This is a genomic window from Methylobacterium sp. WL9 (assembly GCF_008040035.1).
Classification (GTDB): Bacteria; Pseudomonadota; Alphaproteobacteria; order Rhizobiales; family Beijerinckiaceae; genus Methylobacterium; species Methylobacterium thuringiense.
The window spans coordinates 1-100,245 of record NZ_VRVE01000009.1 but is presented as its reverse complement, the minus strand read 5'-3'; the positions used below and the strand labels follow the sequence as shown (position 1 = coordinate 100,245).

Sequence of the window (100,245 nt, the reverse complement as noted above, 5' to 3'; positions counted from 1 at the left end):
TCACGTCGTGCAGGAGGTCGTGCCACCGCTTCACCGACGACGCGGCCGCCAGCGCCCGGGTCTTCCGCGTCTACAAGCCGACGCCGCCGCACACTCACGCCACCTGCGACGAGTATCTCTACTCGCTTTCCGGGGCGGCGCCCTCGATCTCGTCGGTCGCGGCGCGCAGCCGGTCGCGCCAGTCGTGCGCGGTACCGATGCCGTTATCCAGGAGCACCAGCAGCGGCGTGCGACCGGCGGCGGCGCCGATGCCGGCCGGGTTCCAGACCGGGCCGGACACAGCGAGGATCAGGCAGGCGGCGGCGAGGATGCGCAGCAGCAGCAGCCAGGGCGGCGTGCGGGCCGGCGTCTCGCGCTTCGGCATCAGGTCGGCGACGAGGGCGAGCGGCGGGAATTCGATGCGGCGCGCCCGCGGCGGCGTCACCCGCAGCAGGAACCACAGGGCCGGCAGCGCGGCGAGGGCTGCCAGCGCGAGGGGGGCGGCGAAGGTGAGGGGGACTCCGAACACGTGTCTCTCCTCAGCCGCTTCCGCGCGCGGCGGCGACGAGCGTGAGCAAGCGGAGCGCCGCCTCGCTCGCCGGGCGATCGGTGCGGTGGATCGTCAGCGTCCAGCCCTGGGCACGGGCGATCTCGGAGAGGCCGTCGCGGTGCTGCGCGATCCGCGCGCGATAGGCCTCGCCCCAAGCGCCGGCATCGCCGATGTCGAGCGTTACCCCGCCCTCGGGCTCGTGCAGCACGGTCTGGCCGGAGAAGGGGAAGGTCTCTTCGATCGGGTCGACGATGACGACGAGGTGGCCGTGCGTGCCGCGGGCCGAGATCGCTTGCACCGACTCGCGCACCCGGTCGAGCGGAGTCAGGAAGTCGCTGACGAGAATGGTCTCGTCGAAGCGGCCGGGCGTAGATGTCGGAGGTAGATCCTGCGTCAGGCCGGGCGTGTCGTGCGCCAGCGTCTGCGCCATGCTCTCGACGATGCCGCGCGACGACACCGGACGGGTCAAGCCGAGCAGCCCGACGCGCTCGCCGCCTTCCACGAAGGTGTCGGCCAGCGCCAACCCGAGCACCAGCGCGCGCTCAACCTTCGGCGCCAGGGCGAGATCGGACGCAAAACCCATGGAAGCGGAGCGGTCGATCCAGAACCAGATGGTGTGGGCGGCCTCCCACTCGCGCTCGCGGACGTAGAGCCGGTCGTCATGGGCCGAGCGGCGCCAGTCGATGCGCGCCGCCGCCTCGCCGCTCACGAAAGGCCGGAACTGCCAGAAGGTCTCGCCCGGTCCCGCCCGACGTCGGCCGTGCAGGCCATGGGCCAACATGCTCGACACGCGCCGCGCCTCCAGGATCAGCCGCGGCATCCGGCTCGCGAGCGAGAGCGCACTCTCGGTCTCGCCGCGGCCGGGCGCCCTTCGGTCGGCCGCGATGAGCCGGGTGGTGGCCATCGGTGTCAGAGCTTCCCGGCGAGCTGGGCGATCAGACCCGGAATGGTCTCGCCGTCGGCACGCGCCGCGAAGTTCAGGGCCATGCGGTGCTTCAGCACCGGCTCGGCGAGCGCCTTGACGTCGGCGACGGAGGGGGCGACGCGACCCTCGATCAGGGCGCGGGCGCGCACCGCGAGCGTCAGCGCCTGGCTGGCGCGGGGGCCGGGCCCCCAGAGCAGCTTCTTGCCGATTGCGGCGTCGCCGCCCTCGGGACGGGCCGAGCGGACCAGATCGAGGATCGCGTCGACCACCGCCTCGCCCACCGGCAGGCGGCGCACGAGACGCTGGGCGGTCAGGAGTTCGTCGGTGGTCATCACCGCCTTGGCGTGCTGGTCCTCGACGCCGGTGGTCTCGATCAGGATGCGACGCTCGGCGGCGCGGTCGGGATAGCCGACGTCGATCTCCAGCAGGAACCGGTCGAGCTGCGCCTCGGGCAGAGGGTAGGTGCCTTCCTGCTCGATCGGGTTCTGGGTCGCGAGCACGTGGAAGGGCCGGGGCAGGTCGTGGCGCTCGCCGGCGACCGAGACGTGATGCTCCTGCATCGCCTGCAGCAGGGCCGACTGCGTGCGGGGCGACGCCCGGTTGATCTCGTCGGCCATCAGAAGCTGGGTGAAGACCGGTCCCTTCACGAAGCGGAAGGAGCGGCGACGTTCGGCATCCTCGTCCAAGATCTCGGTGCCGAGGATGTCGGATGGCATCAGGTCGGGCGTGAACTGCACGCGCCGCGCATCGAGCCCGAGCACGGTGCCGAGCGTCTCGACGAGTTTGGTCTTGGCAAGCCCTGGCAGGCCGACCAGCAGGCCGTGGCCGCCGGCCAGGATGGTGACGAGGGCGAGGTCGACGACCTTTTCCTGGCCGAAGATGACGGAGTGGATCGACTCGCGCGCCCGGCCCACCGCGGCGAGGCAGGATTCCGCCGTCGCGACGATACCGTCGTCGAGGCTCGTCGCTGCCGGATTGGCGCCCTGTGCCATCGAGGGGGATGCTCCGAATGAGGATGGACCGCGTCGTCGGTCAGCGTGGCCATGAACGCCAGAGTCTGCCGCCGAACACGGGGCGAACGCAAGCACCGCGGTTTTGCCCCCGCCGACGGACGCTATATGGGCGGAAACGGGCTTACGGCAGCATGACCGCGACATTACGCGGAAGCCGGCCCGACGTTTCGCCGCAAGGGAGCAGGACAGGATGGCCGAGGAACGGAACGATACGGCGTTTCCGCAGGGCTGGACGCCTTTCGAGGATCCCGGGTTCATCGCGCTGACCGGCCCGGTCTACCACCGCGACGGTCGCAAGGCCTTCGCCTTCCAGGCCGAGCCGAAGCACGGCAACCTCGTCGGCATCGTGCATGGCGGCATGCTGGTGACCTTCGCCGACCGTGCGCTCAGCATCGTCGCCATGGAGGCCATGGACGGCGCCGGCTGCGTCACCATCGAGATGAACACCCAGTTCGTCGGCGCCGCCAAGATCGGCGACGTGGTCGAGACGGTGCCGGAGGTCGTCCGGAAAACCTCCTCGCTGGTCTTCGTGCGCGCGATCCTGACCTGCGAGGGCCGGCCACTGGCGTCGATCTCCGGGATCTGGAAGGTGTTGAAGGAGCGATCCTGAGATTTGCCGGGCCTCGAAGCGTGGCCATCGCGAGGGAATGACCGTCTTGACGTTCGTCCTGATCATCCACGACGTCGCCGACTACGATGCCTGGAAAACAGTGTTCGACGAGGCGGCGGCGCTGCGCAGGGATGCCGGCGAAATCTCCTATCGCGTGCTCAGCGACGACACGGATCCGAACAGGGTGGTGCACTTCTCCCGGTGGCGGTCGCTGGCCGAAGCGCGGGCGTTCTTCTCGTTCGAACGACTGGTTGAAATCCGCGAGCGTGCCGGAGTCGCGTCGCCCGACTTTCTCTATCTCAACCAACGCGCGAGTGGCGTCCTGGGCTAGAGCCGTACCCGATCCGATTGCATCGGCTCTTCGCCTCTAAGCCTTTGTTTTCGAGAAGCTTTCTTGCGAAAAACCGGCATCCGCCCGGTTGGAAAGCGCACTCATTTCAGTCGTCGGTTGGCAGTGGAGCGCGCTGGGACGAGACGGGGTTAGGACCATCCCCAGGCACCAGTTTTCGAACGCCGCGGCGGCGTTTGCCGGCATTCCGACGACCCGGCAAGGTATAGAAACATTGTTCGCGCCTAAGGAATCGTCACCGCGATTCAGATGTTCTTTAAGTTCCCTTGGTATCGGCTGCAGATCGAGCGGTTCCCGGAATCGAGCTCTTGAGCCTTCTCAGACACGTCGCAGCCATCGAGGCGGAAGACCGGGCGCTGGCGACCGACGTCAAACGTGCGCTCGTCGATGGTCTCTACACGCCGTTCAAATCCCTCGTCGTCGGCGCGGTCTCCGGTGCAATCATTGCGGGTGCGGCGGCGTTCCGGTCGGGCGATCCGAGTTTCGCCTGCGTCGCAGCCGCCATCGTGATCGTCGGCGCGAGCCGCATCGCCATCGCCCGCATCTACATCCGGAGTCGTCCCGAAGTTTCGCTGACCTACAAGACCTGGGAGCTTTTCTACGCCGTCGGCGGCTTCGCGTTCGCGGCGCTGCTGGGTCTGTGCGCCTTCCTCGCGATCACGCGCTCAAACGATGTTGCGCTTCAGGTGATCACGGCGAGCACCGCGATCGGCTACGGTGCCGGCATCTCCGGCCGCAACGCCGGCCGTCCCTTCCTCGCCATCGGCCAGTTGCTGCTGTCCTCGCTGCCGCTCAGCCTGGGGATGTTTCTGGTGGGCGGCGGCTCGCATATGGCCCTGGGCGTCGTCATCATCCTGTTTGCCTACGGGATGATCGACATCACGCTCAGCATCCGCGAAACCGTGGTCACGGCCCTGGTGACGACCCGCGAGAAGGCGGCGCTAGCCGAAAGCTTCAAGGCGCAGGCCGATCTCTTCGACATCGCCCTGAACAACATGTCCCACGGCCTGTGCATGTTCGACACCCGCGGCCGGTTGAAGGTCTGGAACCGGCGCTTTCTCGAGATCTCCGGTCTCGACCCGGCCCGGGTGGTCGTCGGCGCCTCGGCGCGCGCGCTGTTCGGGGAGAGCTTGGCCGAGATCGAGATGGCCAATGGGCCGCGCCGCACGAATCTCGGCGCCTTCGAGCAGGCGAACGCCGCCCTGGCCGATGGCTCGCTTGTCGTCAAACTTCCCGGAGACCGCTTCATCTCGCTCGTGCAGCGCCGCACGGCGGAGGCCGAGGCCGTGGTGATCTATGAGGACATCACCGAGCGGAAGCGGGACGAGGCCCGCATCAACCAGATGGCGCGCTACGACGAGCTCACCGGCCTGTATAACCGCAGCAGCTTCCGCCAGCAGATCGACGAGTCGCTCGGCGTCGCCCGCCGCCATTCGGGCCATTTCGCCATCCACCTGCTCGACCTCGACCGTTTCAAGGCGATCAACGACACCAAGGGCCATCCGGCCGGCGACCGCCTCCTGCAATTGGTGGCCGACCGTCTTCGCACCGTCGTCCACGGCGCCAACAGCGCTTCGCGCATCGGCGGCGACGAGTTCGTCATCATCCAGAACGGGCTCGGCAGCCTCGACGAGGCCGGCGTGCTCGCCCACGGCATCGTCCGTCTCCTGGAGGAGCCTTTCGAGATCGACGGCTCGCCGGTTCGGATCGGGGCCTCCGTCGGAACCGCGCTCGCGCCCATTCATGCCGATGACGGGGACCGGTTGCTGAAATGCGCGGACATCGCGCTCTATGCCGCCAAGGCCGACGGCCGCAGCACCTACCGCATCTTCCAGCCGGAGATGGAGGCCGAGACCCAGGCGCGGCACGCGATCGAAGCCGACCTGCGCACCGCCCTGGCGAATGACGAATTCGAACTGCTCTACCAGCCGCTGATCGATCTCGGCACCGGCCGGGTGGCCCGGTGCGAAGCGCTGCTGCGCTGGAAACATCCGACCCGCGGCTATGTCTCCCCGCTCGACTTCATCCATGTCGCCGAAGAAACCGGCCTGATCCTGCCGATCGGCGACTGGGTCCTGAACGAAGCCTGCCGCGAGGCGCGCAACTGGCCGGACGAGGTCGGGGTCGCCGTCAATCTCTCGCCGGTGCAGTTCAACAATCCGTCGCTGTCGCTGCAGGTCGTCAGCGCCCTTCAGCGTTCGGGCCTGCCGGCGCAGCGCCTCGAGCTCGAGGTCACGGAAAGCGTGACCCTCGACGGCAACGAGCACACGCTCACCACCATCGACCAGCTCCAGTCGCTCGGCATCCATCTGTCGTTGGACGATTTCGGGACCGGCTATTCGTCGCTGAGCTACCTCAAGAAATTCCCGTTCGACACGCTCAAGATCGACCGTTCCTTCGTGAACGAACTGAGCGAGGCGGCGGACTCGGTCGCGATCGTCCGCGCCGTCGTCGGGATGGGCAAGAGCCTCGGCATGACCATCGTCGTCGAGGGTGTCGAGACCGAGGAGCAACTCGCGATCCTGAAGGCGGAAGGCTGCGACCTCGGCCAGGGCTACCTGTTCAGCCGCCCGATCTCGGCCGGCGCCATCCGCACCATCATCAGCGACGGCTCGGCCATGATCCGCAGCGCTGCGTGATCGGCCTCCGGGATCTCAGGCCGCCGCCGTCTGCACGCCGAGCCTGTCCTGTGCCGCGACGAGCCGTTCCATGATCTTCAGGTCCTGGTCGCGCAGCTTCAGCGCGGCGTCGGCCCAGATCGAGACGATCTTCTTCAGTTCCAGCAGCGAGATCCGATCGACCTCGCGGGCGGCCTGATAGATCGCGCGGTGGCCGTTGTGGCGGCGGCTGCTGCGGGCGATGTAGTCCTGGACCGCCGCCTCGCCCTTGCCGGGCTCCGCCAGCACATGGACGACGCCCATCGCGTGCATGTCCTCGGCGGTATAGGTCTTGCCGCTGAGGATGAGTTCCTGCGCCTTGTTCGAGCCGATGCGGCGGGCGAGGAAGCTGAATGCGCCCATGCCGGGAAACAGGCCGAACAGGATTTCGGGAAAGCCGAACTTGGCGCCCTTCTCGGCGACGACCACGTCGAACGAGAGCAGCGACTCGAACCCGCCGCCGAGCGCGTCGCCCTGCACCAGCCCGATCGTCACGATCGGCAGGCCGAGGGCGTTCATGTTGCGGTGGAGGATCTCGACGCAGGCGTTGCCGTAGCCGACGAGGGTCTCGCGATCACGCTGGCGGATCTTCTGGGCGAAGAGCCGGAGATCGCCCCCGAAGCTGAAGACGCCCTGATAGCGCGAGCCGAGGACGAGGTAGCGCAGGTTCGAATCCTCGCCGGAGAACTTCGCTTCGATCCCGTCCTGCCAGGACCGAAAGTCCGCGAGCATGTCGGGATTGTAGCTCGGGCGCCCGTCCGGCTTCATGTAGGTCCAGAGCGTTTCGCGGGCCTTGTCGTAGGTCACTTCGAGCTGGCGCAGCGCGAACAGCCGTTCTTCGGGCTTGACGGTTTCGACCCGTCCGGGACGGCTGCGATAGGCCTTGGTGCGGCCGATGCCCCAATCCGGATTGCTGAGCATTCCTCCGAAAGGCAGGTAACGTTTGGCCGGGCCTGGAGAATTGGCCATTGCTGCGCGATCCCGTTAACCGATGATGAACCCTAGCAAACCCAAGCCGGGATGACGATGAGGATCCGTTAGGCAATTGGTGTCGTCCCGCCTCAAAATGCGCCTCAGGTAGAGGGGATGGTAATCTTCTCAATCTCTTATATGGTTAAATCGCTGTTAACCGTCCGATCATGTAGAACCTCAGAATGCTTGTTTGTGCGGGCGGCAACTCTACGTGACGGGCGCGGATCCGAAGGCTGTCGCCGTTCCAAACGGCAGAGACGCAGCCGACGGGACAGTCGAACCCAGTCCGTGGTCGAAGGTTCTCCTCGGCGGCCGACGCAACAGGCGTCCGCCAAGCGCGTTGGATGTCCCGATGACGACAGACCCGACACGGCCCGAATTGCCGACTCCCACGACCGATTCCGCCCTCGGCCGCCTCGGCGCGGCACTGGGAGACCTGCCGACGCGCGGGCTGCCCCCGGTCGAACTCTGGCATCCCAAGCATTGCGGTACGATCGATATTCGAATTGCCGCCGACGGGACTTGGTTTCACGAAGGGGCGCCGATCCGCCGGCCGGCTTTGGTCAAACTGTTTTCCACGATCCTGAGACGGGAGCCCGACGGCTCGACCGTGCTCGTCACGCCGGCGGAGCGCATGACCATCAGGGTGGACGACGCCCCCTTCGTCGCCGTCGAGATGGCGGTGGACGGGGAGGGAGAGCTCCGGCGCATCGGATTCCGCACCAATGTCGACGATCTCGTCCCGCTCGACGACGACCATCCGATCCGCTTCGAGCAGGACGGCTCCGGTGGCTTCAAGCCCTACGTGAAGGTCCGCGGCGGCCTCTGGGCACTCCTGACACGGGCCTTGACCTACGATCTCGTCGACCTCGCCGAGGAGCGTGAAATCGACGGCCGGGACTGGCTCGGGCTGGCGGCCGGCGGCCGCTTCCACCCGATCGTGCGAACCGCCGACCTGAAGGTTGCCGGATGAGGCCTCCCGACGGTGTCCTGGCGTCCGGCCGCGGTCCCGCGATCTGGGCCGACGACCTCTCGGATTTCCTCCGCCGGGCGGAGCGCGGCCTCGTGCAGGAGCCGCCCGGCCCCGGCGACCCGACCTGCAACCCGCGCGGCGACCACGATCTCGATCCCGACGGTTTCGCGATCGCCCCGCTGCAGCCGCATCGGCCCGCGGCGGTGCTGGTGCCGATCCTGCCGGTACCCGGCGGCCTCGCGGTGGTGCTGACGCAGCGTGCCGCGCATCTGCGCGACCATTCTGGCCAGATCGCCTTTCCCGGCGGCAAGATGGATCCGGGTGATCCCTCGCCGGTGGCGACGGCCCTGCGCGAGGCCGAGGAGGAGATCGGGCTGTCGCCGGCAAAAGTACGCCCGCTGGGCTATCTCGACCCGTATCTCTCGGCCACCGGCTTCCTCGTCACGCCAGTGGTGGGGCTGGTGGAACCGAACCCGCATCTCAACATCAATCCGGATGAAGTGGCGGACGTGTTCGAGGTGCCCCTGGGCCACCTGATGGATCCGGGCCGCCACCTGATCAAGACGCGCAGCTGGCAGGGGCGCATGCGGATCTACTACGCCATCCCCTTCGGCGAGCGGTTGATCTGGGGGCTCACGGCCGGGATCGTGCATAATCTCTACGAGCGCCTGTTCCGGTAGGGCGCAGAGCCACGGTTTCGCGTAGACCGCCCGCATGCTCCGTTGGATTCTCGAGGAACTCGTCCTCTTCGCGCTGCCGTTTCTCGCCTTCGCCGGCGTTCTCGTCCTCTTGCGGCGAAATCCGCTGCAGGCCGAACACTGGGAGGCGCAATGGGTCCGTCTCGTCCTGGCGGGGATTTTCGTCGTCGTCGCCTCGTTGCTGATGACCGGCCTCACCGCCACCCGCCATCCCGACGGCTACGTGCCGCCGCACATGGAAAATGGGCGGCTCGTGCCGGGCGTGTTCCAATGACGGGGCTGGGCCGTGCGGCTGATGCCGTGGGGGCCGTCGGTCATCGGGGCGGCGCGGCTCGGCCATGCAGGCGGACGGCCGGTCGCTGGAGGGGGCGATGCCTGCGGTCGCCGGTATGATCCCCGTAGGCCTCGATGCGGAAGGTCTGGAGCGGCTGCTCGCCCGTCCAAGTGTCGCGGTATGCCTCGCGGCCCTTCGCGCCGAGGGGGAGGAGACGCGTCTCGTCGGCGGCTGCGTTCGTGATGCCCTGCTCGGTCAGGACGCCGCCGACATCGATCTCGCCACGACGCATCCGCCCGCGCGCACCATGGCGCTCGCCAGGGCTGCCGGGCTCAAGGCGGTTCCGACGGGCTTCGACCACGGCACCGTCACCCTCGTCGTCGACGGCACGCCCGTCGAGGTCACGACCTTGCGTCAGGACATCGAGACCGACGGCCGTCACGCAGTCGTCCGCTTCGGCCGCGATTTCCGCCGCGACGCCGACCGGCGGGATTTCACCATTAACGCCCTCTCGCTCGACGCGGACGGCGCGCTTCACGACCCCGCTGACGGTCTCGCCGACCTCGATGCGGGCCGCGTCCGCTTCATCGGCGATCCGGCAACGCGCATCCGCGAGGATTCCCTCCGCGCACTCCGATTCTTCCGCTTCCATGCCCGTTTCGGTCGCGGCGAGCCGGATCCGGCCGGCCTGCGCGCGGTCATCGCTGCCCGCGCCTCCCTCGATCGCCTCTCGCGGGAGCGGGTGAGGGCGGAAACCCTGAAGCTGCTGCTCGCGCCGCGGGCCGTGCCGGCCATCGCCGTGATGAGCGAGACCGGGCTTCTGGCCGGTCTGGTCGGTGGCGTGGGGGATCTCGGCCGGCTCGCCCGGGCCGCTACGGATGCAGGCGCGCCGGCTGCGGCACGGCTCGCGGCGCTCTGCGTCCAGACCGTCGAAGATGCGGAGCGCCTCCGCGACCGTCTACGCCTCTCGAAGGCCGAGTATGCCCATCTCGCGGACTACGCCGCCGCCGCGTCGGATCTCCGCAGCCGGAAGGACATCGAGAGCCGTGACGTTCGCGGGCTCGCGGCGGTCCATGGGCCGCTGATGGTGGCCGAGGTTCTGCGCGCCCTCGGCGGCGAGCCGCGCCCACGGGTCGAACCCGAGGCCCTGTCGATCCTGGCCGGCCTCGTGGCCTCCCGAAACCGGCCGGTCCTTCCCCTCGGCGGCGGAGACCTCGTCGCCCGTGGCCTCCGCCCCGGGCGCGCCGTCGGTCGCGGTCTCGCGGCGGCGCGGACGCTGTGGTTGTCCGAGGGCTGCCCGATGGACGACGCCGCGCGTGGGCGGCTCATCGCGTATGCTCTGGCCGAGGCGAATGAGCGTGCCGGGTAGGAGGAAATCCGGAGGCGCCGCGCCTCACGCAGCCGTCGTCGGCTCTCTCACGCCCGCCGCCAGTTCCCTGACCAGTGCGGTCACCGCTTCGACGCTCCCGGCGCTCGCCCGGTTCTCACCGTCGAGGCTCTTGGCAAGTGCCGCGACCAGGGCCGAGCCGACCACGACGCCGTCGGCGCCCTGCGCGATGGCGGCGGCGTCGGCCCGCGTCTTGACGCCGAAGCCGACGACGACCGGAAGTTCGGTATGGGAGCGGATGCGGCCGACAGCCTCGGCGACGCGGCTGAAATCCGGGGTGGCGGTGCCGGTGATGCCGGTGATCGAAACGTAGTAGACGAAGCCGGCGGTGTTCTTCAGCACGGCCGGCAGCCGGTGTTCGTCGGTGGTCGGAGTGGCCAGCCGGATAAAGGCGAGGCCTTTGGCCAAGGCCGGCAGGCACAATTCCTCGTCTTCCTCCGGTGGCAGGTCGACGACGATGAGTCCGTCGATTCCGGCAGCGAGCGCATCGTCGAGGAAGCGCGAGACGCCGTAGACGTAGATCGGGTTGTAGTAGCCCATCAGGACGACCGGCGTGTCACCGTTCTCCTCGCGGAAGCGGGCGACGAGGCGAAGCGTCTTGTGCAGGTCCTGGCCCGACGCCAGCGCCCGCAGGCCCGCCGCCTGGATGGCCGGCCCGTCGGCCATCGGGTCGGTGAAGGGCAAGCCGAACTCGACGATGTCGGCGCCCGCCTCCGGCAGAGCCTTCAGCAGGGTCAGAGAGGTTTCGGCGTCCGGGTCGCCCGCCATCACGTAGGTGACGAGGGCGGCACGGCCTTCCGCGCGGCAGCGGGCGAAGGTGGCATCGATGCGGGCGGTCATGGCCGAAGTCCGGGGGGCAAAGACGGGTACTGACGGGGTCGCGCCTACACCATTGCCGCCGGTGCGTGAAGCACGAGACGGCCTATGCCCCGTTTCCGTCATGCGCGCTGCGTTTCGCGAAACCATGCGATGCGGCCAAATGTCCGGTTCAGTCTTCGTTTCGAGTATTTATCGCGCCGTAGTGCGTATTCAATCCAATAGAACCATCTATCGAAATAGACAGATCGATCATTTGGCGTCTCGGTACGATCGCCAATGTGTAATGGGGTCGGGCTCGGGGTGGAATTTGAAGTTGAAGTTCCGGTCGTGCGCGCTAATGTCTCGAATTGCGATGCGGTGACGGGCATCGCGGCGTGCCTTGGAGACTCGGGTGACAGCCAGTGAACGCGCGAGAATAGAACAGGCGATCGAGTTGTTTCTGGAGGCTCGGAAGATACTTGGATCCGATGGGTCGTTTCGCTCGCGTGTGCTGCTCGACATGCTTCTCCTGCAGCTTGGCAAAGAATTCGCCGAGTCTTCCAACGAAGCGGTCGATTGAATTCTGCAGCACGTCCCGAGGCCGGGTCGCCGACGCCCGGATGCGGCGTCGGGACGACAGGACCCCGCACGGAATCGATCGTAATCCGGTGACTCTCCCTTAGCCGTCTTTCTCAAGCTCCCCTTCACGCGCCGCTGTCACGGTCTTCACCGATGGCCCACGGGTCGATCGTGGAGCGTGTCGATGTCGCTGCAGGGGATCGCGATGCTGGTCTTGGGCCTGACCGTGGTCGGGCTCGCGGTCATGCTCGTCGTCGCGCTCCGCCGCGGCGGGCCCGTCGCGAACGAATCCGACGACGCCGAGGCGATGCAGGACCGGCTCTGGCTGCTCGCCGAGAGCGAGGAGCGCTACCGGGCCTTGGTCGAGGCGACGACGGAATGCATCGTCCAGCGCGACGACCGGGGCCGGATCACCTTTGCCAACGAAGGGTTTGCCGCGATGCTCGGCGCCAGGCCCCTCGACCTGATCGGCTCCGCCGTGCAGCTCCAGATCCTGGAACCGGGCGAGATCGCGCAGCGCGCCGACGGCGTGCGGCAGGTCGAGGAGCGGGTGCTGCCGGTGGATGGGCGGCCTCGCTGGTTCTCCTTCATCGAAATGCCGGTCCAGGGCACCGGCGGCGCACCGCACTGGCTGCGGGCCGGTTGCGACGTCACCGCACGTATCGAGGCGGCGCGCTCCCTCGATGAGGCCAAGAGTCGCGCAGAGAGCGCGAACATCGCCAAATCCCGCTTTCTCGCCACCGTCAGCCACGAGTTCCGCACACCGCTCAACGGCATTCTCGGCATGGCCGATCTCGTGCTGGAAACCGGGCTCGATGCCGAGCAGCGCACCTACGTCGAGGCCGTGCGCACCAGCGGCAAGGCCCTGCTCTCCCTGGTCGACGGCATCCTCGACTTCTCGCGGATCGAGGCCGGACGGCTCGACCTCGCGGCCGAGCCTTTCGACGTCGCCGCGACCGTCGAAGGCGTCATCGAACTCCTGGCGCCTCGCGCGCAGGACAAGGGGCTGGAAATCGCCCTCGACGTCTCCGAGGATTTTCAGGCGCAGCGCATCGGCGATGCCGACCGGGTCCGCCAGATCCTGCTCAACCTCGCCGGCAACGCGATCAAGTTCACCCAGTCCGGCGGCGTCGGCGTCGTGCTGGCGCAGACCGCGGACGCGATCGTCCTGTCGATCGAGGATACCGGCCCCGGAATTCCCGAGGAGCGCATTCCGGCGCTCTTCGAGGAATTCGAGCAAGGTGACGGCAGCGCCAGCCGGCGCCACGAGGGCACCGGCTTGGGCCTCGCCATCACGCAGCGACTCGTCGAGCGCATGAGCGGGCGCATCGAGGTCAGTTCGAAGCCCGGTCGCGGCAGCGTATTCCGGGTGATCCTGCCGTTGCCGCTCGCCAGCGAGGAGACGGCCCAGCGTCCGCCGTCGCTGCGTGCGCGAAAGATCCTGATCGTTGCGGAATCGCCCTTCCAGGCGCCCTACCTCGCCCGGCGCCTGTCCCGCTCGGGCGCTGCCGCCGTCATCGTGCCGAACGTGGAGGCGGCGCTCGATGCGCTCTCAGGCGCCGGCTTCGATGCGCTGATCGCGGATCGCGCGTTGGGCGATGGCGATGTGCGCCGTCTCGCGACCGAGGCGCGGCGCGGCGGTGTGCGCTGCAGCCTGATCCTGCTCTCGCCCTTCGACCGGCGCGAGTTCGGTGCGCCGGGTGCCGCGGGCTTCGACAGCTACCTGATCAAACCGGTGCGCGCCCGCTCGCTGTTCGACCGGCTGCTGGAGCCCGGCGTGGGATCGGCCGCACGGGAAGCGCCGTCCGAGACGAGGTCGCCGCGTCCGGCGATTTCGGCCTCCGTCGACACGCTCGGCACGAACGGGCGCCCCATGCCCGGCCGCGGCCGTCGGGTGCTCCTGGCCGAAGACAACCCGATCAACGCGCTTCTCGCCACCAAGGCGCTCGAACGTCTCGGCGCCACGGTCACGCTGGCCCGGGACGGCATCGACGCCCTGGCGGCGATCGAGGCTGCGCCGACGGCTTTCGACCTCGCTCTGATCGACATCCGCATGCCCGGCCTCGACGGCCTCGAAACCGTCCGCCGCATCCGCGCTCGCGAAGCCGAAGGTGCCCCGGTACCTCGGCAACTCGTAGCGCTGACCGCCAACGCTGCGGGCGAAGACGAACGTGCAGCCCGCGACGCCGGCTTCGATGGCTTCCTGCCCAAGCCCCTCGATCTGAAGGCCTTGCCGGGGTTGTTGGAATGGCGCTCGCAGGCGGCATAAAGCCGACGGGAGCGCGAAAAGTCCTTGCCTGTAGCGGCTTCCACCGGCGATCAGTCGGCCGGGGCGAAGAGCCGGGAGCGCATGTGCCATGATGAGAGTCCCGGTCTGGACGCTCGCCTTTCTGTCGTTTTGCGCGGCAGCCTCGGCTCAAGATAAGCCGCTCGTCATCCCTCAGGTGGAGGGCGCGAAGCAGGGCCGGATCATCGGGCGCGCCATGGTCTGTGGCGTGCCGCAGGAGCGAACCGGCGCATTGATCAAGATCAACCGCGAACGGATGCTGGCAGCCGTCGGATCGGCCTTTACCGAGGACCGCTACCTGCCGGAACTGGACCGGACGATCGCCTTCGAGACCAGCCTGCCGCCACCGTCCGAGGCGGCTTGCGCCAAGGCGATCATGGCGTTCGACGCGTTGGAGCGCGCGCGCTGACCACCAGCCCCGGCCGGGCCAGGGATGCAGCCCGGCCGTCGTCAGGCGGCGTTTCACCCTGAAGCGGATGGCGCAAGGCGCGCCATCTCGTGAGGCTCAGAGAAGATTCTGGGCCTTGGCCAACGCGACGAGGTCCCTTTGCGGGCGGGCGCCGATATGCTCGATCACTTCGGCCGCAGCGAGCGCTCCGAGACGCGCACTCGTGACGTTGTCGAGCCCGCGGGCATGGCCGGCCAGGAAGCCGGCCGCGAACAGGTCGCCCGCGCCCGTCGTGTCGACGACCTCCCGCACGGGTGCCGCCTCGACCGAGCGGACTTCGCCGCCCTTCACCACCAGGGCGCCCTCGGCCGACCGGGTGACGAGACCCAGCAGGTGATGGCCACGGGCGTCGCGCTCGTCGCGCAGGGCCTTGATCGCGGCTTCCCCGTCGTCCGTCTGGTAGAGGCTCTTCAGCTCGCCGAGATTGGCGAACAGGATGTCGATGCTGCCGTCCCGGATCAGGCCGAGAAACTCGTCGCGGTAGCGGCCGACGCAGAAGGCGTCCGAGAGCGTCAGCGCCACGGCATTGCCGGCGCCGTGCGCGATCTTGACCGCCTTGCGGAAGGCTTCCTTGGCCTCCGGCGGATCCCAGAGGTAGCCTTCGAGGTAGATCGTGCGCGCGCTCGCGGCCGTGGCCTCGTCGACGTCGGCCGGCGTGAGGCCCTGGCAGGCGCCGAGATAGGTGTTCATGGTGCGCTCGCCGTCCGGCGTCACCAGGATGAAGCAGCGGGCGGTGGCCGGGCCTTCGGTCGCCGCGGCGACGTCGAAGCGCACGCCGGTCGCCCGGAGATCGTGGGCGAACAGGCCGCCGAGTTCGTCGTCGCGGACCTTGCCGACGAAGCCGGTCTTCGCACCGAGGATCGCGGCACCCGCCGCGGTGTTCGAGCCCGAGCCGCCCGACACGACCGTGGTCTGCCCCATCGCCGCGAAAAGCTCTTCGGCCCGCTTTTCGTCGATGAGCTGCATCGCGCCTTTCGGCACGCCCTGCGCAGCGAGAAACGTCTCGTCGGTGCGCGCGATCAGGTCGACGATGGCGTTGCCGAGGACGAGGAGATCGAGGGATTCGGGCATCTTGTGTCCGGTCTGGTCAGCGATGCCTCGGGCCTGTGGCAGCCGTGCTCGGACGCGTCAACCCGCGGCGGCGCTCTGCTCCCACTCAAGGTTGTCCGAACAGGTCCGCGACGGCGATGGTCAGACCGGGCGGCGTGAGATCGAGAGTGCCGGTCGATAGGATGCGTGCCGCGATGCCGCCCGCGCCGTCGCGGCTGTGATGAATGACCAGCGGTGCACCCGGGTCGACGACGAGGTAGTGCATCACGCTCGGTACGCGGAAATAGCCGGTCAGCTTGCGGTTCGTATCGATCGAGCGCGAGGACGGCGAGACCACCTCGACAACGATCACGGGCGTCACCTCCATCGCGTCGAGGTCGGCACGCTCGCCGCAATAGACGAGCACATCGGGAACGTAGCTGGTCTGCGCATCGACTCTGACGGCGACGCCGTCGATGAGCGCGCGGCAAGGGCGCCGGCCATCCCGGATCGCCGCCCGCAGCGCGTCGAACACGGCCGCCTTGGTCTCGGCATGCCGCACGCGCTCCGGCGACATCGCCACCACCTCGCCGTCGATAAGCTCGTACTTACCGTCGCGACCCGCGGCCCAGGCCAGGAACGCGTCGACCGTCATGCGGGGTTTCGGCTGCACACCCATGATACGGATGGTACCACGCCGTGCCGCCCCGGCGAAGCGGCCGAACCTCTATTGCTGCAGGCTCTTCATCTCGCATTGCGCGTATTCGCCGCTCGCCTTGACGTAGGCGTTGAGCTTCTGGGCGTAGGCCTCGGCCAGCGGCCGGAAGACCTGGGCCTGCGCGTTGTAGGCCTTGATCGCGTCGTTGTAGCTGTAGGCCTCCCAGCCGGGGCAGCCGCCCTTGGCGTCGAGGCAGGCGGGTTTTGGCGGCAGCGAAGGTTTTTCGGGTTTGCCCTCAGCCGGCGGAGGCACGGGGACGGCGCAGGGCGCCGCCAGGGCCGCGGAGGCGCCCGTCAGACCTAGTGTCAGAACCAACCCGATCATACCCTGACGCATTGCCGCGTTCCCTTCCGAAAGCCTCGCGCTCTTGGGCGCGAGACTTGTGGCGGGAATCGGGTCAGGTCGCGTTAACCTGCCGCCGCAAACTCTCGCTTAGAACCTGCCCATGCCCGCTCGCTCCGCCGCAGACATCGACAGCCTCACAGAGGCAGGCGCCAAAGAGCGCCACGCTGCCCTTTCGGCCGAGATCGCCGAGGCCGACCGGCTCTATCACGGCGAGGATGCGCCCGAGATTTCGGACGCGGAGTACGACGCCCTGCGGCGCGAGCTCGAGGCGATCGAGGCGCGCTTTCCCGATCTCGCCGGCACCGGCGAGGCCAGCGTGTCCGTCGGCGCCAAGCCGTCGAGCCGGTTCGAAAAGGTCCGCCACGCCGTTCCGATGCTGTCCCTCGGCAACGCCTTCGCCGACGAGGAGGTGGAAGACTTCGTGGCGCGGGTGCGCCGCTTCCTCAATTGGCCCGATGGCGAGCCGCTCGCCTTCACGGCGGAGCCGAAGATCGACGGTCTGTCGCTGTCGCTGCGCTACGAGAAGGGCCAGCTCGTCACCGCGGCGACGCGCGGTGACGGCGAGGTCGGCGAGAAGGTCACCGCCAACGCGCGCACCGTGGACGACATCCCGGAGATGCTGTCCGGCACGGGCTGGCCCGACGTGCTGGAGGTGCGCGGCGAGGTCTACCTCTCGCACGCGGATTTCGCGGCCATCAACATGCGCCAGGAGGCGGACGGCAAACCGGCCTTCGCCAACCCCCGCAACGCCGCAGCCGGCTCGCTGCGCCAGAAGGACGCCGCGATCACTGCATCCCGGCCGCTGCACTTCTTCGCCTATGCCTGGGGCGAGGTGTCTGAGCCGGTCGCCGAGACCCAGTTCGAGACGCTGGCGCGGTTCCGAGACTGGGGCCTATCGGTGAACCCCCTGACGGTCCGCTGCGAGAGTGCCGCCGAGCTGATCGCCCATTACGAAAAAATCGGGCGGCAGCGGGCGGACCTCGGCTACGACATCGACGGCGTCGTCTACAAGGTCGACGACCTCGCCCTGCAGAAGCGCCTCGGCTTCGTCTCGCGCAGTCCGCGCTGGGCGCTGGCGCACAAGTTCGCGGCGCAGGAGGCGTTCACGACGCTGGAGGCGATCGACATCCAGGTCGGGCGTACGGGGTCGCTCAACCCGCTGGCGCGGCTGAAGCCGGTGACGGTCGGCGGCGTGGTCGTCTCGAACGCGACGCTGCACAACGAGGGCTACGTCCAGGGCGTCGGCGGCGACGGCGAGCCCATTCGCGATGGCCGCGACATCCGTGTCGGCGACACCGTGATCGTGGTGCGCGCGGGCGACGTCATCCCGAAGGTGATGGACGTGGTCCTCGACAAGCGCCCGGCCGACTCGAAGCCTTTCGTGTTCCGCACCACCTGCCCGGCCTGCGGCAGCAAGGCGGTGCGCGAGATGAATCCGCGCACGAAAAAGCTCGACGCCATCCGGCGCTGCACCGGCGGCCTGATCTGCCCGGCGCAAGGCGTCGAGCGGCTCAAGCACTTCGTCTCGCGCAACGGCTTCGATCTGGAAGGGTTCGGGCAGACCTATATCGAGGTGCTGTTCGAGGCGGGTCTCGTGAAGCAGCCCGCCGACCTGTTCCGCCTGGAATTCGAACCGCTGCAGGCTGCGATCGTCGCGCGGCGCGAAGAGTTGTCGGCGCAGCGCCGGGCCGAGGGTGAGCCGGCTCCGAAGAAGCCGACCAAGAAGAAAGGCGAGGAGGAGGACAAGGCGATCACGAATCTCCTCGCCTCGCTCGACGCGCGCCGGACGATCCCGCTCAACCGTTTGCTGTTCGCCCTCGGCATCCGGCATATCGGCGAGTCGACGGCGAAGGCCCTGGCCAAGCGCTTTTCGGACATGCGGACGCTCGAATCGGCGATCGACGCGGCGGCCGGTGCGCAGGCCGGTCCGGATTGGCTCGAACTCTCGGGCATTCCGCGCATCGGGCCGGGCACGCGCGACAAGCTTTTCGCGGAGACCGAGGCGTCGCCGGGCGAGGCGCTGAAAGGGCTTTCGACGGGCGCCCGCCTGCGTGCGCGCCTGACCTCGGCTCAGGGCGAGGCGCTGCTCGCGCACTACGGGAACGCCGAGGCGGCGGACGCGGCGCTCGAACGCGCGGCGGGCCAGAGGCCCGGCGAGGCCTATCATCTCCTCGCCGACGACGGCGAGATCGGGCCGGTGGCGACCGACTCGCTCATTGAGTTCTTTGCCGAGCCGCACAACGCCGAGGCGGTCGCAGCCCTGCTCGACCAAGTGACGACCGAGCCGCTGGCCGCCGCCGCGACGGCGACGGCGTTCGCCGGCAAGACCGTGGTCTTCACCGGCACCCTCGAAAAGATGACCCGGAGCGAGGCCAAGGCCACCGCTGAGCGCCTCGGCGCCAAGGTCTCGGGCTCGGTCTCCGCCAAGACCGATCTCGTCGTGGCCGGACCCGGTGCGGGCTCCAAGCTCAAGGACGCCGAGAAGCACGCCGTCAAGGTGATCTCGGAGGATGACTGGCTGGCGATGCTCGCCGAGGCGTGAGTCGCCGCCGTCAGAACTCCATGTCCAATTCCTCGATCTCGTCGGGCTCCGCGACGGCTTCCTGCGTCCACTCGGCCATCAGGTCCCACGCCAGGATCGTGTCGCGGTACGTTTCCGCCGTGAACGGCAACGGCACGTCGTAGGTGCGGAAGCGCGTGCAGACCGGGGCGTACATCGCGTCGGCGAGGGTGGGGCGGGCGCCGAACAGGTAGGGGCCGCCGGAGCGCGACAGGCAGTCCTCGACGATCGCCAGGATGCGGTCGATATCGCCTTTGGCACCGTTGAAGATCGGGAAGCCGGGAATCTGCGCACGCAGGTTCATCGGCATCGCCGAGCGCAGGTTGATGAAGCCGCCATGCATCTCGCTCGAAACGGCGCGGCAGCGCGCCCGCTCGGCCGCGGATTCCGGCAGCAGGCCGGCACCGGAACGGATCTCGTTCAGGTACTCGGCGATGGCGAGCACGTCCCAGACGACGATGTCGCCATGCGTCAGCCGCGGCACCAGAAACGAAGGCGACAGGTGCAGGAGTTCGGCGCGGGTCGAGGATTCCTTGCCCGACAGAAGCTCGACGTCGAAATCGAGCCCGGCCATCCGGCACACGAGCCAGCCGCGTAGCGACCAGGACGAGTAGTTCCGGCTGGAAATCGTGAGCGTCGCGTCTGCCATGAGCGTTTTCCCCGTGCCGAAGTCCTTGCCGAGTCGGCATCCAAGACTCGTGCCGCCGCAGCAGTGCCTACGCCGGAGGCTTGGGATAATCCGGAATGGGTCGCCATGGCCTTTCGTCAGCGCTTCGAATGCGTTGTGCGCCATCGACCGGAAATTCGGAAGCCGGTACAATTATTTACGGCGCGCGAGGTGCATGAAGCATTTTTGCTGCACCCGCTGCCAATCCGGGGGAGTTCGTACCTTTTGCCGGTTGCGGAGTTTCGGGCCGGCCTTAAGCCTTACTGTCCCCGCTGCCGCGCTCGTTCGAGCGGCGGCATTCCGGTCCATCGTGGACGCGCCGGAGTTTCCGGCGGGTGCGCGCAAGGAGTTGCGGCCCCGATGATGTACCGTGCGTTCGATGCCCAGACGGACCTTGCCCGGCAGACCCGGGGCTGGGGCCGCCTGCTCAATCAGGCCGCCGCGCCCTGGGCCGGCACGCCGTTCCGCGAACAGGCCAACTGGTGGTCGGCCGGCGCCCGCATGATGATGCGCTCGGGCCTCACCTTCGCCCGGCCCGATTACGGCATCGGCACCGTCACGGTCGGCAACCGTGACGTTCCGGTGGTGGAGGAGGCCGTCACGGCGACGCCCTTCGCCACGCTGCTGCGCTTCCGCAAGGACATCGAGACGCCGCAGCCGAAGGTGCTGGTGCTCGCCCCGCTCTCGGGCCACTTCTCGACGCTGCTGCGCGGCACCGTCCGCACGCTGCTGCCGGACCACGACGTCTACATCACCGACTGGCACAATGCCCGCGACGTGCCGCTCTCTGACGGCGCCTTCGGCTTCGACGACTATGTCGACCACGTCGTGGGCTTTCTGGAGACGATGGGCGAGGGCTCTCACCTTCTCGCCGTCTGCCAGCCCGCCGTTCAGGCCCTGGCGGCGACCGCCGTCATGGCGCACGCGAAAAACCCGGCGCAACCGCGCAGCATGACCCTGATGGCCGGCCCGGTGGATTGCCGCATCAGCCCTACCTCGGTGAACGAACTCGCGACGTCGAAGCCGATCGAATGGTTCGAGAAGAACCTGCTGAGCACGGTGACGGCCCGTCACAAGGGCGCCGGCCGCCGGGTCTATCCGGGCTTCATGCAGGTTTCCGCCTTCATCGCGATGAACGCGCAGCGCCACAGCCAGGCGCATCAGGACCTGTTCTGGCACTATGTCAGGGGCGATTCGGACAAGGCACGCGCGGTCGAGTCGTTCTACGACGAGTATTTCGCCGTCCTCGACCTTCCCGCCGAATTCTACATCGAAACCGTCAAGACGGTTTTTCAGGACTACACGCTGGCCAAGAACGAACTCAGCTATCGCGGCAGCCCCATCGACATGCGCGAGATCCGCCGGACGGCGCTCATGACCGTCGAAGGCGAGCGCGACGACATCTGTGCCGTCGGGCAGACCATGGCCGCGCACGACCTCTGCAGCAGCCTGCCCCCGCACATGCGAAGCCACCATCTGCAGGCCGGCGTCGGCCATTACGGGGTCTTTTCCGGGCGCCGCTGGGAGGGGCAGACCTATCCGCTGGTCCGCAACTTCATCCAGTCGCACGCCTGAATCTCACAGACCTGCGGCGTGCGCCGGTCACCGCCGCGATGGACGGCTTGCCGCAGGCGGTCCGTCCTCATATAGTCCGGCGCTATATATCTAGCGTGAATAGTGAGCTGTCAGTCCCGCCGATGTCCGATTTCGTGCAGCTACAGGCCGCGTTGAACGCGCGTACGTCGTCCGTTCCGAGCGATGCCGGTTTGCCGGGCCGCCGCGGTTGTCCCCTTTCCGATCTGCGCGATCGCCTGCGCCGCGCGGGTCTGCGGCCGACCCGTCAGCGCCTGTCTCTAGGCTGGCTGCTGTTCGGCCGCGGCGACCGGCATTTGACCGCTGAAATGCTCTACGACGAGGCGATGCGGGCCAAGGTCCCGGTCTCGCTGGCGACGGTCTACAACACGCTGCACCAGTTCACGGAAGCCGGCCTGCTGCGCCAGCTCGCGCTCGACGGTTCGAAGGCTTATTTCGACACCAACCCGAGCGAGCACCACCATTTCTTCCTCGAGGAAGAGGGCAAGGTGCTGGATATGCCGGAATGTGGAATCTCGGTCGATTCCCTGCCGGACGCGCCCGAGGGCATGGAAATCGCCGGTGTCGAGGTGATCGTGCGTCTGCGCCGCCGGGCGGTTGCCGGCCGCGCTTGAGCGCAGCCGCTATCGGGTGCTCTGAAGCCGGCGAGGCGATCGCCGGCTTTTTTTATTCGACGGATTCGTTCGGGTAGACGCCCCAGAGCCGTTCCTGGCGGATGTAGCCGTCCACGTCGCCGCGCGTCTGCGGCAGCGCCACGACGATGCGGCACCAGCTTCCGCTGCAATTCTTCACGCTGCCGATGACGCCCGCTTCGAGCTTGGCCTCTTCGCCCGCGCCGGCATCGGCACGGGCCAGCAGCGGCACCGTCGGCGCAGCCTTGTCGCCCGTCGGCGCGGTGACGACGGCGGTGCGGCGGCCGGAGAGCAGCGAGTGCAGCACCCAGCCTTCCGTGCCCTCGGAATCGCGGATGCGGCGCCAAGTCTCGTACTCGGCGATGATCTCGACGGGCAGGCCGGCCCGGCGGAAAACCCAGAGCGTGCGGTGATCCTTCGAGGGCCCCTCGCGCAGGTTGACGCGATCGGTCTTGAGGCTGGCATAGCGGGGCAGCGGCAGCTTCGTCGCCCGGCCGCCATCGTTGGAGACGGCGCTCGCCGGCCCGACCCCGGCCAGCAGGGAGCCCAAGCAAATCCCGAGAATCGCAGCGCGCATCGTCAACCGTCCTCCGCTCGTCGTCCGGAGCCGCGGGGGCCTTGCCCGCATTGTCTTCCGACCTCTCTCTGATAGAGAAACGGGGAAGATGTGCGGCGGGGCGAACCCCGAGGCGCGTCGGCCGATCGCTCCATCTGGCCGTGTCACGGTTAACGGAGCGTAAGCCGAAGCACCCGGGCCGGCCGAACGCGAGGCGGGTACCGTCGCGGGAGGAACGATGTCGTCGTTGAAGCGCAAGCCGCTCGTTGTCGTGACACGGCGCCTGCCCGAGGCGGTCGAGGCGCGCATGCGCGAATTGTTCGACTGCCGGCTGAACCCGGACGACACGCCGCTGGAGCAGGAAGCGCTCGTCGCCGCGTTGCGCGAGGCGGACGTTCTGGTCCCCACCGTGACCGACGAGATCGACGCCGGCCTGCTGGCCCAGGCCGGGCCGAACCTCCGGCTGATCGCGAATTTCGGCAACGGCGTCGACCACATCGATGTCGGCACGGCGCTCGAGCGCGGCATCACGGTGACCAACACGCCGGGCGTGCTGACCGAAGACACCGCCGACATGACGATGGCGCTGATCCTCGCCGTCGCCCGCCGGGTCGCCGAGGGCGCGCGCATCATCCCGGACGACAACTGGAGCACCGGCTGGTCGCCGACCTGGATGCTCGGCCGCCGCATCACCGGCAAGCGCCTCGGCATCGTCGGAATGGGCCGGATCGGCCAGGCGCTGGCCCGCCGCGCCAAGGCGTTCGGCCTGTCGATCCACTATCACAACCGCCGCCGGGTGCCCGCAGCGATCGAAGCCGGCCTCGAGGCGACCTACTGGGAATCCCTCGACCAGATGCTCGCCCGCGTCGACGTGGTCTCGGTGAACTGCCCGCACACGCCCGCGACCTACCACCTGCTCTCGGCCCGCCGCCTCAAGCTCCTCAAGCCCGAGGCCATCGTCGTGAACACCGCCCGCGGCGAGGTGATCGACGAGACTGCGCTCGCCCGTTTGATCGAGGCGGGCGATATCTCGGGCGCCGGCCTCGACGTGTTCGAACAGGAGCCGGCCGTCAGCCCCCGCCTCGTCAAGCTCGCCCGCGCCGGCAAGGTCGTGCTGCTGCCCCATATGGGCTCGGCGACGCACGAGAGCCGCACCGACATGGGAGAGAAGGTCATCATCAACATCAAGACCTTCATGGACGGCCACCGGCCGCCGGACCGCATCCTTCCCAGCATGCTCTGAGCGCGAGAGAGACGGCGATGGCGAGCGATCCCGACCTCGATCCGGCCATCACCCGGCTCGTCGCACTCGCCGAGGCCGCCGCCCTCGCGAAGGGATCGGCGGAGCGCCTCCAGGACGTCAGCCCCGAGGATTGGCAGCGCGTGCTCGACCGGGTCGCAGCTCAGGCGCAGCGGGACGGCGTGCCCCTGCCGGAGGGTTGGAAGCAGATTCTTGTCCGGCACCGCGACCGGGAGCGGTTGCGCTCCGATACGGACGATGTCCGGCTCGCGGAGCAGGGCGAGGTTTTTTCGCGCGAGGACGACGCCTAGCGCAGGCGTCCCGTCGCAGCCGGCGCCTCAAGCAACGTCTTCCGGCTCAGCCCCTTGTGCAGGTGGACCATCAGCGCAATCCCGAACAACGGCACGATCAGGTTCACGATCGGCACAACCATCAGCCCGGCGAGCATGGCGCCGCCCGAAAGCGTCGTCAGGTTGAAATGCCGGCGCATGGCCTGCGCCTCGGCCAGCGGCCGGAAGCGGCTGGCGGCGGCTTCGAAGTATTCCCGGCTGAGCAGGTAGGTGTTGGCGCCGAAGAAGGCGACGAGGTTTACGCCGGGCACGAAGATCAGCACCAGCGCCACGAGATTGACCGCGAGTGCCAGCCCGGCGAAGCGGAGCGCGTAGAGCAGCGCCTGTCCCCAGGGCAGGGGGCGGCCGGGTGGGTCGTTCGGAAAGTCCGTGCGCTCGACGATCGCGGCCGCGTCGTCGAGGAAGAAGCCCGCCACCAGGATCGAGACCGCCGGCATGATGTAGGCGATCGCCACGAACAGGCCGGCGCCGGCCAGGAAGAACGCGATCGTGTCGAGCATCGGGTAGTCGGCCGCGATGTGGTGGCTCGACTGGAACCACTGGATCAGCCGCGTCAGCGCGAACCAGACCAGGATCAGCAGCCCCAGTGTCAGCCCGAGCGACTTCAGCAGGATCGCCCGCATCGGCGGGGAAAAGACCTGGCGCAGGGCCGCGGCGGCGGCTTTGATCAGCATCGCATGTCCGAGTGTGAGACGTCGTCGCGACGGGTTCTCGCCGCAGGGCGGCGTTCGCGCAAGACCATCACAGCGCCATGCCCATCGGGCTCGTTTTCCCGGCCCGCACGTTCACCCGGCGAACCCGCAACCGCGACGAACGGAGCGACCATGCCGAAACCCGCCACCGCCCTGCTGCTCGCCGGCCTCCTGCTCGCGAGCCCCGCCACCGCCCACGAGGTCGGCGCCTGGGCCGGTGCGAGCAGCGCCCCCGCCGAGCGCTCCGAGGTCGCCGTCGCGGCCATCGACGGCAAGGCCTATGTCGTCGGCGACTACAACGGCGCCACCGAACTGCTGATCTACGACCTCGCCAAAGACTCGTGGAGCCGCGGCGCGGCTTTCCCCTATCCCGTCCACCACACCATGGCGGTGGGGCAGGGCGGAAAAGTCTACGTGTTCGGCGGCTACGTGAACGGCTGGGACGCCACCGACAAGGTCTGGGCCTACGACCCGAAGACGGATGCCTGGGAGCCTCGCGCGCCGTTGCCCACGGCCCGCGCCGCCGGCGGTGCGACGCTGCTCGGCGACAAGATCCACGTCGTCAGCGGCAGCGTCTCGGGCCGCAAGAACACCCCCGTCCACGAGATCTACGACCCGGCGAAGGACAGCTGGAGCAAGGCCGCGCCGCTCACCACCCCGCGCGACCATCTCTCGGTCCAGGCCATTGACGGCCGGATCGTCGCGGTTGGTGGAAGGGTCGACGGCAATTCCGGAACCAACCTCACCACGAACCAGGTCTACGACCCGGCCAAGGACGCCTGGACCGACGCGGCGCCTCTGCCGACCGCACGCAGCGGCACCGCCTCGGCGGTGCTCGGCCAGGACGTCTACGTCATCGGCGGCGAGTCGAAGCAGAAGACGTTCGATGACGTCGAGGCTTTCGACCTGCCCAAGAATTTCTGGCGCAGCCTCGCGAAATTGCCGAGCGCCCGGCACGGCTTCGGCGCGGTGACCTATGACGGCCGCATCTACACCATCGTCGGCAGCCCGAAGCCCGGCGGCTTCAAGTCCGGCACGGTCGAGGTGTTCGATCCGAAGGGCGCGGCGGCCGTGCGCTGACGCACCGCGCGTTCGCGCCCTGGCTGCAGCGGGCACAGGTCCGACATGAGCGGCACGGCCCTGCGGGGCCGGGCCTGCGCCGCTAGGTTGTCCTCATGTTGCGACGCAAAATGAATCGGCCATGACGAACACACCCGCCGCCTGCTGCGACGAAGCCGGAGCGCTGCCGGCCGGCCGCGAGGTGCATCCGTCGCTCGTCATCCTGGCGCTCGCCATCGGCGGCTTCGCCATCGGCACGACCGAGTTCGCCTCGATGAGCCTGCTGCCGGAATTCGCACCGGCGCTCGGCATCGACGTGCCCACCGGCGGGCACGTCATCAGCGCCTACGCGCTCGGCGTCGTCGTCGGCGCGCCGATCATCGCGGTGCTGGCGGCGCGAATCGCGCGGCGGACGCTGCTCGTCGGGCTCATGGTGATGTTTGCAATGGGCAACCTGCTCTCCGCGCTCGCCCCGAGCTACCACACCATGCTGGCCTTCCGGTTCTTCACCGGCCTGCCGCACGGCGCCTATTTCGGCATCGCCATGCTGCTCGCATCCTCGCTCGTGCCGCGCGACAAGCGTGCCGGCGCCTCGGCGAAGGTGCTCACCGGGCTGACGGTCGCGACGGTGGTCGGCGTGCCGTTCGCCAACGTCGTCGGCCAGGTCTTCGGCTGGCGCTGGAGCTTTGCCATCGTCGCCGGGCTGGCGCTGCTGACGGCGGCGCTGGTGCGGCTCTATGCACCGCTCGGCGCACCGATCCCGGGGGCGAGCCCGTTGCGCGAACTCGGCGCGCTCAAGCGCGGCCAAGTCTGGCTGACCCTCGCCATCGGCGCCATCGGCTTCGGCGGGATGTTTTCGGTCTACACCTACCTCGCCTCGACCATGCTGGAGGTGACGAAGACTTCGCCGGCCCTGATCCCGGTGGCGCTCGCCGTGTTCGGTCTGGGGCTCACGATCGGCAATCTCGCCTGGGCCTGGATCGCCGACCGCTCCGGCGCCCTGATGGCCTCGGCCGGCGCGACGCTGGTCTGGAGCGCGGTGATGCTGGCGCTCTACCCCGCCGCGACGCAAAACCTCTGGACGCTCCTGCCCGTGGTCTTTCTCATCGGCAGCGGCGGCGGCCTCGCCACCATCCTGCAGACCCGCCTGATGGACGTCGCCGAGGATGCCCAGACACTGGCCGCCGCCCTCAACCACTCCGCCTTCAACGTCGCCAACGCGCTGGGCCCCTGGCTCGCCGGCCTCGCCATCGCCGCCGGATACGGCCTGCCGTCGACGGGGTGGGTCGGCGTGGCGCTGGCGCTCGGTGGGCTTGGGGTGTGGGCGGTCTCGCTGGTGTCGGATCGCAGGCGGGTGCGGGCGGTCGCGTAGCTGGGTGCTGTGGGGGGCATCGGACCCCTCGCTCTTCGTTGAGCTCCCGGCTCCGGGGCGCTATGCAACCACCCATGGACCTCCAAGTTTCCGCGAGTCGCTCCCCGGCTCCCATCGCCTGCACGCTGTCGCGTCCCAGGGAGGCGGCGCCGTTCCTGCCCATGAGCCGCGCCGAGATGGACGCGCTCGGGTGGGATTCCTGCGACATCGTCCTGGTGACGGGCGACGCCTATGTCGATCATCCGAGCTTCGGCATGGCCATCATCGGCCGGCTGCTCGAAGCGCAGGGGTTCCGGGTCGGCATCATCGCACAGCCCGACTGGCAATCGGCGGAGCCGTTCAAGGCGCTCGGCCGGCCGACGCTGTTCTTCGGCGTCACCGGCGGCAATCTCGATTCGATGGTGAACCGCTACACCGCGGACCGTCGCCTGCGCAGCGACGACGCCTACACGGCGGGCGGCGAGGGCGGCGCCCGGCCGGACCGCTGCACCATCGTCTACACGCAGCGCTGCCGCGAGGCCTACAAGGACGTGCCGATCATCCTCGGCGGCATCGAGGCGTCGCTGCGGCGCATCGCCCACTACGATTACTGGTCCGACAAGGTGCGCCGCTCGATCCTGGCGGACGCCAAGGCCGACCTCCTCCTCTACGGCAATGCCGAGCGTGCCGTGGTCGAGGTGGCGAACCGCATGGCCGCCGGCGCGAAGCCGCACGAGCTCGATTCCGTCCGGGGCGTCGCCCTGTTCCGCCGGGTGCCCGAGCACTACACCGAGCTGCCCGCCGACGATCTCGACTCGGCCGACGAGGCCGCCATGCGCCGCCCCGGCGAGACCGTGATCCGGCTGCCCGCCTACGACGAGGTCAAGGACGACAAGGAGGCCTATGCCCGCGCCTCGCGGGTGCTGCACCGGGAGGCCAATCCCGGCAACGCCCGCCCCCTCGTCCAGCGCCACGGCGACCGCGACCTGTGGCTGAACCCGCCGCCGATCCCGCTCTCCAGCGAGGAGATGGATGCGGTCTACGATCTGCCCTACGCCCGCGCGCCGCATCCCTCCTACGGCGACGCCAAGATTCCCGCCTGGGACATGATCAAATTCTCGGTGACGATCATGCGCGGCTGCTTCGGCGGCTGCACCTTCTGCTCCATCACCGAGCACGAGGGCCGCGTCATCCAGAACCGCTCGGAAGGCTCGATCCTGCGCGAGATCGAGCTGATCCGCGACAAGACGCCGGGTTTTACGGGCGTGATCTCGGACGTCGGTGGACCCACGGCGAACATGTACCGGATGGCCTGCAAGGACCCGAAGATCGAGGCGGCGTGCCGCTTGCCGTCCTGCGTGTTTCCGGACATCTGCCCGAACCTGAACACCTCGCACGACGACCTGATCCGGCTCTACCGCAAGGTCCGCGAGGTGAAGGGCGTCAAGAAGGTGATGGTCGCCTCCGGCGTGCGCTACGACCTCGCGGTCCGAAGCCCCGAATACGTCGAGGAGCTCGTGACCCATCACGTCGGCGGCCGGCTCAAGATCGCCCCCGAGCACACCGAGCGCGGGCCCCTCGACCTGATGATGAAGCCGGGGATCGGCACCTACGACCGCTTCAAGGAGATGTTCGAGGCCGCCGCCAAGAAAGCCGGCAAGAAATACTACCTGATCCCGTATTTCATCGCGGCGCATCCGGGCACGACCGACGCGGACATGATGAACCTCGCCGTCTGGCTGAAGAAGAACGACTATCGCGCCGATCAGGTCCAGACGTTCCTGCCCTCGCCCATGGCGACGGCCACGACCATGTATCACACCGAGATCAACCCGCTGCAGGGCGTGCGGCGCGGCGGCAGCGAGCCCGTCGACGCGATCAAGGGGATGCGGCAGCGCCGGTTGCACAAGGCGTTCCTGCGCTACCACGACCCCGAGAACTGGCCCCTGTTGCGCGAGGCTTTGCGGGCGATGGGCCGCGCCGATCTCATTGGGCCGAGGCCGGACCAGCTCATTCCGCTCGCGCAGCCGCCGGGCACGGGCTTGGGCGCAGGCAAGGCGGGAGGCCGCCCGCGGCCCATGCGCCACCCCGGCGCGCCGCGTTTCACCACGAAGGGCGTGCCGCTGGGGAAGTGACGGCCTCATACCGTCTCTGGTTGATCGAAGCAGTCGATGGACGGGCTCTCCTCCCCCTTGTGGGGAGGAGGTAGGAGGTGGGGGTGGTGCAGACGGCACCGGGACGCTCGATCCTGAACCACCCCCACCCCCGACCCCTCCCCACAAGGGGGAGGGGAGGACATGCGTGCCCCGATCCGATCAACCGAAAACCGTATCATGCGCCCGGTAAACGGGTGTTTCGAGGGTGGCTATACTCCGCGTAGCCTGTCGCAAATCCACCCACAGACGGCGGTTGGGGCGATAATCCGGCGCATCCTTGCTGCGAATCTCCCGAACCCCGCCGTTCACCCGTTCGCTCAACCCCCTACGACTGCCCACTCCGCCGCGCCGCCACCGTGGCCAGCGCCGCGAAGTCCTTGTCGCCATCGCCGTGGCTGATCGCGTCGATGAAGTTGTCGCGCAGGATGCCGGCGAAGGGCATCGGTACGCCGGCGGCTTCGGCGGCGGCGAGGACGAGGCGGACGTCCTTGGCGCCGAGCCGTAGGGTGAAGCCCGGCGGCTCGTAGCGGTGTTCGGCGATGAGCGCGCCGTAGCCCTTGTAGACCGGCGAGGCGAACAGCGTGTTGGTCAGGAGGTCGAGGAGGGCGGCGGCCGAGACGCCGTGCCCCTCGGCGAAGGCCGCGGCCTCGCCCATGGCCTCGATGGCCGAGATCAGCATGAAGTTGCCGGCGAGTTTTACGGCGTTGGCGCGGTAGGGCTCGGGGCCGAAGCGCCAGGTCTTGGTGCCCATGGCGTCGAGCAGCGGCTGCACCCGGGCGATGGCGGCGTCGTCCCCGGCCGCGACGATGTTGAGCGCCGCGTTGGCGGCGGCATCGGGCCGGCCGAAGACGGGGGCGGCGACGTAGGCCACGCCGGCCCGTTCGTGGATCGGCGCGAGTTCCTGCGCGAGCGCCACGGCGATCGTCGACATGCTGACATGCACCATTGGCCGCTCGGGGGCGTCGAGCAGACCGCCCTCGACGATCACGGCGCGGAGCGCCGCGTCGTCGGCGAGCATGGTGATGGCGGCGTCGCCCCGGAAGGCTTCCGCCGCGGTCGCGACCGGCGTCGCGCCATCGATGCCGTGGGCCGCTTCCGGCGAGCGGTTCCAGACCCGGACCGTATGCCCGGCCTTGACGAGGTTCGCGGCCATGGCGCGGCCCATGCGGCCGAGCCCGAGAAATCCGACGTCCATGTTTCGCCTATCCGTCAGTGAGCGTTGAGGAAATCGACGGCCAGCGCGTCGAAGCGCTCGGTCGCCTCCATGTGAACGAGGTGGCCGACGCCTTCGATGACCTCGGCGCGGCCGTTGCCCATTTTTTTCGCGAGTTCCTTCGCGTGCATCGCGTTCTCGCCCATCGCGGCCCGCAACTCCGGCGGGGCGTAGGGCTTGCCCGGGGCGTTGTGGTCGTTGGCGCCCATGATGAAGAGGGTCGGCGCGGCGATGTAGGGGATCTCGTGCACCACCGGCTGGCCCCAGATCATCTGGTAGGAGTTCACGAAGGACTGCAGCCAGCGCGGATACTCGCCCGAGCCCTTCACCCGCTCGCGGGTCGAGACGAACGGCTCGATCGCTGAATCCGGCAGCGAGAGCGCGTAGCTGGTCTTGAGCTGCTGGCGGTAGGCGTCGGCGGTGAGATCGCCCTCGCGCTTGAGCAGCATCGCGTCGGAGACCGGCGGGACCGGGATGCGGTAGTCCTCGAGACCGATCGGCGCCTCCAGCACCAGGCTGTTGACGCGCGCCGGGTAGCTGCGCGCGATCCGCACCGCGAGCATGCCGCCCATGGAGTGCCCGATGACGTCGACGCGGTTCAGGCCGAGGCGGTCGAGCAAGGCCACCGTGTCGGCCGCCATGGCGTCGAAGGTGAAGGCGCCGACGGGCTTGGAGGATTTTCCGAAGCCGAGCTGGTCGGGCACGATCACCCGGTATCCGGCCGTCGTCAGGGCTTGGATCACCGGGAGCCAGTAGCTCGATGGGAAATTGCGCCCGTGCAGCAGCAGCACGCTGCGCCCGTTGGCGTTTCCGGCTGCCGGCACGTCCATGTAGGCGAGGCGCTGGGCCTCGCCGTCGCGGGTCAGGGGCAGGTAGCCGACCGGATACGGATAGGCGAAGCCTTCGAGCGCGATCCCCAGCGGCGCATCCGCCGCCGCCGCGGGGCCTTCCTGGGCACCGAGCGAGGAGGGAGCGAGAAGGGCGAGCAGGGCGAGGGTCGAGGCGAGACGCATCGGGACTCCGGAGGGCGAGCGCGGGCGGGCCGCGACGGGGAGATAGGGCGCCGGCCGGCACGGCGCGGGGCTGGAGACCTTCGTGAAAGTCATGACTGTCACCCCGCTCCCGTCATGCCGACGCCGACAGTCCCGGTATTCGCCGGGATACGCACCGGGAACGGCGTCGTCGGCGGCCGAACGCCGGCCATGGCCAAAGCCGCCACCGCCCTGGCTGCTGTCCGGATGTTGCGATGCACCCCGGCGCGGTTTCGTGCGTTGCCGTTTCGAGCGGGCATCCTGATCTAACTTAGAGTTGCATCCATGGATATCGATCTGACCGGCAAGAGCGCCCTCGTCACCGGGTCGACCGGCGGCATCGGCTATGCGGTGGCGAAGGAGCTGGCCAAGCTCGGCGCCTACGTCGCCGTCAACGGGCGGACCGCCGAGCGCGTCGACGCGGCGATCGCGCAGCTCAGGGAAGAGGTCGCGGGCGGCCAGTTCATCGCCGGTGTCGGCAGCGTGAGTTCGGCCGAAGGCGTCGCCGAATTGGTGGCCGGACTGCCCAAGGTCGACATCCTCATCAACAATGCCGGAATCTTCGAGCCCAAGCCGTTCTTCGAGATCGAGGACGGCGACTGGCAGCGCTTCTTCGACGTCAACGTGATGAGCGGCGTGCGGCTGTCGCGGGCCTATGCGCCGGGCATGGTCGAGCGCGGCTGGGGGCGCGTCGTCTTCATCGCGAGCGAGTCGGCGATCAACATCCCGTCCGAGATGGTCCATTACGGGATGACGAAGACGGCCCAGCTGGCAGTCAGTCGCGGCCTCGCCGAGACGGTCGGCGGCAGCGGCGTCACCGTGAACAGCGTCCTGCCCGGGCCGACCCTGACCGAGGGCGTCGCCGACTTCCTGAAGTCCATGGGCGGGGCCGGCGCCGATCTCGAGGAGACCGGAAAGAGCTTCATTGCCGAGAACCGGCCGACCTCGCTGATCAAACGGCTCGCGCGGCCGGAAGAGGTCGCGAGCATGGTCGCCTATCTCTGCACCCCCGCCGCCAGCGCGACGACGGGCGCGGCCCTGAGGGTCGACGGCGGCGTGCTGCGCGGCATCGCCTGACGAGACAGGCCGGCGCGTGCCGCGACACTGAGGAGCGCGCCGGCCGCATGCGGGCCGGCGCTGCTCCGCAGGAGGGTTTCCCCGGCCTCGATCAGGCCTTCAGGTGCGCGGCGAGGTGCTTGTTCATCTCGAACATCGAGCACTTGTCCTTGCCGAAGACCTTCTTCAGCTTCTCGTCGGCGACGATCTCGCGCTTGTTCTCCGGGTTCTGGAGATTGTGCTTCTTGATGTGCTCCCAGACCTTGCTGACGACTTCGCCGCGGGCCAGCGGCTTGTCGCCGACGATGGCGGCGAGTTCGGGCGAAGGCTTGAGCGGCTGCTGAAGCGCGTTCGGCTTGGCGGCAGCCTTGGGCGCCGCGACCTTCTTTGCGGTCTCAGCCTTCGGCGCAGCGGCCTTGGTCGGTGTCTTAGCCATGGATTCCCTCCGTTCGGCGCTTACAGCGCGGACATCCTGACGGGCCCGCCCCGAAGGCGCGTAGCAGCAACAACTAGACGGTGACGCCGTCGTTCCAAGAGCGGAATGCGTCCGCGCCTGTGCCATCCACAGGTGCGGGTCCGTTCGGGAGATCGTCTCGCCGCTCTCGGAGGGGGGAAGTCGTCACCGGCCGAAAGCTGTTCCGCGTCCCACCCGGCGAGGTCAAGCCGAAATGGCCGGCTTCCCCTTGGATCGGTTGGATTTTTCTCGATTTCGGCAACCTGACGGTGCGTTTCGCTGCCTCAGGTCGATGACCCGACCCATCCCCGGGCGTCGCGGCATGCCCGTACGGCCGGCCTCCACGGGGCGCAAGAGGGCGTGGCCGGTCCGGATTCCAACCCACGGCAGTCCCCTTCGAGCCTGTCGCATCCAAGCACGCCTTCGAGATGCGGGAGTCCCCCGCCGCGCATGCCGCGCCCTCCGGCGACGCGCCGGGTACCCATTTTGTCCGAAAGCCCTCTATCTCCCGGCCATGTCCCCGACCGACCTGCCGACCTCCCTCGATACCGTCGCCCATGTCATCCAGGTCGCGCTGACCCCCGTCTTCCTGCTCGGCGGCATCGCGACCCTGCTCAACGTGTTCGGCAACCGGCTCGCCCGCGTCGCCGACCAGGCGCATGACTTGTCCGACCGGATCGGCTCGGCCCCCCGGTCCGAGCGCGACCGCATGCTGCTGCGAATCGAGTCCCTGCGGCTGCGCTCCCTGATCCTCGATGCGGCGGTGATCCTCTGCACGCTTGGCGGTGTCGCGGTCTGCGGTGCGGTGCTCACGCTGTTCGTCGGCGCGCTCCGCGACGCGACGGTGGCCGACGTGCTGTTCGCACTGTTCGGCCTCGGCATCCTCTGCACGCTCGGCGCGCTCACGCTCTTCGGCGTCGAGATGCTCCTGGCGAGCCGGAGCCTGCGCCGACGGCTCGACCTGCGGCAGGCAGAAGCCGAACGCAAAACAGAATCCTGAAACGAGCTCGGCAGTCTGAACCGAAGGGACACACTTGCCATTGGATTGGTGGCCAGTAGATTGCGCACAATCGCAGTTTTCGGGCTGCGGATCCTGCGATCGTGAGTTTATCCTGCTCCCGCCGCGCCTATCGGGAGTTGTAAGTGCCTCGCTTCTTTTTTGATGTGCACGACGGCGTCGACATTCACGACGAGGTCGGCCGCGAGTTGGCGGACAGGGCTGCCGTCCGGGAAGAGGCCCTGAGCGTGGCCATCAAGCTCCTCGCCGCGGAGGCTTCCGACTCGAAGGAGACCACACTGGTGCTCACCGTGCGCGACGAAGCCGGCGAGACGCCGCTCAGGATTCGTCTGGTGAGTCAGATCGAGGAGCGCTGATCCGGGTGGCGGCATCGCGCGCCAGCTCGATCAGGATCATGTCGAGCAGCACGCGCACGCGAAACGATGCTGCCGTCCCGAGCAGTTCGCGTGCCTGGCTGCACAAGGCCTCGGTGTCATGATCGGTGTCATCACGGTCCGCGTCCAACGGTCGGTCTCCCCCGTACAACGATGACGTCTCGGTGCACGATCTTGGGTTGATTATAGTCCGGGTGACACGCGGGGCCATTGCCTTGGAGCTTCTGTCGCCTCGGCGACATTTCGCTGCAATGTCCGGGGCCTCCATGGGCCGGGGAACCCATCGCCGCCCCCGCGCTTTGCCCGCCCTCGTAATCCGTCACCAGGGAACAGCCGATGCCGACCGACTTGCCGACCGAGTTTCCGAACGAACGCCGGCTCAAGCAGCCGGGCAGCCTGGAGCTCGACCCATCCTCCGGTGAGGGCGTGGCAATCGATGAAACCGGTCGCCTGATCGCCTCGAGCAAGGTCGAGGGCACGCCGGTCTTCGACGGAGCCGGCGAGCGCCTGGGCTCCGTCTACAACTTCATGGTCGACAAGGTCTCGGGACAGGTCGCCTACGCGGTGCTGTCCTTCGGTGGCTTTCTCGGGATCGGAGAAGCCTACCACCCGCTGCCCTGGAAGGCGTTGACCTACTCGGTGGAGCTCGGCGGCTACGTCGTCGACATCGACCGTGAAACCCTGGACGGCGCGCCGACGCACGGGCCGGGCGAGGACCCGTTTTCGGATCCGGCCTATGGCGAGCGGCTGGACGGGCATTACGGAGGGCGAAAGGCACCGGCGCTGTAGGCCTGCGGCGGCGGTCGCCCGCCTGTGTCCGCAAAGACGGCAGCGAATGGATCAACCGGACGCCGGCTCGGGCAGAGCCGTGCCGGCGGTCAATCCGAAAAAATCAGAACTTGCCGCCGAGGCCGACGCCGCCGCCGGTCATGGCCGGGGTCATGCCGCCGCCACCGCCGCTGCGGCGGTTGGTGTCGGCGCCCTCGAGGTCTTCGCGGTTGATGCGGCGCGGGCCGGAATCGGCGCTGCGCGTCTCGCCCTTCACGGTCTTGGGGAGGGCGAGCTGCCGGGTCGGCGCGGTGGAGACGGGGTTGCCGTCGTCGTCGACGGCAGTGGTGGTGCGCTCGCGGGCGGTCTTGATCGAACCGCGCATGGAGGGCGGGGGACCGACTTCGCTCTCCGGCATCACGCCGCTGTTGCCGCCAAGCGCGCTGCCGATGGCGTTGCAGCCGCCGAGCGCGGCGGCGAGGAGCGCCACGGCGCAAAGTCTCGACGGAAGGGACATGGGCTGAAGGATCCTCGAAGAAGCCACCTGCGTATCCGGCGGGCTAGACCGTGTTCCGGGCACCTCTAAGACCAGGATTGGGCGAAAAACAGACATTGTGCTGCCGGCCGAGGGCCTTCCCGGGATTGTCCGCTGCGTTTTGCGGGGCGTCCGTACGGTTTTGCACAGGCGTTGCATCGTTGCGCCACCGCGTCGCGCGGTCCGATTCGGCCACCGGGCGGACGGCCGGCCCGCCATCGTCCGGCTGCCTCCGGTCCATATCTTTGCCCAGGTCGGCACGGATGAAGCAGGTTCGGGTGGTCAGCGCATCGCCGCAGGGTTAACCCACCGTTAACGAAGCCGGCCGAACCTCAGCAGCGTGTCGACGTTGGCGTGGGTGGGGCGAAGATCGAGGTAGACGGGTGCTGAGACTGATCCGGACGATCGCATCGCTGACGATCGCCCTCGGTTCCCTGGCGACGACGGCGAATGCCGGAGAGACCGGTGCCGCGGGCCGGCCCGAGACGCCCGCCAGCACGCCCGCGACCGTCCGAACTGAAGAACTCTGGCAAGACGGGACACTCTCGTTGTCCGGGCCAAGCCGGCCGGGCATGCGACGCCGCGCGAGAGTATCGCGTCCGGCCCCGCCGCGGGCAACAAAGGTAAAAACTTCGTTAACAGCTTCGCGCAGGGATCCGGCATCCCGGGCGGCCGCAAGTCCGAAGGCGGTCCATCCGCCCACGCTTTAACGCGACGTTAACCATGGAGGCGGCAGATTTTGCCGACCCGGAGCGGGCCGCTCGGCAATCCGTGCCGGGTAAGCCGCCGCGGCGGGGCGAGGATCGGCCGCGATGTCCTTCACCGACCTGCCCATCCTCGGCATGCTGCGCAACAAGATGCAGTGGCACCAGGCGCGCCAGGCGCTGCTTGCCGAGAACGTCGCCAACGCCGACATGCCGAACTTCAAGCCCCGCGACCTCGCCGAGATCGGCAGTTCCTCGGGGCCGGGCGGAATGACCGCACCGTCGGCCGCGATCGTCGGCGGCGACGGGCTCGCCCGCACCGACGTCAAGCATATCGGCCTCGCCACGGCCGACGGGCCGAACGCGACCCCCAAGCGCTTCAAGGGTTTCGAGATCCGCCCCGGCGGCAACGGCGTCAATCTCGAGGAAGAGATGATGAAGGCCGGCGAGAACCAGAGCGACTACCAGATGGTCGCCTCGCTCTACCAGAAGAGCCTCGACGCCCTGAAGATCGCCGTCGGCAAGCGCTGAGCCGGATAACAGGAGCTCGCCATGGATTTCCTCAAGACGCTCGGCATCGCCGCCTCGGGGCTCAAGGCCCAGTCCGGCCGGATGCGGATCATCGCGGAGAACATCGCCAACGCGGATTCCTCGGCCAAGACCCCTGGCGGCGAACCCTATCGCCGCAAGGTGCCGACCTTCACCAGCCGCTTCGACAACGAGCTCGGCGCCACCCTCGTCGAGACCGGCCGGGTCCGGCGCGACCAGACCGCTTTCCGCACCAAGTACGACCCCGGCAACCCGGCGGCGAACGCGAGGGGCGAGGTCTCGATGCCCAACGTCAACGGGCTGATCGAGAACATGGACATGCGCGAGGCCCAGCGCTCCTACGAGGCCAACCTGAACATGGTCACCGCCACCCGGCGGATGATCTCCAAGACCCTCGAAATCCTGAAGGCCTGACCGCCATGGCCACCTCCGCCTTCGCCGCCGGCGCCTACGCCGCCGCCCAGTCCATCGCCCGCCCGGGTTCAGCGCCGAAGCCGATGCAGGCGAGCGGGGCCGGCGGCGGCTTCGGCTCGCTGCTCACCCAGGCCCTCGATACGGTGGCGCAGACCGGCGCCAAGGCCGACGCGCAGACCCTCTCGGCCGCGACCGGCAAGGCCAACGTCATCGACGTCGTCACCGCGGTGGCCGAGAGCGAGACCGCCCTCCAGACCCTGGTGGCCGTGCGCGACCGCGTGATCTCGGCCTACGAGGAGATCATGCGGATGCCGATCTAGCGCGCGGTTTCTTCCCTTCCCCCACAGACCTCGGGCTTGCCCGAGATCTGCACTTCAAGTGCCCAAGTCGGGCAGGCCCGACTTGGGATTGGGGGAGGGTGGCCCTCGCGTCAGCGAGGGTCGGGAGAGGGGAGCGCCCTCTCCGGAACCGTCGCTCCCCTCTCCCGACCCGCTTCGCGGGCCACCCTCTCCCGCAGAGGGGAGAGGGAACAAGAAACCGCAGCGCAAAGTCCCAAAAATCAATGACCGGCCTCGCCATCCTCGACATCGCCCGCGACGGGATCGTCACCTTCCTCAAAGTGGCGGGGCCGCTGATGATCGTGGCGCTCATCGTCGGTCTCGCGGTCTCGCTGTTCCAGGCGCTGACGCAGATCCAGGAACAGACCCTGATCTACGTGCCGAAGATCGTCGCCGTGTTCGCCGCGCTGCTGTTCATGCTGCCGTTCATGGGCGACGCGCTCGCCTCCTACATGGGCCGCATCGCCGAACGCATCGCGTCCGGCGGGTGAGGCGGCCTTCTGCTATGAAGGGCCATGAACCTCCTCCTGCCCGGCATCGCGGCGGCGTTCCTGCTGACCTTCGGGCGCGTGGGCGTGATGATGATGCTCATGCCGGGCCTCGGCGAGCAGAACATCTCGGCGCGCCTGCGGCTGTCGCTGGCCCTGCTGGTGACGCTGGTGCTGTTTCCCACCGTCCGCCCGCTCCTGCCGGCTACGGGCGGCGCCATCGCGGGGCCGGCGCTGATGGGCGTGCTGTTCGGCGAGATCCTGATCGGTCTGGTGCTCGGGTTGACCGTGCGCATGGTGCTCGCCGCGCTGCAGACGGCGGGCGTGGTGATCTCGCAATCCCTCGGCCTGTCCTACGCCATGACCGTCGACCCGATGACGGCCTCGCAGCAGGTGACGCTCGGCAACTTCCTGTCCCTGCTCGGGGTCACGCTGATCCTGGCGACCGACCTGCACCATCTCGCGCTCGAGGCGATCGGCCGCAGCTACGTGCTTCTTCCACCGAACGACCTGCCGGCCTTCGGCGATGCGGCGCAGCTCGCGATCAAGGCGGTCGCGCGCGGCTTCACCCTCGCCATCCAGATCTCGGCGCCCTTCGTCGCCTTCGGGATCCTGTTCAATCTGGGGCTCGGCGTGCTCTCGCGGCTGATGCCGCAGCTTCAGGTCTTTTTCGTCGCGGTGCCGGCCTCGATCCTGCTCGGCATGCTGATCCTGCTCGCCTCCCTCGGCGTCGTGATGGGGGTCTTTCTGGACGATCTCGGCCGGTATCTCGGGGATCTCGTCGGGCGGTAGCGGGCGCGCCGATGCCGAGCGCGCAGCGCTCCGGAGCCTACTGAGCCATGTCAGAGGGCGCCGACCAGGAAGACAAGACCGAAGAACCGTCCCAACGGCGCATCGATCAGGCGATCGAGAAGGGCAACGTCGCGAACTCGGTCGAGATCAACACCTTCTTCATGCTGGGGGCCTTCACCCTGGCACTGATGCTCGCGGCCGGTCCGGTGGCGACGAAGCTGATGACCGACATCCGCGGCTTCCTGGCGCATGCCCACGCCATCCCGTCGGATCCGCAGGCCTTTGCCGGGCTCGCGGGCCGCGTCCTGATCATCTTCCTGCAGGCTATCGCGATCCCGGCTGCGATGGTCGCCACCGCGGCGCTGGCGGCGGGCATGATCCAGCATCCGCCGGTCTTCACGGCGCAGAGCCTCGCCCCGAAATTCGAGCGGATCTCGCCGATGGCCGGCATGAAGCGCCTGCTCGGCATCGAGGCCTTCGTCCAGTTCGGCAAGGGACTGGCGAAGCTCGGCGTGGTCGGCGTGGTCGGCGGCACCATCCTGTGGGGCCAGCACGACCGGCTCGAGGCCTTCGCGCAGCTCGATCCGGCCGCGGGCCTGCGGGCGGTGCTGGCGCTCGCCCTCAAGATGATGGGCGGCGTGCTCGCGGCCTATGTCGCGATCGCGCTCGGCGATGCGCTCTACCAGCGCCACCGTTGGCGGAGCCGCCTGCGGATGACGAAGGAAGAGCTGAAGCAGGAGCACAAGGAGAGCGAGGGCAGCCCCGAGGTGAAGGGCCGGCGCAAGCAGCTCATGCATCAGCGGGTGAAGAAGCGGATGATGGCCGCCGTGCCCACCGCCACCGTCATCATCACCAACCCGACCCACTACGCCGTGGCGCTCCGCTACGAGCCGGGCATGGGCGCGCCGATCTGCGTCGCCAAGGGCGTCGATTCCCTCGCCTTCCGCATCCGCGCGGTCGCCACCGAGGCGGGCGTGCCGGTGCTGGAGAATCCGCCGCTGGCCCGCGCGCTGCACGCCACGGTCGAGATCGACGACGAGATCCCGGCTGAGCATTATCGCGCGGTTGCGGAGGTGATCGGTTTCGTGCTTCGCCTGCGCAAACGGGCGGCGTGACGCGACGGGCCGTACCGGCGCGGAACGCCACGGTTTATCCACCTTTTTTCGCGAGACTTTTCCGTCGCTTCGCTGACGTTTCCGCCGGGCCCGTGCGGGCGGCAGGACAGGGCTCGACGGATGGATGGGGCCTGATGGCTGAGGAGAGCGCAGCAGCGGCGGCAGCCCCCGGGGCGACGTCGATCGACCGGTCGGAGCGGCCCGGCCGCGTCGGCCTGCTGCTGATGCTGGCGGGGCTACTCGTCGGCGCGGCGGTGGGCCTGTCCTTCGTTGCCAGCGACCAGGCGCAGCCGCTGATCCTCGGCCTGCTGGCCCTGCTCGCGATGGCCGGCGTCTTCTTCCTGTTCGCCCTGGCGATCGGCGCGCTGCAGCTCGCCGGCCGCTCGGGCCGCGACGACATCACCCGTGGCATCGTCGACGCGGCGCCGGAGGGCACCGTCGTGGTCGAGGAGGGCGGCCGCCTGATCTACGCCAACGAGGCCTATATGCGGCTCGCCGGCGGCGACAGCTTCAACACGCTGCGCCCGGTGGAGCGCATCTTCGTCGGCGCGCCGGAGGTGTCCGAGGCAGTCTACCGCCTCGCCCAGGCCGCCCGCGACGACCGTGGCCACACGGAAGAGATCCGCATGGCTCCGCCCCCCGTGGGCGCGGCCGAACGCGACGCCGCCTGGTATCGCATCTCCGTGCGGTCGGTCGCCCGCCACGGCCGCAACGCCGCGCTCTGGACGGTCAGCGACATCACCCACGAGCGCGAGCGCCAGGAGAACGTCTTCCAGGAACTCCAGCACGCGATCGACTATCTCGACCACGCGCCGGCCGGCTTCCTTTCGATCGATGGCGCCGGCTCGGTCGTCTACATGAACGCGACGCTGGCCTCCTGGCTCGGCTACGACCTCGCCACGGTCGGCTCGGGCGGCCTGAAGCTCCTCGAGATCGCGCCGGGGGCCGACGTGTTCACCGGCGCGGCCGGGATGCCGGGCGAGGTCCGCACCGACCGCTTCGACATCGACCTGCGCCGCCGCAACGGCCATCCGCTGCCCGCGCGCCTCTACCACCGCGTCGCCTACGGCCAGGACGGCAAGCCCGGCCCCTCGCGGACCTTCGTGCTGAACCGCTCGGCCGGCGCCGAAAGCGACGAGCCGCAGCGCGCGGCGGAGGTGCGGCTCGCGCGCTTCCTCAACAACAGCCCGATCGCCATCGCCACCGTCGACCGCGACGGCCGGGTCGCCCGCGCCAACGCCTCGTTCGTGCGGCTCTTCACCGCCATGCCGCGCCAGCCCGGCGAGGGCGCGGCCAGCGACGCGCCCGAGCCGATGATGCGCGAGGCGGTGTTGGAGCGCGACCGCGGCACGCTGGAGGCCGCGCTGATCAAGGCCGCCAGCGGCACCGGCGAGATCGAGCCGATCGAGGTGGCCCTGGCCGGCCCGGGCAACCGCTCGGTCCGCGTCTGGATGAGCCCGGCCGACGGCGACGCGCCGCAGGCGGCCAAGGAGGCTGCCAAGGACGGATCGAAGGACAGCGCGCCCGCGCAGACCGACCGCGAGCGCGTGATCCTCTACGCCCTCGACACCACCGCCCAGCGCCAGCTCGAACAGCAGGTCGCCCAGGCCCAGAAGATGGACACCGTCGGCCAGCTCGCCGGCGGCATCGCGCACGATTTCAACAACGTCCTCCAGGCGATCATCGGCTACTCGGACCTGCTGCTCGCGAGCCACAGGCCGACCGACCACGCCTTCCAGGACATCATGCAGATCAAGCAGAACGCGAACCGGGCCGCGAGCCTGGTGCGCCAGCTGCTGGCTTTCTCGCGCCGCCAGACCCTGCGGCCGGAGGTCATGAGCGTCGGCGAGGCGCTGGCCGACCTGACCCTGCTGCTGAAGCGCCTCCTCGGCGAGCGCGTGGCGCTGGACCTCAAGCATGGGCGCGACATCTGGCCGGTGAAGGCCGACGTGAACCAGTTCGAGCAGGTGATCGTGAACCTCGCGGTCAACGCCCGCGACGCCATGCCGACCGGCGGCAAGCTGCTGATCCGTACCGCCAACGTCACGGAGGGCGAAGCGCGCCCGGCCGAGGTGTCGGCCGGCGAGCACGTGCTGATCGAGGTGCTCGACACCGGCGAGGGCATCCCGCCCGAGATCATGGAGAAGATCTTCGAGCCGTTCTTCACCACCAAGGAGATCGGCAAGGGTACCGGCCTCGGCCTCTCGACGGTGTTCGGCATCGTCAAGCAGTCGGGCGGCACCCTCGACGTCCAGTCGACGGTCGGCGAGGGCACCGCCTTCCGGATCTACCTCCCGCGCCACATCCCCGAGGCCGAGCCCGCCGTCGACGAGACCGCCGTGCCGGCGATCGAGCCGCCGCCGCGCCCCGCCACCTCGGCCAAGATCGCGAAGGAGCGCCTGAGCGAGGCGCTGCAGAAGCCTGCCCCGATGGGCACGCCCTCAGCACCTCCCGCCGCCGACACCACGGGGCAGGCGACGATCCTCCTCGTCGAGGACGAGGATCCGGTGCGTGCCGTGAACTCCCGCGCGTTGATGGCCCGCGGCTACACCGTGCTCGCGGCAGCCTCCGGCCCCGAAGCCCTGCGCCTGATGGAGGAGCACGACTACGCCGTCGACCTCGTCGTCTCGGACGTGGTGATGCCGGAGATGGACGGGCCGACCCTGCTGCGCGAGCTGCGCAAGCACCGGCCCGACCTCAAGGTGATCTTCGTCTCGGGCTACGCGGAGGACGTCTTCCGCAAGAACCTGCACGAGGGCGAGTCCTTCGACTACCTCGCCAAGCCGTTCAGCCTGAAGCAACTGGTCGAGACGGTGAAGACGACGCTGGCGGTGTGAGGCAGTTTCCGATTGATCGAAGCGGTCTTCGTGCATCTCCTCGCCCGCTGGGCGAGGGGGACCGTGCGAAGCGCGGTGGAGTGGGCCGCACCACGCCCGGTACTGAGAAACGACAGTGCCGCCCCCTCCGTCCGCTTCGCGGCCACCTCCCCCAAAGGTGGAGGAGACGCGCGAGCCATGCCGAACGATTCAGCCGGAAACGGTATAAATGCGGCCGGTACCCCGCCCGTCATCGCGAGCGCAGCGAAGCGATCCAGGGCCAACACGCAGGTCGTCGCGGATGTGGCCCTGGATCGCTTCGCTGCGCGCGCGATGACGGAGACCCGAACCGCCTTACGCGGTTCCGTCCCGCAGCTGCCGCCGGATGATCTTGCCCGTCGTTGTCATCGGCAGGGCGTCGAGGAAGGCGACCTCACGCGGATACTCGTGCGCCGACAGGTTCTTACGCGCGAAGGCCTGAATCTCGGCGGCGAGGTCATCCGAAGCGACGAACCCTTCGCGCAAGACTACGAACGCCTTCACGATCTCGGTGCGCAGCGCATCCGGCTTGCCGACGGCCGCTGCGAGGGCCACCGCAGGGTGGCGCAGCAGGCAATCCTCGATCTCGGTCGGGCCGATGCGGTACGCAGCCGAGGTGATGAGGTCGTCGTCGCGGCCGACGAAGTGGACGTAGCCGTCGGCGTCGCGCCGGGCGGTGTCGCCGGTCATCCACCAGCCGTCCCTGAATTTTTTAGCGGTCGCCTCGGGCTGGTTCCAGTAGCCGAGGAAGAGCACCGGGTCGGGCGCCTTCACGGCGATCTCGCCGGCCTCGTCGACCGCCGTCTCACTCCCATCATCGCGCAGGATCGCGACGCGGTGGCCAGGGACCGGCATGCCGGTGGAGCCGGGGCGCGCCACGCCGGCGCGGGCGCAGGAGGCGAGGACGAGGTTGCACTCGGTCTGCCCGTAGGCTTCGCCGATGGTGAGCCCCAGCGCATCCCGCGCCCAGGCGAAGGTCTCCGGCCCCAGGGCCTCGCCGGCCGAGGCGATGTTGCGCAGCGCGGAGAGGTCGAAGGTTTCGCGCGGCCGCGCGACGCCCCGCAGCATCCGCAGGGCGGTGGGCGGCAGGAAGGCGTTGGTGACGCGCAAGTCCGCGATCAGCCGGAACGCCGCCTCCGGCTCGAAGCGGCCGAGCGGCCGCGCCACCACCGGCATGCCCCGGCGCAGGCTCGGCATCAGTACGTTGAGCAGCCCCCCGGCCCAGGCCCAGTCGGACGGCGTCCACATCAGGCCGCCGCCTTCGGCCGGAAAATCGTGCATCATCGCCCAGCCCGGCAGGTGGCCGAGGAGCACGCGGTGGCCGTGCAGCGCGCCCTTGGCGAGGCCGGTCGTGCCGGAGGTGTAGACCATCAGCGCCGGATCGTCGGGGCCGGTGTCGTGTGTCGCGAAGTCGGGCGAGGCCTCCGCCAGCAGCTCCGAATAGCTCTCGGCCCCGTCGGACGGTCCATCGACCGAGACAACGACGAAAAGGTCCGGCAGCGCGTTGCGGATCGGCTCCAGCTTGGCGAGGCCGGCCGCGTTGGTGACGACGGCGCGCGCGCCGGAATCCGTCAGCCGGTAGCGTAGCGCCTCCGCACCGAACAGCCCGGCCAGCGGCAGGGCGATGGCGCCGAGGCGGTACGCGGCCAGGTGCGCGACCACCACCGCCGCCGATTGCGGCAGCAGAACCGCGATCCGGTCGCCCGGCCCGATGCCGCGTGCTGCGAGGGCGTTGGCGAGGCGGCTCGAATCCTCCCGCAACCGCCCGTAGCTCACCGGCGCGGCGGCGCCAGCCTCCGAGACCTCCAGGATCGCCGTGCGGTCTGGTTCGGGCGCCGCCCAGCGGTCGCAGACGTCGGCCGCGATGTTGTAGCGGTCGGGGATGTCCCAGGAGAACCCGGCGACGAGCGCCGCATGGTCGGAGGCGGGGGTCAGCACGTGCGTCGGGTCGCTAGTCTGCGCGAGGCGGGAAACCGCCCTTGAAGGCGAAGTCGCCGATCGGGCGGCGGCCGTTCGGCTTGCCGCGCTCGCGCTCCTCCTCGGTGAGGCTGTCATGCGGCGTCTTGCGGCCGATGGCGATGGCCGCCTCGATGCGGTGATCCGCCGGCAGCCGCAGCACCTCCGGCGCGCGCTCCCTGTCGAAGCCGCCCATGGCGTGCGCGTGCCAGCCCTGCCGGGTCGCCTGCAGCGCGAGGCTCTGCCAGGCCGCGCCCGCGTCGAAGGAGTGGCTGGCGGAGGGCTTCAGTTCGTCGCCGACCTTCATCTTCTCGCTCGAGGCGATGAACAGGATCGCGCCGGTATCCTTCACCCATTTCTGGTTTCCGGGCAGGATCAGGTCGAAGAACGTCTGCCACTCGGGCGTGCCGCGCAGCGCATAGGCGAAGCGCCAGGGCTGCGAGTTGTAGGAAGACGGCGACCAGCGCGCCGCCTCGAACATCCGCAACAGCTCGGATTCCGGCACGGCCTCGCCGGTGAAGGCACGCGGCGACCAGCGCTCGATGAAGAACGGCTCTATGGCGTGGTCGGGCTGGCGCGGGTTCGGTTCTGTCACGGGGCGTCGTCTCCTGGGCAGTGGCGGTCGACGCCACCTATGCCACGGGGAAAAGCCGCTCGACAGGGGCACCTTTGGCGGGGCGCACTGCTCTCGGCCGCTCTTCACGGACAACTGGCGCCGGCGGCACACCGCGGGTTTCTTGGTCCTGCGGCGCTGCGCTCCGTCGTCGTCCCTGGCGAAGTCGCGCGCGCCCGCTAGTTCCGGCCTGTCGCGCGAGGCGTTCGCTGCAGAAGCGCCCGCGCCGGAGGACGTCCCATGATCAGATCCGCATTCTGCGCCGCCACGCTTCTGGCGCTGACGGCCACGGCCGCGCCTGCGCTCGAAGTGGTCAAGGCGATCACCGTCGCTGCGCCACCCGACAAGGTTTGGGACACCATCGGCAATTTCTGCGGTATCGGCGACTGGCATCCGGCCATCGAGAACTGCGAGGCCTCGATGCAGGACGGCAAGCCGATCCGAAAGCTGACCCTGAAGGGCGGCGGCGGCACCATCGTCGAGACCGAGCTGTCCCGCAGCGACGACAAGATGAGCTACAGCTACGCGATCCTCGACGGCCCCCTGCCGGTGGCCGGCTACATCTCGACCCTGGCCGTCACGCCCGGCGGCGAGGGCTCGCGGGTGACGTGGTTCGGGGTGTTCGAGGCCAAAGGCGCGGACGACGCCAAGGCGACGGCGACGATCGCGGGAATTTACGAAGCCGGGCTCGCGTCCCTCGCCGAAAAAGCCAAGGCCGCGAAGTGATCCACACGTCTTCGTGACGGTCACACGGCCGCGCTGCCATCCTAAAGACACCGGCGAGCGAAACCTGCGCGCATGATTCGACGCCTCCGCGACCTCTCCGCCGCGCGCCACCGCGAGGCGGGCACCGCCCTTCCTCCGGGCGCCAAGAAAATCGTGAGCTGGAACCTGCTGCGCCGGACCGGCGCGGCGGTGGAGTGCATCGTCGCCCTCGTCGAGCGCGAAAAGCCCGACCTCGTGCTGATGCAGGAGGCGACCGAGGGCATCGCGGCAATTACCGACCGCATCGGCGGCGTCTTTGCGCGCGCACCTTTGCCCGGCCGGATTCACGGCCCGGCGATCTGGAGCCGCGAGCCCTGGGCGACGCCGCCGGAGGTGGTGACTCTGCCCTCCGGGATCATCGTCGACCGGGTCTGCCAGGTGCTCGACCTCGGCGATTTCGGCGTCGCCAACGTGCATCTCTCGCACGGTCAGATGCTGAACCGGCGCCAGCTCCGCCGCATCGAGCAGCACCTGCCGGCCCGCGCCGCGGTGCTCGGCGACTACAACATCGTTGGGCCGGCCCTGCTGCCGGGTTTTCGCGACGTCGGTCCCCGGCGGTCGACGCATGCCATGATCGGGGTCGCGCCTTTGCGCCTCGACCGCTGTCTCGTGCGCGGCCTCGTCTGCCACGAACGCGCTGTGCTGCCGCGCGGGCTCTCGGACCATCGCCCGATCGTGGTGCACCTCGCGCCAGCCACGGAGGACGCTCCGCAGCGCCGGCGGATCAGAGATATGGCAGCAGCAGTCGCACGGCTGCATCGCGAAGGCGGACGGGCAATCCGCGGGCGTCGAGATCGGCCTGCGTCAGCTGTGTCTCCCGTTTCGCCTGGATGAAGTCGTCCAGGCGTTCGGCGAGCGCCGTGTCGTAGACCTCGACGTTCAACTCGAAATTCAGCCGGAAGCTGCGCGAATCCCAGTTCGCGCTGCCGATGAAGCTCCATTCCCGGTCGATCACCAGTGCCTTCGAATGATCGAAGGGCGGCTCGTCGAGCCAGATCCGCACGCCGGATTCGAGCAGCGGCCCGACATGCGCCCGCGTCGCGAAATCGACGAAGCGGTGATCGCTGCGCCGGGGGATGACCACGTCCACAGCGATCCCGCGCGCGGCGGCGAGGCCGAGCGCGCTGGTGATCAGCTCGTTGGGCAGGAAATACGGCGTCGTCAGGCGGATCGACCTGCGCGCACACGTGATCCCCTGAAGGATCACGGTCGCGATCTTCTCGATGTCGGCATCCGGCCCCGAGGTCACCACCCGCGCGGTGATCTCCCCGACGGGCGTCAGCGGCGGCAGCCAGCGTTCGCCTTCGAGCTCCTCGCCCGAGACGAAGGCCCAGTCCGTGGCGAAGGCCTGGGCGAGCTGTTCGACCACCGGACCCTCGATCCGGAAATGCGTGTCGCGGATCGGGAAGCTCGGCTTGGTCGCCAGCCGGTTGCCGTCGGAGACGTTGACGCCGCCGGTGAAGGCGACGCCCCCGTCGACGATGAGGACCTTCTTGTGGGTGCGCAGGTTCAGGAACGGCATCCGCCAGGGCAGGGCCGAATGCATGAACAGCCCCGCCGTCACCCCGGCGCGGGTCAGGTGCCGCCACGCGGCGGGCCTGAAATAGCCGCTGCCGATGCCGTCGACGATCACCCGCACCTCGGCGCCGCGCGCCTTGGCCGCGCTCAGCGCCGCGATGAACTCCCGGCCGATGGCGTCGTCGCGAAAGATGTAGCTCGACATGGCCACGCTCTGGCGCGCGCTGCCGATCGCCGCCAGCATCGCCGGATAGGCCTCGTCGCCGTTGCGGAACACGGCGATGGCGGTGCCGGCCACGGTCGGCAGCCCGGTGACCGCACGTACGGCCCGGTCGAGGGCCGCATAGGCCTCCGGTACGACGGCGGTGGCCTGGGGGGTCTCGTCGATCTGCTGGGAGGGCTTGCGCTTGAGCTTGCGCGCCCGGCGCTCGACCCGGTTGATGCCGAAGGTGAGGTAGAAGGCGCTGCCGAAGACCGGCGCCAGCCAGGCGAGCCCGATCCAGCCGATCGCCGCGCCGACCACCCTCTTGCGCAGCAGTACGTGCATGCTCACGGCCAGCGAAAAGCCCACGCCGAGCAGCGCGAGCACGTCCGTGCGAACGGACGCCGTCGCTTCGAGCCATCGATAGAGGGCTTCTTCCAAGGCGCTCGCTCGGTTCTACCTGATCCCGTGCCATACGGCAGGCACGCGTGCCGGGGAATAGAGCGCGGATCGCCATCGACCGGGCGCGGGGCGGATGCACCGCAAAACGCAGGAACCCCGCCGTGAAGCGGAGTTTTCGCGGTGGCGGAAAGCGTGCCTACCAGCGGTAGGTCAGGGTGCCGAAGACGCTGCGGCGGAAGCCCTCGAAGATGTAGCCCGTGTAGAAGCCGGCGTTGAAGTAGCGCTGGTCGAACAGGTTGGTGGCGTTCACGGAGAGCACGGCGCCCTTCCAGGCCGGATCGAGCTGGGCGAGGTCGTAGCTCAGCGATGCGTCGACCAGGGCATAGGACGGGATGTCGTCGACGTTGTTGGCGTCGGTGCGCTGCCCGATGTAGCGTACGCCGGCTCCAGCCCGGAAGCCGCCGAAGGGCGAACCCAGCGGGAAGGCATAGTCGGCAAACAGAGAGACGCTGTTGTTCGGGGCGTTCGGCAGCCGATTGCCGACGAGTGCCGGATTCGTCGGGTTCTTGGTGACTGCCGTCTCGAGATGCGCGTAGCCGAATACCAGGTTGAACCCCTCGAAGAGATTCGCCTTGCCCTCGAGCTCGAAGCCCCGCGAGACCGCCTCGCCGGTCTGGATGAAGAAGCCGGGATTGAGCGGGTCGGCCAGCGGGATGTTGGTCTGGGTGATCTCGAAATAGGAGGCCGTGTAGAGCTGGTTGGTGCCCACCGGCTGCCACTTCACGCCGCCCTCGACCTGCTTCGCCTCGCGGGGGTCGAGCGCCGCGCCGCTGGCGCGCTGCCCGGCGATCTGCGGGTTGAACGAGGTCGAGTACGACGCGTAGGGCACCACGCCGAAATCGAACTCGTAGCCCAAAGCCACGCGATAGCTCAGGGCGGAGAAGCTCTGCTGGCTCACCGTCGTCCGGTTCAAGGTCGGGAGCGGCAGGTTCGGGAAGTTGAAGGTCGTGCGGATTTCCTGGTCGACCCAGTCGTTGCGCACGCTGCCCGTCAGGATGAAGCCGTTCCACTTCATCTGGTCCTGGAAGTAGGCGCCGGTCTGCTGCTGCGAGGCGCGCGTGCCGACATTCGTGCGCAGCGGGAAGGCGATCGAGAGGTCGTAGACCGGGTTATACAGGTCGATCAGCCGGTTGGCGGCAGCCGTCGGGTAGCCGTTCGGAAACGTCCGTGCGTCGCGGCGGTAGTAGTTCTGGAAGTCGACGCCGAAGACGACGTTGTGCTGGACGCCGAACGTATCGAACTGGCCCTCGACGTGGTTGTCGGTGAGTAGGCCCTGACTCGATTGATCGCGGAGATAGGGGAAGACGGAGACCGAGAGGAAATTCGCGGGCGTCATGGCCGGCGCGGCGCCGGTGGCGTCGTATTTCGAGGTGGTCTCGTAGGCCCTGAACGCGGAATGGAAGAGCCAGCCCGGAGCGAAGGTATGGTCGAAGATGTAGCCGGCCTCCTTGTTCTCCAGGAGGCCGGTGTTGAAGTTCGGCTGTCCGACGAAGAGGTCGCGCTGGTAGAAACCGCGGGCGCTTGGGATAATCGAGCCGACGATCGGCAGGCTCTGCTCGGAGCCGCCGCCGCGATATTCGGCATATTTCGCGAGCACGGTGAGCGAGGTGTCGGAATCGGGACGCCACGTCACGGAGGGGGCAATGAAGGTGCGGTCGTCCGGCGTGAACTTGACCTGGCTGTCGGCGTTCCGGACGAGGCCGGTGATGCGGTAGGCGAAGTCCGGCGCGCCCTCGACGGGGCCGGTCAGGTCGAAGCCGGCCTGGATGCGATTGCGGTTGCCGCCCTGGATGAAGACCTCGTTGAACGGCGTGAAGCTCGGGCGCTTCGAGACGAGGTTGATGATGCCGCCGGGCTGCCCGGCACCGTAGAGCACCGAGATCGGGCCCTTGATCACGTCGATGCGCTCGTAGGCGTAGGGCTCGATGTTCTGGTCGAACGAGTTGAAGCCGTAGCGCAGGCCGTCCTCGTAGACGTTGTCGAAGTTGTTGGCGTTGAAGCCGCGCAGCGTGAAGGTCGGGCCGCCCTGGCCGCCGGGATAATCCACGGCCTGGACGTTCGGCGTGTAGGCCACTGCCGTGTTGATGTCCTGCACACCGCGGACGTCGAGTTCCTCGCGGGTGATGACGCTCACCGTGGCCGGCGTCTCGAGGATCGAGTCGTTGCCCTTCATGCCCGCCGTCGAGCGCGTGGCGACGAAGCCCTTGGTGCCGAAGGTCGGGAGCTGGCCTTCGACCGAGATCTCGTCGAGGGTCGTCGTGCTGCCCGCGACGGGGCCTGGGGTGTTCGAGGTCCCCGGCGGCTTCGACGCCTGGGCCTGGGCCGACGCGAGGCCGGCGAGCAGCGCCGCCGCGGCGACACCGGCCATCAGGCCGTGATGAATGCCGCGACGTCCGCAGACGCCGTCCCGTGTCGTGCGCATGATGCCAGCCCCGTCTGCATTCCAGATCTGCATGACGGACACCAATCCGACCGCAGATTGAACGGATTCAGTAACGGGACAGGAATGCTCTGCAATTCCAGCAGTTTGGACAGAATCTAAAACTGCCCTTCATCGTTAAGCCGGACACATCGTCCGAACAACGGTCAAGCTCTTGTCGTGACGTGTGTCTTCGGTTGCGCGCTCATGCGCCCGGACAAGGCCAAAGGCGCTTCAAAGGCCGCGAGGCACGTGTGGATCGTGTCGACGGCGCAACACTTGAGCGCAGCACTTGGCGCAGGGAGGCCGGCCGATACCCGGCCTCGAACATGGTCCGGGGATGGACTATTTGGCGGCGAGCCTCGCGGCTGCGGTGCCGATCTCCGCACCGTCGCCGTTGGCGCTGAGGGCGTAGGCGGTCTGGCCCGCACGCCAATAGGCGGTGGCGCCGTCGGTCGAGCGGCTCAGGGCGTCGGAGCCGTTCTTGCCCTCGGCCTTCCGCGTGGCGAAGAGCGACAGGTCGCCGAGCGTCCCCGCGGAGATCGCCACCTCGACGCCGAGCCCTTGCCGCGCCGGGAAGACCTGGACGTCGCGCACGCTCCAGCCGTCGGGAAGCTCCGGCAGGGACAGGCCGGTGGCCGCTTCGAGGTCGGCGCGATCGTAGGTGGAGACCGGGCGCTGCGAATGCGTCTTCGCGCGGATCAGCACGGCCTGACGGGCCCGCTGCGCTTCTTCGAGCAGCGACGGATCGATGGTGGAGGCGTAGGTGTCGGGCACGCCGAAGGTGCCGATATCGGTATGGGCGAGCCACCCGGCCCCGACCAGGACCACGATGGCTGCAGCCCGGCGCATCCGTGCGCCGACCCGCTGCCAGGCCATCGAGCGGTCGAGGCGGCGGGCGGACGTGCGCAGGCGCTCCGGCCCCGCACCCGGCGCATGCGCGAAGATCTCGCGCAGGGCGTCGCGGTCGCGCATGTCGGCCATGACCCGCGCCGCATCCTCGGGATGGCGCGCGAGATGGGCCTCGACATCGAGACGCCGGATCGAATTCAGCTCGCCATCGACGTACGCCGCGAGATCGTTTTCCGTGATCGGGTCGATCATCACGCCACCTGCCTTTCCGGACTATTCCGCCCCGTCATGTCTTGTTTTTCAATTTCGACGATCACGCCTCGCCGACGGCCTGTCTGCGAGACGACGCATCGGCCGATGCCGGTTCGCCGTCGGCCGTCTCCGGGCGTCCGTCGCTCGCAACCAGGCGGAGCTGCGGACGCCCACGCTCAGGAGGGCCGTTGGGGCGCCTCGCGTCGTTGACGGTGTCCTGCACGCGTGTCGGCTCGTTGTCCTCGAAGGCCCGCAGGGCCGCGCGGCCGCGTCCGAGCCGCGACATCAGCGTGCCGATCGGGATGCCGAGCACGGCCGCCGCCTCGGCATAGGCCATGCCCTCGAGGGTTACGAGGTGGAGGGCCGCACGCTGCTCCTCGGGCAAGGTCTCGAAGGCCTTGCGGATCTGCGAGAGGCGGACCTGCCCCTCCTGGGCGGGCAAGGCGACGTCCTCGCTCAGCTGAACCAGCACGTCTGCATGGCGGGCCTCGACCCGCTTGCGGCGCTGCTCGTCGATGAAGACGTTGTGCAGCACCGTCATCATCCAAGTGCGCAGATTGGTGTTGGCCCGCAGCGACCCCTTCGCCTCGAGCGCCCGCACCAGCGTATCGTGGACGAGGTCGTCCGCCTTCAACGAATCGCGGGTGAGCGACCGGGCATACCGCCGCAGCGGCGGCAGCAGATCGACGATGTCGGGTCGCTTGGAGCGCGATCTGTCGAAAATCATAATAGGGAAACGTGCCGATGCCGGGCTTTAATCCCAAGGCCCGCATCGGCACGCCATAGCATGTGCGCCACCGCACGCACACCGGCGCAAGCGGCTGATGCGTCTACTGATACGCGCTCTTCAGATCCAGAGAGCATTCGCGTCCGACGCTGTCGAAGCGCTCCTCGAGCCAGAGCTTCGCCGCTTCGCGCCCCCGGTCGCGCAGGCGCTTGAGACCCTTCCAGCGCGCGTCGAGGCGCGACGAAGCGTCGTAGTCGTCCAGCGCCTCGGTGCCGTCGATGCGATGGACGAAGACGCGGTTGTCCTTCTCGCCGCCCGGCGTCTGCTCGGCGAGCAGCCGGTGCATCACGTCGATGGCACGCAATTCCCGCATCAGGTTGGCGTTGAAGGTGATCTCGTTGAGCCGGTTTTCGATCGCGTCCCGCGTGCGCGGGGTCTCGCAGCGCTCGACCGGGTTGATCTGCACGATCAGGATGTCGCGGGTGCGTGCCCCATCGGCGTCGTCCTGGTGCAGGGGATAGAGCGCCGGATTGCCGAGATAGCCGCCGTCCCAATAGGGCACGCCGTCGATCTCCACCGCCTGGAACACTGTGGGCAAGCAGGCCGACGCCATCAAGTGGTCGGGGGTGAGCCCGTCGCGCTCGAACAGCGTGAGCTTGCCGGTCCAGACGTTCGTCGCCGAGACGTAGACCTGGGCGGTGTCGGCCGCGCGCAGTCGCCCGAAATCGACGGTCTTCACCAGGGCCTTGCGCAGCGGATTGTAGTTCAGCGGATTGGAGACGTAGGGGCTCGGCGCGAACGCCTTCATCCAGAAGTCGAAGACGGGATTGTCCTGGAACATCCCGAACAGGCCGCTGACCACGCGGCGCTGCGAGGGCAGCATCGCACCGTCCAGGCTGGCATTGTGCCAGAAGGTCTCGAGCGCCACACGCGCGCCGTCCGGGCCGCCCGCGAGCCAGCCGTCGACCAGCACCACCGCGTTCATGGCGCCGGCGCTCGCACCGGTGACCGCGTCGAAGGCGAGACGCCCGTCCTCGATCAGGGCGTCGAGCACGCCCCAGGTGAAGGCGCCGTGCGCGCCGCCGCCCTGAAGCGCCAGCGCCACGGTTTTCTCGGCCCGCGGGCCGGCCAGGATACGCCCCTTGCCGTCGAAGGGCTTCGGCTGCTCCGTGCCCTGGACCGCTCCCTCGGGGACGACGGTGTAGGGGGGCGTCGTGTCGGACGTGGTGCCGGCGTAATCCATGCGAACCTCGCGACGGGATGTTGCAACGCAAACCGTAATGCTGCGCAGCAATAAATGGTCTTGAGGCCCGCTGGTTCAAATGGTGGAGCGCATGGCTGTCCGTCGTGGTTCCTCCTTGAAAGGCCGGACACCGGACCCTTCCTCCACGATCCTGCTGCATTGCGGCAACAGCTGCCTCCCCGGCTCGACATCGCGCCTGGGATGCGACATGAAGCGCCCCAAATGCCGGCGTGCCGGCGGTGTCGCCGTCAGCCATGCGTCTTGCATGGTTGACGATGGCTTCGGCCGGTCACAGCTAACTCAGGTCGCGAGTGCTCGCGTCATCGGATAGGATGGCACCCGGGTCAGCCGCCCGACGCCAAGGTCCCAGATGGAAGCCATGGAAGCCCCTGACGCCCTCTCGAATCCGATCGCTCCCGAAAGCCCCAACATGACGGGTCCGGAGGTGGCAGGTCCATTGCCACGCCACCGCTCGGTGGGCGTCACGGTCGGGCACGGCGAAGGTGCAGTCACCGTCGGCGGCGGCGCGCCCATCGTCGTTCAGTCGATGACGAATACCGATACGGCGGATATCGACGGCACCGTGGCCCAGGTCGCGCAACTCTCGCGCGCCGGCTCCGAACTCGTCCGCATCACCGTCGACCGCGACGAGGCGGCGGCGGCCGTGCCGAAGATCCGCGAACGGCTCGACCGGATCGGCTGCTTCGTCCCGCTCGTCGGCGACTTCCATTACATCGGCCACAAGCTGCTGACGGACCACCCGGCCTGCGCCGAGGCGCTGGCCAAGTACCGGATCAACCCCGGCAACGTCGGCTTCAAGGCCAAGAAGGACGTCCAGTTCTCGACCATCGTCGAGCAGGCGATCCGCTACAACAAGACCGTCCGCATCGGCGCGAACTGGGGCTCCCTCGACGGCGAGCTCCTGACCCACCTGATGGACGAGAACGCCCGGTCGGCCCGCCCCATCGATGCCCGCGCCGTGATGCGGGAGGCCATGGTGCAGTCGGCGCTCGGCTCGGCCGACCGCGCGGTGGCACTCGGCCTGCCCCAGGACAAGATCATCCTGTCGGCAAAAGTCTCGGCGGTGCAGGACCTGATCGCGGTCTACCGCGAGGTCGCCCGCCGCTCGGACTACGCGATCCATCTCGGCCTGACCGAGGCCGGCATGGGCTCGAAGGGCCTCGTCGCGGCCTCCGCCGCCATCGGCGTGCTGCTCCAGGAAGGCATCGGCGACACGATCCGCTACTCGCTGACCCCTGAGCCCGGCGGCGACCGGACCGTCGAGGTCAAGGCGGCGCAGGAACTCCTGCAGACCATGGGGTTCCGGACGTTCGTGCCGATGGTCGCGGCCTGCCCCGGCTGCGGCCGCACCACCTCGACCACGTTCCAGGAACTCGCCCGCGACATCCAGAACTGGCTCGTCACCTCCATGCCGGAATGGAAGAAGACATATCCGGGCGTCGAGGGCCTCAACGTTGCGGTGATGGGCTGCATCGTGAACGGCCCCGGCGAATCGAAGCATGCCGATATCGGCATCTCGCTCCCCGGCACCGGCGAGACCCCTACCGCCCCCGTCTTCATCGACGGCAAGAAGGCGATGACCCTGCGCGGCCCGACGCTTGCCAAGGACTTCGAGGGCATCGTCGTCGACTATATCGAGCGCCGCTTCGGGCAAGGCGCGAGCGGCACCAGCACGCGCGACGCGGCCGAGTGACGGGTCGGCTTCGGCCGCCCCCCTGGTTCTTCCCCGACGCCCGCCGACGCGTATCCGTCATGCCGATCCGGCAGATTCCGCGGTCAGACGCCTGAGCACCGACCGGATCCCATGACCCAACCCGTCACGTCGAGCGTGTCCTCCGGCCCGGCTCCCGGGGAGGGCGGCCCCGTCGCCGCCTCGGCCGGCTCGGTGGACGCCTCCGACGAGGCCGCCTACGGCCATGCCAAGACCGGCTTCTGGTCGCTCGCGGTCGGATCCGTCGGCGTGGTCTACGGCGATATCGGCACGAGCCCGCTCTACGCGTTTCGCGAGGCACTCGCGCCTGCGAGAGCCGACGGCATCCTGCTCGAGGACGAGGTGCTCGGCACCACGTCGCTGATCATCTGGGCGCTGCTGCTGATCGTCACGGTCAAGTACGTCATCATCCTGCTGCGCATGGACAACAAGGGCGAGGGCGGCATCCTCTCGCTGATGGCGCAGGCCCGCCACGCGCTCGGCGGCTCGACCATCGTGTTCATGCTCGGGCTGCTCGGCGCCTCGCTGTTCTACGGCGATTCGGTGATCACGCCGGCGATCTCGGTGCTCTCGGCGGTGGAGGGCCTCAAGCTCGTCACCCCGGCCTTCGAGGAATTCGTGCTGCCGATCACCGTGGTGATCATCCTCGGGCTGTTCCTGGTCCAGAGCCGGGGCACGGCGCGGGTCGCGACCTTCTTCGGGCCGATCATGGTGGTGTGGTTCCTGGCGCTGGCGCTGACGGCGCTGCCGCACGTGGTGGCGAACCCCGTCGTGCTCTGGGCCTTCAATCCCTGGTACGCGGTGCATTACCTGCTCGGGCACGGCACCGGCGCTCTGGTGGCGCTGGGCGCGGTCTTCCTCGCCGTCACCGGCGCCGAGGCGCTGTTTGCCGATCTCGGCCATTTCGGGCGCAAGCCGATTCAGGTCGCCTGGCTCTGCCTCGTCGCCCCCTGCCTCGTCATGAACTATCTCGGCCAGACCGCCCTGGTGCTGGCCAAGCCCGACACGACCGACCCGTTCTACCAGCTGGTGCCGGACTGGGCCCTGATCCCGATGGTGCTGCTCGCCACCATGGCGACGGTGACCGCGAGCCAGGCCGTGCTCACCGGCGCCTTCTCGCTGTCGCGGCAGGCCATCCAGCTCGGCATGCTGCCGCGCATGGAGATCCGCCACACCTCCGAATCGCATTCCGGCCAGATCTACCTGCCGCAGATCAACATGCTGCTCGGCGTCGGCGTCATCATTCTCGCGATCGTCTTCCGCTCGTCCTCCGCCCTGGCCTCGGCCTACGGCATCGCCGTGACCGGGACGATGCTGCTCACGGCGGCCATGGGCTACGTCGTGCTGTGGAAGGTGATGAAGCTGTCGCCGCTGATCGCGGCCGCGATCATGATGCCTTTCATCGTCATCGAGTCGCTGTTTCTGCTCTCGAACCTGATGAAGTTGCACGAGGGCGGCTACGTGCCCCTGCTGCTTGCCGGGGGGCTGATGATCATGATGTGGACCTGGGTCCGCGGCGTCGCGATCCTCACGAAGAAGACCCGCAAGACCGACGTGCCGCTGACCGAACTCGTCGGCATGCTGGAGAAGAGTTCTTCGTACCAGCACGTGAAAGGCACGGCCGTGTTCCTGACGAGCGATCCCGAGATCGCGCCGGCAGCCCTCCTGCACAACATGAAGCACAACAAGGTCGTCCACGAGAAGAACGTGGTGCTGACCATCGAGACGGTCGACACGCCCCGCTTCCCCGACGCCGAGCGCGTGCGCATCGAGCCGGTGGGGCCGCATTTCCACCGCGCCGTGATGAAGTTCGGCTACATGGAGACGCCGAACATCCCCAAGGCGCTGGCGCTGCTGCGCAAGGAGGGCTTCAAGTTCGACATCATGTCGACCTCGTTCTTCCTGTCGCGCCGCTCGATTCGCCCGGCCGCCCATTCCGGCATGCCGCTCTGGCAGGACCGTATCTTCATCACGCTGGCCAAGAACGCCAACGACGCCACCGACTTCTTCCAGATCCCGACCGGCCGCGTGGTGGAGGTCGGGACGCAGGTGACGGTTTAGGAGTGACGGCATGAAGCTCGTCGTGACGGGCGCCGAGGGGCGCATGGGGCGGATGCTGATCCGCGCGGTGGCCGAGGCCGAGGGCTGTACCCTCTCCGGCGCCATCGAGCGCGAGGGCTCGGCCGTCGTCGGCCAGGATGCCGGCACGCTGGCGGGCCTGAGCCCGCTCGGCGTCGCGGTGAGCGACGATCCGCTGCCGGTCTTCGCCGAGGCCGACGCGGTGCTCGACTTCACCGTGCCGAAGGCCACCGTGGCCTTCGCGGACCTCGCCGCACAGGCCCGCATCGTCCACGTCATCGGCACCACCGGCCTGTCGGATGCGGATCTGGAGCGCCTGAAGGCCGCCTCCTACCACGCCCGCATCGTGCGCTCCGGCAACATGTCGCTCGGGGTCAACCTTGTCGCAAGCCTGGTGCGCAAGGTCGCCGCCACCCTCGGCGAAGAATTCGACATCGAGGTGCTGGAGATGCACCACCGCATGAAGGTCGACGCTCCCTCCGGTACCGCCCTGCTGCTCGGCGAGGCCGCCGCCGCGGGCCGCGCCGTGGCGCTCGCCGACACCCGCGTCTCGACCCGCGACGGCCATACCGGCGCCCGCCGCCCCGGCGACATCGGCTTCGCGACCCTGCGCGGCGGCTCGGTCGTCGGCGACCACAGCGTGATCTTCGCCGGCCCCGCCGAGCGCATCACGCTGAGCCACCACGCCGAGGACCGCGCCATCTTCGCCCGCGGCGCCCTGAAGGCCGCGCAATGGGCCTTCGACAAGGAGCCCGGGCTTTATGGGATGGACGACGTGCTGGGGTTGTGAGGCCTTTTGGGAGAGGGATCGAAACCTGACGGATGGAAGCCGTTTCCTGGAGTCGCTTGCGCCCCGACCACGACGTTCCCACCGGCTCACCGACAGCCTGAGAGCGGACGCTTCGACAGCCTTACGCGTCGGTGACACCGGCGCATCCAAGAGATGCGTCACGCGCCTTGCCTCGTGCCCGTCTCGAGAATTGTTGCCATCTTGTGTGCGGGCAGGACGAGATCGGACATCGGAGGTGAAAGATGGACGACAAGGTCACTTGGGAAGCGTTGCACGCGCTTGAAGTTTGGAATTGGCAGAGACCGAACGCCATCGAACCGGCAGACTTCGACAGAGCAATTCAAGCGTGTTTGCCGGTCCTGAGCGACGCGGACGTCGAAACCGCAGACCGAACCTCGACCGCCCTCCGTTCCCTGTACGAACGCTCGAACCACCGCCTCGGGGTGTTTCTGCCCGAGTTCGGCAAGGGGCTGCGCACGACAGACAAATCTCAGCAGCGAGCGCTCTTGGAGCAGGCGATGATCTGGAGCGAGAACAAGCACGAGCGCCTGATCCTCGACAGGTGTTTCAAGCAAATAATGTCGGACGAGGCGGCAGGCCTCTACGACGAACATCTGAGCATCGACGATCTTATCGAAATGGTCGCCACAGCCCACTGGCAGAAGGTCGCGATGGTCGTCGGTCGAATCATGGGTATCCGACCTGGTTTCGTCGACGAGGCTCTCGCAGAGCGTGTGAGAGCTCTCGTCGATCGTGGCGTGCTGGAAGCGCAAGGGGATCTGTCGAACATGCGCCATAGCGAGGTTCGTCTGGCGAATTCCTGACGATGCGGATCGGACACGGCGCGATGCTGATCGCGCTACGGCCGCTCTCGCAATCATGCGCCCCGAAGCGGAGCGCCGCAAAACCACCCGTTGCAACTCCCAGGCACGGATACCGAGCGTCAGAGGCCCACCCCTGGACCAAAGTCGGGGGCCCGGCGTCCGGCCGATGCGCCCCCCGCGCTTGGGCGCGGGCCACGCCTCTGCTAGGAGCCGGCGGTCAGGGCGCGTTCAGGCGCACGCGGCTCTACCCCGCCGCGAGATCATCATCGTCCGGAGTCCACGCTCATGGAGCGCCTGCTCGTCCTCGCTCGCCACGGTCAGAGCGAATGGAACCTCAAGAAGCTGTTCACCGGCTGGCGCGACCCCGACCTCACGGACCTCGGCGTCGAGGAAGCCCGCACGGCCGGGCGCTGGCTCAAGGCGCAGGGGCAGCATTTCGACGTCGCCTTCACCTCGAACCTCAAGCGGGCGCAGCGCACCTGCTCCCTGATGCTGGAGGCGATGGGCCAGAGCGATGTCGAGACGATCCGCAACGAGGCCCTGAACGAGCGCGATTACGGCGATCTCTCGGGCCTCAACAAGGACGACGCTCGCCAGCGCTGGGGCGACGAGCAGGTCCACCAGTGGCGCCGCTCCTACGATGTGCCCCCGCCGGGCGGCGAGAGCCTGAGGGACACCGCCGCGCGGGTGCTGCCCTACTACATCCAGTGCATCCTGCCGCGGGTGATGGCCGGCGAATCGGTCCTGGTGGCCGCGCACGGCAATTCGCTGCGCGCGCTGGTGATGGTGCTCGACGGCATGACCACCAAGACCATCGCAAGCCTGGAGATCGCCACGGGAATTCCCCTGGTCTACCACCTCAAGGGCGACACCACGGTCGAGTCGAAGTCCTCCCTCGACAAGGACATCGACCACGACGTCTGAGCCTCTGCAGCCCGTGGAGCTGGCGCCCGGCCTGATCCACCATCCCGGCTGGCTCGACGACGCGGCGCAGCTGCGCCTCGCGACCGAGCTGGCGGCGGTGTTCGAGGCCGCGCCACCCTACACGCCGCGGATGCCGCGCACGGACAAGCCGTTCTCGGTGCGGATGACGAATTGCGGCCCGCTCGGCTGGGTCTCGGACCGGGCCGGCTACCGCTACCAGCCGACCCATCCCGAGACCGGCTCTCCCTGGCCGGCGATTCCGGACACGGCGTTGCGCGCCTGGAACCTCCTCGGCGGATACCCGGCAGCCCCGCAGGCCTGTCTCGTGAACCTCTACGGCACGGGCGCCCGCATGGGCCTCCACCAGGACCGCGACGAGGACGACCTGTCCGCGCCCGTCGTCTCGCTGTCCCTCGGCGCGACGGCGCTGTTCCGCTACGGTGGCCTGACGCGCTCCGATCCGACCCGCTCGATCCGCCTCGCCGGCGGCGACGCGCTGGTGATCGGCGGCGCCTCGCGGCTGATCCACCACGGCGTCGACCGCCTGATCGACGCGCCGCGGGGGCTTTTCGCCGACGTGGAGCGGCCTGAAGCCGGCCGGCTCGCGCTCCTCCTGCGCCGCCTCCTGCCGGCCGGCGGGCGCTGCAACCTCACGCTGCGCCGCGTCACGCCGCCCTGAAGTCCTTCCGGGCGCTTGACAGCGGGCGGAGACGGGCTGACGCATCGCGGGGTATGGGCCCGGCGGACCGGGCCTTCCGGAGACACGATCCCGATGCCGTTGCGTCCTGCCCTGCGCCGTATCGCCAGCCTCGGCTTGCTGGTTGCCGGCCTCGTCGTGCCCGTTCTCGCGATCGAGGACGCACGCGCCGACGCGACGGTGTTTCCGCCGAGCTCGCGCTTCGGTTTCCAGCCGCCCTCGGACATGGCCCCCTCCAAGCGCTTCATGGGCTTCGAGCGGATGGAGGGCGGCGCCATGGTCTCGGTGGTCGAGCTGCCGGCCGGCGCCTATGCCGAAATCGAAAAGAGCTTCACCGACGACAACCTCAAGAGCCAGGGCTTTGCCGTCGATTCGCGCGAGGCGGTGAAGGTGTCGGGCGGGCTCGACGGCCTCCTGTTCACCGGCGGGCAATCGGTGCCGGCGGCTCCGACGCCCGACGCATCCGGCGCGCCGTCGGCGGAAGCGCCGGCCATCTCCCCCGGCGGCCCGACGATCAAGAAGTGGCTGCTCCTCGTGAACGGCCCCGACGTGACCGGCATCGTCGTCGCGCAGATCACGCCCGGCGCCGAGACCGACGAGACCATCAAGGCCATGCTGCTCGGCGTGACCCTGCGTCCGGCGCTCAGCCTCGACCAGCAGATCGACGCGCTGCCCTTCCGGATCTCCGACCTCGCCGGCTTTCGTCCGGTGCGGGTGCTCGCCGGCAATTCCGTGCTGCTGACCCGCGGGCCGAAGGACCAGCTGGTCAACCTGGAACAGCCGATCCTGGTGCTGGCGCAGGCCGTGCAGCAGCCGCCGGCCGCCGAGCAGCGCGAGGCCTTCGCCCGCGCCGCGCTCTACTCGAACCAGACGATGAAGGACTTCGTCATCGAGCGCTCGCAGAGCTACCGCCAGAACGGCATCGACTGGCACGAGATCGTGGCCCGCGCCAACGACATCCCCACCAGCACGGCGGTGGTCGTCACCCAGACCATCCGCTTCAATCCCGACGGCTACCTGCGCTCGCTCGGCGTCGTCCGCGCCGACCAGCGCGACGAGACGCTGTCGCTGTTCCGGCAGGTCGTGGACAGCGTGCAGTTGCGCTGAGCGTTCAGCCGCGCGTCTGCGTCACCGCCAACTCGGGCTTGTGGTTCAGCGTCTGGAAGACGACGCAGTAGCGCTCGGTGAGCTTGAGAAGCTGGTCGAGCTTCTCCTGCGGCGCGTCGGTGTCCAGCGCGAAGCTCAGGCGGATGGCGCGAAAGCCCACCGGGGCCTCCTTGTCGACGCCGAGCGTACCCCGAAAATCGAGGTCGCCCTCGGCGCTGACCGTGCCGGCGCGCAGCGGGATCTCGAGCGCCGTCGCCACCGCCTTCACGGTCACGCCGGCGCAGGCGACGAGGGCCTCGAGCAGCATGTCCCCCGAGCACAGCTCCAGGCCCGAGCCGCCGGTGGCCGGGTGCAGGCCGGCGACGGCCAGCGCGCGCCCGGTCTCGACCTTGCAGGCGATGGAGGTGTCGTCCAGCGTGCCCTTGGCCTTCAGCGTGACCACGGCCGAATCCGGCGTCTCGCGGTATCGGTTCTTGAGCGGGGCCTGCATCTCGCGCAGAGCAGTGGCGTCCATCGGGCGTGTCCTCGGTTCGGTCGTTGTCGTTCGATGGGTGCGACGTAGCGCAGGTGCGCGCGCTCAGAAAGACCCGCCGCCCGCGAACGCCTCGGCCACCTTCGCCCGCGCCGCGACCGGGCGCAGCGAGCGGTCGAGGGCCGCGAGGATGCCCCGGGTCGCGGCCTCGCTTCCCGGCGCGGTCGGATCGCGCGGGCGGGACATGGGCAGCGCCAGGGTCTCGTCGAGTCGGCCGGGCTTGGGGCGCATCACCACGGCGCGGTCGGCGAGCGCCACCGCCTCGGCGACGTCGTGGGTGACGATGAGCACCGTCGGCCGGACCTCCTCCCACAGGGCGAGGAGATGCCGGTGCAGGTCCTTGCGGGTGAAGGCGTCGAGGGCCGAGAACGGCTCGTCGAGGAGCAGGACGCGGGGGCTCGCCACGAAGGCGCGGGCGATCGCAACGCGCTGCTGCTGCCCGCCGGAGAGCTCGCGCGGCCAGCGGTGGCCGTGCTCCCCGAGCCCGACGCGATCGAGGGCATGCGCGACGCGCTCCTGCCGCTCCGTCCGCGGCCTGTCGGCGAGGCCGAAGCCGACATTGTCGGTGACCGTGAGCCAGGGCAGCAGGCGCGGCTCCTGAAACACCAGCCCGACGCCCGGATGCGGGCCGGCGATGCCCTCGCCGTCGAGGGTGATCCGCCCGGCGCTCGCCGTATCGAGCCCGGCGATCAGGCGCAGCAAGGTGGTCTTGCCGCAACCCGAACCGCCGATCAGGGCGACGATCTCGGCTTTCGCGACCTGAAGGTCGATACGGTCGAGGGCGTGAGTGCCGTCGGCATAGGTCTTGGAGAGGGCGTCGAGGCTCAGCATGGTGGCATTTCGATAGCACGCGGCAGAGGCCGAGGGCATCGCGCGCGGACGGCAGATTCGCGGCGGGCCTGTCGCCCACGGGACATATCCGCCTGGACCTGTGCGGTGCTAAGGCAGCGACGTCCACTCTGCCGGGGTATCGGGCCTTGACCACCATCCTTCGCGGCCTGCTCCTCGCCGCGCTCCTCCTCGGCCCGGCCTCCGCCGCAGACCTGTCGGGAGCCCCGCTCCGGGCGGGCCGCTTCCTCGCCACCTGCGAAGACCTCGGCCAATTCTGCTCCGCCGACGCCTGCGGCCGCAACCAGATCGAGGCGGCGCTGAATTGCAGGGCCGTGTGCCCGAGTTCGGCGATCCTCAGCGTCGTGCCGGGGTCGTGTCCGTCGTTGGTGCGCGATGGGCGGGTTCGGGTGAAGTTGCGGGCGAAGGGGTAGGATCGGTCGACCCCTCAGCCGTCGAGGCCGATTAGTGGTACGCCCTCGGCCAGCGCCGCCTTGATCAACGCGCGATCTGTCGTTGCCAGCGGTAGTTTGGTTCGGACGGCGAGTTCGAGATAAGCCGCGTCATAGAGCGACAGACGGTGGGCTCGCGCGAGGCCGAGCAGAAGCGCTTCGTCCACATCGGATGGCTGCTCGACCTCGAGTTCGGTCAGGAGCGCCAGCGCCTCGACGGTATCGTTCGGGACGATCCGTCCTCGGCGCTCGGCCATAACGAGGATGTTGCGGATCTCGAACCACCAAATGCCCGGAGCGGAAGCCGACTCCGAGGTCAGTCGTGCCGCAACGAGATCGGCGACGGGGTTGCTCTCGTCGGGAAGAACCCAGGCGGCGATGGCCGATGCATCGACCACGAAAGCCATCAGCGCTTGTGGCCTTCGTGACGCCAAGCCGAAATCTCGTCTTGCGTCACCCGGGGCATTCTCCTCCGAAATGCTTCGATGTCACGAAGGACCTCGGCACGGCTCCGAGCAGGCCGCGACTCCGGCACTATCCGCGCCACCGGCCGCCCCTCGCGAGTGATCACGACGGTTTCACCCTTCTCGACCTCGTCGAGCAGATCGGACCAATCGGCCTCGGTAGCCTGGACTTCGCGCATGACAGAATCTCGCGAGCGGTGACGCCGCCCCGATCCTACAGCGTCTCCCGCGCCGTGTCCTGCCAGCGCACCAGCGGGTTGGTGAGCGTCACCAGCAGCGTGTCGGCCAGCTTGCCGACGATGGCGAAGCAGATGATGGCCGCGAGGATCTGGTCGGGCTTGCCGAATTGCTGGCCGTCGACCAGCAGGTAGCCGAGGCCCTCCGAGGCACCCATCAGCTCGGCCGCGACCACGAACAGGAAGCCGAGGCCGAGGCCGGTACGGAGCGCCGTCAGCGTCGCCGGCAGCACCGCCGGCAGCAGGATGCGGCGGGCCAGCGCGGTCTTCGACAGGCGGAAGATGCGGCCGACCTCGACGAGCTTGCGGTCCACCGAGGCAATGGCGGCGGAGACGCCGACATAGACCGGGAAGAACACGCCGACGGCGATGAGCGCGACCTTTGGCGTCTCCAGGATGCCGAACCACAGGATGAACAACGGCACCCAAGCGAGCGACGGTACCGCGCGCAGGGCCTGAAGCGTCGGGTCGATCAGCCAGCGCAGCCAGGGCAGCGTCGCGGTGAGGGTGCCGGCGAGAATGCCCGCCCCCGCACCGAAGGCGAAACCGAGGCCGACGCGGATCAGCGTCGCCTCGACATGCATCCAGAGATCGCCGGAGGCCGCGAGTTGCCAGAGGGTCGCCGCGATGCGGCTCGGCGGCGGGATCAGGCGCCCCTGCGCGAGCCCGGAGCCGACGGCGAGTTCCCAGCCGAGCGCCAGGATCAGCGGCACCGCGAGGCCGAGCCCCCAGCGCAGGGCGGAGCCGGCGCCCCGGAGCGCCTTCGCTCCGGCGGTGACCGCAGGGCCGGGCGGAGCGGCGGAGAGATCGACCTCGGCAGCCAAAGGCGCGGACCCGGAAAAACGTGAAAAAACTAGCGGGCCGGGGGCGGGTTGAAGCGCGTGTCGATCAGCCCGTCGACGGCGGCGGCGACGTCGGTGCCCGCCGGTATCACGCCGGCCTGCTGCAAGGCTATCCCGGCGGCGCGGATCGTCTCGGCCTGTGCAGGGCCGATTGCGGGCTTCGCCAGGTTGGTCCGCTCCAGCTGCCGGGCGATCACCGGGTCGGGCAGCTTCGTCGCCGCGACGAGGGCGGCCTTCAGCGCGTCGGGGTTGGCGAGCGAGTAGGCGCGGGCCTGCTCATAGGCCGCGATCACGGTCCTCACCAGGTCCGGGTGCTCCTTGGCGAAGTCTTCGCGAACATCGAGGACGCCCCACGTGTTCGCCGCGGCATCGCGAAAGAACAGCACGTCGTCGTTCTCGATCTCGGCGGCGGCCATCATCGGGTCGAGGCCGGCCCAGGCGTCGACGTCGCCGCGGTCCAACGCCGTGCGGCCGTCGGCATGCTGCAGCAGGACGAGCTTGGCGTCCTTCTCGGTCAGGCCCGCGCCCTGCAGCGCCCGGATCAGGAAGATGTGCGGATCGGTGCCGCGGGTCACGGCGATGCGCTTGCCCTTGAGGTCGGCGACGCCGCCGATCCCGACATCCTTGCGCGTGACGAGCGCCGTCCATTCCGGCTGCGAGAAGGCGTAGACCACCTTGATCGGATTGCCGTTGATGCGCGCGAGGAGCGCCGCCGCGCCGGCCGACGAGCCGAAATCGATGGCGCCGCCGTTGAGGAATTCCAGCGCCTTGTTCGAGCCGAGCGACTGCACCCAGCGCACCTTGATGCCCTGGGCCTTCAGCGCCTCCTCCAGAAAGCCCTTGTCCTTCAGGACGAGGCTGACCGGGTTGTAGGTCGCCCAGTCGAGCCGGATCTCCTTGACGTCGGCCGCACGGGGCACGGCCGGCATGCCCACAAGCGCGAGGATGCCGGCAAGGGTGCCGGCAAGGGCGGAAAGCAGGATGCGGCGGTCGAGCATGGAGAGGTCCCGGGCAGTCGGTCGTGAAGCGTCGCCGAAGCGAGAAGGCCGAAGCGCTAAGTCACCCCCGCTTGCTCCGTCAAACCGGAATCCGCAAAAGAGAACGATCCTCTTCGACTTTACGTTGCGGCAGACAAGATATCCCAACCAGCTGCGCCCGCTGTCGCGCGGCCCGTAACATGCTAACGGGGCATCATGTTCGATGCCGCACCCGCTCTCGAAAAGGTCCTGGAATCGCTCGACCGGGACGCGCGGGAGCCGACCCGGCTTCGCGCCCTCCTGGTGCCCGAGCTGCGCAAGGTCATCGAGGCCGGGCACAAGGATGCCGAGCGCCAGCTCCTCAAGGATCGCAACGGCATCGCCTGCGCCCGGCGGCTCAGCACCCTGACCGATCACGTCGTCAAGGCGATCTTCGACGCCGTGGTCTGGCGGCTCTACCCGAACGACAACCCCTCCACCGGCGAGCAGCTCGCCATCGTCGCCACCGGCGGCTACGGCCGGGGAACGATGGCGCCGGGCTCGGACATCGATCTGCTGTTCCTGCTGCCCTACAAGCAGACCGCGTGGTCGGAGAGCGTCGTCGAGGCGATGCTCTACGTGCTGTGGGACCTCAAGCTGAAGGTCGGCCACGCCACCCGCTCCGTCGAGGAATGCCTGCGCGAGGGCCGCGCGGACATGACGATCCGCACGGCGCTTCTCGAAGCCCGCTTCCTGTTCGGCTCGCGCACGCTGTTCGAGCAGCTGGTGACGCGCTTCGACGGCGAACTCGTCATGGGCACGGCCGCAGAGTTCGTGGACGCGAAGCTGCGCGAGCGCGACGGCCGCGTCGCCAAGGCCGGCTCGTCGCGGTACCTCGTCGAGCCCAACGTCAAGGACGGCAAAGGGGGGCTGCGCGACCTCAACACCCTGTTCTGGATCGCGAAATACACCTACCGGGTCCGCGATCAGGCCGAACTCGTGAATGCAGGCCTGTTCACGGCAGAGGAATACCGGCTGTTCGAGCGCTGCGACGAGTTCCTCTGGCGGGTGCGCTGCCACATGCACTTCGCCACGGGCCGCGCCGAGGAGCGGCTGTCCTTCGGGCTTCAGCCGAAGATTGCCGAGCGGTTCGGCTTCGGTGCCCGCGGCGGGCTCTCGGGCGTCGAGCGCTTCATGAAGGCGTATTTCCTGGTCGCCAAGGAGGTCGGCGACCTCACCGCCATCGTCTGCTCGGAGCTCGAGGCGCGCCACGCCAAGCGCACGCCCGTGCTCGACCGCTGGATCGGCCGCTTTCGCGATCGCTTCCGCGCCACGACGATCGAGGCCGAGGATTTCCGGATCGACAACGGCCGGGTCAACACCCGCAACGAGGCGACCTTCGAGAGTGACCCGGTCAACCTGATCCGGCTGTTCTGGCTCGCCGACCGCCACAATCTGCCGATCCATCCGGATGCGGCCCGGCTCGCCAACCGCTCCCTCCGGCTCGTCAGCCAGGCCGTGCGGACCGACCCGGAAGCCAACCGGCTGTTTCTCGACATCCTGACCTCGAAGAACGCCCCCGAGACCATCCTGCGGTTGATGAACGAGGCGGGCGTGCTCGGCCGCTTCATCCCGGATTTCCGGCGCATCGTCGCGATGATGCAGTTCAACATGTACCACCACTTCACGGTGGACGAGCACCTGCTGCGGACGCTGGGCGTGCTCGCGGCGATCGATAGCGGCCGGCTGGAGGAGGAGCATCCCCTCGCCTCGCGGCTGATCGGTACGATCCAGAACCGCCGCGCGCTCTTCGTCGCGGTGCTGCTGCACGACATCGCCAAGGGCCGACCCGAGGACCACTCCATCGCCGGCGCGGCCATCGCGAAGAAACTCGCGCCGCGCTTCGGCCTGACCCAGGCCGAGACCGGCACCGTGTCGTGGCTCGTCGAGCATCACCTGCTGATGTCGATGGTCGCCCAGAGCCGCGACCTCTCCGACCCGAAGACCATCGAGAAGTTCGCCGCCGTCGTACAGAGCCTGGAGCGGCTGAAGCTCCTCACCATCCTCACCGTCGCCGACATCAAGGCCGTGGGGCCGGGCACCTGGACGGCCTGGAAGGGCACGCTGCTGCGCACCCTCTACGAGGAGACCGAGGTCTACCTCTCGGGCGGCCATTCCGAGTTCGCCCGCACCGATCGCGTCACGCTGATCCAGATGGCTTTGCGCGAGCGCCTGTCGGACTGGAGCGCGGAGGAGTTCGACGGCTACGCGGCCCGGCACAACCAGGCCTACTGGCTCAAGGTCGACGGCACGCGGCAATTCAAGAATGCCGGCTTCCTGAAAGCCGTGAGCGACGAGGGCCGCACCTCGGCGACCGCCTACGAGACCGACGTGTTTCGCGGCGTCACCGAGCTGACGGTCTACTCGCCCGACCATCCGCGGCTCTTGGCCATCATCACCGGCGCCTGCGCCGCGGCCGGCGGCAACATCGTCGACGCGCAGATCTTCACCACCACCGACGGCTTCGCCCTCGATACGATCTTCATCTCCCGCGCCTTCGAGCGCGACGAGGACGAGATGCGCCGCGCCAAGCGCATCGCCACCGCCATCGAGAAGTCGTTGAAAGGCGAGATCAAGATCGCCGAGCTCGTCGCCGACAAGCACCCGAAGGAGCCGCCAAAGACCTTCCTGGTGCCGCCGGACCTCTCGATCGACAACGCCCTGTCGAGCCGCGAGACCGTGATCGAGATCACCGGCCTCGACCGGCCCGGCCTGCTCTACGAGTTGACCACCGGCATCAACCGGCTCGGCCTGAACATCGTCTCGGCGCACATCGCCACCTTCGGCGAGCGCGCGGTCGACGTGTTCTACGTGGTCGACCTCACCGGCACCCGGGTGATGCAGCCCGATCGCCTCGCCGCGATCCGCGTCGCCGTGATGGAGGTGTTCGCGGGAGACGTCGCCGCGCTCCGGGCCGAGGGCCTCGACGCGCTGGTGGATTCGCCGCCGCCGCGCGAGGCGTGAGCGCCCTCCGACCGGGCCGATCCCCAGGAGCCGTTCTCAGGTGCCGGCCTGCTGGACGATGACGCCCGACCAACCCAGTCCCGCATAGGTCTCGTAGCCCGGCGTGCGGTAGAAGGCCGTGGTGGCGCCGCTACGCGGATCGCGACGATGGCCACTCGCCATCCCGGCCGTGTCGAATTGCAGAGTCTCGGTGAGCACGCCGCGCTGGTCCGAAGCCGCCAGGATCCGGCGATTCGCATCCACCAGCAGGACGCGGGTGCGGGCCTTGTCGGCCGGCGCCACCCGGACGCCCTCGACGATGGCGCGCGCCTGAGGTTCCCAGTCGAAGTGGATCGCCAGAATGCCCAGAGGCCGGCCGTTCGCCATGCCGTCGGCGCTGACCTTGGCGCAGTAGGTGGCGACCTGGGCGCCGTCGAGATGCCCCTGCCGGTGGACTTCACCGGCGACGTAGTCGTCGCCGCTCGCCAGGCGGAGGGCCTGCCGGAACCAGGGTTCGTGGGCCACCGACTGCCCGCGGATTCCCGGATAGCGGTGCTGCCGGCCGTGGGCGATCACCGTTCCGTCGAGATCGCACAGCCAGAGGTCCAGGTAGACGGTGTAGGCGGAAAGAATGATGCCGAACCGCTGCGTCGCGTGGGCGATGCGCTCCGGGTCCGGCGCGGTGGCGCAGTCGACCACGGCGCGATCCGTCGCCCACCAGCGCACGTCGCAGGTGCGCTCATAGAGATTGCGGTCGATCAGTTCGACCGCGTTCAGGGCGAGGTCGACGAGGCGTTCGCCCTGAGCGGTCTCGGTGATCCGCTGCACCAGGTCCTGCAGGCTGTTGATGCGGCCCGCGAGTTCGGCATCGAGGGATCGCGCGATGGCTTCGACTTCGGCGCCGATCGCACGGACCTCCTGAGCAACGACGGAAAAGCCACGGCCCTGCTCGCCGGCTCTGGCCGCTTCGATCAAGGCGTTGAGGGCGAGCATCTTGACCTGCCCGGTGATGGCCTGGATGCGCCGTGTCTTGTCGGCGGCGATGCGCTTCACCTCGGTGGTTTCCGCGGCGACCTGCGCAATCGTCACGGGACCGTTCTCCCGGACGCCCATGAGAGCCGGATTCGATGCCGTCTGCATATCGTCCACGGATCCCGTTGCGGCGTCCTGAGAGAAGTCTGTTCGCATTTTAATCTTAACGAGACGTTGTTCGTCCGATGCCTGTCAGGCTCAGACAAATATGCGGCCCGGGCATCGCGGCTCATCGTACGAAATTTATCCAATCAATCCAGGATAACGGCTGTGATTTACATTATTCAATCATCGATTGTGTTTGGCCCGCAGGTTTCATCTCACAAATCGGCCCCTGGCCAGCCGACATAGCTTGAGGCTCACCGTCCGACATCCATCGATTTGAGACGCTTCGAACATCGGCCACTGTCGTGTTCGCCCGGTCGGATGAACCGCACGGCATGCAACGTCATCGGCAGATACAGACCGGTTCTCGGTCGACGCCCAGAATGGGGTGGCGCGAGAGTGCTCCACGGGAATAACTGCTGCGTTTCGCGCCGTGATTCCGTTCGAGACCTTCGGATCGTCGAAGCCCCTATTCCCGTTGGGACCGTCCGGCGGGCGGGATCGGCAGGCGGACCGGCAGCGGGTCGGATTGCGGCGGAGGTTCCAAGCCTGCGCGCTCCGGCTTACGCGTCCAACTTGATTTCGCGACGCCTGCGCCTGATATCAGCGCCGTTCCCGAACGATTGTTTCGACTGACGAACGGCGATGATGGCAGACCACGACGAGCACGAGGATCGGCGCAACGGAGCGGAGGCGCCGGAGGCCGAAGCGACGGCGATCGACGCCGAGACACTGGCGACGGCTCTCCGCGAACGCGACGAGATGAAGGACCGGCTGCTGCGCACCCTCGCGGAGATGGAGAACCTGCGCCGTCGCACCGAGCGCGAGGTCGTCGATGCCCGCACCTACGCCGTCACCAACTTCGCCCGCGACATCCTCAACGCCGCCGACAACATCCGCCGCGCCCTCGAAAGCGTCCCGGCCGATTCGCGCGATGGAGCCGAGGGCGCCTTCAAGGCGCTGATCGAGGGCATCGAGCTCACCGAGCGCGACTTCGCCAAGACCCTGGAGCGCCACGGCGTGAAGGTGGTTGAGCCCAAGGGCCAGCGCTTCGACCCCAACCGCCATCAGGCGATGTTCGAGGTGCCCGACGCCCAGGTCCCCAACGGCACCGTCGTCCAGGTGATCCAGAGCGGCTACGTCCTCGGCGACCGCACCCTGCGCCCGGCTCTCGTCGGCGTCTCCAAGGGCGGCCCCAAGCCCGAAGCCGCCAAGGACAAGCCCGCCGACGCGGCGTGATGTTCTTGAACGGCTCATCGGCGCGTCCGGCCTGCCAAAAGTGATTGCAGGCGTCTCGCCGGCCCCTCATGCTGCCGGTATCGTCGGTCGCGGGTGGGGGGCCCCTTCTTGGCGAAGCAGGCTGGTCCGGTCGAACGGCATAGCGAGGCGGGTGGCCGCTTTGCTCGGTGCCGACCACCTGGGCGTTGGGATGGAAATCCGGTCCTGCTCAGTCTTCCCTAAGCTGGGCCGCCGGGGCTTTCCTTGCAGGCCATGCGCACGATCGTGAGGGTCGACAGCGTCGCGTCCCACACCGTGACGACGATGCCGTCGCTCGCGGTGACGTTGTCGGGATCCGAGGCATAGACCACGGCGAGGCTGCGCGCCTTGTCGCGGGCGGCTTCGAGGTCGGGAAGGTCCAGGCTTCCGCGCCCCCGGCGTTCTGCGCTGTCATGCACGTCGAAATGGAATCGCGGCATGGGGCTGATCCGCTGCGGCCGGGCGGAAGCGCGGCGCTTGGCCATCGGCGCCCACCTCGTGGCCGATGGTGCAAGACGATATCGCGAGCGTCGGATACCCGACCAATCTTAGCGAAGGCTGCCATCCTCGAACGCGGCACGGTGACGACGAAAAAAGCCGCCTGCCTGATGCGATCAGGCGGGCGGCTCTCGAACACGCCGATGGTCGATCGACACGGAAAGGGGGTCGAAGAACCCCGATTCCGTGGATTACATGCGGTTCATCATCCGGCGGTTCATGTCGCGGCGCATCATCTTGCGCTCCATGTGACGGCGCATCATCTTGCGCTCCATGTGACGGTGCATCATGCGGCGCTCCATGCGGTCCATCCGCACCACCGAGGTGGTCTCGGGAGCGGTCACGCCCATCGGAGCTCCGGGAGCAGCCGAAGCCGAGGTCGCGAGAGCGGCGCCGCCGAGCGATGCCAGAACGGCCACGGCAAAAGTCAGTTTCCTCACGAAGAACTCCAATTCTCTGTCTTCAGGGTAGGGAGACCAATTCGGTCTCCGGTCTTACGCGACCGGAGATGAATCGCACTCGGAGGCTCAACACCTCAGCCCCGATGTCGTTGCATCACGGGATCGGCATCGGCCCGGTTTCTATCGCGAGCCGGGCACGACCTGCGCGACACAACGCGTGGATGCATGCCTGTGGGCAACCTGACGGTGATCCCGTTTCCGGCCGATCGCTGCGGCTTGCCACGCCCCCCTTCCCCGGACGGGTGGGGCGTCGGTGGAACCCGATCCGGGTTCCGGCATGACGACGTCGCGCAGCGTCGAAACGTCTGCGCCATTCACATCGAGTCGTCGGCGAGGCCCTCGTCGCGCTGGATGCCGGATCACCGTCCACCGCGTTCCAGGCGTCCTGGAAAGGGCCGTGGCATCGATCGGATCCAACCGGAAGTGGTATGAGGGTTCTGCTTGTGAATGGCGCGTTCGCCACGGGGGTCGGCGACGGTCGGTCCGGCGTCGTATCGTGAGCTCTGCGATGGAGCCTCAGTTGATTCGTCAGGCTCAAGACGGGAGATGGACGTGCCGCGCTATTATTTCGAACTCGACGACGGAGAATTCGGCTTCACCGACGAGGAGGGTTCCGAGCATCGCGACGCCCGGGAAGCCGGTAACGAGGCCATCGGCGCCCTGACGCATCTCGCGAAGGACAAGCTCCCCAATGGAGATTGCCGCGACTTCAAGGTCGACGTGCGCGACCAGAGCGGCCGGCTGATCTTTCACGGCACGCTGGCGTTCCGGGGCGTGTGGATGCGGTAGCCGGCAAGACGGCACCGCCGCGTTCGATCCTCGGCCGCGTCCGGCCCCTCCCGCCGGAGGGGGAGGGGCCGTGCCGGCGTGATGTCCGATCCGGTCGACCCGACCCTTCCGTCAGAGTTTCGCTTCCTCGAAAGCCCGCACCCATTCGGCGCAAGCACCCGAGCGAACGATGTCGTCGAGGGTGAACTCGACGATGGGGATGTTCATCAGCCGGCTCTTCACCAGGTGGATCACGGTGCGCAGGCCGGACGTCTCGCGCAGGTCGGTCTGCGAGACGTCGCCGTTGATGATGACCTGACACTCGTCGCCGATGCGGGTCAGGAACATCTTGATCTCGGCGACGGTCGTGTTCTGGGCCTCGTCGAGGATCACGAGGCAGTTCTTGAAGGTGCGCCCGCGCATCACCTCGAAGGGCACGATCTCGATGTCGCCGGTCTTCAGCGCGATCTCGAAGGCGGCGGCGCCCATGCGCTCCTTCATGGTCTCGGTGAGCGGCGCGACCCAGGGGGCGATCTTTTCCTCCAGGCTTCCCGGGAAGAAGCCGAGGCTGCGGCCCGAGGCGACGTTGGGGCGGGTGATGATGACCTTTGCAATGCGCCGCTGTCTGAGGAGATCTGCGGCGCGGGTGCCGGCGATGTAGGTCTTGCCGGTGCCGGCCGGGCCGAGAACGATGACCTGCTGGGATACGGCGAGAGCGTCGAGGTATTCGCCCTGCCGATCGGTCAGGGGTTGGATCGGAGCGAGATGGCGTTCTTCGTCGAAACGGGTGCGGTGTAGGCGTGCGGTACGATCGTCAACCAGTTCAAGCCGTGCGCGTCGTCTTTTCATCGATCAACACTCCACCTGGACCTTGATGTCGCGAGACTGGAAATCTTTCAACCTGTCAGAACTTACACTGCCGAGCTCCTTCCGCTGCGATCGTACGCGAAATATTGCAAGAGCAAAGCCAAACCCCTCCCGACAGTTCCCGCGCTCCGCACGAGACCTGTGGAACGTGTCCGCCGCGCAACGGCCATCGCAGACGCCCGCGACGCGCGTGTGACTCGTGGGACGATTGCGAACGAGCGATGAGGGGCGAGAGCATCCCCTCGCCCCACTTGCGGGAAGAGGGCCGCGACGACCTTGTCGTCGGCGCAGCAAGGCGACAGCCGAAGGTGAGGCGTCGCCGCCGGAGGAGTCTCGTTCTGAGCCGCCCCCTCACCTTCGCTTCGGCTTCGTCTCCGCTTGCCGAATGCACGACACGGTGCATTCGGCCCTCTCCCCGCGTGCGGGGAGAGGGATGGCCCGCGCTATTCGATGGGAGCGTTCGAAGGGGCAGGAAGGGAGGCGCCGGGGCGGCACCTGAGGTGGACCGGACTGACGGAGAGACCGCCAACACCATCGCCCTCGCTCGCCCACGCAGGGGCGGCACCGTCCGGGCTCGAAGGAGCCCGGAGCGACGCCTCATCCGGGTTGGACGAAGCTGTCGAGCACCATTTTGCGGCCGGCCTTGTCGAAGTCAACGGTGAGCTTGTTGCCGTCGACGGCGGCGACGGTTCCGGGGCCGAACTTGGTGTGGAAGACCCGCATCTGCTCTTGGAAGGACGAGGCCGAGCCCGTCGATTTCGCCACCAATTCGCCCTCGATCTGGCGCGGGCCGCCCGAACGGCCGCTTGGACCGCGCGACGCACCGAAATTGCCTCCGCCGGAATTGGCCTGCGCCCGCTGCCAACCCGGCGTGCCGTAGGACGAGCCGAACGGCGTCGGGTTGCGGTCGAAGCGCGAGGCACCGGCCTGGAAATGGGCGGGCGCGTCGAGCACCTCGACGGCGCCGGGCGGTAGCTCGTCGATGAAGCGCGAGGGGATGGTGGAATTCCACATCCCGTGGATGCGCCGATTCACGGCAAAGCTGAGCTTCGCGCGCTTGCGGGCGCGCGTCAGGCCGACATGAGCGAGCCGGCGCTCCTCTTCGAGGCCGGCACGACCGCTCTCGTCCAGGGCTCGCTGGTTGGGGAACAAGCCGTCCTCCCAGCCCGGCAGAAACACGGTGTCGAATTCCAGGCCCTTGGCGGCATGCAGCGTCATCAGCGAGACGCGGTCCGCGCCTTCCGTCTCACTCGCCTCCATGACGAGGGAGACGTGTTCGAGGAAGGCGCCGAGATCCGGGAATTCCTCCATCGAGCGGACGAATTCCTTGAGGTTCTCGAGCCGCCCGGCTGCGTCGGCCGAGCGGTCCTTCTTCCACATGTCGGTGTAGCCCGATTCTTCTAGGATGGTCTGCGCCACCTCGGAATGCGGCTGCGTGCCGACGAGGCGCGCCCAGCGGGTAAAGCTCTCGACGAGGCCGCGCAGCATCGTGCGGGCACGCGGCTTCAGCTCGTCGGTCTCGATGATTTTTCGCGATGCCGCGAGGATCGGGATGCGCTCGGCGCGGGAATAGGCGTGGAGCACCTGCAGGGTCGCGTCGCCGAGGCCGCGCTTCGGGGTGTTGAAGATGCGCTCGAACGCGAGGTCGTCGGCCGGGTTCGCAGTGATGCGGAGATAGGCCAGCGCGTCGCGGATCTCTGCGCGCTCGTAGAAGCGCGGGCCGCCGATGACGCGGTAGGGCAGGCCGAGCTGGACGAAACGGTCCTCGATCTCGCGCATCTGGGCCGAAATCCTCACCAGCACGGCGATCTCGGAGAGCGGGTGCTGCTTGCGTTGGAGCTGCTCGATTTCCTCGCCGAGGCCCCGCGCCTCCTCCTCCGAATCCCAGGCGCCGGTGACGGTGACCTGCTCGCCGGGCTCGGCTTCCGTCCGAAGAGTCTTGCCGAGCCGGCTCTCGTTCTTGGCGATCAAGCCGGAGGCGGCGGCGAGGATGTGGCCGGTGGAGCGGTAGTTGCGCTCCAGTCGCACCACGACTGCACCGGGAAAGTCGTGCTCGAAGCGCAGGATGTTGTCGACCTCGGCGCCGCGCCAGCCGTAGATCGACTGGTCGTCGTCGCCGACGCAGCAGACGTTCTTTCGCAGCTGCGCGAGCAGCCTGAGCCAGAGGTACTGGGCGACGTTGGTATCCTGGTACTCGTCCACCAGGATGTAGCGGAACCGGTTCTGGTAATTTTCCAGGACGTCCGGATTTTCCCGCCAGAGCTTGAGGCAAAGCAACAAAAGGTCGCCGAAATCGGCGGCGTTGAGGGTGGCGAGGCGGGCCTGGTAGGCGGAGTAGAGCGCGCCGCCCTTGCCGAAGGCGAAGGCCTGGGCCTCGCCCGGCGGCACCTGCTCGGGGAGCAGCCCGCGGTTCTTCCAGCCGTCGATGACGCTGCCGAGCGCGCGGGCCGGCCAGCGCTTCTCGTCGATGTTCTGGTCGAGGATGACCTGCTTCATCAGGCGAAGCTGGTCGTCCATGCCGAGGATGGTGAAGTCGGATTTCAGCCCGACCAGTTCGGCGTGGCGGCGCAGGATCTTGGTGCCGATGGCGTGGAAGGTGCCGAGCCAGGGCATGCCCTCGCCGGCCGGGCCGATCAGCGCACCGATGCGGTGCTTCATCTCGCGGGCGGCCTTGTTGGTGAAGGTCACCGAAAGAATGTCGTAGGGCCGCGCCTTGCCGGTGGCGATGAGGTGGGCGATCCGCGTCGTCAGGACGCGGGTCTTGCCGGTGCCGGCGCCCGCGAGCACGAGGACCGGACCCTCCGTCGCCTCGACGGCGCGGCGCTGCTCGGGGTTCAGGCCGGAACTGTAGGCGGCCGCCTCCGGCCTCAGGGAGGCCATGGCGCGGGCGGCGATCGAGAGGGACGCGGGCTGCTCGGGGGCGTCGCCGCCCGACTCGTCAGGCTGGTACTTCATCCGGGCATCCCTGGACCAAAACGCGAACGCCGTCGAGGCCCGGACGGGAACTCGAAAAGGGCTCCATGCGTCCTTTCGGAAAGCCCACTATCATCCCCGGCCACCATCGGAGCCGCCGCCATGCGCGCCCTGTCGCTCGTCCTGTCATCGATCCTGGTGCATGCCACGACTATCCACGCCAGCGCGCAGCTCTCGGGCGACGTCGGCTCCTCGAATGCCGCGAACCAGTCGTTCCAGCAGCAGAATTCCTTCCGCGGCCTGCAGCAGCAGCAGACCTTCAACCGCAACGAGGCGAACGCCCAGAACCGGAGCAACCAGCTCTATAACAACTCCAGCGTCGGTTCTCAGGGCTACATCCCGCGCCGCCGCCGCCGCTGACTCCGCGAAGACACAGGCAGCCACCGCCGCGCCGTGTTAAGGCGCGACAGGGCCGTGCGGCTGCACCGCACGTCCTGAAGCCGTCCGCACACGGAGGCGGCGGGAGCGGACACACGAACCGTGCGTGACACCCTGACCGCGCTCGCGGCCGCCGTCATCCTGATCCTCGTCGCGGCGCTCGCCGCACCGCCCTTCGTCGACTGGACGGGGCATCGCGCGTTCATCGACCGGGCGATCGGTTCGTCGCTGGACCTGCCCGCGCATAGCGACGGCCGCATCGAGGTCCGCTTCCTTCCCTATCCACGCCTGCGCCTCGAACGGCTGCAACTCGGCGACGGCTCCGAGAAGCCCTCGCTCGACCTCAGGTTCGTTAAGGCGGAGCTGGCGCTGGCCCCGCTGCTCAAGGGCGAGCTGCGCTTCACCGAGACGCGGATCGGCCGAGCCGAGCTCAGGCTGCCGGTGACCGACGGCGACGCGGTCATGCTGCCCGGCAGCCTCCGCGAGGCGATCGGCGCCCGCGACCTCGTCATCGACGACCTGCGCATCCAGCAGGCGCTCGTGACGACGCTTGTGCCGTCCACCGGCCGCACCGACCAATTCGCAGCCGAGGGCCTGCGCCTCAAGGCGCCGTCGCTGGCCGGTCCGTGGCAGATGGATGGCGTCAGCGGCGGCGTCCCGTTCCGCCTCGCCAGCACCAAGATCGCGGCCGACGGCGCGACCGTGAAGATCTCGGGGGGCGGCGACCGCCAGCCCCGCTTCGAGGCGGATGCCCGCATCGTCTTCAAGCTTCTCGACCCGGCCGATGCGGCGAGGCCGCACAGCCCGGGTGAACTCCGCGCCATGATCCCGGAAGCCGAGGGATCCGCTCGCCTCGTCGTCGGCCCCCCGACGAAGGATGCCGGCGCGGCTCTGCCGTTCTCGCTCGGCGGCAAGTTCAAGGCGCGCGGACCGCTGCTGCGCTTCGAGGGGGTCAACGCCGAAATCGATCCGGCCGGCCAAGCCATGCGCCTCGCCGGCACCGGGCAGATCAACCTGCGGAGCTGGCGCGCAGGCCTCAGCCTGGAATCGCGCCGGCTCAACCTCGACGGGCTGCTCTATTCCTCCGCAGGTCAGGCCCTGCTGGCGCGGGGGCTTTCGGGCGACATAGTGCTGCCGGTGATGCTCGACCTCGATCTCAAGATCGAGAGTCTCGCCCTGGGCTTCGAGGATTGGTCGGACCTCCAGCTCAAGGGGACCTTCGACCGCACCGGCGGCCTCGTCCTGCGTCGCTTCGCCGGCACCGCGCCAGGCACGACCAAGGTCGCGGCGTCGGGGGAGCTCGACGTGGCGGCCGCGCCTCGCTTCAACGGGCATCTCGAAATCGATGCAGCCAATTCCGAAGGGCTCGGCCGCTACCTGCGCCGCCTCGGCGTCGAGGGGCCGGCCTTGGCCCTGCTCGACGGCCGGCCGGTCCAGGCCGCGACCGAACTCTCGGCCGCCAAAAGCGATCTCTCGCTCAAGGGCCTTCGCTTCGTGCTCGGCGCGGCCCGGGTCACGGGGGAGGCCCGCTACGTCAAGGGGGAGGGCAGCACGCGCGGCCGGCTCGACGCCGACCTGCAGGCGCAGGGCGTCGACATCGCGGAACTGCCCCCCGTCGGTGGGCTGCTGCCCTCGCTCGACCATCACGACATCGGGCTGATGCTTCGGGCGCGCGACGTCCGCTACGGGCCGGCCGGCGCGCGCTCCGGCAACGGCACCATCGCGGCAAGCATCCAGTCCGATGGGGCGAGCCTCGTCGTGGACCGTCTCGACATCGCCGACCTCGCCGGGGCAAACGCCAAGCTCTCCGGCCGGATCACGCCGGACGGCACCGGGCGGATCGCCGGCCATGTCGGCGCCGCCACGGCCGCGCCGCTGCTGGCCCTGCTCGACCGGGTCTGGATCCCGGAGGCGCGCCTGCTGCCTGCCTTCCTGCGCGAGGGCGCCCTCGACCTCGACGTGATCCTGGAGCGCGAAGCCGGCGAGGCGGATACGCTGCGCACCACGGCCAAGGGCAAGGCGGCCGACAGCACGATCGACGGCTCGCTGCTCGCGCGCGGCGGACGCCTCGAAGCCCTCGACGCCACCCTCGCGGCGCCTCGCGCCGGGCGCTGGTTTCGACGCGACGACCTCGTGGGTCTTCGGCAGCCGGCGAGCCTGACCCTCAGCGCGCGGCGCGGGGCCGGCAGTAGCGCGCCGCTGAGCCTCAGCGTTGGCGGCACCATCGCGGGGCTGGAGCTGTCGACGCTGAAGCCGCTGCTCCTCGGCTCGGATTCCGGCCTGCCCGACGCGGGCACCCTTCGGGCGGTCACGGCGGATGCCGCGCCGTTCGTGCCGCTCGCCGGCAGCGCGATGCCGGTGGCGGGGCCGCTGCCGGCCGATCTCACGATCGCCCTGTCGCGTAACGGGACAGACCTGCACGCCGACGTGAGCGGCCGACTGGCGGACGCCGAGATCTCCGCAAACCTCGATCGCAAGCCGGACGGCGCGCTCGTCGGGAAAGCGTCGCTCGGCGGGCTCTCGTTACCGGGCCTGACGGCGGCGCTGATCCTGCCGACCGAACCGAAGGCGGAGGCCAGGGACGCCGCCGGGTGGTCGGAGGCGCGGTTCCTGCCCGCGCCATCCCGTCCGCGGGCCGACCTGTCGCTGTCGGTCGGCCGTCTCGATCTCGGGCGAGGCCTGATCGCCGAGGGAACCGCGTTCGAGCTGTCCCTCGACGGCGATGCGATGAGCCTCAAGAACCTGTCCGGCCGTCTTGCCGGCGGGCGCGTCGACGGGTCGGCAACGATCGCCCGGCAGGGCAACGGCGCAAGCGTGTCGGGGGATGGAGCGCTGTCGGGCGTGGCGCTCAAGGATCTCGCAAGCGGGGGCCTGATCCGCGGCACGCTCTCGGCGACACTGCGCTACAGCGGCTCCGGCGACAGCGCGGCGGCGCTTGCGGGCAATCTCGGCGGCAGCGGCGAGGCGACGCTCGCCGACATCGTCGTGCCGGCGGCCGATCCCGCCGCCATCGACCGGGCGCTGACCCGCGCCCTCGCCGAGGACGATCCGCTCCGCGAGGGCCGACTGTCGTCGATCCTGGCGGAAGAATTCGATGCCGCGGCGCTGTCTGCGAAGGGGCCCGTCACCACGCCGGTGACGCTCGCCGGCAGCATCCTGCGCAGCGGCCCGGTCGAGCTCGACTTCGGCGCGACGCGCTGGAGCGGCGGGTTCGTCCTCGACCTGAGGGCCAAGCGCATCGAGACCCGTGGCACGCTGACCGCCGCCTCAGGGCCGAAGGGCTGGACCGGCGGCAAGCCCTCGCTCCAGCTCGGCTTCGTCGGCCCCTGGAGCGCACCGAGGCGCGAGGTCGAGGCGGGCGCGCTCGCCAACGGGCTCGCCGCCGTTGTGCTGCAGCGCGAGCTGGAAAAGATCGAGCAATTCGAGGCGGATCAGGTCGAGCGCCAGCGCCGCCGCGCCCGCATCGAGATGGACAAGGCCCGCGAAGCTGCGCTGAAAGCCGCCGCCGATAAGGCGGCCCAGGAGAAGGCGGCGGCCGAAAAAGCCGCCAAGGAGAAAGCGGCTGCCGACGAAGCGGCTCGGATCGCGCGGCTCAGGGCGCAGCAGGCGGCGACCGAGGAGCAGCTCCGTCAGGCTCGCGACCGTCAGAGCGCCGAGGACGAGGCGCAACGCATCCGCGGCGAGGTGCCGGCGGAGCCCCTCGACATCCGGCCCCCACAGCCTTGAGCGGGTGCTTCAGATCCCGTCCATGACGTGCTCGGCGACGTCGGCGGAAACCGCGACCGCCTCGACGTCCACGGCAGGTGTCGGTGCCGTCGGACGCATCTCCATCCGCCCCGCATAAACCCGGCGCTTAAGCCATTCCGGCTGGGCGAACATCGCGCACGCATAGGCGCCCGGATCGGCGTCGCAGGGGTCGATGGGCGCGCGATTCGCAGCATGCCGCGCAACCGCGACGGCGCAGGTCGCCAGGACGATCCCGGCAACCACCTTGTTTCGGAGTCCGATCGGCAAGCCCGCACCTCGACTGCGTGAGTCAGCAGACGCTTATCACGCAGATCTTGGTTAAAGGACGGTGCGCTCAAGCGGCCTTCGCCGCCTCGGCCGCCATCAGCGCGAAGGCGTAGATCAGTCCGACCTCCTCCAGCCGGTCGAAGCGCCCGGCAGCGCCGCCATGTCCCGCCTCCATGTTGATGCGCAGCAGCACCGGGCCGCCGCCGGTCATGGTGGCGCGCAGGCGAGCGACCCATTTCGCCGGCTCCCAATAGGTCACGCGTGGGTCGGTCAGGCCGCCGAGCGCGAGGATCGCCGGGTATTCCTTGGCCGCGACGTTGTCGTAGGGCGAGTAGGACAGGATCGTCTTGCACGCCTCTTCGCTCTCGGCCGGGTTGCCCCATTCGGGCCATTCCGGCGGGGTCAGCGGCAGGTCGGCATCGAGCATGGTGTTGAGCACGTCGACGAAGGGCACGTCGGCGACGATGCCGGCAAAGAGCTCCGGCGCGAGGTTGGCCACCGCCCCCATCAGCATGCCGCCGGCGCTGCCGCCATGCGCGACGATGCGCTTCTCCGAGGTGTAGCTGGCGTCGATCAAGGCACGCGCCGAGGCGACGAAGTCCGAAAAGGTGTTGGGCTTCTTCTCGCGCTTGCCGTCGAGATACCAGCGCCAGCCCTTCTCGGTGCCGCCGCGGATATGCGCGATGGCGTAGACGAAGCCGCGATCCACCAGCGACAGCCGGTTGGTGGAGAAGGCCGCCGGCATCAGCGTGCCGTAGGAGCCGTAGCCGTAGAGCAGCAGCGGCGCGCTGCCGTCGAGTTCAAGCCCCTTCCGGTGCAGCAGCGAGACCGGCACCTGCTCGCCGTCCGGCGCCGTGGCGAAGATGCGGCGGGTGACGTAGTCGCCCGCCTGGTGGCCGCTCGGCACGACCTGACGCTTCCTCAAGTGACGGCCCTTGGTGACGCAGTCGTAGTCGTAGGTCTCGGCGGGCGTCGTCATCGAGGAATAGGTGAAGCGGATGCGCGCCGTCTCGAACTCGTGCCCCGAGGCGAGGGAAAGCGAATAGGCCTCCTCGGGGAAGGCGACCGCATGCTCGTTGCCCGCGAGATCGCGCACGATGATGCGCGGCAGGGCGTTCTCGAGCTCCAGCCGCACCATGTGGTTGCCGAGCACATGCAGATGCCGGATCATCGTGCCGGGCCGGTAGGGCACCGCGTCCTGCCAGTTCTCGCGGCCCGGTGCCGTGAGCGGTGCCGTGACGATCTTGAAGTCCTCGGCGCCGTCGGCGTTGGTGAGGATGACGAGGTAGTCGGCCCAGTTTTCCACCGAGTAGATCAGCCGGGGCTCGCGCGGCTGGACGACGGTGAGCGCCGCGTCCGGCGTGGAGCGGTCGAGGAGGTGGACCTCGGAAGTCTCGTGGTCGCTCGCGGTCACCGTGAGGAAGCGGCCGGACTGGGTCTTGCCGATATGGACGAAGACGCCCGAATCGGCCTCCTCGTAGACCGTGACGTCCTCGGCCTGCGGCGTGCCGAGGCGGTGGCGCATGACGCGGGCCGGGCGGTGGTTCTCGTCCAGCGCCACGTACCAGTACGAGGCGCCGTCCGCGCTCCAGACCGCCTCGCCGGAGGTGGCCTCGACGATGTCCGCAGCGTCCGCGCCGGTATCGAGGTCGCGCACGCGGATGGTGTGGAGTTCCGAGCCCTTGGTGTCGGCGCCCCAGGCGAGGCGCCGGTGGTCGTCGGAATGCACGGCCGCCGCGATCTCGAAGAAGGGAAGGCCCTCGCCCTCCTTGTCCCCGTCGAGCAGGATCGCCTCGCCTTCCTCGGGGCCGCCGTCGGCGGCGGTCTCCGCGCCCTGGCCCGGCAGCACCACGACGGTGCGCGGGCGGCGGCAGACGAGGGGATGCTGTCCGCCCTCGCGGTGGCGCATGTAATAAGCGAACGGGCCGTCGGGATCCGGCACGCTGGAATCGTCCTCGCGGATGCGGGCGCGCATCTCGGCCACCAGCGTCTTGCGCAGGGGGCCAGCCTCGCCGAGCGCCGCCTCGGCATAGGCGTTTTCGGATTCGAGATAGGCGCGGATGTCGGCTGGCAGCGTGGCCGGATCCTTCAGGACGTCGCGCCAGCTCTCGGCCTTCAGCCAGGCATAGTCGTCCACGATTTTGCGGCCGTGGATCGTGAAGGCGTGCGGTCGGGCGTCGGCCTTCGGCGCCTCGGCGGGAAGCGTGAACGGACCGGGGAGCGGGGTGTCGGACGTCATCGTGCGTTTCCGATCAGGGTAGAGGCGGTCGCGCCGCCCGTCCGCCGCCATGTGCCGCGCCCTGGCGTGCCCCGCAAGGCTATTGCCCGTCGTGCCGCGAGTCAGACGCCGCGTCGCAAGGCCCTGCTGCCCATGCCGCATCGTCTGGCGGGAATAGGTGCAACGAATTCAACCACAAGTGATCTTCATGCTGGTTGCCGCTGCGAAATCTCGGCAAATCGCCAAATGCAATGGGAAAGTTGATTCCACGTTCCCCTGCATAACAGCCGTGTCTTGCGAGCGGTATCCGATTATCATAAGTGACCACGAGCGGTGACGGGGGTGCCGCTTTTTGCAGAAGACTTGCGGACGAGTTGGCCGGCGCAGGCACGTTGCCTGCGCGAGGCGGTGGAGGTCGATTCTGCTCAGCAGAGAGCCTTCGACCCCCCGACGCGTTTCGCTGGACACAAGGGAAGAGATCCGATCATGAACGAGCCCGAGACGCCGGTCGATTTCGTAGAACTGGCCGCCGACATCGTGTCGGCCTACGTGAGCAACAACCCCGTGCCGCCCGCCGAGCTGCCCCAGCTCCTCGGTCGCGTCCATGGCGCGCTGATCCAGGTCGCCAGCGGCCAGGCTCCCGAGAGCAAGGCGCCCGCGCAGCCGCTTCAGCCGGCCGTGCCGGTCAAGAAATCGGTCACGAACGACTACATCGTCTGTCTCGAGGACGGCCGCACCTTCAAGTCGCTCAAGCGCCACCTGCGCGCGAAGTACGACCTCAGCCCCGAGCAGTACCGTGCCAAGTGGGGCCTGCCGCCCGACTACCCGATGGTCGCCCCGAGCTACGCCAAGGCGCGCTCCGACCTCGCCAAGGCAATCGGCCTCGGCCAGACCCGCGACGGCAATTACGACGAAGCCGCCTGATCGATCCGGGCTTCGAGAGGGGTAGCCGGCTCTGCCTGTGCCTCCCTCGGAGCTCCAACCCTCCGCCGCCCCGGCCGGCTGGACTGTCGTCAACAGCAAAGCGCTGGGAACGGACCGGCCGCGAAGACATTGATCTCGCGATGGCCGATGATGACACCGCCCCCGCCGACAAACTTTCCGAGATCAACACTCTGCTCGCCGAGTGGACCGCCCGATCGGCCGGCGACAGCGAAATGCTGATCCATCGCCTCGAAGGCATGGGCTACGCGGTCTCCGGCAAGTCCGAGGACGAGATCGCCGAAATCCTCAAGAAGCCGCCGACGAGACCGCCCGCGGCCTGAGACCGGGAGCGTGACGCTCCCCGGCGACCGCTCTCAGGGGGAGGTGGTCAAGTCTTGCATTAGGATATTTTTCTTCTAACACTGCCATGGCGCTCGCTCGGGCGAGCCCAGTAGGCGTTGGAACAAAACATGAACAAAACACGACATCGCTCATCTGCTGCCTCTCGTTTGCGATCGGTGCCGGTCGCGGCCCGGCTCGGGCGTGAGGCCGAGCGGTTGCTGGGCCAACTTGCCGAAGCGGGAGCCTACGCGCTCGCCGACCCGATCGAGCCGGAGATGCTGATCCTGCGAGGCGGTGGAGTCGGCATCTCTCTCGGGGGCGGCCGCTTCGCTGCAGCCTCCGGGCAAGTGCTGGAGCGGGCAGGCCTCGCAGAGCGTGAGGGAGGCCGGCAGCAGCGGCTCGTGTTGAGCGATGCGGGGCGAGCGCGGCTGCGGCGAAAAGATTGGCCCGCTGAGATTGCCTGTCTCGCACAGCATCTCGATCTGGTGGTCGATACGAGCGGTGATGGACCCGTGCTCCGCGACGCCTCCGAGAGCCCTCTCGCTTGGATGGCACGGCGTCGCGGTCGAGACGGCGCCCCGCTGATCGACGCCGCCGCGTACGAAGCCGGCGAGCGGCTTCGGCGCGATCTCACCCTCGCGGCGATGCTGCCACGCACCGGCCCCGACTGGGCTAGGCCGAAGGTCGACGGCGGCGGCCCGCGCGATCCGGCTTCCGCCTCGGACCGGCGTATCGCTGCCAAGAGCCGCGTCGATCGTGCGCTGGAGGCCGTGGGCAATGACCTCTCGGGGCTCCTGATCGACCTCTGCGGCTTCCTGAAAGGCCTGGAGCGGATCGAGTCCGAGCGACGTTGGCCTGCTCGCTCGGCCAAGGTGGTCGCCCGCATCGCGCTGGGCCGCCTCGCCGAGCACTACGGACTCGGGCGGGAGGCGACGGGGCCGGAGCGAAGCCGGACCCGGCTGTGGCGGGCGGCGCCGAAATCCTGACAGGCTCGCTTTCCCGCCGCGCATCTTGGCTCGCCGTCGGATGAGTCTGTGCGCCCACCCTGGTTCCCGAGGGATGCTGCCGTCGCCGTCGATCGCTCCGACACCGAAACGGGCACGCGGGGCGATCGGCGCCCCGCTTCCGGTCTATGCGCTCAACCGGAACGTAGAGGCCCCGTGAATGGCCGGCTTCTCGAATGTCGCGCCGTCGCTATGCCGGGTTCGCGTTCCACGGTTGGGCCGTTCATACCCGATGCCGGCGGACAGGTTCGACAGCCCGCTTCGACCGCTCGTGCTTCCCGAAGCGTCTCCACGGCCATTGCTTCGCCTCCGGCTCGCACCGGTCTACGCGGACGCGGGACCGCACGCGCCGACGTCGAAATCGTCCGCCGGCAGCCGAGCCAGAAACCGCTCTGCCATCTCGACCACAAGAATGTCGGGCCGGACGCGCGCGACATAGGCCCAGTCGATGCTCGACGACCAGATGAAGTGCATTTCCGCGAAACTCTCGGCCAGGAACCCGGTGAGGAGGATCCGGGTGTAATGCGCGCAGGAATCGCCGAACAGCACCAGCGTGCGCGGGTCGGCGTGGGGCGAGATGTTGCGGTAGACGACGTGGGCGCCGGTATGCAGGTCGCCGGCCCGGCCGGCGGCCTCGTAGGCCTCGACGAGCGGGCTCGCCCAGACGCGTTTCGCGTCGCGGTCGATCACCCAGTTGGTCACTGTTTCGCGCGGGCGCTCGGGCAGCTTCTCGCCGAGGTCCCAGACGCCTTCGTGGGTGAAGCGCAGGCGGTCGCCGATATCGGGCGGCGGTATCGCGCCGCAGGCCCGCATCAGGGCGCGGTAGGCGATGTAGCAGCCGTCATAGGTCCAGTGGGAATCCGTGCGGCGGTAGAGCTGCGCCTCGCCGCGGGCGGCCCGCATGGGCGCGACGAGGTCGACATAGCCGGACAGGCCTGCCAGCCGCCGGCCGAGGCGGCGGGCTGGAGAACGGGCCGGATCATAGCGCAGGCCGTCGGTGCGGTCGTCGTAGACCGAGAGCTTTTCGGGCACGACCATGTGGACACAGCGGATGCCGAGCGCCTGCGCGCGGGCGGTACGCTGCCTGATCAGCCACGCCCAGGCCCGCAGGCGCAGCCAGTACCAGGAGAGCCGGTGGTACTGGCTCAACACGGCATTGCTGCCGCCGACCAGGAACAGCCAGCCGTCCCGGCCGACATGGACGGTTTTCGAGGGATCGGGGACCTGCATCGGGCGGGTCTAGACGGGGAGGGCCTGGGTGAACAGCGCGGGCGCTTCCGACCCAGGATGGAACCTCGCCGCCTGCCCGCCATTTCGACGAGGCATGTCCGAGTCTGCACGACCCCTGATCCTGACCCTCCAGATGGAGGAGAGCGCCTTCTCGCGCTTCGAGACCCTGCGCCGACGCCATTTTCCCGAGGCCCTCAACCATATCCCGGCGCATGCAACGCTGTTTCACGCGCTGCCCGGCGAAGAGGAAACCGTCGTCACCGAGACGATCGACGCCCTGGCGCGTAAGACGGAGGCGCCGGAGGTGTCGGTGACCGGACTGCGATTCACGGGGCGCGGCGTCGCCTTCGCGCTCGACTCGGCAGACCTGTCGGATTTTCGCGCGCGCCTCGCCTCGGCTTTCGAAACCTGGTTGACGCCGCAGGACCGGCAGGGCTGGCGCCCGCATGTCACTGTCCAGAACAAGGTCGCACCCGAAACGGCGCGCGTCCTGCAGGCGGATCTGACGCGGGATTTCGCACCGTTCCGGTTCACTGCGCCGGGCCTGCTGCTTTGGCGCTATCTCGGCGGCCCTTGGGAGCCCAGGGCCGCGCTGCTGTTCGGCGGCAGCCGATGAGGTTAAGCCGGCCTCCGATGAGAATCCCTGAGATTGCCCGCCGCACGGGCGTGCCCATCGCCGGCGGCGCCAGCCGCGTCTGGCGAAAATTCCACCTCAACGAGGTCGGGCCGCTCGTGTCGCTGCTCGTGCTGAGTCTGCTCGGCTACGGCTTCTTCGCGCTGGCGCACGAGGTCGGCGAGGGCTCGACGGAAGCGCTCGACCGCAAGCTCCTGCTGGCGCTGCGCAACCCTGCCGACCTCTCCGACCCCATCGGGCCGCCCTGGCTCGAAGAGACCATGCGCGACATCACCGGCTGGGGCAGCGTGGTGACCATCGTCTTCATCACGGCGAGCGTCTGCACGTATCTGATGCTGACGCAGCGCCGCCGCATCGCCCTGTTCGTCCTCGCCGCCGTCGGTGGCGGCGAGGGCGTCTCGACCGTGCTCAAACTATTCTACCACCGGCCGCGGCCGGACCTCGTGCCGCACGGCATGGAGGTGTTCACGGCGAGTTTTCCGAGCGGCCACGCCATGATGTCGGCCATCGCCTTCCTGACGCTCGCCACGTTGCTCGCCCGCATCGAGCGAAGTCGCCGGGTCAGCATCCTGGTGCTCGCTTTGGGTGTCGCCATGACGATCTCGGTCGGCATCAGCCGAGTCTATCTCGGCGTGCATTGGCCGAGCGACGTGCTGGCTGGATGGTGCGTCGGAGCGGCCTGGGCGGCGCTTTGCTGGTTCGTCGCGCTTCAGCTCCAGCGCAGGGGCGATGTCGAGCCCACAGGCCCGCCTTCCGCGTGAAGGCCCTGCTTCGCAACGGTCGAGGCAGCGTCAAGTCCGGCTTCGCCCCGCCTTAGCAATTCGGTCGCATTGCCGATTTTAACTACGGCCGATCGTTCACGTGCTTCTCTATGAGGCGGCGCGACGCAGTCCGCCGGGACGATGTGGCGGGTGGATTGAGAAAGGGGCGTGCGCTCGTCACGAACATGCTGGAGTGTGACAGCGGCATCCGCCCAGAACGACGGAATCCAGCAGAGCCAAGCCGAATTGGCTCGCCAGCCAGTGCGAATCGCGGAAATCGAACCGCACGCTTGCCTACGGAGGGGCGTTCCGCCGACACCGGGAGCCGTCGAACCAGCGCGACTATACGCGCCGCTCACCGCGGCTGATGCCCTCGAAACGTCCGTCTCGAAGCCGCTCCCGCAAGACGATCGGCAGGCCGGCCCGATCGCCGGGATCCGCCGGCCTGCCTGTCGCCCGCGGACCGCGTAGAAAGGCGTGAAGCCCGACGACACTGAGAGAAACGCTCGGAGGCCGCTCTTTCATCCGCCGACTGAGCGAAGGCGTGGCCGGCCGCTCACTTGCCGATGCAGAAACCGGCGAACAACCGGTCGAGCATCTCTTCGACGCCGACATGGCCAGCCACCTCGCCGAGCGCACGCACCGCGAGCCGAAGGTCTTCCGCCATGAGTTCGGGCGCGAGCACCATACCGCCTGCGACGCAGTCGAGATGGCCGCAGGCGCGGGTAAGGGCGCTGCGGTGGCGCTCGCGCGTGACGAGCGCTTCGCCACCTCCGAGAGAGGCTTCGGCCGCAGCCTGGATCGCTTCGAGCAGTGCATCGAGCCCCGAACCGCTGAGTGCGCAGACACCTAGGCCATCGTCGAGGCGTGAGCTGGCGACGAGATCGACCTTGGTCCGCACGGCAAGGCTGTGGGGTCGTTGTGCGGCTTCTCGACCGGGTCCGTCTGCGGGCGAGAGATGGAGGACGAGGTCCGCGTCCTCCATGTGGCGCCGGGTGCGGCGTATGCCCTCTAGCTCTACGGGATCTTCGGTCTCGCGCAGGCCTGCGGTGTCGACCAGTACCACTGGCAGACCGCCGAGATCGCAGCGCACTTCGATCGCATCACGGGTCGTGCCGGGCAGGCTCGACACGATGGCCGCCTCGCGGCCTGCGAGGGCATTGAGCAGCGTCGATTTGCCGGCATTCGGCGGGCCGGCCAGGACGACGAAGAAGCCTTCCCGTAGCCGCTCGCCGCGCCGGCCGTCACCGAGCACCGCCTGGATCTGTTTCGAGAGTGCCCCGGCGTCTCTCGCCAGCACGGCATCAAGGCCTTCGTCGTCGACATCACTTTCGTCCGAGAAGTCGAGCGCGGCTTCCGTGCGGGCCAGGAGGTCGATCGCCGTCTCGCGCCAGGCGCCGACCTGCCGTCCGAGTGCTCCGTCGAGCTGGCGCAGGGCCTGCCGGCGTTGGGCTTCGGTCTCGGCATCGATCAGGTCGGCGATGCCTTCGGCCTGCGTGAGGTCGAGGCGGCCGTTCAGCGCAGCACGGCGTGTGAAGTCGCCTGGACCGGCAGCCTGGCAGCCCGGAATTCGCGCAAGTGTCCGCAGCATGGCCGTCCGCACGGCGAGCCCGCCATGCAGATGGAGCTCGGCCATGTCCTCGCCGGTGAAGCTGTTCGGGCCGGGAAACCAGCCGACCAGTCCCCGGTCGATGATGTCCCTGGAATTTGGATCGCGGATCGTGCGCAGGGAGAGACGGCGCGGGATGGGCAGAGGGGGCGAGATCGCCTTCAGGACGTCGAGACAGGCCGGCCCGCTGATGCGGATCACCGAGACGGCCGCGCGGCCGAAGCCGCTCGCGGACGCAAAGAGCGTGAGGCTGTCGTGATCGGCCGAATCCGCCATCGTTGGAACTCTCGCCTCCTGTAACGAGAGGCGAGATCGATGTTCAGGTATTCATCGAGTCGAAGAAGTCGCCGTTGCTCTTGGTCTGGCGCAGTTTGTCCATGAGGAACTCGATCGCGTCGGTGACGCCCATCGGGTTCAGGATGCGGCGCAGCACGTAAGTCTTCTTGAGCGCGTCGGCCGGAACCAGCAGCTCTTCCTTGCGGGTACCCGAGCGGGTGATGTCGATCGCGGGGAAGATGCGCTTGTCCGAGACCTTGCGGTCGAGAATGATTTCCGAGTTGCCGGTGCCCTTGAACTCCTCGAAGATCACCTCGTCCATGCGCGACCCGGTGTCGATCAGCGCGGTTGCGATGATCGAGAGCGAGCCGCCCTCCTCGATGTTGCGCGCGGCGCCGAAGAAGCGCTTGGGGCGCTGCAGCGCGTTGGCGTCGACACCGCCGGTCAGCACCTTGCCGGACGACGGGACGACGGTGTTGTAGGCGCGTCCCAGGCGGGTGATCGAATCCAGCAGGATCACCACGTCCCGGCCGTGCTCGACCAGGCGCTTGGCCTTCTCGATCACCATCTCCGCGACTTGCACGTGGCGGGTGGCCGGCTCGTCGAAGGTCGAGGCGATGACCTCGCCCTTCACCGAGCGGATCATGTCGGTGACCTCTTCCGGACGCTCGTCGATGAGCAGCACGATGAGGTAGCATTCGGGGTGGTTGATGGTGATCGACTGCGCGATGTTCTGCATCAGCACGGTCTTGCCGGTGCGCGGCGGCGCCACGATCAGCGCGCGCTGGCCCTTACCGATCGGCGCGACGATATCGATAATGCGCGGGCTGAAGTCTTTCTTCGGCGGGGCATCGAGTTCGAGCTTGAAACGCTGCGTCGGGAACAGCGGCGTCAGGTTGTCGAAATGGACCTTGTGCTTGATCTTCTCCGGGTTCTCGAAGTTGATCGTGTTGACCTTGAGCAGCGCGAAGTAGCGCTCGCCGTCCTTCGGGCCGCGGATCGGACCGTCGACGGTGTCGCCGGTGCGCAGGCCGAAGCGGCGGATCTGCAGGGGCGAGATGTAGATGTCGTCCGGGCCGGGCAGGTAGTTCGAGTCCGACGAGCGCAGGAAGCCGAAGCCGTCCTGCAGCACTTCGACGGTACCCGAGCCGATGATCTCGACCTCCTTGGCAGCGAGCTGCTTCAGGATCGCGAACATCAGCTCCTGCTTGCGCATGGTCGAGGCGTTCTCGACCTCGACCTCCTCGGCGAAGGTGATGAGCTCGGTCGGCGTCTTCGACTTAAGGTCCTGGAGCTTGACCTCGCGCACGGCATCGAGATCGGAAGCCGCGAGCGGCCCCTCGACGACGGCTTCGTCGACAGGGGTCGGAGCGTCGTTCTGTGACGTCATGTGAGGATTTCGAGCCGACGGAGTGCGGGAAGGGGACGGTGAGGTCGGAAGCGTATCGAGCCGGGCGCGCAACGAGCGCCGCGGGTCGAGTTCATCATCGCCAGAAGCGATCGGCCCCTGCAACGCCGTGAACGGGACCTCGGGTGTCCCTGGATGCGATGCAGCTTCGATCGAAGAGCATGTGTCGTTACCGCGTTTCGTGATCCGGCTCAAGTGCCTGCGATCTTGCGAGATCTGATCAGCGGCGGCGCAGGCGTACGTAGAGCGCGCCGGCTCCGCCGTGGTGACGCGCCGCCTCCTCGAAACCGAGGACGAAATGGCCGAGTTCTCCGCCGCGCAGCCAGTGCGGCACGCTGCGCCGAAGCACGCCGCGCTCCGAAAACGCCGACTCGGAGCTCGTGCCGCCCCCCTTGCCGGTGACGACGAGGACGCGGGCATGGCCGGCCGCGCGCGCGCGCATCAGAAAGCCGATGAGCGCAGCGTGCGCGTCCGCCTGGTAGAGACCGTGCAGGTCGATGCGGGCGTCGATGGCGAGCGACCCACGGCGCAGGCCCATACGCTCGCGGCGCTCCAGTCCCGGCGGCTTCGGTGCGGTCGTCAACTTGAACGGGCGCGGCTGCGCCGCCGCCGGGGTCGGCGTCAGATCGGCGAGCTTGACCGGACGCTGCGCGACCGGCTTCGACGCCGGCTTGGCCGCGGGCGGGATCGGTCGCGGCGTCTCGGCGGCTTTCGGCGTGGCGACGACGGCAGGGCGGCGGGTCTCGGGCTTGGACAGCAACGATGACTTGGACGGCAACGCGGGCTTGGACGGCGGTGCGGGCTTGGACGACTTCGCCTCGCTCGGCTCGGGCTTCGGCTTCGCCCGACCGCGCAGGGGCGTGATCAGCTTGGCGATCTCGCCCCAGAGACGAGCCTCCTCGCCCGAGAGGATGCGCAGGCGTCGCGGCGGTCTCATCGCGGCGCCTCAGCGGGCATCCGCCGAAACCGGCGCTGCCGCCGGCTTCGGAAGCAGGACGACGAAGCCGATCGCATGGCGCAGGTTGCCGGCGGCCGCGCCTGCGGCATCGCCCGTCCCGAGATAGAGATCGCCGCGGGCGGGGCCGACGATCGCGGAACCCGTATCCTGCGCGACGACGAGCCGGCCCGGCGTCTCGCTCTCCGGCGAAAGCCGCCCGTCGAGCCAGAACGGCAGGCCGTAGCGCCACAGCGTCGAGTCGACGGCGAGGCTGCGGCCCGGTGTCAAGGGGATTCCGGCCGCCCCGGGCGGGCCGAGCGCGACATCCGCCGCCTCCTCGACCTTGAAGAAGACGTAGGCCGCGTTCGTGCGCATCAGCCTGCGCGCCTCGACCGGATGGGCGCGCAGCCATCCGGCCCAGCGGGCGAAAGTCAGGCCTTCCAGCGGCAGGTGGCCCTCGGTCACGATCGTCTTGACCACGGAGCTGTAGGGACGGCCGTTCTTGCCATCGTAACGCACTCTCAGAATGCGGCCGTCGGGCAGCCTCACGCGTCCCGATCCCTGCACCTGCAGCACGAACAGGTCGACCGGATCGCGCAGCCAGAGCAGAGGCTTGGCCCGGTCGCCGAGCGCGCCGTCCTCGATCGCGGCGCGATCGGGATAGGGCTCGAAGCCGGAGGCCGTCCGCCGGGCCGAGCGGAGCGACGGGTCGAGGCCGGACGGGGTTTGGCCGGGTTCGAAGGTCACGAGGTCGTCGGGCCGTGCCAGGGCCGCGGCTGTGAAACCGGGGCCGGGCACCAGCGAGGCGCTGAGTTCCGGTTCGAAATAGCCGGTGAGAAAGCCGGCTCGCCGCTCGGCTTCGATGGCGCGCGACGGCCGCGTGACACGGTAGGCGGTGAAGGCGGTCTCGAAGAATTTTCGCGCGGCCTCGCGGGGGACGTCGCGTGCCTTGGTGCAGGCCGCCGCCAGATCGGCCGTCGATCCGCGCACGCTCGCCAGCTGGCTCAACGGGGCGAGCGGTGCGCCGCAGCTCAGGCGAAAGGCGTCGAGCCCAGCGGCGTGATCGTCGGCTGAGAAGCCAAGCAGGCTGGCGAGTTCGACGGGTTCGAGGACGGCATCGCCGAGTCGCAGAGGCTCAGCCGCGACGGCACCGTAGCTCGCGAGGAGAGCCGCCGCCCCGAAAGCGGTAGAGGCCGTGTGCCATGGGGCGGACATGGTTCGCTCGGCCGATCAGCTGCCGGCTTCCGTGGCGACGAGCTGCCAGTTCGGATCGCGGCTGCCCATGGTGCGGGCGAAGGTCCAGACGTCGGGCACCTCGACCACGGCCTCCGCGCTGCCGTCGACGACCTTGCCCTCGGCATCGCGGGTCGCGGTGATGAGGTTCGACAGGAACCGCACGGTGACCTGCGCGACACGGTTCTTCACGTCGACGGCGACGATTTCGGCCTTGTCGATCGACACGAAGGTGGTCTCGGCCGTCTCCTTGCGCTGCTCGCGCTCGGTGATCGCCCGCTCGAAACCTTCGGCGACTTCGCGCGACAAGAGGGTCCGCAGCGTCTTGCGGTCGCCCTTGTTGAAGGCGAGGACGATGGCCTCGTAGGCCTTCTTGGAGCCCTCGACGAAGGCGCGCGGATCGAACCCCGGTTCCAGCTGCAACACCTGCTCGAGCCCGCTTGCGACCGGCGAACCCGGCTCCGCGATCCCACGCCAGTCGCGCACCGGCGCAACGGCCGCCGCGGCGGCCTGTCCGCGGTCGGCACCAGGCAGACGGACGACGTTGTCACCGTCGGAGCGTCCGTCCGTCCGTCCGGTCGGCGGCTCGGTCCTGTTCCGCTCCACCGGGCGGAACGGCGAGCGCTCGGCACCCGTCTTCTGGCCGAGTACCGAGCGCAGCCGCCAGATCACGAAGACGGCGAGGGCCAGAAAAATGATCGTCGTAACGTCGAAAGAATCCTGCATCACCGATCCGGGTCGTGGTCGCCGCACGAACTTGACAGACACGAACGTGCTCTGGCCGCGAGGCGTTGCGATCCGCCCCGTCCTGCGCCCTTTAGCCGAGCCCCACGTAAGGATCGAGCCGCCAGAACGCGGACAGGCGCGGTGGGGCGCGCTCGCGATGATAGCCGGATATGGGGCGACGTCGCGAGCGGTTCCAGACGGCGAGTGGGCACAGGCTCGATTGGCGTGATGCGTCGGAGCGCCCCGAGGCCGGATTTCCGGCTGTTCGCAGACCTGGAATCCGAGAAAGGCACGCCGGGCTTTCGCTTGTTCGTGTTCTACGGGCATGGTAGCGGCGCTCGCGCCCCGACGGCCGGATCAAAAACCGGTCGGCGAGAGAGCGCGGGCGTCGATGCCCGGAAACGTCCAGGAAGGAGATACGTCATGGCCGATACTTCGGCACCGAACGGCGGCGCGCCGCAGACCGAAGATGTCGCACCGGCGATCAACGCCCTCGCGCAGTACGCCAAGGACCTTTCCTTCGAGAATCCGCTCGCCCCGCGCTCGCCGCAGCAGCAGGATGGCGGACCGCAGATCAACATTCAGGTCAACGTCAGCGCGCAGCAGCTCGCCGAACAGGATTTCGAGGTCGTGCTGACGCTCGAAGGCGACGCGAAGGTCAAGAACGACGTCCTGTTCGCTTTCGAGCTGAAATATGCCGGCGTCTTCCGGATGCGCAACATCCCGCAGGACCAGATCCATCCGGCCGTGATGATCGAGTGCCCGCGGCTGCTGTTCCCGTTCGCTCGCCAGATCGTCGCCGATGCAGTGCGCAACGGTGGCTTCCCGCCCCTCTACATCGATCCGATCGACTTCGTCGGTCTCTACCGCCAGAAATCCGAGGAAGCACAGAACGCGGCGGGTGCGCAGCCCACCGGACCGTTGGCCTCCTGAAGTTACGACACGCCCTCGGCCGCGATGGCCGGGGGTATCCGCCCGCTCTTCAGCCGGTCACGGTTTCGCGTTCGAGGCGTCGACGCAGGCGGGTGGCGCCGTAGACCGCAGCGAGATGCTGGCGTGCCGCATGGATCGGCGGAGCCTCTCGCTCGGCACGGGCGGCAGCGATCACCAGCAGCGTCGTTGCGATGGAATGTTGAAGGCGTCCCTGCGCGCTCGCATGCGCGAGGACGTCGCCGGACGCAGCCGGCGTCGACTCGACGTTCATCATGGTCAGCCCCTTGAGCCGTTACGACTCCATCGCCCTTTCGAGGTGCGATCGGAGCAATATTCGCGCTCCACTGGGCGTGATCAAGGCAGCTTGGCCGTATCGCTGCGATCCCCCGACGCCCTTCACGAACGAGGGGCGCGGGACTTGAGGGCGATCAGGCGCCGCAGACCGCTTCGATCTTGCTCTTGAGAGTCGCTGCGTTGAACGGCTTGACGATGTAGTTGTTCACGCCGGCCTTCTTGGCGGCGATCACGTTCTCGGTCTTGGACTCGGCCGTCACCATGATGAACGGCGTCGTGCGCAGGCCCTCGTCGGCGCGGACATGGCGCAGCAGTTCGTAGCCGGTCATCGGCTCCATGTTCCAATCGGAGATGACGAGCCCATACTTTCGGGTCTTCAGCCGTCCGAGGGCCGCCGTACCGTCCGAAGCGTCGTCGACGTCCTCGAAACCGAGTTGCTTCAGGAGGTTGCGGATGATGCGGACCATCGTCTGATAGTCGTCGACGACGAGGATCGGCATGCCGAGGTCGAGGGCCATGGAAGGACTGCTCCGGGAGGCGGGGCCGGTTCCGTCATGCGGCCCCGTGATTGGCATGAGATTATGCGGATGGCGTTGCAAAGCGGTTAACCGGAGGCATCGGTCACGGAGGATGCGATGGAATGGGTGCCGTGGCCGGCTCCTATCTGTTCGGAGAGGGCTCGATGACGCCGCATCCGCCTCGGTAGTCACACCCGAGGCGATCCGTGGAGAACCCTGCGACGATCCTTCCGCGACAGGGGGAAGGTGCCTCATACGTTTCCCACGACAATCGAAGTCCGGCGCGGAAGTGCCGTGGGAACGACCTGTGGCCGAGATCGAGATCGTCTATGTCACCACGAGTCGAAGCGAGCACAGAAACGTCCCGCCCAAGCGTCGCGCGCTGTCCTATGAACTCGGTGATCCACTTCCCCGTATCGGCGAAAGCGTCATCATCGATTTCGACGGGGGGGTGCCCACGCGCTGGATCGTTCAAGATGTCGCCCACGTGATCGAGGACGAACGGCACGGCGTCGTGGTGCGCTTGGCGGCCCCGTTCTCGTCGTGAGGTCATACCGGCTCGCTTGACCCGTCCTCCGCTTTTCGACAGGGACGGCGCCGGAATCGCAACGCGCAGGACCCGATGTCGTCTGGCGAGGAGACCATCCCAAGGCTCGGCGCCACGGGGGACCCGAACGATCCTGCCGAAGCGGCCGGCCTCCCGGATCGGTCGGCACGCTTCACTATCTCGCGCGACGTCGAGCCGCTGCCGCCGGAGCTCGCCGGGGCGGTGGTCGCTCTGGGCAATTTCGATGGCGTCCATCGTGGCCACCGGGCGTTGATCGACGCGGTGCGCGAGGAAGCCCGCCGCTTCGTGCCGCGACGTCCCGCCGCGGCGCTGACCTTCGAGCCGCATCCACGCGCCTATTTCGCGCCCGACCAGCCGATGTTCCGCCTCACCGGGCCGGCCGCCAAGGAGATCGTGTTCGCGCGCCTTGGCCTCGACGGCCTGATCGAGCGTCGTTTCGACGCGGAGCTCGCCGGCACGAGCCCCGCGGATTTCGTCCACGGCCTCCTTCTGAAGACGCTCGGCCTTTCGGGCGTCGTCATCGGCCACGATTTCCACTTCGGACGCGGCCGCACAGGAACGCCGGCCATCCTGGCCGATCTCTGCGCGGCCGCGGGCTTGGCCTGCCGGATCGTGTCTCCGGTCTCTCCCGAGCCCGGGCAGCCTCCGATCTCGTCGAGTGCGATCCGCGCCGCCCTCGGAGCCGGCGCGGTCGCTGCGGCGAACGCGCTGTTGGGCTATCGCTGGTTCGTGCTCGGCACGGTCCGCCACGGCGAAAAGCGCGGACGCGAACTCGGGTTTCCGACCGCGAACCTCGCTCTCGACTCCTGCGGCCTCGCGCACGGCATCTACGCGGTGCGAGTGCGCCTGCCCGACGGCACGCTGCACGATGGCGTCGCGAGCTACGGCCGGCGCCCGACCTTCGATGACGGAGCGCCGCTGCTGGAAACGTATCTATTTGATTTTTCAGGCGATCTCTACGAGCGGGAGATCGCGGTGGAGTTCGTGGATTTCATCCGCGGCGAAGAGCGCTTCGCGAGCGCCGGGGCTCTCGTCGCGCGCATGCATGTCGATGCGGCGGAGGCCCGTGCCCTGCTCGTCGGCGACACCGTTGCCTCGATGTTGGGGTAACGCCCCTCCCGGCGTTCAGGAACATCGGGCTATGACGTTGCGTATCGGTTGGTCCGCATCGTCCCGTGCGTGGAATGCTGGCCCCGTGGAGAACCGCTCATGAACGCCTTCATCGCCGTCGTCCTCGTCTGCGCGAACGGCATCCCCCAGGATGCCTGTACCGACGACAAGGCCAGCGAGGTGCGCAAGGTCAGGGTCGCGAACGAACTCGGCTGCACCAGCGGCTGGCAGGAGATCATCGCCCGCACCGACCTGCGCGACGAGATCGGCAAGACTTCCTACCTCAAGACCGAGTGCCGCCGGGTGAAGGAGTAGGATCGGTCCGGCCGACGCCCTCACCCGGTTCGGTCAGGCCTCGGGGAGGCCCGGAGCGATCCCGAGGGCGTCGAGGCCCTCCTCCAGCAGGTTGCCGGCATCGGGCGTGCGCAGGAGTTCCTTGACGGCGCCGTCGCCGGCCGCCTCGCGCTCGCGGGCGAAAGCCACGGCGCCGTCCCAGTCCTGCGCGTCCATGTCGCCACGGCCGATGTAGAGCAGCGCCAGGAGTTCTGCGCGCCGGTCGTCGTCGAGGCCGCGGATCATGCCGCGGACCTCGGTCTCCGTGGCGTCCTCGGTGCCGGAGGTGAGGACGTCGGTGGCGCCGTCATCGATCGGATTCGAGCCGGAATCCGGATCTGTCGGGCCTTCCTTCACCTCGACCGCCCGCAGTCGCAGGACGATTTCGGTGACGGTGTCGACGGCGAGATCCATGGAAACTCCTGATGCGGTGAGGGAAAAACCGGGATCGGCCACGCGAACCGAGGGAGCCGGATGCGGGTCCGATGCGTTCGGGATGCGTCCAGGGAACGGTGCCGAGGCTCGCGGGCCGGAGACCACCTAACCGCCGAGTGCCGCCGCGGGTTCGATCCGTCCGGCACGAAAGCGCCGCCCTGCCTCCTCGGTACTATGCCCAAGGTCTCATGCTGCTTTCGATCATGCTCTGCGCCCTGCCGCCGCTTTCGCGCACGCAGAGAGCGCGCTACCAAGTCCTTGTGCAGCCTCCGATTTTCGCCCTCCCGCAAAGCCGCTCCCGGCGCCGTGCCGCCCTGGCGGCGTTCGCGCTCGCCTGGTCAAGCCCGCTTCGGGCCGAGCCGGAGCCCACGGCGCCGGCCTGCTATCCGACGGCCGGTGGTGCGCTCGAAATCTGCCGGTCGGGGGGCGAGCCTGAGGGCGTGCTCTATGCGCCGCCGCCCTGCCGGTTTGGCTATGGCGTTCAGATCATTCGACTGAAGGCGCGCAACGCGCCGGGGCCGCTCCAGGTCGTGTTCCATGCCGAGCCGGTTCGCGACGGCGGCAAGGCTTCCAAGAACGGGGCCTGCGAGGCGGATCTGCGGGCGACCGATCCCGCAGCCGGCGGTTCGGTGCGGACGGGCCGGCTAGCGGAGCAACTCCCGACGATGGGCTTGCCCGCCTCGTCGAGGACCGGGGCCAGGGCCGGCGGCTCGGGCCGGCGGCCGCGGCCAATCCTGGCATTTGCCCTGTCGCCGAAGGGTGTCCATCCGGGC

General features: G+C 68.6%; 97 protein-coding genes and 2 pseudogenes. 54 read left to right on the top strand and 45 right to left on the bottom strand.

Features of this window, described 5'->3' with window-relative positions; genetic code table 11:
- Positions 1-133: 133 nt before the first annotated feature.
- The 3 genes and pseudogenes from FV217_RS06105 to FV217_RS06095 all read right to left on the bottom strand — a co-directional run.
- Positions 134-508: pseudogene (locus FV217_RS06105) on the bottom strand (BatA domain-containing protein); the annotation flags it as partial.
- Positions 509-518: 10 nt separating this feature from the next.
- The gene (locus FV217_RS06100; protein WP_147816035.1) at positions 519-1,433 is read right to left on the bottom strand and encodes a DUF58 domain-containing protein; all 915 of its coding nucleotides are present in this window, start codon (positions 1,431-1,433) and stop codon (positions 519-521) included.
- A gap of 5 nt (positions 1,434-1,438) precedes the next feature.
- Complete coding sequence (locus tag FV217_RS06095; RefSeq protein ID WP_147816033.1) at positions 1,439-2,446, bottom strand: MoxR family ATPase; 1,008 nt, start codon at positions 2,444-2,446, stop codon at positions 1,439-1,441.
- A gap of 211 nt (positions 2,447-2,657) precedes the next feature.
- On the opposite strand from FV217_RS06095, the gene FV217_RS06090 reads away from it, so the two are divergent.
- The 3 genes from FV217_RS06090 (at position 2,658) to FV217_RS06080 (ending at position 6,065) form a co-directional block, all read left to right on the top strand.
- Entirely contained in the window at positions 2,658-3,077 is a 420-nt protein-coding gene (locus FV217_RS06090; RefSeq protein ID WP_147816031.1) for a PaaI family thioesterase, read from the top strand.
- Positions 3,078-3,123: 46 nt separating this feature from the next.
- On the top strand, positions 3,124-3,408 hold the full coding sequence (locus FV217_RS06085; protein ID WP_147816029.1) for an antibiotic biosynthesis monooxygenase: 285 nt from the start codon (positions 3,124-3,126) through the stop codon (positions 3,406-3,408).
- A 326-nt stretch (positions 3,409-3,734) separates the two neighbouring features.
- Complete coding sequence (locus FV217_RS06080) at positions 3,735-6,065, top strand: EAL domain-containing protein (RefSeq protein WP_147816027.1); 2,331 nt, start codon at positions 3,735-3,737, stop codon at positions 6,063-6,065.
- A 15-nt stretch (positions 6,066-6,080) separates the two neighbouring features.
- On the opposite strand, the gene FV217_RS06075 is transcribed toward FV217_RS06080, so the two are convergent.
- Entirely contained in the window at positions 6,081-7,004 is a 924-nt protein-coding gene (locus FV217_RS06075) for a crotonase/enoyl-CoA hydratase family protein (protein ID WP_238232811.1), read from the bottom strand.
- A 403-nt stretch (positions 7,005-7,407) separates the two neighbouring features.
- On the opposite strand from FV217_RS06075, the gene FV217_RS06070 reads away from it, so the two are divergent.
- From FV217_RS06070 to FV217_RS06055, 4 genes are all read left to right on the top strand, one after another.
- Positions 7,408-8,028, top strand: coding sequence for a DUF1285 domain-containing protein (locus FV217_RS06070; protein WP_147816023.1), 621 nt, complete (start codon positions 7,408-7,410; stop codon positions 8,026-8,028).
- Positions 8,025-8,708 (top strand): CoA pyrophosphatase, encoded by a 684-nt coding sequence (locus FV217_RS06065; RefSeq protein WP_147816021.1) that lies wholly within the window; start codon positions 8,025-8,027, stop codon positions 8,706-8,708. The genes FV217_RS06070 and FV217_RS06065 overlap by 4 nt, the downstream gene beginning before the upstream one ends.
- A gap of 34 nt (positions 8,709-8,742) precedes the next feature.
- Positions 8,743-9,000, top strand: a complete 258-nt coding sequence (locus FV217_RS06060; RefSeq protein WP_147816019.1) for a DUF6111 family protein — start codon at positions 8,743-8,745, stop codon at positions 8,998-9,000.
- A 97-nt stretch (positions 9,001-9,097) separates the two neighbouring features.
- Positions 9,098-10,369 (top strand): CCA tRNA nucleotidyltransferase, encoded by a 1,272-nt coding sequence (locus FV217_RS06055; RefSeq protein ID WP_187272446.1) that lies wholly within the window; start codon positions 9,098-9,100, stop codon positions 10,367-10,369.
- A gap of 24 nt (positions 10,370-10,393) precedes the next feature.
- On the opposite strand, the gene trpA is transcribed toward FV217_RS06055, so the two are convergent.
- Complete coding sequence (gene trpA / locus FV217_RS06050; RefSeq protein WP_147816017.1) at positions 10,394-11,227, bottom strand: tryptophan synthase subunit alpha; 834 nt, start codon at positions 11,225-11,227, stop codon at positions 10,394-10,396.
- A 370-nt stretch (positions 11,228-11,597) separates the two neighbouring features.
- Between trpA and FV217_RS22730 the strand changes: the two genes are divergently transcribed.
- From FV217_RS22730 to FV217_RS06040, 3 genes are all read left to right on the top strand, one after another.
- Positions 11,598-11,765 (top strand): hypothetical protein, encoded by a 168-nt coding sequence (locus tag FV217_RS22730; RefSeq protein WP_187272445.1) that lies wholly within the window; start codon positions 11,598-11,600, stop codon positions 11,763-11,765.
- Positions 11,766-12,008: 243 nt separating this feature from the next.
- The gene (locus FV217_RS06045; protein WP_246682726.1) at positions 12,009-14,033 is read left to right on the top strand and encodes an ATP-binding protein; all 2,025 of its coding nucleotides are present in this window, start codon (positions 12,009-12,011) and stop codon (positions 14,031-14,033) included.
- An 88-nt stretch (positions 14,034-14,121) separates the two neighbouring features.
- Positions 14,122-14,460, top strand: a complete 339-nt coding sequence (locus FV217_RS06040) for a hypothetical protein (protein WP_147816015.1) — start codon at positions 14,122-14,124, stop codon at positions 14,458-14,460.
- 96 nt (positions 14,461-14,556) lie between these two features.
- On the opposite strand, the gene FV217_RS06035 is transcribed toward FV217_RS06040, so the two are convergent.
- The 3 genes from FV217_RS06035 to FV217_RS06025 form a co-directional block, all read right to left on the bottom strand.
- On the bottom strand, positions 14,557-15,570 hold the full coding sequence (locus FV217_RS06035) for an adenosine kinase (RefSeq protein ID WP_147816013.1): 1,014 nt from the start codon (positions 15,568-15,570) through the stop codon (positions 14,557-14,559).
- An 85-nt stretch (positions 15,571-15,655) separates the two neighbouring features.
- Complete coding sequence (locus FV217_RS06030) at positions 15,656-16,183, bottom strand: Uma2 family endonuclease (protein WP_306424654.1); 528 nt, start codon at positions 16,181-16,183, stop codon at positions 15,656-15,658.
- 72 nt (positions 16,184-16,255) lie between these two features.
- Positions 16,256-16,570 (bottom strand): hypothetical protein, encoded by a 315-nt coding sequence (locus FV217_RS06025; RefSeq protein ID WP_147816043.1) that lies wholly within the window; start codon positions 16,568-16,570, stop codon positions 16,256-16,258.
- Between the two features lie 121 nt (positions 16,571-16,691).
- Between FV217_RS06025 and ligA the strand changes: the two genes are divergently transcribed.
- Positions 16,692-19,133, top strand: coding sequence for an NAD-dependent DNA ligase LigA (gene ligA / locus FV217_RS06020; protein WP_147816009.1), 2,442 nt, complete (start codon positions 16,692-16,694; stop codon positions 19,131-19,133).
- A 10-nt stretch (positions 19,134-19,143) separates the two neighbouring features.
- Here the strand turns inward: ligA and FV217_RS06015 are convergent, their stop codons facing one another.
- Positions 19,144-19,800, bottom strand: coding sequence for a glutathione S-transferase family protein (locus tag FV217_RS06015; protein ID WP_147816007.1), 657 nt, complete (start codon positions 19,798-19,800; stop codon positions 19,144-19,146).
- A gap of 378 nt (positions 19,801-20,178) precedes the next feature.
- Between FV217_RS06015 and phaZ the strand changes: the two genes are divergently transcribed.
- Together phaZ and irr are read left to right on the top strand one after the other, a co-directional pair.
- Positions 20,179-21,393, top strand: coding sequence for a polyhydroxyalkanoate depolymerase (gene phaZ / locus FV217_RS06010; RefSeq protein ID WP_147816005.1), 1,215 nt, complete (start codon positions 20,179-20,181; stop codon positions 21,391-21,393).
- A 122-nt stretch (positions 21,394-21,515) separates the two neighbouring features.
- A complete protein-coding gene (irr, locus tag FV217_RS06005) occupies positions 21,516-22,025 on the top strand; it encodes a Fur family transcriptional regulator Irr (RefSeq protein ID WP_147816041.1) in 510 nt (169 codons plus the stop codon).
- Positions 22,026-22,077: 52 nt separating this feature from the next.
- Here irr and FV217_RS06000 read toward each other — a convergent pair whose 3' ends face one another.
- Positions 22,078-22,620, bottom strand: a complete 543-nt coding sequence (locus FV217_RS06000) for an SH3 domain-containing protein (protein ID WP_147816003.1) — start codon at positions 22,618-22,620, stop codon at positions 22,078-22,080.
- A 217-nt stretch (positions 22,621-22,837) separates the two neighbouring features.
- Between FV217_RS06000 and FV217_RS05995 the strand changes: the two genes are divergently transcribed.
- Both FV217_RS05995 and FV217_RS05990 read left to right on the top strand, forming a co-directional pair.
- Positions 22,838-23,842: a D-glycerate dehydrogenase gene (locus tag FV217_RS05995; RefSeq protein ID WP_147816001.1), complete on the top strand. Its 1,005-nt coding sequence runs from the start codon at positions 22,838-22,840 to the stop codon at positions 23,840-23,842.
- 17 nt (positions 23,843-23,859) lie between these two features.
- A complete protein-coding gene (locus tag FV217_RS05990) occupies positions 23,860-24,150 on the top strand; it encodes a hypothetical protein (protein ID WP_147815999.1) in 291 nt (96 codons plus the stop codon).
- On the opposite strand, the gene FV217_RS05985 is transcribed toward FV217_RS05990, so the two are convergent.
- On the bottom strand, positions 24,147-24,863 hold the full coding sequence (locus tag FV217_RS05985) for a sulfate transporter family protein (RefSeq protein WP_147815998.1): 717 nt from the start codon (positions 24,861-24,863) through the stop codon (positions 24,147-24,149). The genes FV217_RS05990 and FV217_RS05985 overlap by 4 nt on opposite strands.
- 150 nt (positions 24,864-25,013) lie before the next feature.
- On the opposite strand from FV217_RS05985, the gene FV217_RS05980 reads away from it, so the two are divergent.
- The 3 genes from FV217_RS05980 (at position 25,014) to FV217_RS05970 (ending at position 29,426) form a co-directional block, all read left to right on the top strand.
- Positions 25,014-25,961 carry a kelch repeat-containing protein gene (locus tag FV217_RS05980; RefSeq protein WP_147815996.1) on the top strand — a complete coding sequence of 316 codons (948 nt, stop codon included), beginning with the start codon at positions 25,014-25,016 and terminating at the stop codon, positions 25,959-25,961.
- 121 nt (positions 25,962-26,082) lie between these two features.
- A complete protein-coding gene (locus FV217_RS05975) occupies positions 26,083-27,312 on the top strand; it encodes an MFS transporter (protein ID WP_147815994.1) in 1,230 nt (409 codons plus the stop codon).
- 74 nt (positions 27,313-27,386) lie between these two features.
- Entirely contained in the window at positions 27,387-29,426 is a 2,040-nt protein-coding gene (locus FV217_RS05970; RefSeq protein WP_147815992.1) for a YgiQ family radical SAM protein, read from the top strand.
- A 346-nt stretch (positions 29,427-29,772) separates the two neighbouring features.
- Here FV217_RS05970 and FV217_RS05965 read toward each other — a convergent pair whose 3' ends face one another.
- Both FV217_RS05965 and FV217_RS05960 read right to left on the bottom strand, forming a co-directional pair.
- On the bottom strand, positions 29,773-30,642 hold the full coding sequence (locus tag FV217_RS05965; RefSeq protein WP_147815293.1) for an NAD(P)-dependent oxidoreductase: 870 nt from the start codon (positions 30,640-30,642) through the stop codon (positions 29,773-29,775).
- Between the two features lie 14 nt (positions 30,643-30,656).
- Positions 30,657-31,673 (bottom strand): alpha/beta hydrolase, encoded by a 1,017-nt coding sequence (locus FV217_RS05960; protein WP_147816039.1) that lies wholly within the window; start codon positions 31,671-31,673, stop codon positions 30,657-30,659.
- Positions 31,674-31,976: 303 nt separating this feature from the next.
- Here FV217_RS05960 and FV217_RS05955 point away from each other — a divergent pair, with 303 nt between their 5' ends.
- Positions 31,977-32,768 (top strand): SDR family oxidoreductase, encoded by a 792-nt coding sequence (locus tag FV217_RS05955; RefSeq protein WP_147815279.1) that lies wholly within the window; start codon positions 31,977-31,979, stop codon positions 32,766-32,768.
- Between the two features lie 91 nt (positions 32,769-32,859).
- Here FV217_RS05955 and FV217_RS05950 read toward each other — a convergent pair whose 3' ends face one another.
- Complete coding sequence (locus FV217_RS05950) at positions 32,860-33,183, bottom strand: SWIB/MDM2 domain-containing protein (RefSeq protein ID WP_147077948.1); 324 nt, start codon at positions 33,181-33,183, stop codon at positions 32,860-32,862.
- A gap of 532 nt (positions 33,184-33,715) precedes the next feature.
- Between FV217_RS05950 and FV217_RS05945 the strand changes: the two genes are divergently transcribed.
- Both FV217_RS05945 and FV217_RS05940 read left to right on the top strand, forming a co-directional pair.
- On the top strand, positions 33,716-34,201 hold the full coding sequence (locus FV217_RS05945; protein ID WP_147815277.1) for a DUF2721 domain-containing protein: 486 nt from the start codon (positions 33,716-33,718) through the stop codon (positions 34,199-34,201).
- A 143-nt stretch (positions 34,202-34,344) separates the two neighbouring features.
- Complete coding sequence (locus tag FV217_RS05940) at positions 34,345-34,575, top strand: hypothetical protein (protein WP_147815275.1); 231 nt, start codon at positions 34,345-34,347, stop codon at positions 34,573-34,575.
- On the opposite strand, the gene FV217_RS05935 is transcribed toward FV217_RS05940, so the two are convergent.
- On the bottom strand, positions 34,538-34,723 hold the full coding sequence (locus FV217_RS05935) for a hypothetical protein (protein ID WP_147815273.1): 186 nt from the start codon (positions 34,721-34,723) through the stop codon (positions 34,538-34,540). The genes FV217_RS05940 and FV217_RS05935 overlap by 38 nt on opposite strands.
- Before the next feature lie 218 nt (positions 34,724-34,941).
- On the opposite strand from FV217_RS05935, the gene FV217_RS05930 reads away from it, so the two are divergent.
- Complete coding sequence (locus FV217_RS05930) at positions 34,942-35,382, top strand: PRC-barrel domain-containing protein (protein ID WP_147816037.1); 441 nt, start codon at positions 34,942-34,944, stop codon at positions 35,380-35,382.
- Positions 35,383-35,485: 103 nt separating this feature from the next.
- Here FV217_RS05930 and FV217_RS05925 read toward each other — a convergent pair whose 3' ends face one another.
- Positions 35,486-35,878, bottom strand: a complete 393-nt coding sequence (locus FV217_RS05925; RefSeq protein WP_147815271.1) for a hypothetical protein — start codon at positions 35,876-35,878, stop codon at positions 35,486-35,488.
- A gap of 830 nt (positions 35,879-36,708) precedes the next feature.
- Between FV217_RS05925 and flgB the strand changes: the two genes are divergently transcribed.
- The 7 genes from flgB to FV217_RS05890 all read left to right on the top strand — a co-directional run bounded on the left by flgB (position 36,709) and on the right by FV217_RS05890 (position 43,133).
- Complete coding sequence (gene flgB, locus FV217_RS05920) at positions 36,709-37,131, top strand: flagellar basal body rod protein FlgB (protein ID WP_147815269.1); 423 nt, start codon at positions 36,709-36,711, stop codon at positions 37,129-37,131.
- A gap of 21 nt (positions 37,132-37,152) precedes the next feature.
- Positions 37,153-37,563, top strand: a complete 411-nt coding sequence (gene flgC / locus FV217_RS05915; RefSeq protein ID WP_147815267.1) for a flagellar basal body rod protein FlgC — start codon at positions 37,153-37,155, stop codon at positions 37,561-37,563.
- A 5-nt stretch (positions 37,564-37,568) separates the two neighbouring features.
- Complete coding sequence (gene fliE / locus FV217_RS05910) at positions 37,569-37,883, top strand: flagellar hook-basal body complex protein FliE (RefSeq protein ID WP_147815265.1); 315 nt, start codon at positions 37,569-37,571, stop codon at positions 37,881-37,883.
- Positions 37,884-38,125: 242 nt separating this feature from the next.
- Entirely contained in the window at positions 38,126-38,392 is a 267-nt protein-coding gene (fliQ, locus tag FV217_RS05905) for a flagellar biosynthesis protein FliQ (RefSeq protein WP_147080603.1), read from the top strand.
- A 24-nt stretch (positions 38,393-38,416) separates the two neighbouring features.
- Complete coding sequence (gene fliR, locus FV217_RS05900) at positions 38,417-39,181, top strand: flagellar biosynthetic protein FliR (protein WP_147815263.1); 765 nt, start codon at positions 38,417-38,419, stop codon at positions 39,179-39,181.
- A gap of 47 nt (positions 39,182-39,228) precedes the next feature.
- A complete protein-coding gene (gene flhB, locus FV217_RS05895) occupies positions 39,229-40,296 on the top strand; it encodes a flagellar biosynthesis protein FlhB (RefSeq protein WP_147815261.1) in 1,068 nt (355 codons plus the stop codon).
- Positions 40,297-40,430: 134 nt separating this feature from the next.
- Positions 40,431-43,133, top strand: coding sequence for a response regulator (locus tag FV217_RS05890; protein WP_147815259.1), 2,703 nt, complete (start codon positions 40,431-40,433; stop codon positions 43,131-43,133).
- Between the two features lie 333 nt (positions 43,134-43,466).
- Here FV217_RS05890 and FV217_RS05885 read toward each other — a convergent pair whose 3' ends face one another.
- Together FV217_RS05885 and FV217_RS05880 are read right to left on the bottom strand one after the other, a co-directional pair.
- On the bottom strand, positions 43,467-45,089 hold the full coding sequence (locus FV217_RS05885) for an AMP-binding protein (protein WP_246682724.1): 1,623 nt from the start codon (positions 45,087-45,089) through the stop codon (positions 43,467-43,469).
- A gap of 13 nt (positions 45,090-45,102) precedes the next feature.
- Positions 45,103-45,702 (bottom strand): nitroreductase family protein, encoded by a 600-nt coding sequence (locus FV217_RS05880; RefSeq protein ID WP_147815255.1) that lies wholly within the window; start codon positions 45,700-45,702, stop codon positions 45,103-45,105.
- A 258-nt stretch (positions 45,703-45,960) separates the two neighbouring features.
- Between FV217_RS05880 and FV217_RS05875 the strand changes: the two genes are divergently transcribed.
- Positions 45,961-46,446, top strand: a complete 486-nt coding sequence (locus FV217_RS05875) for an SRPBCC family protein (RefSeq protein WP_147815253.1) — start codon at positions 45,961-45,963, stop codon at positions 46,444-46,446.
- A gap of 72 nt (positions 46,447-46,518) precedes the next feature.
- On the top strand, positions 46,519-47,319 hold the full coding sequence (locus FV217_RS05870) for an endonuclease/exonuclease/phosphatase family protein (protein ID WP_147815251.1): 801 nt from the start codon (positions 46,519-46,521) through the stop codon (positions 47,317-47,319).
- Here the strand turns inward: FV217_RS05870 and FV217_RS05865 are convergent.
- From FV217_RS05865 to FV217_RS05845, 5 genes are all read right to left on the bottom strand, one after another.
- On the bottom strand, positions 47,210-48,646 hold the full coding sequence (locus FV217_RS05865; RefSeq protein WP_147815249.1) for a phospholipase D-like domain-containing protein: 1,437 nt from the start codon (positions 48,644-48,646) through the stop codon (positions 47,210-47,212). The two genes, FV217_RS05870 and FV217_RS05865, sit on opposite strands and share 110 nt — an antisense overlap.
- 157 nt (positions 48,647-48,803) lie before the next feature.
- Positions 48,804-51,089: a TonB-dependent siderophore receptor gene (locus tag FV217_RS05860; protein ID WP_246682723.1), complete on the bottom strand. Its 2,286-nt coding sequence runs from the start codon at positions 51,087-51,089 to the stop codon at positions 48,804-48,806.
- A 342-nt stretch (positions 51,090-51,431) separates the two neighbouring features.
- Entirely contained in the window at positions 51,432-52,190 is a 759-nt protein-coding gene (locus tag FV217_RS05855; protein ID WP_147815247.1) for an anti-sigma factor, read from the bottom strand.
- 61 nt (positions 52,191-52,251) lie between these two features.
- The gene (locus FV217_RS05850) at positions 52,252-52,917 is read right to left on the bottom strand and encodes a sigma-70 family RNA polymerase sigma factor (RefSeq protein ID WP_147815245.1); all 666 of its coding nucleotides are present in this window, start codon (positions 52,915-52,917) and stop codon (positions 52,252-52,254) included.
- Between the two features lie 103 nt (positions 52,918-53,020).
- The gene (locus tag FV217_RS05845) at positions 53,021-54,160 is read right to left on the bottom strand and encodes a patatin-like phospholipase family protein (protein WP_147815243.1); all 1,140 of its coding nucleotides are present in this window, start codon (positions 54,158-54,160) and stop codon (positions 53,021-53,023) included.
- Between the two features lie 370 nt (positions 54,161-54,530).
- Here FV217_RS05845 and ispG point away from each other — a divergent pair, with 370 nt between their 5' ends.
- The 7 genes from ispG (at position 54,531) to FV217_RS05810 (ending at position 62,313) form a co-directional block, all read left to right on the top strand.
- Positions 54,531-55,874 (top strand): flavodoxin-dependent (E)-4-hydroxy-3-methylbut-2-enyl-diphosphate synthase, encoded by a 1,344-nt coding sequence (ispG, locus tag FV217_RS05840; protein WP_147815241.1) that lies wholly within the window; start codon positions 54,531-54,533, stop codon positions 55,872-55,874.
- A gap of 111 nt (positions 55,875-55,985) precedes the next feature.
- Positions 55,986-57,953, top strand: a complete 1,968-nt coding sequence (locus FV217_RS05835; protein WP_147815239.1) for a potassium transporter Kup — start codon at positions 55,986-55,988, stop codon at positions 57,951-57,953.
- A 10-nt stretch (positions 57,954-57,963) separates the two neighbouring features.
- A complete protein-coding gene (dapB, locus tag FV217_RS05830; protein ID WP_147815237.1) occupies positions 57,964-58,761 on the top strand; it encodes a 4-hydroxy-tetrahydrodipicolinate reductase in 798 nt (265 codons plus the stop codon).
- 242 nt (positions 58,762-59,003) lie between these two features.
- Positions 59,004-59,585: a DUF3658 domain-containing protein gene (locus FV217_RS05825; protein WP_147815235.1), complete on the top strand. Its 582-nt coding sequence runs from the start codon at positions 59,004-59,006 to the stop codon at positions 59,583-59,585.
- 285 nt (positions 59,586-59,870) lie between these two features.
- Positions 59,871-60,509, top strand: coding sequence for a 2,3-bisphosphoglycerate-dependent phosphoglycerate mutase (locus tag FV217_RS05820; RefSeq protein ID WP_147815233.1), 639 nt, complete (start codon positions 59,871-59,873; stop codon positions 60,507-60,509).
- Positions 60,510-60,513: 4 nt separating this feature from the next.
- A complete protein-coding gene (locus tag FV217_RS05815) occupies positions 60,514-61,188 on the top strand; it encodes an alpha-ketoglutarate-dependent dioxygenase AlkB (RefSeq protein ID WP_147815231.1) in 675 nt (224 codons plus the stop codon).
- 93 nt (positions 61,189-61,281) lie between these two features.
- Positions 61,282-62,313 carry a hypothetical protein gene (locus tag FV217_RS05810; RefSeq protein ID WP_147815229.1) on the top strand — a complete coding sequence of 344 codons (1,032 nt, stop codon included), beginning with the start codon at positions 61,282-61,284 and terminating at the stop codon, positions 62,311-62,313.
- A gap of 4 nt (positions 62,314-62,317) precedes the next feature.
- Here FV217_RS05810 and FV217_RS05805 read toward each other — a convergent pair whose 3' ends face one another.
- Together FV217_RS05805 and FV217_RS05800 are read right to left on the bottom strand one after the other, a co-directional pair.
- Positions 62,318-62,827, bottom strand: coding sequence for an OsmC family protein (locus FV217_RS05805; protein ID WP_147815227.1), 510 nt, complete (start codon positions 62,825-62,827; stop codon positions 62,318-62,320).
- A gap of 63 nt (positions 62,828-62,890) precedes the next feature.
- A complete protein-coding gene (locus FV217_RS05800) occupies positions 62,891-63,676 on the bottom strand; it encodes an ABC transporter ATP-binding protein (RefSeq protein ID WP_147815225.1) in 786 nt (261 codons plus the stop codon).
- A 146-nt stretch (positions 63,677-63,822) separates the two neighbouring features.
- Between FV217_RS05800 and FV217_RS05795 the strand changes: the two genes are divergently transcribed.
- A complete protein-coding gene (locus FV217_RS05795; protein ID WP_147815223.1) occupies positions 63,823-64,107 on the top strand; it encodes a hypothetical protein in 285 nt (94 codons plus the stop codon).
- Between the two features lie 14 nt (positions 64,108-64,121).
- On the opposite strand, the gene FV217_RS05790 is transcribed toward FV217_RS05795, so the two are convergent.
- From FV217_RS05790 to FV217_RS05775, 4 genes are all read right to left on the bottom strand, one after another.
- On the bottom strand, positions 64,122-64,532 hold the full coding sequence (locus FV217_RS05790; RefSeq protein ID WP_147815221.1) for a type II toxin-antitoxin system VapC family toxin: 411 nt from the start codon (positions 64,530-64,532) through the stop codon (positions 64,122-64,124).
- On the bottom strand, positions 64,532-64,768 hold the full coding sequence (locus FV217_RS05785; protein WP_147815219.1) for a type II toxin-antitoxin system prevent-host-death family antitoxin: 237 nt from the start codon (positions 64,766-64,768) through the stop codon (positions 64,532-64,534). The genes FV217_RS05790 and FV217_RS05785 overlap by 1 nt, the downstream gene beginning before the upstream one ends.
- Positions 64,769-64,803: 35 nt before the next feature.
- Positions 64,804-65,562: an ABC transporter permease gene (locus FV217_RS05780; RefSeq protein WP_238232191.1), complete on the bottom strand. Its 759-nt coding sequence runs from the start codon at positions 65,560-65,562 to the stop codon at positions 64,804-64,806.
- A 116-nt stretch (positions 65,563-65,678) separates the two neighbouring features.
- On the bottom strand, positions 65,679-66,665 hold the full coding sequence (locus FV217_RS05775) for an aliphatic sulfonate ABC transporter substrate-binding protein (RefSeq protein WP_147815215.1): 987 nt from the start codon (positions 66,663-66,665) through the stop codon (positions 65,679-65,681).
- A 195-nt stretch (positions 66,666-66,860) separates the two neighbouring features.
- Between FV217_RS05775 and FV217_RS05770 the strand changes: the two genes are divergently transcribed.
- Positions 66,861-69,647, top strand: coding sequence for a [protein-PII] uridylyltransferase (locus FV217_RS05770; RefSeq protein WP_147815213.1), 2,787 nt, complete (start codon positions 66,861-66,863; stop codon positions 69,645-69,647).
- A gap of 36 nt (positions 69,648-69,683) precedes the next feature.
- Here FV217_RS05770 and FV217_RS05765 read toward each other — a convergent pair whose 3' ends face one another.
- Complete coding sequence (locus FV217_RS05765) at positions 69,684-70,739, bottom strand: methyl-accepting chemotaxis protein (protein ID WP_238232193.1); 1,056 nt, start codon at positions 70,737-70,739, stop codon at positions 69,684-69,686.
- A 669-nt stretch (positions 70,740-71,408) separates the two neighbouring features.
- Between FV217_RS05765 and grpE the strand changes: the two genes are divergently transcribed.
- Positions 71,409-72,002 carry a nucleotide exchange factor GrpE gene (gene grpE / locus FV217_RS05760; RefSeq protein ID WP_147815209.1) on the top strand — a complete coding sequence of 198 codons (594 nt, stop codon included), beginning with the start codon at positions 71,409-71,411 and terminating at the stop codon, positions 72,000-72,002.
- A 218-nt stretch (positions 72,003-72,220) separates the two neighbouring features.
- Here grpE and FV217_RS05755 read toward each other — a convergent pair whose 3' ends face one another.
- Entirely contained in the window at positions 72,221-72,505 is a 285-nt protein-coding gene (locus FV217_RS05755; RefSeq protein ID WP_147815207.1) for a hypothetical protein, read from the bottom strand.
- Between the two features lie 204 nt (positions 72,506-72,709).
- On the bottom strand, positions 72,710-72,958 hold the full coding sequence (locus FV217_RS05750; protein ID WP_147815205.1) for a hypothetical protein: 249 nt from the start codon (positions 72,956-72,958) through the stop codon (positions 72,710-72,712).
- A gap of 573 nt (positions 72,959-73,531) precedes the next feature.
- Between FV217_RS05750 and FV217_RS05745 the strand changes: the two genes are divergently transcribed.
- A complete protein-coding gene (locus FV217_RS05745; RefSeq protein WP_147815203.1) occupies positions 73,532-73,768 on the top strand; it encodes a hypothetical protein in 237 nt (78 codons plus the stop codon).
- Positions 73,769-73,879: 111 nt separating this feature from the next.
- Here the strand turns inward: FV217_RS05745 and FV217_RS05740 are convergent, their stop codons facing one another.
- Both FV217_RS05740 and FV217_RS05730 read right to left on the bottom strand, forming a co-directional pair.
- Positions 73,880-74,596 carry a PhoH family protein gene (locus tag FV217_RS05740; RefSeq protein ID WP_147815201.1) on the bottom strand — a complete coding sequence of 239 codons (717 nt, stop codon included), beginning with the start codon at positions 74,594-74,596 and terminating at the stop codon, positions 73,880-73,882.
- Between the two features lie 615 nt (positions 74,597-75,211).
- Positions 75,212-77,569 (bottom strand): UvrD-helicase domain-containing protein, encoded by a 2,358-nt coding sequence (locus FV217_RS05730; protein ID WP_147815199.1) that lies wholly within the window; start codon positions 77,567-77,569, stop codon positions 75,212-75,214.
- A 120-nt stretch (positions 77,570-77,689) separates the two neighbouring features.
- On the opposite strand from FV217_RS05730, the gene FV217_RS05725 reads away from it, so the two are divergent.
- Positions 77,690-77,947, top strand: a complete 258-nt coding sequence (locus FV217_RS05725) for a hypothetical protein (RefSeq protein ID WP_147815197.1) — start codon at positions 77,690-77,692, stop codon at positions 77,945-77,947.
- Positions 77,948-78,067: 120 nt separating this feature from the next.
- Positions 78,068-81,691 carry an AsmA family protein gene (locus tag FV217_RS05720; protein ID WP_147815195.1) on the top strand — a complete coding sequence of 1,208 codons (3,624 nt, stop codon included), beginning with the start codon at positions 78,068-78,070 and terminating at the stop codon, positions 81,689-81,691.
- A 9-nt stretch (positions 81,692-81,700) separates the two neighbouring features.
- Here the strand turns inward: FV217_RS05720 and FV217_RS05715 are convergent, their stop codons facing one another.
- Both FV217_RS05715 and FV217_RS05710 read right to left on the bottom strand, forming a co-directional pair.
- Positions 81,701-81,979, bottom strand: coding sequence for a hypothetical protein (locus tag FV217_RS05715; RefSeq protein WP_147815194.1), 279 nt, complete (start codon positions 81,977-81,979; stop codon positions 81,701-81,703).
- A 67-nt stretch (positions 81,980-82,046) separates the two neighbouring features.
- The gene (locus FV217_RS05710) at positions 82,047-84,218 is read right to left on the bottom strand and encodes a S9 family peptidase (RefSeq protein WP_147815192.1); all 2,172 of its coding nucleotides are present in this window, start codon (positions 84,216-84,218) and stop codon (positions 82,047-82,049) included.
- 465 nt (positions 84,219-84,683) lie between these two features.
- Here FV217_RS05710 and FV217_RS05705 point away from each other — a divergent pair, with 465 nt between their 5' ends.
- The 3 genes from FV217_RS05705 (at position 84,684) to FV217_RS05695 (ending at position 86,449) form a co-directional block, all read left to right on the top strand.
- Entirely contained in the window at positions 84,684-85,121 is a 438-nt protein-coding gene (locus FV217_RS05705) for a MucR family transcriptional regulator (protein ID WP_147815190.1), read from the top strand.
- A 140-nt stretch (positions 85,122-85,261) separates the two neighbouring features.
- The gene (locus FV217_RS05700) at positions 85,262-85,462 is read left to right on the top strand and encodes a hypothetical protein (RefSeq protein ID WP_147815188.1); all 201 of its coding nucleotides are present in this window, start codon (positions 85,262-85,264) and stop codon (positions 85,460-85,462) included.
- A gap of 177 nt (positions 85,463-85,639) precedes the next feature.
- Entirely contained in the window at positions 85,640-86,449 is an 810-nt protein-coding gene (locus FV217_RS05695; RefSeq protein WP_147815186.1) for a DUF6456 domain-containing protein, read from the top strand.
- 342 nt (positions 86,450-86,791) lie between these two features.
- Here the strand turns inward: FV217_RS05695 and FV217_RS05690 are convergent, their stop codons facing one another.
- The gene (locus tag FV217_RS05690) at positions 86,792-87,697 is read right to left on the bottom strand and encodes a hypothetical protein (protein ID WP_147815184.1); all 906 of its coding nucleotides are present in this window, start codon (positions 87,695-87,697) and stop codon (positions 86,792-86,794) included.
- A 94-nt stretch (positions 87,698-87,791) separates the two neighbouring features.
- On the opposite strand from FV217_RS05690, the gene FV217_RS05685 reads away from it, so the two are divergent.
- Positions 87,792-88,313 carry a 2'-5' RNA ligase family protein gene (locus FV217_RS05685; protein WP_147815182.1) on the top strand — a complete coding sequence of 174 codons (522 nt, stop codon included), beginning with the start codon at positions 87,792-87,794 and terminating at the stop codon, positions 88,311-88,313.
- Positions 88,314-88,330: 17 nt separating this feature from the next.
- Positions 88,331-89,092 (top strand): phosphatase PAP2 family protein, encoded by a 762-nt coding sequence (locus FV217_RS05680; RefSeq protein WP_147815180.1) that lies wholly within the window; start codon positions 88,331-88,333, stop codon positions 89,090-89,092.
- 556 nt (positions 89,093-89,648) lie between these two features.
- Here FV217_RS05680 and mnmE read toward each other — a convergent pair.
- The 5 genes from mnmE to FV217_RS05655 form a co-directional block, all read right to left on the bottom strand.
- On the bottom strand, positions 89,649-90,977 hold the full coding sequence (gene mnmE, locus FV217_RS05675) for a tRNA uridine-5-carboxymethylaminomethyl(34) synthesis GTPase MnmE (RefSeq protein WP_147815178.1): 1,329 nt from the start codon (positions 90,975-90,977) through the stop codon (positions 89,649-89,651).
- 43 nt (positions 90,978-91,020) lie between these two features.
- Positions 91,021-92,367 (bottom strand): transcription termination factor Rho, encoded by a 1,347-nt coding sequence (gene rho, locus FV217_RS05670; protein WP_147815176.1) that lies wholly within the window; start codon positions 92,365-92,367, stop codon positions 91,021-91,023.
- A gap of 238 nt (positions 92,368-92,605) precedes the next feature.
- Positions 92,606-93,322, bottom strand: a complete 717-nt coding sequence (locus tag FV217_RS05665) for a Smr/MutS family protein (RefSeq protein ID WP_147815174.1) — start codon at positions 93,320-93,322, stop codon at positions 92,606-92,608.
- A gap of 9 nt (positions 93,323-93,331) precedes the next feature.
- Entirely contained in the window at positions 93,332-94,537 is a 1,206-nt protein-coding gene (locus FV217_RS05660; RefSeq protein ID WP_147815172.1) for a murein transglycosylase A, read from the bottom strand.
- Between the two features lie 15 nt (positions 94,538-94,552).
- Positions 94,553-95,281: a Tim44/TimA family putative adaptor protein gene (locus FV217_RS05655; RefSeq protein WP_147815170.1), complete on the bottom strand. Its 729-nt coding sequence runs from the start codon at positions 95,279-95,281 to the stop codon at positions 94,553-94,555.
- Positions 95,282-95,704: 423 nt separating this feature from the next.
- Here FV217_RS05655 and secB point away from each other — a divergent pair, with 423 nt between their 5' ends.
- Positions 95,705-96,214: a protein-export chaperone SecB gene (gene secB / locus FV217_RS05650; RefSeq protein ID WP_147815168.1), complete on the top strand. Its 510-nt coding sequence runs from the start codon at positions 95,705-95,707 to the stop codon at positions 96,212-96,214.
- Positions 96,215-96,263: 49 nt separating this feature from the next.
- Here secB and FV217_RS05645 read toward each other — a convergent pair whose 3' ends face one another.
- Entirely contained in the window at positions 96,264-96,488 is a 225-nt protein-coding gene (locus tag FV217_RS05645; RefSeq protein ID WP_147815166.1) for a hypothetical protein, read from the bottom strand.
- Between the two features lie 154 nt (positions 96,489-96,642).
- The gene (locus tag FV217_RS05640) at positions 96,643-97,026 is read right to left on the bottom strand and encodes a response regulator (RefSeq protein ID WP_147044648.1); all 384 of its coding nucleotides are present in this window, start codon (positions 97,024-97,026) and stop codon (positions 96,643-96,645) included.
- A 307-nt stretch (positions 97,027-97,333) separates the two neighbouring features.
- On the opposite strand from FV217_RS05640, the gene FV217_RS05635 reads away from it, so the two are divergent.
- From FV217_RS05635 to FV217_RS05625, 3 genes are all read left to right on the top strand, one after another.
- Positions 97,334-97,573, top strand: coding sequence for a hypothetical protein (locus FV217_RS05635; protein ID WP_147815164.1), 240 nt, complete (start codon positions 97,334-97,336; stop codon positions 97,571-97,573).
- A gap of 75 nt (positions 97,574-97,648) precedes the next feature.
- A complete protein-coding gene (locus tag FV217_RS05630; RefSeq protein WP_147815162.1) occupies positions 97,649-98,704 on the top strand; it encodes a bifunctional riboflavin kinase/FAD synthetase in 1,056 nt (351 codons plus the stop codon).
- A gap of 99 nt (positions 98,705-98,803) precedes the next feature.
- Positions 98,804-99,019, top strand: a complete 216-nt coding sequence (locus tag FV217_RS05625) for a hypothetical protein (protein ID WP_147815160.1) — start codon at positions 98,804-98,806, stop codon at positions 99,017-99,019.
- A gap of 33 nt (positions 99,020-99,052) precedes the next feature.
- Here the strand turns inward: FV217_RS05625 and FV217_RS05620 are convergent, their stop codons facing one another.
- On the bottom strand, positions 99,053-99,451 hold the full coding sequence (locus FV217_RS05620; protein ID WP_147815158.1) for a DUF3775 domain-containing protein: 399 nt from the start codon (positions 99,449-99,451) through the stop codon (positions 99,053-99,055).
- A gap of 224 nt (positions 99,452-99,675) precedes the next feature.
- Between FV217_RS05620 and FV217_RS05615 the strand changes: the two are divergent.
- A pseudogene (locus tag FV217_RS05615) lies at positions 99,676-100,245 on the top strand (hypothetical protein); the annotation flags it as partial.

What these genes read in the sequence shown, in the direction of transcription:
- FV217_RS05625 (WP_147815160.1), top strand. Translation starts at nt 98,804, where the DNA reads ATGAACGCCTTCATCGCCGTCGTCCTCGTCTGCGCGAACGGCATCCCC.
- FV217_RS05810 (WP_147815229.1), top strand. Translation starts at nt 61,282, where the DNA reads ATGCCGTTGCGTCCTGCCCTGCGCCGTATCGCCAGCCTCGGCTTGCTG.
- FV217_RS05665 (WP_147815174.1), bottom strand. Translation starts at nt 93,322, where the DNA reads ATGAGACCGCCGCGACGCCTGCGCATCCTCTCGGGCGAGGAGGCTCGT.
- FV217_RS05990 (WP_147815999.1), top strand. Translation starts at nt 23,860, where the DNA reads ATGGCGAGCGATCCCGACCTCGATCCGGCCATCACCCGGCTCGTCGCA.
- FV217_RS05770 (WP_147815213.1), top strand. Translation starts at nt 66,861, where the DNA reads ATGTTCGATGCCGCACCCGCTCTCGAAAAGGTCCTGGAATCGCTCGAC.
- fliR (WP_147815263.1), top strand. Translation starts at nt 38,417, where the DNA reads ATGAACCTCCTCCTGCCCGGCATCGCGGCGGCGTTCCTGCTGACCTTC.
- rho (WP_147815176.1), bottom strand. Translation starts at nt 92,367, where the DNA reads ATGACGTCACAGAACGACGCTCCGACCCCTGTCGACGAAGCCGTCGTC.
- FV217_RS06070 (WP_147816023.1), top strand. Translation starts at nt 7,408, where the DNA reads ATGACGACAGACCCGACACGGCCCGAATTGCCGACTCCCACGACCGAT.
- FV217_RS05620 (WP_147815158.1), bottom strand. Translation starts at nt 99,451, where the DNA reads ATGGATCTCGCCGTCGACACCGTCACCGAAATCGTCCTGCGACTGCGG.
- fliE (WP_147815265.1), top strand. Translation starts at nt 37,569, where the DNA reads ATGGCCACCTCCGCCTTCGCCGCCGGCGCCTACGCCGCCGCCCAGTCC.
- FV217_RS05965 (WP_147815293.1), bottom strand. Translation starts at nt 30,642, where the DNA reads ATGGACGTCGGATTTCTCGGGCTCGGCCGCATGGGCCGCGCCATGGCC.
- phaZ (WP_147816005.1), top strand. Translation starts at nt 20,179, where the DNA reads ATGATGTACCGTGCGTTCGATGCCCAGACGGACCTTGCCCGGCAGACC.
- FV217_RS06000 (WP_147816003.1), bottom strand. Translation starts at nt 22,620, where the DNA reads ATGCGCGCTGCGATTCTCGGGATTTGCTTGGGCTCCCTGCTGGCCGGG.
- flgC (WP_147815267.1), top strand. Translation starts at nt 37,153, where the DNA reads ATGGATTTCCTCAAGACGCTCGGCATCGCCGCCTCGGGGCTCAAGGCC.
- FV217_RS05705 (WP_147815190.1), top strand. Translation starts at nt 84,684, where the DNA reads ATGAACGAGCCCGAGACGCCGGTCGATTTCGTAGAACTGGCCGCCGAC.
- FV217_RS05775 (WP_147815215.1), bottom strand. Translation starts at nt 66,665, where the DNA reads ATGCTCGACCGCCGCATCCTGCTTTCCGCCCTTGCCGGCACCCTTGCC.
- FV217_RS05835 (WP_147815239.1), top strand. Translation starts at nt 55,986, where the DNA reads ATGACCCAACCCGTCACGTCGAGCGTGTCCTCCGGCCCGGCTCCCGGG.
- FV217_RS05660 (WP_147815172.1), bottom strand. Translation starts at nt 94,537, where the DNA reads ATGTCCGCCCCATGGCACACGGCCTCTACCGCTTTCGGGGCGGCGGCT.
- FV217_RS05850 (WP_147815245.1), bottom strand. Translation starts at nt 52,917, where the DNA reads ATGATTTTCGACAGATCGCGCTCCAAGCGACCCGACATCGTCGATCTG.
- FV217_RS06065 (WP_147816021.1), top strand. Translation starts at nt 8,025, where the DNA reads ATGAGGCCTCCCGACGGTGTCCTGGCGTCCGGCCGCGGTCCCGCGATC.
- FV217_RS05970 (WP_147815992.1), top strand. Translation starts at nt 27,387, where the DNA reads ATGGACCTCCAAGTTTCCGCGAGTCGCTCCCCGGCTCCCATCGCCTGC.
- FV217_RS06025 (WP_147816043.1), bottom strand. Translation starts at nt 16,570, where the DNA reads ATGATCGGGTTGGTTCTGACACTAGGTCTGACGGGCGCCTCCGCGGCC.
- ligA (WP_147816009.1), top strand. Translation starts at nt 16,692, where the DNA reads ATGCCCGCTCGCTCCGCCGCAGACATCGACAGCCTCACAGAGGCAGGC.
- FV217_RS05975 (WP_147815994.1), top strand. Translation starts at nt 26,083, where the DNA reads ATGACGAACACACCCGCCGCCTGCTGCGACGAAGCCGGAGCGCTGCCG.
- FV217_RS05955 (WP_147815279.1), top strand. Translation starts at nt 31,977, where the DNA reads ATGGATATCGATCTGACCGGCAAGAGCGCCCTCGTCACCGGGTCGACC.
- FV217_RS05845 (WP_147815243.1), bottom strand. Translation starts at nt 54,160, where the DNA reads ATGGATTACGCCGGCACCACGTCCGACACGACGCCCCCCTACACCGTC.
- FV217_RS05690 (WP_147815184.1), bottom strand. Translation starts at nt 87,697, where the DNA reads ATGCAGGTCCCCGATCCCTCGAAAACCGTCCATGTCGGCCGGGACGGC.
- FV217_RS05680 (WP_147815180.1), top strand. Translation starts at nt 88,331, where the DNA reads ATGAGAATCCCTGAGATTGCCCGCCGCACGGGCGTGCCCATCGCCGGC.
- FV217_RS05945 (WP_147815277.1), top strand. Translation starts at nt 33,716, where the DNA reads ATGTCCCCGACCGACCTGCCGACCTCCCTCGATACCGTCGCCCATGTC.
- FV217_RS05820 (WP_147815233.1), top strand. Translation starts at nt 59,871, where the DNA reads ATGGAGCGCCTGCTCGTCCTCGCTCGCCACGGTCAGAGCGAATGGAAC.
- FV217_RS05725 (WP_147815197.1), top strand. Translation starts at nt 77,690, where the DNA reads ATGCGCGCCCTGTCGCTCGTCCTGTCATCGATCCTGGTGCATGCCACG.
- dapB (WP_147815237.1), top strand. Translation starts at nt 57,964, where the DNA reads ATGAAGCTCGTCGTGACGGGCGCCGAGGGGCGCATGGGGCGGATGCTG.
- FV217_RS05765 (WP_238232193.1), bottom strand. Translation starts at nt 70,739, where the DNA reads ATGGGCGTCCGGGAGAACGGTCCCGTGACGATTGCGCAGGTCGCCGCG.
- FV217_RS05980 (WP_147815996.1), top strand. Translation starts at nt 25,014, where the DNA reads ATGCCGAAACCCGCCACCGCCCTGCTGCTCGCCGGCCTCCTGCTCGCG.
- FV217_RS05800 (WP_147815225.1), bottom strand. Translation starts at nt 63,676, where the DNA reads ATGCTGAGCCTCGACGCCCTCTCCAAGACCTATGCCGACGGCACTCAC.
- trpA (WP_147816017.1), bottom strand. Translation starts at nt 11,227, where the DNA reads ATGACCGCCCGCATCGATGCCACCTTCGCCCGCTGCCGCGCGGAAGGC.
- FV217_RS06090 (WP_147816031.1), top strand. Translation starts at nt 2,658, where the DNA reads ATGGCCGAGGAACGGAACGATACGGCGTTTCCGCAGGGCTGGACGCCT.
- FV217_RS06075 (WP_238232811.1), bottom strand. Translation starts at nt 7,004, where the DNA reads ATGCTCAGCAATCCGGATTGGGGCATCGGCCGCACCAAGGCCTATCGC.
- FV217_RS06030 (WP_306424654.1), bottom strand. Translation starts at nt 16,183, where the DNA reads ATGACGGTCGACGCGTTCCTGGCCTGGGCCGCGGGTCGCGACGGTAAG.
- FV217_RS05785 (WP_147815219.1), bottom strand. Translation starts at nt 64,768, where the DNA reads ATGCGCGAAGTCCAGGCTACCGAGGCCGATTGGTCCGATCTGCTCGAC.
- mnmE (WP_147815178.1), bottom strand. Translation starts at nt 90,977, where the DNA reads ATGGCGGATTCGGCCGATCACGACAGCCTCACGCTCTTTGCGTCCGCG.
- fliQ (WP_147080603.1), top strand. Translation starts at nt 38,126, where the DNA reads ATGACCGGCCTCGCCATCCTCGACATCGCCCGCGACGGGATCGTCACC.
- FV217_RS05640 (WP_147044648.1), bottom strand. Translation starts at nt 97,026, where the DNA reads ATGGCCCTCGACCTCGGCATGCCGATCCTCGTCGTCGACGACTATCAG.
- FV217_RS05655 (WP_147815170.1), bottom strand. Translation starts at nt 95,281, where the DNA reads ATGCAGGATTCTTTCGACGTTACGACGATCATTTTTCTGGCCCTCGCC.
- FV217_RS06100 (WP_147816035.1), bottom strand. Translation starts at nt 1,433, where the DNA reads ATGGCCACCACCCGGCTCATCGCGGCCGACCGAAGGGCGCCCGGCCGC.
- FV217_RS05985 (WP_147815998.1), bottom strand. Translation starts at nt 24,863, where the DNA reads ATGCTGATCAAAGCCGCCGCCGCGGCCCTGCGCCAGGTCTTTTCCCCG.
- FV217_RS05700 (WP_147815188.1), top strand. Translation starts at nt 85,262, where the DNA reads ATGGCCGATGATGACACCGCCCCCGCCGACAAACTTTCCGAGATCAAC.
- ispG (WP_147815241.1), top strand. Translation starts at nt 54,531, where the DNA reads ATGGAAGCCATGGAAGCCCCTGACGCCCTCTCGAATCCGATCGCTCCC.
- FV217_RS06060 (WP_147816019.1), top strand. Translation starts at nt 8,743, where the DNA reads ATGCTCCGTTGGATTCTCGAGGAACTCGTCCTCTTCGCGCTGCCGTTT.
- FV217_RS05630 (WP_147815162.1), top strand. Translation starts at nt 97,649, where the DNA reads ATGTCGTCTGGCGAGGAGACCATCCCAAGGCTCGGCGCCACGGGGGAC.
- FV217_RS05710 (WP_147815192.1), bottom strand. Translation starts at nt 84,218, where the DNA reads ATGACGTCCGACACCCCGCTCCCCGGTCCGTTCACGCTTCCCGCCGAG.
- FV217_RS05950 (WP_147077948.1), bottom strand. Translation starts at nt 33,183, where the DNA reads ATGGCTAAGACACCGACCAAGGCCGCTGCGCCGAAGGCTGAGACCGCA.
- FV217_RS05960 (WP_147816039.1), bottom strand. Translation starts at nt 31,673, where the DNA reads ATGCGTCTCGCCTCGACCCTCGCCCTGCTCGCCCTTCTCGCTCCCTCC.
- FV217_RS05755 (WP_147815207.1), bottom strand. Translation starts at nt 72,505, where the DNA reads ATGGCCAAGCGCCGCGCTTCCGCCCGGCCGCAGCGGATCAGCCCCATG.
- FV217_RS05875 (WP_147815253.1), top strand. Translation starts at nt 45,961, where the DNA reads ATGATCAGATCCGCATTCTGCGCCGCCACGCTTCTGGCGCTGACGGCC.
- FV217_RS05860 (WP_246682723.1), bottom strand. Translation starts at nt 51,089, where the DNA reads ATGCGCACGACACGGGACGGCGTCTGCGGACGTCGCGGCATTCATCAC.
- FV217_RS05790 (WP_147815221.1), bottom strand. Translation starts at nt 64,532, where the DNA reads ATGGCTTTCGTGGTCGATGCATCGGCCATCGCCGCCTGGGTTCTTCCC.
- grpE (WP_147815209.1), top strand. Translation starts at nt 71,409, where the DNA reads ATGATGGCAGACCACGACGAGCACGAGGATCGGCGCAACGGAGCGGAG.
- FV217_RS06055 (WP_187272446.1), top strand. Translation starts at nt 9,098, where the DNA reads ATGCCTGCGGTCGCCGGTATGATCCCCGTAGGCCTCGATGCGGAAGGT.
- FV217_RS05855 (WP_147815247.1), bottom strand. Translation starts at nt 52,190, where the DNA reads ATGATCGACCCGATCACGGAAAACGATCTCGCGGCGTACGTCGATGGC.
- FV217_RS05730 (WP_147815199.1), bottom strand. Translation starts at nt 77,569, where the DNA reads ATGAAGTACCAGCCTGACGAGTCGGGCGGCGACGCCCCCGAGCAGCCC.
- FV217_RS05740 (WP_147815201.1), bottom strand. Translation starts at nt 74,596, where the DNA reads ATGAAAAGACGACGCGCACGGCTTGAACTGGTTGACGATCGTACCGCA.
- FV217_RS05925 (WP_147815271.1), bottom strand. Translation starts at nt 35,878, where the DNA reads ATGTCCCTTCCGTCGAGACTTTGCGCCGTGGCGCTCCTCGCCGCCGCG.
- flgB (WP_147815269.1), top strand. Translation starts at nt 36,709, where the DNA reads ATGTCCTTCACCGACCTGCCCATCCTCGGCATGCTGCGCAACAAGATG.
- FV217_RS05645 (WP_147815166.1), bottom strand. Translation starts at nt 96,488, where the DNA reads ATGATGAACGTCGAGTCGACGCCGGCTGCGTCCGGCGACGTCCTCGCG.
- FV217_RS06045 (WP_246682726.1), top strand. Translation starts at nt 12,009, where the DNA reads ATGCTCGTCGTCGCGCTCCGCCGCGGCGGGCCCGTCGCGAACGAATCC.
- secB (WP_147815168.1), top strand. Translation starts at nt 95,705, where the DNA reads ATGGCCGATACTTCGGCACCGAACGGCGGCGCGCCGCAGACCGAAGAT.
- FV217_RS05870 (WP_147815251.1), top strand. Translation starts at nt 46,519, where the DNA reads ATGATTCGACGCCTCCGCGACCTCTCCGCCGCGCGCCACCGCGAGGCG.
- FV217_RS06040 (WP_147816015.1), top strand. Translation starts at nt 14,122, where the DNA reads ATGATGAGAGTCCCGGTCTGGACGCTCGCCTTTCTGTCGTTTTGCGCG.
- FV217_RS05890 (WP_147815259.1), top strand. Translation starts at nt 40,431, where the DNA reads ATGGCTGAGGAGAGCGCAGCAGCGGCGGCAGCCCCCGGGGCGACGTCG.
- FV217_RS06015 (WP_147816007.1), bottom strand. Translation starts at nt 19,800, where the DNA reads ATGGCAGACGCGACGCTCACGATTTCCAGCCGGAACTACTCGTCCTGG.
- FV217_RS05825 (WP_147815235.1), top strand. Translation starts at nt 59,004, where the DNA reads ATGGACGACAAGGTCACTTGGGAAGCGTTGCACGCGCTTGAAGTTTGG.
- FV217_RS06035 (WP_147816013.1), bottom strand. Translation starts at nt 15,570, where the DNA reads ATGCCCGAATCCCTCGATCTCCTCGTCCTCGGCAACGCCATCGTCGAC.
- FV217_RS05805 (WP_147815227.1), bottom strand. Translation starts at nt 62,827, where the DNA reads ATGGACGCCACTGCTCTGCGCGAGATGCAGGCCCCGCTCAAGAACCGA.
- flhB (WP_147815261.1), top strand. Translation starts at nt 39,229, where the DNA reads ATGTCAGAGGGCGCCGACCAGGAAGACAAGACCGAAGAACCGTCCCAA.
- irr (WP_147816041.1), top strand. Translation starts at nt 21,516, where the DNA reads ATGTCCGATTTCGTGCAGCTACAGGCCGCGTTGAACGCGCGTACGTCG.
- FV217_RS06095 (WP_147816033.1), bottom strand. Translation starts at nt 2,446, where the DNA reads ATGGCACAGGGCGCCAATCCGGCAGCGACGAGCCTCGACGACGGTATC.
- FV217_RS05995 (WP_147816001.1), top strand. Translation starts at nt 22,838, where the DNA reads ATGTCGTCGTTGAAGCGCAAGCCGCTCGTTGTCGTGACACGGCGCCTG.
- FV217_RS05685 (WP_147815182.1), top strand. Translation starts at nt 87,792, where the DNA reads ATGTCCGAGTCTGCACGACCCCTGATCCTGACCCTCCAGATGGAGGAG.